79 protein-coding genes, 5 tRNA genes and 2 pseudogenes (1 of these 86 cut by a window edge) are annotated in these 115343 nt (G+C 24.2%); 38 read left to right on the top strand and 48 right to left on the bottom strand.

From position 1 onward, the window contains the following. From fusA to tusD, 6 genes are all read right to left on the bottom strand, one after another. A protein-coding gene (fusA, locus tag AUT07_RS01440) for an elongation factor G (protein ID WP_066283227.1) crosses the window boundary here: on the bottom strand, positions 1–1840 show its 5' portion. 272 nt of this gene lie to the left of the window's left edge; the window shows 1840 of its 2112 coding nt (coding positions 1–1840); it begins with the start codon at positions 1838–1840; the stop codon falls past the left edge of the window. Positions 1841–1936: 96 nt separating this feature from the next. Further along, positions 1937–2407: a 30S ribosomal protein S7 gene (gene rpsG / locus AUT07_RS01445; protein ID WP_066283228.1), complete on the bottom strand. Its 471-nt coding sequence runs from the start codon at positions 2405–2407 to the stop codon at positions 1937–1939. Positions 2408–2539: 132 nt separating this feature from the next. Then, a complete protein-coding gene (gene rpsL, locus AUT07_RS01450; protein ID WP_066283229.1) occupies positions 2540–2914 on the bottom strand; it encodes a 30S ribosomal protein S12 in 375 nt (124 codons plus the stop codon). A 181-nt stretch (positions 2915–3095) separates the two neighbouring features. Next, positions 3096–3401 carry a sulfurtransferase complex subunit TusB gene (gene tusB, locus AUT07_RS01455; protein ID WP_066283232.1) on the bottom strand — a complete coding sequence of 102 codons (306 nt, stop codon included), beginning with the start codon at positions 3399–3401 and terminating at the stop codon, positions 3096–3098. A 16-nt stretch (positions 3402–3417) separates the two neighbouring features. Next, complete coding sequence (gene tusC, locus AUT07_RS01460) at positions 3418–3777, bottom strand: sulfurtransferase complex subunit TusC (RefSeq protein WP_066283234.1); 360 nt, start codon at positions 3775–3777, stop codon at positions 3418–3420. Between the two features lie 8 nt (positions 3778–3785). Beyond that, entirely contained in the window at positions 3786–4232 is a 447-nt protein-coding gene (tusD, locus tag AUT07_RS01465; RefSeq protein WP_066283239.1) for a sulfurtransferase complex subunit TusD, read from the bottom strand. A 1927-nt stretch (positions 4233–6159) separates the two neighbouring features. Between tusD and aroK the strand changes: the two genes are divergently transcribed. The 5 genes from aroK to trpS all read left to right on the top strand — a co-directional run bounded on the left by aroK (position 6160) and on the right by trpS (position 11369). Further along, positions 6160–6690, top strand: coding sequence for a shikimate kinase AroK (aroK, locus tag AUT07_RS01470; RefSeq protein WP_066283241.1), 531 nt, complete (start codon positions 6160–6162; stop codon positions 6688–6690). A 37-nt stretch (positions 6691–6727) separates the two neighbouring features. Beyond that, a complete protein-coding gene (gene aroB / locus AUT07_RS01475; RefSeq protein WP_066283243.1) occupies positions 6728–7816 on the top strand; it encodes a 3-dehydroquinate synthase in 1089 nt (362 codons plus the stop codon). A 550-nt stretch (positions 7817–8366) separates the two neighbouring features. Next, entirely contained in the window at positions 8367–9188 is an 822-nt protein-coding gene (locus AUT07_RS01480) for a Dam family site-specific DNA-(adenine-N6)-methyltransferase (RefSeq protein WP_066283245.1), read from the top strand. Between the two features lie 45 nt (positions 9189–9233). Further along, positions 9234–9896 carry a ribulose-phosphate 3-epimerase gene (rpe, locus tag AUT07_RS01485; RefSeq protein ID WP_066283248.1) on the top strand — a complete coding sequence of 221 codons (663 nt, stop codon included), beginning with the start codon at positions 9234–9236 and terminating at the stop codon, positions 9894–9896. Positions 9897–10316: 420 nt separating this feature from the next. Continuing rightward, positions 10317–11369, top strand: coding sequence for a tryptophan--tRNA ligase (gene trpS, locus AUT07_RS01490; protein ID WP_066283251.1), 1053 nt, complete (start codon positions 10317–10319; stop codon positions 11367–11369). A gap of 129 nt (positions 11370–11498) precedes the next feature. Here trpS and AUT07_RS01495 read toward each other — a convergent pair whose 3' ends face one another. From AUT07_RS01495 to dcd, 3 genes are all read right to left on the bottom strand, one after another. Beyond that, positions 11499–12971, bottom strand: coding sequence for a DASS family sodium-coupled anion symporter (locus AUT07_RS01495; RefSeq protein WP_066283254.1), 1473 nt, complete (start codon positions 12969–12971; stop codon positions 11499–11501). A gap of 216 nt (positions 12972–13187) precedes the next feature. Next, entirely contained in the window at positions 13188–14594 is a 1407-nt protein-coding gene (gene gndA, locus AUT07_RS01500) for an NADP-dependent phosphogluconate dehydrogenase (RefSeq protein ID WP_066283257.1), read from the bottom strand. A 512-nt stretch (positions 14595–15106) separates the two neighbouring features. Next, on the bottom strand, positions 15107–15697 hold the full coding sequence (gene dcd / locus AUT07_RS01505) for a dCTP deaminase (protein WP_066283260.1): 591 nt from the start codon (positions 15695–15697) through the stop codon (positions 15107–15109). A 1108-nt stretch (positions 15698–16805) separates the two neighbouring features. On the opposite strand from dcd, the pseudogene metG reads away from it, so the two are divergent. Next, positions 16806–18458, top strand: a pseudogene (metG, locus tag AUT07_RS01510) (methionine--tRNA ligase); the annotation flags it as partial. 555 nt (positions 18459–19013) lie between these two features. Here the strand turns inward: metG and folE are convergent. After that, positions 19014–19682 (bottom strand): GTP cyclohydrolase I FolE, encoded by a 669-nt coding sequence (gene folE / locus AUT07_RS01515; RefSeq protein ID WP_066283265.1) that lies wholly within the window; start codon positions 19680–19682, stop codon positions 19014–19016. A gap of 1350 nt (positions 19683–21032) precedes the next feature. Between folE and AUT07_RS01520 the strand changes: the two genes are divergently transcribed. The 5 genes from AUT07_RS01520 to lon all read left to right on the top strand — a co-directional run bounded on the left by AUT07_RS01520 (position 21033) and on the right by lon (position 28174). Next, positions 21033–21338 (top strand): BolA family protein, encoded by a 306-nt coding sequence (locus AUT07_RS01520; protein ID WP_066283267.1) that lies wholly within the window; start codon positions 21033–21035, stop codon positions 21336–21338. 386 nt (positions 21339–21724) lie between these two features. Next, positions 21725–23041: a trigger factor gene (tig, locus tag AUT07_RS01525; protein WP_066283268.1), complete on the top strand. Its 1317-nt coding sequence runs from the start codon at positions 21725–21727 to the stop codon at positions 23039–23041. Positions 23042–23600: 559 nt separating this feature from the next. After that, on the top strand, positions 23601–24242 hold the full coding sequence (gene clpP / locus AUT07_RS01530) for an ATP-dependent Clp endopeptidase proteolytic subunit ClpP (protein ID WP_066283272.1): 642 nt from the start codon (positions 23601–23603) through the stop codon (positions 24240–24242). A 120-nt stretch (positions 24243–24362) separates the two neighbouring features. Further along, entirely contained in the window at positions 24363–25661 is a 1299-nt protein-coding gene (gene clpX, locus AUT07_RS01535; RefSeq protein ID WP_066283275.1) for an ATP-dependent protease ATP-binding subunit ClpX, read from the top strand. 170 nt (positions 25662–25831) lie between these two features. Then, positions 25832–28174, top strand: a complete 2343-nt coding sequence (lon, locus tag AUT07_RS01540; protein WP_066283277.1) for an endopeptidase La — start codon at positions 25832–25834, stop codon at positions 28172–28174. A gap of 167 nt (positions 28175–28341) precedes the next feature. Here the strand turns inward: lon and dapD are convergent, their stop codons facing one another. Then, positions 28342–29172 carry a 2,3,4,5-tetrahydropyridine-2,6-dicarboxylate N-succinyltransferase gene (gene dapD, locus AUT07_RS01545; protein ID WP_066283281.1) on the bottom strand — a complete coding sequence of 277 codons (831 nt, stop codon included), beginning with the start codon at positions 29170–29172 and terminating at the stop codon, positions 28342–28344. A 277-nt stretch (positions 29173–29449) separates the two neighbouring features. After that, positions 29450–30604 carry a methionine adenosyltransferase gene (metK, locus tag AUT07_RS01550; protein WP_066283284.1) on the bottom strand — a complete coding sequence of 385 codons (1155 nt, stop codon included), beginning with the start codon at positions 30602–30604 and terminating at the stop codon, positions 29450–29452. 216 nt (positions 30605–30820) lie between these two features. Between metK and mutH the strand changes: the two genes are divergently transcribed. The 8 genes from mutH (at position 30821) to prlC (ending at position 45623) form a co-directional block, all read left to right on the top strand. Continuing rightward, positions 30821–31552, top strand: coding sequence for a DNA mismatch repair endonuclease MutH (mutH, locus tag AUT07_RS01555; RefSeq protein ID WP_066283286.1), 732 nt, complete (start codon positions 30821–30823; stop codon positions 31550–31552). 417 nt (positions 31553–31969) lie between these two features. Further along, a complete protein-coding gene (gene recC / locus AUT07_RS01560; RefSeq protein ID WP_066283287.1) occupies positions 31970–35323 on the top strand; it encodes an exodeoxyribonuclease V subunit gamma in 3354 nt (1117 codons plus the stop codon). 343 nt (positions 35324–35666) lie between these two features. Beyond that, on the top strand, positions 35667–36410 hold the full coding sequence (locus AUT07_RS01565; RefSeq protein ID WP_066283289.1) for a Nif3-like dinuclear metal center hexameric protein: 744 nt from the start codon (positions 35667–35669) through the stop codon (positions 36408–36410). A gap of 562 nt (positions 36411–36972) precedes the next feature. Continuing rightward, positions 36973–39798, top strand: a complete 2826-nt coding sequence (locus AUT07_RS01570; protein WP_066283292.1) for a 2-oxoglutarate dehydrogenase E1 component — start codon at positions 36973–36975, stop codon at positions 39796–39798. Between the two features lie 60 nt (positions 39799–39858). Beyond that, a complete protein-coding gene (gene odhB, locus AUT07_RS01575) occupies positions 39859–41031 on the top strand; it encodes a 2-oxoglutarate dehydrogenase complex dihydrolipoyllysine-residue succinyltransferase (protein ID WP_395496606.1) in 1173 nt (390 codons plus the stop codon). A 144-nt stretch (positions 41032–41175) separates the two neighbouring features. Further along, on the top strand, positions 41176–42342 hold the full coding sequence (gene sucC, locus AUT07_RS01580; RefSeq protein WP_066283300.1) for an ADP-forming succinate--CoA ligase subunit beta: 1167 nt from the start codon (positions 41176–41178) through the stop codon (positions 42340–42342). Between the two features lie 2 nt (positions 42343–42344). Then, positions 42345–43220 carry a succinate--CoA ligase subunit alpha gene (sucD, locus tag AUT07_RS01585; protein ID WP_066283302.1) on the top strand — a complete coding sequence of 292 codons (876 nt, stop codon included), beginning with the start codon at positions 42345–42347 and terminating at the stop codon, positions 43218–43220. A gap of 363 nt (positions 43221–43583) precedes the next feature. Then, positions 43584–45623 carry an oligopeptidase A gene (prlC, locus tag AUT07_RS01590; RefSeq protein ID WP_066283305.1) on the top strand — a complete coding sequence of 680 codons (2040 nt, stop codon included), beginning with the start codon at positions 43584–43586 and terminating at the stop codon, positions 45621–45623. A gap of 402 nt (positions 45624–46025) precedes the next feature. Here prlC and elbB read toward each other — a convergent pair whose 3' ends face one another. The 6 genes from elbB to priA form a co-directional block, all read right to left on the bottom strand. After that, positions 46026–46694 (bottom strand): isoprenoid biosynthesis glyoxalase ElbB, encoded by a 669-nt coding sequence (gene elbB, locus AUT07_RS01595; RefSeq protein WP_204200685.1) that lies wholly within the window; start codon positions 46692–46694, stop codon positions 46026–46028. A gap of 442 nt (positions 46695–47136) precedes the next feature. Then, entirely contained in the window at positions 47137–48624 is a 1488-nt protein-coding gene (gene pitA / locus AUT07_RS01600; RefSeq protein WP_066283308.1) for an inorganic phosphate transporter PitA, read from the bottom strand. Between the two features lie 605 nt (positions 48625–49229). After that, complete coding sequence (gene hslU / locus AUT07_RS01605; RefSeq protein ID WP_066283311.1) at positions 49230–50561, bottom strand: HslU--HslV peptidase ATPase subunit; 1332 nt, start codon at positions 50559–50561, stop codon at positions 49230–49232. A gap of 10 nt (positions 50562–50571) precedes the next feature. Continuing rightward, positions 50572–51102: an ATP-dependent protease subunit HslV gene (gene hslV / locus AUT07_RS01610; protein ID WP_066283319.1), complete on the bottom strand. Its 531-nt coding sequence runs from the start codon at positions 51100–51102 to the stop codon at positions 50572–50574. A gap of 356 nt (positions 51103–51458) precedes the next feature. Continuing rightward, positions 51459–51875: a hypothetical protein gene (locus AUT07_RS01615; RefSeq protein WP_157871122.1), complete on the bottom strand. Its 417-nt coding sequence runs from the start codon at positions 51873–51875 to the stop codon at positions 51459–51461. Positions 51876–52305: 430 nt separating this feature from the next. Continuing rightward, positions 52306–54501 (bottom strand): primosomal protein N', encoded by a 2196-nt coding sequence (gene priA, locus AUT07_RS01620; RefSeq protein ID WP_066283332.1) that lies wholly within the window; start codon positions 54499–54501, stop codon positions 52306–52308. 214 nt (positions 54502–54715) lie between these two features. On the opposite strand from priA, the gene rpmE reads away from it, so the two are divergent. From rpmE to AUT07_RS01645, 5 genes are all read left to right on the top strand, one after another. Then, positions 54716–54937, top strand: coding sequence for a 50S ribosomal protein L31 (gene rpmE / locus AUT07_RS01625; protein ID WP_066283336.1), 222 nt, complete (start codon positions 54716–54718; stop codon positions 54935–54937). 437 nt (positions 54938–55374) lie between these two features. After that, positions 55375–56757, top strand: a complete 1383-nt coding sequence (locus AUT07_RS01630) for an aspartate kinase (protein ID WP_066283339.1) — start codon at positions 55375–55377, stop codon at positions 56755–56757. A gap of 698 nt (positions 56758–57455) precedes the next feature. Beyond that, entirely contained in the window at positions 57456–58280 is an 825-nt protein-coding gene (locus tag AUT07_RS01635) for a transporter substrate-binding domain-containing protein (protein WP_066283342.1), read from the top strand. A gap of 44 nt (positions 58281–58324) precedes the next feature. Beyond that, positions 58325–59068 (top strand): amino acid ABC transporter permease, encoded by a 744-nt coding sequence (locus tag AUT07_RS01640; RefSeq protein WP_066283345.1) that lies wholly within the window; start codon positions 58325–58327, stop codon positions 59066–59068. Next, the gene (locus AUT07_RS01645) at positions 59065–59775 is read left to right on the top strand and encodes an amino acid ABC transporter permease (RefSeq protein WP_066283348.1); all 711 of its coding nucleotides are present in this window, start codon (positions 59065–59067) and stop codon (positions 59773–59775) included. The genes AUT07_RS01640 and AUT07_RS01645 overlap by 4 nt, the downstream gene beginning before the upstream one ends. A 1967-nt stretch (positions 59776–61742) precedes the next feature. On the opposite strand, the gene AUT07_RS01650 is transcribed toward AUT07_RS01645, so the two are convergent. From AUT07_RS01650 to AUT07_RS03400, 12 genes and pseudogenes are all read right to left on the bottom strand, one after another. Next, complete coding sequence (locus AUT07_RS01650) at positions 61743–62315, bottom strand: UbiX family flavin prenyltransferase (protein WP_066284161.1); 573 nt, start codon at positions 62313–62315, stop codon at positions 61743–61745. Between the two features lie 817 nt (positions 62316–63132). Then, complete coding sequence (locus AUT07_RS01655; protein WP_066283357.1) at positions 63133–63615, bottom strand: CvpA family protein; 483 nt, start codon at positions 63613–63615, stop codon at positions 63133–63135. 226 nt (positions 63616–63841) lie between these two features. Further along, positions 63842–65137 carry a bifunctional tetrahydrofolate synthase/dihydrofolate synthase gene (folC, locus tag AUT07_RS01660; RefSeq protein WP_066284163.1) on the bottom strand — a complete coding sequence of 432 codons (1296 nt, stop codon included), beginning with the start codon at positions 65135–65137 and terminating at the stop codon, positions 63842–63844. Between the two features lie 80 nt (positions 65138–65217). Beyond that, entirely contained in the window at positions 65218–66087 is an 870-nt protein-coding gene (accD, locus tag AUT07_RS01665) for an acetyl-CoA carboxylase, carboxyltransferase subunit beta (RefSeq protein ID WP_066283360.1), read from the bottom strand. Positions 66088–66595: 508 nt separating this feature from the next. Beyond that, on the bottom strand, positions 66596–67402 hold the full coding sequence (gene truA / locus AUT07_RS01670) for a tRNA pseudouridine(38-40) synthase TruA (protein ID WP_066283361.1): 807 nt from the start codon (positions 67400–67402) through the stop codon (positions 66596–66598). A gap of 280 nt (positions 67403–67682) precedes the next feature. Next, positions 67683–68813, bottom strand: a complete 1131-nt coding sequence (locus AUT07_RS01675) for a 4-phosphoerythronate dehydrogenase (RefSeq protein ID WP_066283364.1) — start codon at positions 68811–68813, stop codon at positions 67683–67685. A gap of 528 nt (positions 68814–69341) precedes the next feature. Then, positions 69342–70565, bottom strand: a complete 1224-nt coding sequence (fabB, locus tag AUT07_RS01680; RefSeq protein WP_066283366.1) for a beta-ketoacyl-ACP synthase I — start codon at positions 70563–70565, stop codon at positions 69342–69344. An 836-nt stretch (positions 70566–71401) separates the two neighbouring features. Continuing rightward, complete coding sequence (gene aroC, locus AUT07_RS01685; RefSeq protein ID WP_066283367.1) at positions 71402–72469, bottom strand: chorismate synthase; 1068 nt, start codon at positions 72467–72469, stop codon at positions 71402–71404. A 102-nt stretch (positions 72470–72571) separates the two neighbouring features. Beyond that, entirely contained in the window at positions 72572–73504 is a 933-nt protein-coding gene (gene prmB, locus AUT07_RS01690) for a 50S ribosomal protein L3 N(5)-glutamine methyltransferase (protein WP_066283370.1), read from the bottom strand. A gap of 586 nt (positions 73505–74090) precedes the next feature. Next, complete coding sequence (locus tag AUT07_RS03395) at positions 74091–74240, bottom strand: phosphatase PAP2 family protein (protein WP_236860965.1); 150 nt, start codon at positions 74238–74240, stop codon at positions 74091–74093. Positions 74241–74261: 21 nt separating this feature from the next. After that, positions 74262–74324, bottom strand: a pseudogene (locus AUT07_RS03430) (hypothetical protein); the annotation flags it as partial. Then, positions 74321–74704, bottom strand: a complete 384-nt coding sequence (locus tag AUT07_RS03400) for a phosphatase PAP2 family protein (protein WP_236860966.1) — start codon at positions 74702–74704, stop codon at positions 74321–74323. The gene AUT07_RS03400 and the pseudogene AUT07_RS03430, both read right to left, overlap by 4 nt. A 298-nt stretch (positions 74705–75002) precedes the next feature. Between AUT07_RS03400 and pfkA the strand changes: the two genes are divergently transcribed. Next, entirely contained in the window at positions 75003–75980 is a 978-nt protein-coding gene (gene pfkA, locus AUT07_RS01700; protein ID WP_066283372.1) for a 6-phosphofructokinase, read from the top strand. A gap of 617 nt (positions 75981–76597) precedes the next feature. Here the strand turns inward: pfkA and nfuA are convergent. After that, the gene (gene nfuA / locus AUT07_RS01705; protein WP_066283374.1) at positions 76598–77176 is read right to left on the bottom strand and encodes a Fe-S biogenesis protein NfuA; all 579 of its coding nucleotides are present in this window, start codon (positions 77174–77176) and stop codon (positions 76598–76600) included. A gap of 341 nt (positions 77177–77517) precedes the next feature. On the opposite strand from nfuA, the gene bioH reads away from it, so the two are divergent. Then, the gene (bioH, locus tag AUT07_RS01710; RefSeq protein WP_066283375.1) at positions 77518–78336 is read left to right on the top strand and encodes a pimeloyl-ACP methyl ester esterase BioH; all 819 of its coding nucleotides are present in this window, start codon (positions 77518–77520) and stop codon (positions 78334–78336) included. A gap of 141 nt (positions 78337–78477) precedes the next feature. On the opposite strand, the gene AUT07_RS01715 is transcribed toward bioH, so the two are convergent. The 6 genes from AUT07_RS01715 to rpmH all read right to left on the bottom strand — a co-directional run bounded on the left by AUT07_RS01715 (position 78478) and on the right by rpmH (position 82544). Next, positions 78478–78560: transfer RNA gene (locus AUT07_RS01715), tRNA-Leu, on the bottom strand. Positions 78561–78807: 247 nt separating this feature from the next. After that, positions 78808–80175 (bottom strand): tRNA uridine-5-carboxymethylaminomethyl(34) synthesis GTPase MnmE, encoded by a 1368-nt coding sequence (gene mnmE, locus AUT07_RS01720; RefSeq protein ID WP_066283377.1) that lies wholly within the window; start codon positions 80173–80175, stop codon positions 78808–78810. Continuing rightward, positions 80159–81787 carry a membrane protein insertase YidC gene (gene yidC, locus AUT07_RS01725; RefSeq protein ID WP_066283379.1) on the bottom strand — a complete coding sequence of 543 codons (1629 nt, stop codon included), beginning with the start codon at positions 81785–81787 and terminating at the stop codon, positions 80159–80161. The genes mnmE and yidC overlap by 17 nt, the downstream gene beginning before the upstream one ends. A 54-nt stretch (positions 81788–81841) precedes the next feature. Next, positions 81842–82054, bottom strand: a complete 213-nt coding sequence (gene yidD, locus AUT07_RS01730; protein WP_066283382.1) for a membrane protein insertion efficiency factor YidD — start codon at positions 82052–82054, stop codon at positions 81842–81844. After that, positions 82018–82374 (bottom strand): ribonuclease P protein component, encoded by a 357-nt coding sequence (rnpA, locus tag AUT07_RS01735; protein WP_066283384.1) that lies wholly within the window; start codon positions 82372–82374, stop codon positions 82018–82020. Before rnpA ends, yidD begins: the two co-directional genes overlap by 37 nt. Before the next feature lie 26 nt (positions 82375–82400). After that, complete coding sequence (gene rpmH / locus AUT07_RS01740; protein WP_066283385.1) at positions 82401–82544, bottom strand: 50S ribosomal protein L34; 144 nt, start codon at positions 82542–82544, stop codon at positions 82401–82403. A 659-nt stretch (positions 82545–83203) separates the two neighbouring features. On the opposite strand from rpmH, the gene dnaA reads away from it, so the two are divergent. The 3 genes from dnaA to gyrB all read left to right on the top strand — a co-directional run bounded on the left by dnaA (position 83204) and on the right by gyrB (position 88381). Then, a complete protein-coding gene (dnaA, locus tag AUT07_RS01745) occupies positions 83204–84589 on the top strand; it encodes a chromosomal replication initiator protein DnaA (protein WP_066283392.1) in 1386 nt (461 codons plus the stop codon). Between the two features lie 13 nt (positions 84590–84602). Continuing rightward, positions 84603–85706, top strand: a complete 1104-nt coding sequence (dnaN, locus tag AUT07_RS01750; protein ID WP_066283394.1) for a DNA polymerase III subunit beta — start codon at positions 84603–84605, stop codon at positions 85704–85706. 260 nt (positions 85707–85966) lie between these two features. Beyond that, entirely contained in the window at positions 85967–88381 is a 2415-nt protein-coding gene (gene gyrB / locus AUT07_RS01755) for a DNA topoisomerase (ATP-hydrolyzing) subunit B (protein WP_066283397.1), read from the top strand. 25 nt (positions 88382–88406) lie between these two features. Here gyrB and asd read toward each other — a convergent pair whose 3' ends face one another. The 4 genes from asd to mnmG all read right to left on the bottom strand — a co-directional run bounded on the left by asd (position 88407) and on the right by mnmG (position 97175). Then, positions 88407–89507, bottom strand: a complete 1101-nt coding sequence (gene asd / locus AUT07_RS01760) for an aspartate-semialdehyde dehydrogenase (protein WP_066283399.1) — start codon at positions 89505–89507, stop codon at positions 88407–88409. Between the two features lie 523 nt (positions 89508–90030). Then, a complete protein-coding gene (gene glmS, locus AUT07_RS01765; RefSeq protein WP_066283401.1) occupies positions 90031–91869 on the bottom strand; it encodes a glutamine--fructose-6-phosphate transaminase (isomerizing) in 1839 nt (612 codons plus the stop codon). A gap of 73 nt (positions 91870–91942) precedes the next feature. Continuing rightward, complete coding sequence (gene glmU, locus AUT07_RS01770; RefSeq protein ID WP_162261059.1) at positions 91943–93319, bottom strand: bifunctional UDP-N-acetylglucosamine diphosphorylase/glucosamine-1-phosphate N-acetyltransferase GlmU; 1377 nt, start codon at positions 93317–93319, stop codon at positions 91943–91945. 1975 nt (positions 93320–95294) lie between these two features. Next, positions 95295–97175 (bottom strand): tRNA uridine-5-carboxymethylaminomethyl(34) synthesis enzyme MnmG, encoded by a 1881-nt coding sequence (gene mnmG / locus AUT07_RS01775; protein ID WP_066283407.1) that lies wholly within the window; start codon positions 97173–97175, stop codon positions 95295–95297. Between the two features lie 926 nt (positions 97176–98101). Here mnmG and murB point away from each other — a divergent pair. Together murB and birA are read left to right on the top strand one after the other, a co-directional pair. After that, positions 98102–99148: a UDP-N-acetylmuramate dehydrogenase gene (gene murB / locus AUT07_RS01780; RefSeq protein ID WP_066283410.1), complete on the top strand. Its 1047-nt coding sequence runs from the start codon at positions 98102–98104 to the stop codon at positions 99146–99148. Continuing rightward, positions 99145–100116 (top strand): bifunctional biotin--[acetyl-CoA-carboxylase] ligase/biotin operon repressor BirA, encoded by a 972-nt coding sequence (gene birA / locus AUT07_RS01785; protein WP_066283412.1) that lies wholly within the window; start codon positions 99145–99147, stop codon positions 100114–100116. The genes murB and birA overlap by 4 nt, the downstream gene beginning before the upstream one ends. 39 nt (positions 100117–100155) lie before the next feature. On the opposite strand, the gene coaA is transcribed toward birA, so the two are convergent. Next, positions 100156–101109 carry a type I pantothenate kinase gene (gene coaA, locus AUT07_RS01790; protein ID WP_066283414.1) on the bottom strand — a complete coding sequence of 318 codons (954 nt, stop codon included), beginning with the start codon at positions 101107–101109 and terminating at the stop codon, positions 100156–100158. Between the two features lie 271 nt (positions 101110–101380). On the opposite strand from coaA, the gene AUT07_RS01795 reads away from it, so the two are divergent. From AUT07_RS01795 to hha, 5 genes are all read left to right on the top strand, one after another. Further along, a tRNA-Thr gene (locus AUT07_RS01795) sits at positions 101381–101456 on the top strand. A gap of 16 nt (positions 101457–101472) precedes the next feature. Next, a tRNA-Tyr gene (locus tag AUT07_RS01800) sits at positions 101473–101554 on the top strand. Between the two features lie 29 nt (positions 101555–101583). Beyond that, a tRNA-Gly gene (locus AUT07_RS01805) sits at positions 101584–101658 on the top strand. Between the two features lie 12 nt (positions 101659–101670). Further along, positions 101671–101747 (top strand) — tRNA-Thr (locus AUT07_RS01810). Between the two features lie 719 nt (positions 101748–102466). Then, on the top strand, positions 102467–102670 hold the full coding sequence (gene hha, locus AUT07_RS01815; protein ID WP_066283416.1) for a hemolysin expression modulator Hha: 204 nt from the start codon (positions 102467–102469) through the stop codon (positions 102668–102670). Between the two features lie 687 nt (positions 102671–103357). On the opposite strand, the gene ppiD is transcribed toward hha, so the two are convergent. Beyond that, positions 103358–105238 carry a peptidylprolyl isomerase gene (ppiD, locus tag AUT07_RS01820; RefSeq protein WP_071889671.1) on the bottom strand — a complete coding sequence of 627 codons (1881 nt, stop codon included), beginning with the start codon at positions 105236–105238 and terminating at the stop codon, positions 103358–103360. A gap of 159 nt (positions 105239–105397) precedes the next feature. Next, positions 105398–106786: a cysteine--tRNA ligase gene (gene cysS / locus AUT07_RS01825; protein WP_066283423.1), complete on the bottom strand. Its 1389-nt coding sequence runs from the start codon at positions 106784–106786 to the stop codon at positions 105398–105400. Between the two features lie 371 nt (positions 106787–107157). Here cysS and lpxH point away from each other — a divergent pair, with 371 nt between their 5' ends. Beyond that, positions 107158–107877 carry a UDP-2,3-diacylglucosamine diphosphatase gene (gene lpxH / locus AUT07_RS01830; RefSeq protein WP_066283427.1) on the top strand — a complete coding sequence of 240 codons (720 nt, stop codon included), beginning with the start codon at positions 107158–107160 and terminating at the stop codon, positions 107875–107877. Positions 107878–108869: 992 nt separating this feature from the next. Then, positions 108870–110531: a YbaL family putative K(+) efflux transporter gene (gene ybaL / locus AUT07_RS01835; RefSeq protein ID WP_066283429.1), complete on the top strand. Its 1662-nt coding sequence runs from the start codon at positions 108870–108872 to the stop codon at positions 110529–110531. A 314-nt stretch (positions 110532–110845) separates the two neighbouring features. Here ybaL and hemH read toward each other — a convergent pair whose 3' ends face one another. The 4 genes from hemH to AUT07_RS01855 form a co-directional block, all read right to left on the bottom strand. Then, a complete protein-coding gene (hemH, locus tag AUT07_RS01840) occupies positions 110846–111802 on the bottom strand; it encodes a ferrochelatase (RefSeq protein ID WP_066283432.1) in 957 nt (318 codons plus the stop codon). A 127-nt stretch (positions 111803–111929) separates the two neighbouring features. Beyond that, a complete protein-coding gene (adk, locus tag AUT07_RS01845) occupies positions 111930–112574 on the bottom strand; it encodes an adenylate kinase (protein ID WP_066283434.1) in 645 nt (214 codons plus the stop codon). Between the two features lie 177 nt (positions 112575–112751). Then, a complete protein-coding gene (htpG, locus tag AUT07_RS01850) occupies positions 112752–114629 on the bottom strand; it encodes a molecular chaperone HtpG (RefSeq protein ID WP_204200689.1) in 1878 nt (625 codons plus the stop codon). A gap of 359 nt (positions 114630–114988) precedes the next feature. Next, positions 114989–115318 carry a YbaB/EbfC family nucleoid-associated protein gene (locus AUT07_RS01855; protein ID WP_066283437.1) on the bottom strand — a complete coding sequence of 110 codons (330 nt, stop codon included), beginning with the start codon at positions 115316–115318 and terminating at the stop codon, positions 114989–114991. Between the last annotated feature and the right edge of the window lie 25 nt (positions 115319–115343).

Below are 115343 nucleotides of genomic sequence, written 5' to 3' on the forward strand. Positions count from 1 at the left end.
TTGGCTCTAATAAAATTGGATTTGCTTTCATAAAAGCTTCTTTGAAAGCTATAGAACCAGCAATTTTAAATGCTAGTTCAGAAGAATCAACATCATGATACGAACCATCATACAATACGACTTTAACATCAACAATAGGATAACCAGCTAAAACACCATTTTTAATTTGTTCTTGAATTCCTTTATCTACTGCAGGTATATATTCTTTAGGTATAGAACCACCAACTATTTTATTATGAAACTCATAACCAATTTCATGACCAATTTCTAAAGGTTCAATACGTATCCATACATGACCAAATTGCCCACGCCCACCAGATTGACGAATAAATTTACCTTCTTGTTCAACAATTTTACGAATGGTTTCACGATATGCTACTTGTGGTTTACCAATATTTGCTTCAACTTTAAATTCACGCCTCATACGATCAACTAAAATTTCTAAATGTAACTCACCCATACCAGAAACAATTGTCTGACCAGATTCCTCATCATTTGATACATGAAAAGATGGATCTTCTTGAGCTAATCTAGCTAATGCTATTCCCATTTTTTCTTGATCAACTTTAGTTTTAGGTTCAATAGCAATTGAAATTACCGGTTGAGGAAATTCCATACGCTCTAATATAATTGGAAAATTTATAGCACATAAAGTATCACCGGTAGTAACTTCTTTCAAACCAATAGCAGCAGCTATATCACCAGCTCTAACTTCCTTAATTTCTTCACGTTTATTTGCATGCATTTGAACAATACGACCAAATCTCTCTTTTCTATTTTTGGTTGAATTAAGAATAACATCTCCTGAATTAACTAAACCAGAATAAACTCTAAAAAAAGTTAAATTACCAACAAACGGATCTGTTGCAATTTTAAATGCTAAAGCTGAAAAAGGCTGATCATCACTTGCATTGCGTTCTAATAGCTTATTTTTATCATTAATTAACATTCCTTTAATTGCCGGAATATCATTAGGTGCAGGTAAATATTCAATAACAGCATCTAACATTGCTTGAACACCTTTATTTTTAAAAGCTGAACCACATGTAACTAAAATAATTTCATTGTTTATTACACGCTTACGCAATGCTTTTTTAAGTTCATATTCAAGTAATTTTTCTCCAGAAAAATACTTCTCTAATAACTCATCTGATGCCTCTGCTGCAGCTTCGATTAATTTAGTTCTTGATTGTTCAGCTTCACTTTTCATATGTTTAGGAATATCACTATAAACAAAAGTGACTCCTTGATCACTATCATCCCATTGAATTGCTTTCATTTTAATTAAATCAATAACACCAGTAAATGAATCTTCACTACCGATAGGTAATTGGAGTAAAACAGGTATTGTTACTAAGCGTGTTTTGATTTGTTTAACAACATTTAAGAAATTTGCACCCATACGATCCATTTTATTAATGAATGCAATACATGGTACTTGATACTTTTTTGCCTGACGCCATACTGTTTCGGATTGAGGTTGAACACCACCAACTGCACAATAAATCATTACTGCACCATCAAGAATACGCATAGAACGTTCTACTTCAATAGTAAAATCAACATGTCCTGGTGTATCGATAATATTAATACGGTGTTCATCAAACTGGTTACCCATACCAGACCAAAAAGCGGTAGTAGCTGCTGAAGTTATTGTAATACCTCGTTCCTGCTCTTGTTCCATCCAATCCATAGTTGCTGCACCATCATGAACTTCACCAATTTTATGACTGACACCAGTATAAAATAAAATACGTTCTGTTGTAGTGGTCTTACCAGCATCAATATGGGCACTAATACCAATATTGCGATAATGTGTAATAGGAGTTTTACGAGCCATCTTGCCCTCTCTCATAATTCTTATTATACCTAATGTAAGAGAAAAAAACACACTATATTATTTTACTAATATATATTAATATAACTAATGCCAAATTTACCAACGATAATGTGCAAATGCTTTATTAGCTTCTGCAATACGATGTATATCCTCACGTTTTTTCACAGCAGTACCTTTGTTTTCAAATGCTTCATATAACTCAATAGCTAAACGCAAAGACATTGATTTATCACTACGCTTACGCGCAGATTCAACAATCCATCTCATTGCTAATGTATTACGACGAATAGATCTTACTTCAATAGGGACTTGATAAGTTGAACCACCAACACGACGTGATTTCACTTCAACTGCTGGACGAACATTATCTAGAGCTATTTCAAAAGCTTCTAAATGATCTTTACCAACCCGTTTAGCCAAAAATTCAAGTGCATTATATGCAATTTTTTCTGCAATAGATTTTTTACCATCTACCATTAAAATATTAATAAATTTGGCTAACAACTCTGATCCAAATTTAGGATCCGAGAGAATCTTACGTTGGCCAATTACGCGACGACGTGCCATGGATATACTCCATTTTTAATTTTATGAAATGAAACCAATATAACAATATAACAATATAATAAAAGTATTTAATACAATTATAAATTGTAACTATTATTTTTTGCTTGATAAAACCATAACAAATAAATACTTTTAAGACTTAGACATCTTTGTACCATATTTAGATCGACCTTGTTTTCGATCTTGTACACCAGAACAGTCTAATGCACCTCTAATTGTATGATATCTAACTCCAGGTAAATCTTTAACACGACCACCACGAATTAGAACTACTGAGTGCTCCTGTAAATTATGTCCCTCACCACCAATATAAGCAGATACTTCATAACCATTAGTTAAACGAACGCGGCATACTTTACGTAGTGCTGAATTAGGTTTTTTAGGGGTAGTAGTATATACACGAGTACATACCCCACGTTTTTGAGGACAAGATTCCAGTGCTGGGACCTTGCTTTTTATAATCTTTGAAATACGTGGTTTACGAACTAGTTGATTAATAGTGCCCATTTTTAATACACTCCTAGTTAGTTAACTAATAATATTTGTATATAAATACATAAATACAAATATAATTCTAACATTAATAATTTTTATTATGAATTAATAAAACATAAAGTAGAGACATGAAAATAGAGAATATATTCTGAAAGAATAGGGATAATTTATTATAAGAAAAAATAATATATTATTACCAAGAAAAATATTGTTGATGTTTTACTGTTAATTGTACAAAATCAATATAAGATATCTGACGGATATAAGACGACATGTATAACGTTAATCCTCTTGCATCTACATCATCTTCTAGAGCAAAAATATGAATTCCTTTATTTCTTAATTGTGTTACATACTTATTATCTTTATTTTTAGAATATATTTTATGTCCCATCAAAACACCATTTTGTAATAATAAAACCTCATCTTGTTTTGTTAATAAATTAATCAATGAACTAAAATCATTGTAATAAGGAGAAGCAGAAATAGCGCATAGCATATCATTTTCTATTTTTTTAGAAAGTTAAAATCACATCATATTCTGCTAAACTACGTCTAAGAACATTAGCAGAAATAACCGTTACTGGTAGGATAAAACAGCTATCAATAGAAAACCCTCTTATTTCTAAATCTTCCTGGCAAATATAACAAGTATTAATATCATATAATTCCAATAATTTATAAGTTACTATATAATCACGTGTCAATATTTTATTAGGATTTTGTTTTGTCAACAATTGACATACACCATCAGAAATAAAAAAAACACCAATATCTTTAGTTAAAGCAAAACTAGCAAGTAGTGCTTCTAGTCCTTCTTGGCTACTAGAAGTACCATGGGGTATTTTCATAAACACAAAAGCTATTTTTTTCATATATGATCTCAAAATTGGATAGTGCGATCACAAATAAGCATTTCATTAGTTAAACTAACTAAACCACTCAATACAAAATCTTTATCTAAATTAGCAAAAGTAAGGTTTTTATTTTTTACTTCTATGTCGTTAATAATACCTCGTCGAAGGGCACCAGTAACACAAATATTTAATTTGCATCCTATTTTTTGTGCTAATGTTTTCCATCCAATAAGTAAATTAAATTCATCACTAGCAGGTGAAATAAATTTATTACCATTGTATACACCCTCTTGATAAAAAAAAATAGTTTTTAATATATGTCCTTCCATAACTAAAGTATTAGCAAATTTCCATGCATTTATAGCTTGTTGGGTCCCATAAGCTGGTCCTGTTACTAAAAGACAGTAAGTTAATGATTTTTTAGAATCATTATAAGTATTTTTACTTTTATGTAAATTACTTAATTTATTCATAATATTAATTATTGTATTAAATTATAATGTTTTAGGATATTTATCCTGTTCATTATAAAAAACTTTATGAAAACCTTTTGCAATTTTAATCTAATTATAAATAAAAATAATTTTTATTATATACTCTATACTTTATATTTATTTTAATAAATTTTATTTAATTTAAAGTGTCCCTATAAAATTATACATTATTTAAAATAAATATTATGTTATTAATCATTTTTAATTATCTAAAAAAATATTTAAATTTATACTATAAATACCGGTTATACTATAAATAATCATACACAGTACATGTACTGATAGTACAAATGTATATATTACATATCTATTAAATTAGAATTTTATATTTATTAATAATGTAAAATAATGAACTTATTTAGTTAATATAAACAAAAATAATAAAATTAATAATTAAAAATAATAATACTAAAGTTTATAAAAAACTATTATTTAAATAATTACAATGTACTTTACATACTGTAACTATAAATTATATAACTTATCATAAAAATTATAAATAAACTTTTATAATATTTTTAACTATTTAAAATATATTACTCATTTTATCTGTTTTAAAAATTAATCCACTTTATTTTTTGTGTTTTTACATTTTTTACTACTAAAAAAAATTACTTACTACAGACAATTAACTATGAATCTATGTTTATTTTTAAAATATTTAATTATATTGAATTTTTAATTCACTGCAGATATATTATTCATCATTAACAAGATTTTTACATTTTATATCAATTAATAGTGTGTGTGCTATCTTTAAAATATATCATTAACTAACAATTATAATTTATATATACCGTTCAATTGTTATAGTATTACAATAAAAAAATTAATAATAATTTAAATATCAATATAATAATTGTACTTATTGATATACTTTCATAAGTATAAAATTTTTTAATTAAAAATATAAAGATTATCTATAAAATAGATAAAACAATAAAACAGATTATTTAATCTGAATATTTAATTAAAATAAGAGTCAATAAATCTTAATTTATTAAGTAATTTTAAAAAGATTAACAAATAAATATTAATTTATATTTTAAATTAACTATTTTTTCAATCAAATAGATATATTTTTAACAAAATCAATTTCATATTTAGATTAATCATTAAATTTTAAATATAAAATCAAATATATATTTATTCATTATTCATGTATAATGAATATTAAAATTTTTCTATAAAAATAGTATTTTTTATAAATATTTATATTTTTATATATAAATAAAAAAAATAATATTTAGTGTCTTAATGTTAAATTATTTTAATATATAAAATATATTAATAGTGTACTTATATTATACTTAAAATTTTAGTTATCTTTAAGATATAATTGATTATAATTATATTAACTACATAATACTATATAAAAAATAAACTTAATAAAAATTAATTAATGTTATAGATAGAAATAATTTATCAAACACTAAAATAGTATGATTTAAATATTTGATTTTAATTTTATGATAAAATTAAATTGCAAATTAATATTTTTAAAATATTAATAAATCATGAATAATCACTAAATAAAAAATATTAATTTATACAAAATCATAATTATATTATAAGCTAATATGATTTTATTAATTTATTCCTCATATAATATCAATAATAGTTAATTTGATAATATCTTTTCTTTCTGTTGGATGTAAAAAGTTGTTTAAAAATTTATTAATGTTAAAATTAGTTCATAAAAATAAAATTAAAATATTTATATTTTAATTTTATAAAAAATATCAAGTATAACAATACATTTTAAGTTTTAAAATTATCAAAATATTCTTAATATTATATTAAATTTTGTATAAAAAAAAGAAATGAATATTAAACTCACTAGTTTCCTATAGTTCCCATTTGCAATATGGGGTATTATTTAACAATTAATTTAAATTAGATAAAAATGGCAGCAAAATGTAATATCTTTCTAATTGGTCCTATGGGTGCTGGGAAAAGCACTATTGGGCGCCAACTAGCACAATTACTTAATATGGATTTTTTTGATTCTGATCAAGAAATTGAACGACGTACTGGTGCTGATATAAGTTGGGTATTTGATTTAGAAGGAGAAAAAGGATTTCGAGAACGTGAAAAAAAAATAATTAACGAGCTTACAAAAAAACAAGGTATTGTCTTGGCGACAGGAGGAGGAACAATAAAATTAAAAGAAACACGCAATCGATTATCTGCACGTGGAGTAGTTGTTTATCTTAAAACTACAATTAAAAAACAAATGATACGAACACAACATGATAAAAAAAGACCTTTATTACAAATAGAAAAATTTACTTTAAAAACTTTAGAAGATCTAGCTAATGAACGTAATCCACTATACGAAGAAATTGCAGATATTACTATTCACAATGAAGATCAAACCGCTAAGATAATCGCTAATCAAATATTGATTTTATTAAAAAAAGTGAATTTCAACTGATTATTATTTTATATTGATATATAAAAAATAAATTAATATGGAAAAATTAATAGTTAAACTAGGTTCTAAAAGTTATCCAATAAGTATTGCTTCTGGTTTACTTAATTCTAAAAATATATATTCACCTCTTAAAAGTGGTGAATATACCATGATTGTGACAAATAAAGATATACATCATCTTTATGCAAAAATTATAAAATCTACTCTTATTCAAATGGGTGTTAAAGTAGATGAAATTATTTTACCTAATGGAGAACAATATAAAACATTAGATGTTGTTAACATTATTTTTACTGCTTTATTAAGAAAAAATCATCCACGAAGCACCACTCTTATTGCCCTAGGTGGTGGTGTTATTGGTGATTTAACAGGATTTGCTGCCTCTTGTTATAAAAGAGGAGTTCGTTTTATCCAAATACCAACTTCTCTTTTATCACAAATAGATTCATCTATTGGTGGAAAAACAGCACTTAATCATCCATTAGGCAAAAATATGATAGGAACATTCTATCAACCAATATCAGTTATTATAGATTTAAATAGTTTAAAAACCTTACCAAGTCGTCAATTTTTTTCAGGTATAGCAGAAATCATTAAATATGGGATAATTTTAGATTATAATTTTTTTTGTTGGATAGAAAAAAATATTAATTATATTTTGCATTGTGATGAAAAAATAATTACTTATTGTATTCGTCATTGTTGTGAACTAAAAGCAAAAATAATTGCAAAAGATGAAAAAGAAACTAATGGGGAACGTATATTATTAAATTTAGGACATACCTTTGGTCATGCTATTGAAACTGAATTAGGATATGGTTTCTGGTTGCATGGTGAAGCAGTTTCAGCAGGTATAGTGATGGCCGCAAAAACTGCAGAATTAATTGGACTACTAAATTTCAATGATACTGAAAGGATTGTAAATTTATTTAAAAAAGCACATCTACCTACTAAAGGGCCGGCAAAAATGCATGCTAAAGATTATTTAGCTCATATGATAAGGGATAAAAAAACAGAAAAAAATAAATTTAATTTAGTATTACCAAGCTCTATTGGCAAAGCTGGTTTCTATACTGACATAAATAAAAAAATTGTTTTACAAGCAATAAACCAATGCCTTTTATAAAAAAAATCACAATAAATATAAGTTAATAAAATAATCTATTATTAAATTTATGTTTTAATATATCATAGATATAAAAACATATTTTTACTAATTAAAATATAATTACTCCTTAAAATTATAAGTTTAATATAACAATCAATTATATTACTAGTATTTAATAAAACTTGGAAATATTTCAATGAAATAAAATAATCAGATAATAACAGTAAAATTTTTATTTTTTAATGTAAAAAATAAAAAAATAATATTAGATACAAATCTATTATAATAGTGATAATTATATACTACAATGTATAATTAACTGAATGATAACTATTTAATATTATATAACCTTTTATATGAATATTGATTTTGAATATTTTTAAACTTTATAAAAAGTAAGACACATTAATTTAAATACAAATACAATAAACCATAATAATATACCATTATTTACTAAGTAATATATATTCTTATCTATCAAAAAATAAAATTATTATTTAATAATATAACATCCATAAATAAAAATATTTATAAAAATTTTCTAAAATATTTAAGTAAAATATGAAACATGAAGAAAAAACGTGCTTTTTTAAAATGGGCTGGTGGTAAATTTTTTATGATAGAAGAAATAAAAAAATATTTACCAGAAGCTAATTGTTTAGTAGAACCATTTGTAGGTGCTGGCTCTATATTTTTAAATACTAATTACAATAATTATATCTTAGCAGATATTAATAATGATTTAATAAATTTATACAATACTGTAAAATATTACAATGATTCATTTATCCTACATGCACGTAAACTGTTTAATAACAAATTTAATACAGCTGAACAATACTATCGTCTACGTACTGAATTTAATCTATCAAGTAATTCTAAACGCCGTAGTATACTATTTTTATATCTTAATCGTCACTGCTATAATGGTTTATGTCGCTATAATGCAAAAGGAGAATTTAATGTTCCATTTGGATGTCATAAAAACCCTTATTTCCCTGAAAATGAATTATATGCGTTTGCTGAAAAAGCACAAAAAGCTATTTTTATTTGTCAACATTACAAAAAAACACTTTTATCAGTGAACAATAATTCTGTTGTTTACTGCGATCCTCCATATACACCACTTTCAAATACTGCCAAATTTATGGAATATAGCAAAGATAGATTCGGAAAACAGGAACAATACATACTAGCTAAGATTGCTTATCTATTATCTTCAACAAGAGGAATACCAGTATTGATATCAAATCATGATACACCATATACTAGAAAATGGTATCATAATGCTAAACTCAATCCAGTTAAATCTCGTAGACTAATCAGTTGTAATAGTCTGACTCGAAAAAAAGTAAATGAAATTTTAGCATTTTATAATCCAACTGATTAAAAATATAATAGCAAAAATAAAAAAATAGATTAGAGGAAATAGATAATGAAAAAATTTTTAATTGCACCATCTATTTTATCTGCAAATTTTGCATGTCTAGGTGATGAGATAGAAAAAGTAATTCAAGCCGGTGCTGATATTATACATTTGGATATTATGGATAATCATTACGTACCAAATCTATCATTTGGCCCAATAATATGCAAATCATTAAGAAATTACGGTATTAATATACCAATTGATGTGCATTTAATGGCAAAACCAGTAGATAGACTTATTCCTAATTTTGCTAAAGCAGGAGCAACTTATATTACTTTTCACGTTGAAGCTAGTGAGCATATAGATTATACTGTACAATTAATTAAAGAATATGGATGCAAAGCTGGCTTAGCATTCAATCCAACAACATCATTACATTATTTAGATTATATAATAGATAAATTAGATATAATATTAATTATGTCAGTAAATCCTGGTTTTGGTGGACAAACTTTTATTCCACAAACTATAAAAAAATTACAGAAAGTTAGCAAAGTAATAAAAGATAACAATTATAATATTTTATTAGAAGTAGATGGTGGTATTAACATTAATAATATTATTAATGTTGTAAATGCTGGTGCTAATACTTTTGTCATTGGCTCCGCAATTTTCAATACAAAAGACTATAAATCAGTAATTAATGCGATACGTAAAAAATTATCTTAATCAAGTTTATTTATGAAAAAATAAACACATATTTAATATTAAAACATTTTTATGTATAATTTTAATATTCTAGAATTAATAAGCGATTTTATAAATAATTTTACTGATTTTATCTAAATAATTTATTAATTTGTTTATAACTTACGTAAAATTTTTCTTTTTTTTATAATATTAACAACTTAACATGTTAAATATTAAATTAATAAAACTATAAATTATCTTACAATAAAATATAAAAACATTATTTTAAATTAATAATAATAAAACTGATCGATAATTTATATAAATAAAATTCATGATTTAATTTATACATTAATTGTAAATTAAATATATATAATAATTGATTTTTTACTAAATAAAATAAATTATATCTAGATAATTTTATACTTAAGATTACTGCATTTATTATGGAATTCACATATGAATATATATACTGCAAAATTAAATAATAAAAATAAAAAATCTATAGTATTTAGTGGAACACAACCATCTGGAGAATTCACTATTGGTAATTATATTGGTGCATTACGTAATTGGGTTTATATGCAAAATTACTGTAATTGTATTTATTGTATTGTTGATCAACACGCCATTACAACTCGTCAAAAACCACAAGAATTAAGAAGGCGTATATTAGATACATTAGCCTTATATTTAGCCTGTGGAATTGATTTTAAAAAAAGTATTATTTTTATTCAATCTCATGTTCCACAACATAGTCAACTCAGTTGGATACTTAATTGTTATACCTATTTTGGTGAATTAAAACGTATGACACAATTTAAAAAGAAACTAAAAAACAATTTTACCAACATTAATACTGGATTATTTAATTATCCAGTATTAATGACTGCGGATATCTTACTATATCAAACAAATCAAGTACCAGTGGGTATAGATCAAAAACAACATTTAGAATTAAGCAGAAATATTGCTCAAAGATTTAATTCTTTATACGGTGATATATTTACTATACCTGATCCAGTAATTCCTACAATAGGATCACAAATTATGTCTTTACAAGAACCATACAAAAAAATGTCAAAATCAGATATTAATTATAATAATATAATAACGTTATTAGAAAATCCAAAATCTATATACAAAAAAATAAAAGGTGCTGTTACTGATTCTGATAAATCATCACTAGTGTATTATGATTTAGAAAACAAACCTGGTATTTCTAATCTTATAAATATTCTTTCAGGTGTGACAGATCTTTCTATTTCTGAAATAGAAAAACAATTTGCTGGCAAAAGATATATTGAACTTAAAAATACAGTTTCTGAAGCAATTTCAGATTTATTAATAAATATACAAAGTAGCTTTTATGAATTTCGTAATAATGAAAAATTATTACTTGATATTATTATAGATGGGGCTAATAGAGCAGAAAAGCAAGCTAAAATTACCTTGAATAAGGTTTATGATGCAATTGGATTTTTTTATAATCCTATAAAAAATAGCATTTAATTAATTATTAAATTTAGTAAAATATATTATTATTTTAGATAAAAATTATTAAGATAATTATCTAAAACAAAAACACACTATAACATATAAAATAAAAATATTTATTTTATATTATTTCAATTATATGTTTTACCAATATCCTAATACTTTCCACCATAAACTACCGATAAGAATCCAAATAGAAAGATTAGTTATACTTAAGATAAAACCTATTTTCCACCACTTAGATAAAGCAACATAACCAGATCCAAAAATAATAGGAGCAGTACCTGTTGAATAATGTGTTAATGACATCATTAACGATGAAGAAAAAGCTAAAATTAAACCAAATAAAATAGGTGGAGCTCCTAGTTCTAATCCAACATTAAAGAAAGCAGAAAACATTGCCATAATATGAGCTGTAGTACTAGCAAAAAAATAATGAGAATAAACATATACTAAAATAAGTAGTAGTGTGCCCCAAATCCAACTAATACCAGCATAATTAATTGCATTACCAACTGTTTTTGAAAACCAATTAGTCAAACCAAGCTTACTTAAAAAAGATGCCATCATAACTAAAGCAGCAAACCAAGTAATAGTATCCCAAGCCCCTCTAGTTTTTAAAACATCATTCCAATCCAATATATTAGCACAAAGTAATATAGATAACCCTATAAAAGCTGCAACTGTAAGATTAACACTAAAATAACTACCAAAAATCATTCCTGGAACATCAGCCCACATCAATAATAATACAAAAAATACCAATAAAGTTATTTTCTCCTCTGATGAAATTTTTCCCAAAGTATGCAATTTTTGTTTTGCAAAAATTGGTGCATCTGGCGTTCTTTTAATTTCAGGTGGATATATCCAATAAATAATTAATGGCATAACTAATAAAGAAATTATTCCAGGTACAAATGCAGCTATAGCCCATATTCCCCAACTAATTTCAAATGGAGGTTTTATATTTTCCATAATTAAATTAACAATCAATGGATTAGGTGCTGTGGCAGTAATAAACATAGCAGATGTAATAGGATTAATATTAAAATTAACTAATGATAAATAACAACCAATTCTTTGTGAACTGCCCAATGTGGGATCAGAACCAAAACTGGTCGCAATAGATCTCATCAGAGGATGAATAATACCACCACCTCGTGCAGTATTACTTGGTGTAACTGGTGCTAATATTGTTTCTGCAATTGCTAATGAATAAGCAATCCCTAATGTTTTCTTGCCAAATAAAGAAATAAAATAATAACCAATTCGAGTACCTAATCCTGTTTTACTTAAACTAACAGAAATCATTATTGAAATACCTATCAACCAAATAAGTTGATTTGAAAAACCACTCAATGCATCATTAACTGCTTCAACAGGATTATTAGGATTAGTCACTTTAGTAACAGCAACTAAAGTAATTGAAATAATAGATATCGCCCCTATTGGTAAAGCTTTACCAATAATTGCTACTATAGTACCACTAAAAATAGCCAACAACTGCCAAGCATTTACAGCTATTCCTTTAGGAGCAGGAATAGCAAACCAAATTATTAAAGTCACCATAATAGCAATAATAGCCGGCAAAAGTTTTAATGGATTTAATTTATTCATATTAAATAATCCAATTTTATAAAATTTATCATTAAACTAGTTTAGTTAGTCTATTAAATAATCTATTAAATACATATATAAAAATATTTTTTATGATTTATTTAAAACACATTATTATATTATAAATTCATGTTTTAAATAATAAAAATAAGACGTATTTGAAAAGTAATAAAATTACTTCATACAATAATTATTAAGTATTATTAAATATAATTTTTATATCCATTTAGTATGAAAATAACCACTCTTATCAATTCTTTTATAAGTATGAGCACCAAAATAGTCACGTTGTGCCTGAATTAAATTAGCTGGCAAATTAAATGATCGATAACTATCATAATAAGCAATTGCTGAATTAAATGCAGCTAATGGTATGCCATTTTGTATACCAACACAGCAAATATCCCTTAATGACAAATGATATTTATCAGCAATATCTTTAAAATATGGTGCTAATATCAAGTTATCCAAAAAAGGATTATTACTATAAGCTTCACTAATATTTCGTAAAAATTGAGCTCTAATTATACAACCACCACAAAAAATCTTGGCTATTTTACTGTAATTCAAATTCCATTGATAACTATCTGATGCAATTCTTAATTGCTGAAATCCTTGTGCATAAGAGATAATTTTACCTAAATAAAGTGCACGTCTTATCTTTTCAATAAATTCATACTTATTACCTTTAAATAAATTTATAACTGGACCACTTAAAATTTTTGATGCTATAATTCTTTGTTTTTTTAAACAAGAGATATAACGTGCAAATACTGATTCAGTAATAAGCGTAAGCGATATTTCTAGATCTAAAGCATTTTTACTAGTCCACTTACCAGTTTCTTTATGATCAGCTTCATCTAGTATTTTATCAATTAAATAATGACCAGTTTTTGTTTCTTTTTTAAGAAAAATATCAGCAGTTATCTTAATTAGATAACTATTTAATTCACCTTTATTCCATTCAGTAAAAATATTAGATAATTCTTCATTATTTAACTTTAATATGTTTTTTAATATTGCATATACCTCAGCTATAAGCTGCATATCACCATACTCTATACCATTATGTATCATTTTTAAATAATGTCCTGCTCCATCAGGACCAATATAATTGACACAAGGCTCACTATTTACCTTAGCTGAAATTTGATGTAATATAGGTGCGATTAAATCATAACCTTCTTTAGATCCACCAGGCATAATAGCAGGTCCATTTAACGCACCTTCTTCACCACCAGAAAAACCTGCTCCAATAAAAAAAATTCCCTTTGCCTCCAGTTGTTGACTATTTCGTATGGTATCTTGAAAATAACTATTACCGCCATCTATTAAAACATCACCTTTATCTAAATAAGGTATTAATAAACTTATAATATTATTAGTTGCTTTACCAGATTTTATCATTAATAGAATACGTTTAGGGGATTCTAATGAATTAATAAATTCTTTAACATCATAAAAAGGAATTAATTTTTTACCTAAATTATTTTTAATTACTTCATCTGTTTTTTCTTTAGATCGATTAAATATCGACACAGAATAACCTTTACTTTCAATATTAAGTGCTAAACTTCTCCCCATAATAGACATACCAACTACACCAATTTGTTGTTTTAACATAACAACTCCTGTTTGATACTTTATTATCTCATAGCAATTATAATTTACTGAATATTCCCTAATAGTTTATAACTAATAATATTCCATAACTATATTAAAAAATAATTCACCTAATACATTCAAAATAACTAAAGTAAAAAAAATAAAATAGAATTTATTTAATACAATTAATATTAATAATCTAATTATTACTGAATTATTTTGACACTACAAGCATTTTACATAACATTAAAACTAAAGATCAAATATAATTTTTATCAAAAATAATAAACTGATATTCTAATGTAATATTTTCATAAAAATTTTTACTTTTAAAAAATAATCAGTTTGTATAATAACTAAAATTTTTATTTTTAAAATAAAATATTTCTATTAAACATATTTGATATATATAAAATATGACACAATATAATTAATCTCTAATTTTTAAAAGATAATTAATTATTAAATTACTTTTTAAAAAATAACTAATTTACATTAAATTAATTAATAAATTATATATTTATAAATAATTATTCAAACATTTCTGAATGAATTCTACTCTCTATCACACCATATTGATTTTTATATTTTGCAGTTTGACGACGATTATAAGGACGTTCTGCAGAACCAGATAAAACTTCAAAACTTAATGCGCCAATACACATACCAGGACGTAATGCTAATGGTAATTTTCCTGAATTATAAAATTCTAATACAATTTTCCCGTACCAACCAGGATCAATACGATGAGCTGTCACATGTACCATTAAACCTAAACGAGCAAGTGAGGATCGACCATCTAGCCAACCAACAATATTATCAGGTAATATAAACGATTCTAAAGTAACAGTTAATACTAATTCACCTGGATGTAAAAAAAACATATCATTACAGTTTACAGTTATCTCAGAACTCATTACTCGATCTAATACAAAATCAACTTCATTTTTTTGACTACTCAGATCAATATAAGGAGCAGAATATCCTTGAAATATTCTAAATTTATTACCTAAGCAGATATCCACTGTAGCACCGTTAATACGTTCTATTGATGGACGGGGATCAATAATTATTTTTTTTTCATCAAGCCATTTAATTATATCACGATCACAAAGTCGCATTTTTTATTTCCTTATTTTATTTCCTTATAATAGGAATTCATAATACTAAAATTTATTCATATAAATTTTAGTATTTTATCATTAATAACATAAATTGATAAAATATAAATAAAATTAAAATCAATAAAAATTGTGGTTATATATAATATATATTAATTAATATTAAATTTTTTAATAAGAAAATTTAATAATTAACTGAAATTTTTTAATCAAACTATGTTGGATAACAATCAACTAATAATTATAACCATATAAAATATAATAATTTATTTATATATTTTTATAAAATTCTAAAATTAAAAAACAATTAAGTAAAATAATTAATTGAAAGAGATATCTAATAAAAAATATAATAAATATATTTATAAGCAAATTTAATATTATACAAATCAAATTTAATATTTTTAAATAATGTTCTTAATTAGCATATGAAATCATTAATATTAATAATGGCATGATTTATCAAATAATTTTAATTATAAGTATTTCGTTTTAAGTAAAAAAATAAATAACTTTATAATATAAAAAATGAAATATTAATAAGTAAATATTATATAATTTTTTATTAATAAAAACAATAAATTAAAAAATAAATATTTATTCACCATTGTAATATATTTATATAATATTTAAGAATATAATTAATATCAGAAAAAAATTTATTAAATATAAATTTTTTTGATATTTTAACTTATTACTTACTATTAAAATTGTTAAAAAATATCTTTTTCTTATATAGTAACTATACTATTTAGTAAATATTAAATATAATAAATTAAGATTTTTTATACAAAAAATAATTAATTAATAAAAAACAGATTAATTATATGAAACTTACAATATTTTAAATATAAATACTGATATTTAAGTATTAAATCAGAAAATCTATTTAACATCTTAATTATTTTTCAAATTTTATGTTTTTATATATAAATATAACCAATATTTAATTATTTAAATAATTTATAATCTAATTAACAAAAAATATTTATTTTAAAAAACATAAAATTAAAAATTTATTCATTTAAACATAAATTTATTAATAATAATGACTATACATCAAAATTTAATTTTGCTTAATTCTAGATATAAAAATATAATATAAAATATGAACATAACCGCGAAAAAAATTTTAGTAACTTGTGCATTACCTTATGCTAATGGTGCAATTCACTTAGGACATATGTTAGAACATATTCAGGCAGATATTTGGGTTCGTTATCAACGAATGAGAGGCAAGCAAGTTTTTTTTATCTGTGCTGATGATGCTCATGGTACACCAATAATGTTAAAAGCTAATCAATTAGGTATAAATCCTGAAAAATTAATTAGTAAAATCAATAAAGAACACCAAAAAGATCTTGCTGAGTTTTCAATTAGTTATGATAATTATTATTCAACTCATAGTATAGAAAATCAGATGTTATCTGAACAAATTTATTTAATTTTAAAAAAGAATGGTTTTATTAAAAGTAAAACTATTTTACAATTTTATGATCCTCAAAAAATGATGTTTTTGCCTGATCGCTTTGTTATAGGAATTTGTCGAAAATGTAAAGCAAGTAATCAATATGGAGATCATTGTGAAATTTGTGGAGCAACTTATAATCCTATGGAACTAGTAAATCCACGATCAGTAATTTCGGGTGCCACACCTGAGATGCGGGAAACAAAGCATTTTTTCTTTGATTTACCAGTATTTTACAATATGCTAAAAAAATGGACACTATCAGGTATATTACAATTGCCAGTAGTAAATAAGTTACAGGAATGGTTTAAAACAGGTTTAAAGCAATGGGATATTACTCGTGATGCACCTTATTTTGGTTTTGAAATACCAAATGAACCTAAAAAATATTTTTATGTGTGGCTAGATGCACCTATTGGTTACATAGGAACATTCAAAAACCTATGTAAAAAAAAACCTAATATAGATTTTGATAGTTATTGGAATAAAAATTCCACTGTAGCTCTTTACCATTTTATTGGCAAAGATATTACATATTTTCATATTCTATTTTGGCCAGCAATATTGGAAGGTATAGGTTATCGTAAACCTACTAATATTTTTGTTCATGGTTATATAACCATAAATGGGATGAAAATGTCCAAATCAAAGGGCACTTTTATTACAGCTAGAGATTATTTGGATCATCTTGATAGCGATTGTTTACGTTACTATTATGCTACTAAACTTTCTTCTAGTATTGATGATATTGATCTTAACTTAAAAGATTTTGTTCAAAAAGTAAATAGTGATATTGTTAATAAAATAGTTAATTTAGCAGCAAGAAATGCTGGATTTATCAATAAACAATTTAATAATAAATTATCATCTAATATAGCAGAACCAGAACTTTATCAAAAATTTATTACTGCATCAAAAAAAATTGGTCAATTATTTTGTAATCGTGAATATAATAAAGCGACCAATAAAATTATATTGCTTGCTAATATAGCTAATCATTATATTGATGATAAGAAACCATGGATAATAGCCAAACAAACGGGATGTGAAAATATTTTACATAACGTATGTTCCATGGGCATCAATTTATTTCGTATTATCATGACATATTTAAAACCTATATTACCTGGACTTATTGATAAAACAGAGATGTTTTTAAATATTTCACTAGAGTGGGATGATATCAAAAAACCTTTATTAAATCATGAAATTACACCATTTAAAACTCTATTCAAAAGAATAGATATAAATAAAATATCATTTATGTTAGAAAAATCTAATAAAAATATAACCGCCGATAAAAATAATTGATTTACAATAAAATTGTATAAATTATTTTAATATATGTGTGCTATATATATACTGAAGTTATTCACTAGTAGTCTATTTAAATTAGATACGTTCATAAAATAAAAATTAACCATATTTATTAATAATCATAAATATTAATTATAAAACAATTTTAATTTAAAATCTTTTATATCTTAAAATCTTATAATTTAATATAATAATATTTTATAAATCAATAGTTAATTAAAATAATTATAGATTTAACTTGATATAAATATCATTATTTTAATTTAAATACCTAAAATATTTTTAATGTCGCTTTAATAATTCTATTGCTATGTAACAAAAAAATATATATGTCAGTATATAAAATTATTAAAATTTATAATTACATTAATATTGCAATTAAACAAATAATCAATACTTAAAAATTTTTATATTTTTAAACTAAAATTATAGCATATTATAATTGTATCTATTTTATAAAAATAACAATTTATTATTATAAAATAATAAATTATGAAAAAATTTCATATTAAACATAGTATATATTTATACTTAAATATTACTTAAACGAGAAATATTACGCAAAAATTCTTGACGAGTATTTTTACTGGATTTAAATAAACCGCCAAGTGATGTTGTCATTGTGCTGCTATTTACATCACTAATACCTCTAGCTTTAACACAATAATGAACTGCATCAATTGAAACTGCAACATTTGCTGCACCTAACAAAGTTTGTAATGCGATTAAAATTTGTTGAGTTAAACGTTCTTGAACTTGAGGACGTTGAGAAAAAAAATGAACAATACGATTAATTTTAGATAAACCAATAACTTTATCTTTGGGAATATAAGATACTGTGGCTTTACCATCTATAGTAACAAAATGATGTTCACACACACTAGTTAACGTTATATTTCTTACTGTTACCATTTCATCAAAAGCCATGTTATTTTTAATTAAAGTAATTTTAGGAAAATTATTATAATCTAAACCGGAAAAAATTTCATTAACATACATCTTAGCTACTCGTTTAGGAGTTTTAGCCAAACTATCATTACTAAGATCTAGATTAAGCAATCGCATCATTGCACCAATATGTTCTTCAATTTGTTGTTTACATGTATTTGAATTAATACATTTACTTAAAAATGGCGTTTCAAGACCGTGATCTTCAAGTGCTTTGCGAACAAGAATAACTTCTTGATTTATTGATGACATGAATTTCTCCAAACAACAAAATTTAACTAAAAAACATATTTTTTTGAAATAAAAATATGTTTATGTAAAAAATATTTATGTAAAAAATATTTTTAAAAATTAGTATGTTATTTAAATAATTTATATTGATAATTAATTTTTTTATTTTATATAAAATATTAATTTAATTAATATTTTATATAATGAATTTAACTTTTTTAATTATAGAAACTTTCTATCTTATAAAAATAAGATACTATTCAGATCATTTATTTATGATAATTATAAACTTAATTAAAAATACAAAAATTAATATATCATAAATACTTACAGTTAAAAATAATTAAATTTAAAGTTAAAATACATAAAAAAGCATAATATGCACACTATATTAATTTATAAAATTATCATAATCAAAATTAAAATAAAATTTCTAGTAAGATACTATTATTAATAGTACTATATATAGTACTAATAAGTTTTCTGAAATTAGTTTTATTAATTAAAGTTTAATTACTTAATAAATTTAAATATAGTTTTATTAAAATTTTAAGTTAAATATACACATATTTTAGTCATCTAAAATAATTAAAATAAACAATATTAAATAAGTATATTTATTTAATATTTAAAGTTAGATAACTTATCTATCAATACAAAAAATAATTTAATTAAGCTAAACAATAACTTTCATGTTAATAAATATGAACTCACAAAATTGGAAAGAATCCATACATATTTAGAATAAAATATAATAACAAAATATACAAAGTGCTTATAATAAATATAATGGATTATAATTTAGAAGAAATTTTTACAAAAAAGGCGATAATAGATCAAATAATTAGATTTTTTAAAAATATTTTTAATAATACTTAAGATATATTTACTATACATCAAATGCAATTTATTTTAAAAATACTTCTAATATCTTATAAATAATCGATATTATATTTTGTCCTAATTAATTATTATTTTTATAAATTTTATATAAAAAATAACATAAATAAGATTATTTTCTAAAATAATATATAGTTTAGTAATAAAAATATTAATGATGATATATTAAATTTAGTTTATTAAAATAAAAACCTATTGCTAAATATATTATTTTTATATACTTTTGTATTGAATCATATATTTTTAAAATAAACAAATAATTAATGGATTAAGAATCAAATTCTTTGACAAAAGATATAGGTAATAATTAAATAATATTATAAAAATATTTTTATGAATCTATTAATATAGATTATAAATCATACTTTTCAAGTAATACTGTTATGATAAATCTAATTTGATTATAAAATATATAAGATATATTCTTTGAATATTAATTAATTCAACAATAAATTCAGGTATACATAATTTATGCAGACTATTTATCAAAAAATTGAAAAAAAACTTAAAAATCACTTATTACCAACATATTTGTCGATTTCTGATGAAAGTAACAAACATAATAGTTGCAACACAGAAAGTCATTTCAAAATAATTATAGTAACTAAAAAATTTTTTTCACAAAACATGATCGTTCGTCATCAAATAGTTTATCAACTATTAGCGAATGAATTATATAGTAAAATTCATGCGTTAATGTTAAATACTTATACTCCAACTGAATGGAAACAGCGTAAAAAAATAGTTTATTTTTCTCCTCCTTGCTATAAATTATAAAATAAATAGATATATCTAAATTTCAAATTATAATATTCAATGACCATAATTATTTTAAAATATTTAATTGATTTATAGTTGAAATTTTTAAAAAATTTATTTCTATCTTATTGTAAAAAATTATTGTTCATAACAAAATGTTATTAATTATTCAATTTGTTAATCTAATAATTTTAATATTTTATCTAAATGTGTTATAAATTTTCTACATGCTGTTAATTATGTCAAAAAATTTTAAAACTAAAAGATAATATTTTTTACTTAAGTAAAACAATTAAATTAATATAAATAAAATAATTAAATTGATATAAATTACTCATATTGAATATGTCTATTCTTAATATAATAAATAAAAAAACAAACTAAAAATTAGTTGAGGTAACAATATGCCATTTTTTGTCGAAAAAATCCAAGATCTAAAGTGTCGCATAACAATTACTGTTCCTAATAACGATATTGAAAAAGCAATAAATAGTGAATTAATTAATATATCAAAAAAAGTAAACATTAATGGTTTTCGTAAAGGGAAAGTGCCCATAAATATGGTAAAGAAAATATATGGTGATTCTATATTAAAAAATGTATTAAATGATCTAATGCAAAGTAATTTTACTACTGCAATAAAAGAAAAAAAAATCAATCTAGCTGGAGTACCTGAATATCAGTATAAACAATTTAAAATTGGTGAAGATTTTATCTATATAGTTTCATTTGAAATTTATCCAAAAATTGAATTAAAAAAATTAGAAAATATTAAAGTTGAAAAACCTATTGTCGTAATAACAGATAAAGATGTTGATTTAATGTTAGAAAAGTTACGTAAACAACAAGCTTTTTGGAAGGAAAGTAAAGAAAAAGCAATTTTAAATTCAAGAGTTACTATAGATTTTCAAGGTAAAATTAATGGAAAAATATTTAAAAATTCCAATGGCAAAAATATAAAGTTAGTGATAGGTAAAGGATATATGATACCAAGTTTTGAAAATAGCATATTAGGACATTCGCATGGTGAAAAATTCAATATTAATGTTCATTTCCCTTCAAATTATTATTCAAAAAAATTGAGAGGCAAATTAGTTAATTTTTATATAAATTTAAAAAAAGTTGAACGACTAATAATACCAGAAATCAACAAAGAATTCATACAAAAATTAGGCATTGATGATGGATCAATAAAAAGTTTAAGAAAAGAAATATATAAAAATATGCATCGTGCACTTAACAATGCTGTTAAAAATAAAATTAAGATGCAAATACTTGATGGTTTAATTAAAGAAAATAAAATAAATTTACCTAATACTATTATTGAAAATGAAATTAAACTACTACAGAAACAAGTTAAACAAAAAATAATAAATAATGGAAAACAATCATCAAATTTTTTTAACAGCACATTTGAAAAACAAGCAAAGCATCGTATTATAATAAAATTGTTATTAACAAAAGTTGTAAGTGAATACTCACTTATAGCGGATGATTTGATAATTCAATCAATAATCAAAGATATAGCTTCATCTTATGAAAATCCATTAACTATGATTGAACATTACAAAAAAAATAAAAATTTTATGAAAAATGTACATAATTTAGCACTAGAAGAACAAGTATTTAACATTCTTTTAGAAAAAGTTAAGATAATAAAAAAAGAAATACAATTTCATGAGTTTATGCTTAATATTAATGAATATTATCCATTATTATAAATATAGTTATTTAAATTTTTAATAACTATTCAAAAATTTTAATTTTTAAAATTAAATAATTACTAATACATATTTAATTAATTGAATTTTTATACTATTTTATAGTACATCAATTAATTTAATATGATAATTTAAATTAAATCAAGTACAAATAAATACTATTATTTTTCTTACAGTAAGCTTACTAAATCACCTAACATTAATTAATTTTACTAGAAGATCTAGTATCTAGTTATTTAAAACTAGAGTAATTTAAAATTAGATAAAATCATTTGACATTAATAAAAACATAACAACGAAGAAAATAATCTAATATTTTGCTATTAGTAATATTAATATATTGATATTATATATGTATTTATTTAAAAATTTTTATGAAAATATAACTCCTAATAATTTTCTGTATATATTGTTTTATAACTTATATTTATATTTATATAGAAAAATTATTTCTGTAAAATAACAATATTTATTATAATAGTTATTATATTAATACCAGACATTAGATATATTAATTAAAATATAATTAAAATATTAACATTTAATTAGGAGAATTTAAATGGTATATATTAATAATAAAAATCAAATTTTACCTAATCTAAGATTAGTGCCAATGGTCATTGAACAAACCTCAAGAGGTGAACGTTCTTATGATATTTATTCTAGATTACTTAAAGAAAGAATTATTTTCTTAACTGGCCATATTGAAGATTATATGGCAAATTTAGTAGTAGCCCAAATGCTATTTTTAGAAGCAGAAAATCCTGATCAAGATATATGCCTTTATATTAATTCACCTGGTGGAGTTATTACTGCTGGTATGTCGATTTATGATACTATACAATTTATCACACCTGACGTTAGTACTATTTGCATAGGCCAAGCATGTTCAATGGCTGCCTTTTTACTTTCTTCTGGCAAAAAACAAAAAAGGTATTGTTTACCTAACTCCCGTGTCATGATACACCAACCTATAGGTGGATGTCAAGGACAAGCGTCTGATATTGAAATTCATGCTAAAGAAATTTTAAAAATAAAACATCGAATCAATAAATTAATGGCTAAACATACTGGAAAAAAAATAACAGAAGTTGAGATAGATACTGAAAGAGATCGCTTTTTATCAGCAGAAGAAGCAGTTAATTATGGGTTAGTAGACAAAATATATACTAATCGTAATAATCGTAATGAATACATATAAATATATAACATCATATAATATATGATATAATTATATTGATTATAATTTATACATAATTAAAAATTATTATTATCTATATATCAAAAATAAATAATTATTTTTCAAAGTGAGGTTATCTGAATGACAGATCAACACAAAGATAGTTCAGAAAAATTACTGCACTGTTCATTTTGTGGAAAAAGCCAACATGATATTCGTAAATTAATTGCTGGTCCATCAGTTTATATCTGTGATGAATGTGTTGAATTATGTAACGATATCATACGAGAAGAAATAAAAGATATAGCACAACAACATAAGGAACAAAATATACTACTACCTAAACCACATGAAATTCGTAATTATCTTGATGATTACGTAATTGGGCAAGAAAATGCTAAAAAAATATTATCAGTAGGTGTATATAATCATTACAAACGTCTGCGCAATATTTCTGATGAAAATACTCATAATAAAATAGTAGAACTAGGAAAAAGTAATATTTTAATTATTGGTCAGACAGGTAATGGTAAAACATTATTAGCGGAAACTTTAGCAAGATACTTAAATGTCCCATTTACTATAACTGATGCAACAATATTAACTGAAGCTGGATATGTTGGAGAAGATGTTGAAAATATTATTCAAAAACTTTTACAAAAATGTAATTATGATATAAAAAAAGCTCAAAAAGGTATTATCTATATTGATGAAATCGATAAAATATCTCGTAAATCCGATAATCCATCAATTACAAGAGATGTTTCAGGAGAAGGAGTTCAACAAGCTTTACTAAAACTTATTGAAGGCACTATTGCTGCTGTACCACCTCAAGGTGGTAGAAAACATCCACAACAAGAATTTTTACAAGTAGATACTTCAAAAATTCTATTTATTTGTGGTGGGACATTCGAAGGGCTAGATAAAATTATCAGGCAAAGATTAAATACATGTTCAGGAATTGGGTTTTCAGCTGATATAAAATCAGGATCTAAAAAAATAACAATAGATACATTATTTTCTCAAGTTGAACCAGAAGATTTAATTAAATTTGGTTTAATTCCTGAATTTATTGGCCGGTTACCTGTAATAGCTACTTTAGAAGAATTAAATGAGGCAGCATTAATTCAAATTCTTAAAAAACCTAAAAATGCGTTAACTAAACAATATCAAGTACTTTTTGAAATGGAAGGTGTTAATCTAGAATTTCGTGAAGAAGCATTAAAAGCAATTGCAAAAAAAACTTTATTAAGAAAAACAGGAGCTCGTGGTTTACGTTCAATTGTCGAAAATACCTTACTAGATACTATGTATAATTTACCATCTATGAACAATGTTAAGAAAGTAGTAATTGATGAAATGGTTGTAAACGGGAAAACGAAACCTCTAGTAATTTATAGTAAATCTGATATGCAAGCATCATGCAAAAATAAATATTAATAACTATTGATTAAAAATAAAATATTTTTCCTATTTTATTTGTACAAAAATAAATCAGGATATTGAATGTCAATAATTTATTCCTATATAACCTTATATTAAAATTGAGGTTTCTCAAAACTTTTAAGGAAACCCTAAAATTGGTTTAAGATAAACGAAGAGAAAACCTTATGAATCTTGAGCGTTCCGAACGCATTGAAATTCCTGTACTGCCTCTCAGAGATGTAGTGGTTTATCCACATATGGTAATCCCATTATTTGTTGGTCGGGAAAAATCAGTTCACTGTCTTGAAGCAGCAATGGAACATAATAAACAAGTAATGCTAGTAGCTCAAAAAGAAGCATCAACTGATGAACCAAGTATAAATGATCTTTTTTCTGTAGGAACAGTATCTTCTGTTTTACAAATGTTAAAACTACCAGATGGTACTGTTAAAGTATTAGTTGAAGGTTTACGCCGTGCAAAAATTACTATGTTAACAGACAATGGAGAATATTTTTTTGCCCAAGCTGAGCATTTTAACTCTCCTAATATCGATGAAAAAGAACAAGAAGTACTAAATAGAACAACTATAAATCAATTTGAAGGTTATGTTAAATTAAATAAAAAAATTCCTCCAGAGGTATTAACATCATTACATAATATTGAGCAATCAGATAAATTAGCAGATACAATAGCTTCACACATGCCACTTAAATTAGCTGATAAACAACGTGTACTAGAAATGTCTAATGTAGTTGAACGTCTCGAATATTTAATGGCATTAATGGAATCTGAAATTGATTTACTTCAAGTTGAAAAACGTATTCGTAATCGTGTAAAAAAACAGATGGAAAAAAGTCAACGTGAATATTACTTAAATGAACAAATGAAAGCAATTCAAAAAGAACTAGGTGAAATGGAAGATATACCTGATGAATGTGAAATATTCAAACGAAAAATAGAAAAGATTAAAATGCCAAAAGATGCTAGACAAAAAATAGAATCAGAATTACAAAAATTAAAAATGATGTCACCTATGTCTGCTGAAGCAACTGTTTTACGAAGTTATATTGATTGGATGGTACAAGTACCTTGGAATACTAGAAGTAAAGTTAAAAAAGATTTGGTAAAAGCTCAAGAAATACTAGATAACGATCATTATGGACTAGAACGTGTAAAAGAACGTATTCTTGAATATTTAGCTGTACAAAGTCGTATCGTTAAAATTGATGGACCAATTTTATGTTTAGTAGGACCCCCTGGAGTTGGGAAAACATCACTTGGACAATCGATTGCAAAAGCAACAGGTCGTAAATATATTCGTATGGCACTAGGTGGTGTTCGTGATGAAGCAGAAATTAGAGGACATAGAAGAACTTATATTGGTTCTATGCCTGGAAAACTAATTCAAAAAATGGTGAAAGTTGGTGTTAAAAATCCACTATTCTTATTAGATGAAATTGATAAAATGTCATCAGATATGCGCGGAGATCCATCATCTGCTTTACTTGAAGTGCTTGATCCAAAACAGAATATTGTATTTAATGATCACTATTTAGAAGTTGATTATGACCTTTCTGATGTTATGTTTGTCGCAACTTCAAACTCAATGAACATACCAGCACCATTATTAGATCGTATGGAAGTTATTCGTCTCTCTGGTTATACTGAAGATGAAAAATGTAATATTGCAAAAAAACATTTATTACCTAAACAGATACAAAGAAATGCCTTAAAAAAAGATGAATTAACAATAGATATTAGTGCAATAATAGGTATAATTCGTTATTATACTCGTGAGGCTGGCGTTCGTGGATTAGAACGTGAAATTTCCAAATTATGCAGAAAAGCAGTAAAAAAACTAATAATAGATAAATCCTTAAAACATATTTTTATTGATGATAAAAATTTAAAAAATTATCTTGGTGTTCGTAAAGTCGATTATGGTCGTGCTGATACTAAAAACCGTATTGGACAAGTAACTGGATTAGCTTGGACTGAAGTGGGAGGAGATTTATTAACTATTGAAACAGCTTGTATTCCTGGTAAGGGTAAATTAACTTATACTGGATCCTTAGGTGAAGTTATGCAAGAATCAATTCAAACAGCATTAACTGTAGTACGTGCACGTGCAGAAAAGTTAGGTATAAACAGTAATTTTTACGAGAAAAGAGATATTCATGTACATGTTCCTGAAGGAGCAACACCAAAGGATGGCCCTAGTGCTGGTATTGCAATGTGTACAGCATTAGTTTCTTGTTTGATAGGAAATCCTGTTAGAGCAGATGTCGCTATGACTGGAGAAATAACACTACGTGGATTAGTATTACCTATTGGTGGTTTAAAGGAAAAACTATTAGCTGCTCATAGAGGTGGCATAAAAATAGTACTAATTCCTAATGATAATCTACGTGATTTAGAAGAAATACCTCAAAATGTGGTAGCAAACTTAAAAATCTATCCAGTCAAAACAATTGAGGAAGTTTTTTTTATTGCGTTACAAAACTGTCCTTTTAAAGAAAACAAATAGCTCTAAATACTATAAAATTAATCATTAACACATATCAATAAATATCTAAATTATAATACATAGATAGCATAACGTGATCTTGTAAATAATACAAATGATATATCTTATATAAGATATTTGTTAAATATATAATTAATAAAACTATTGCATATTATTTCGATAAAATATCAAATTTCATCTACTATTCTTAATAATTCATTAATAGAAATTTTTTTTCTAGTATTATCATCAACTTTTTTAATAATAACTGCACTATATAAACTATAATTACCATCTTTAGAAGGTAAATTACCTGACACAACAACAGATCCAGCTGGAATGCGACCATAAATAATTTCGCCAGTATTTTTATTATAAATTTTGGTGCTCTGGCCAATATATACACCCATAGATATAACTGAACCTTCTTCTACAATAACACCATCAACTATTTCAGAGCGAGCACCAATAAAACAATTATCTTCGATAATAGTTGGATTTGATCGTACTGGTTCTAACACGCCACCAATTCCAACCCCACCTGATAAATGTACATTTTTACCAATTTGTGCACAAGAACCAACTGTGGCCCAAGTATCAATCATAGATCCTTCGTCAATGTAAGCCCCAATATTAACATAAGATGGCATTAATACTGTATTTTTCGCTATAAATGCACCTTTTCTAACTATTGCTGATGGGACAACTCTACAACCTGCTTTTTGAAATCTAGTGTAATCATAATTAGCAAATTTTATATCTATTTTATCAAAATATTTACTTTCTGCACCATTTATTAATTTATTTTTATTGATACGAAAAGCAAGTATTACTGCTTTTTTTAACCATTGATGAGTAATCCATTTTCCATTGATCTTATCAGCAATTCTTAAAGTTCCATTATCAAGTTGATTAATTACCTGATTTATTGCTGTATTTAATTTAAAATCATCATTTACTGATGTCAGTCTTAAATGATGTGCAAAAGCATTTTCAATAATTATTTGAAGCTGCTCCATAATATTAATTCCTCTATTGTTATCATGTAAATCTTTATTATTTATATTAAAAATAACATGGATAAAACAATATATTAATAAATGCAAAAATATAAAAAATTAAATTTTAATATATTTTAATGATAACTATTATGATATCTATTTTTTAGATATTATTTATTACTTATTAATATTTGAAAAACTATTACAATAAATCTGTCTTAATATAAGATAGATTTAAATACGTTAAATAAAATATTAAAATTTAATATACATTCTATAATTTATGGATTCTTAATTAATTAAAACCAACAGCAGAACGAAGATCAGCTACTTTGTTTATTTTTTCCCATGGAAATTGAGAACGACCAAAATGTCCATATGTTGCAGTTGGCTGATAAATAGGTCGCAATAAATTTAACATTTTAATTAAACCATATGGACGTAAATCAAAGATTTCATTGACAACATGTATAAAAATATCATTAGATATTTTCTCAGTACCAAAGGTTTCAATCATAATTGATATTGGCTTAGCAATACCAATAACATAAGAAATTTGAATTTCACAACGATCAGCAAGTCCAGCAGCAACAATATTTTTCGCCACATAACGGGCAGCATAAGCAGCAGATCTATCAACTTTAGATGGGTCTTTGCCAGAAAAAGCACCACCGCCATGACGAGCCATACCACCATAAGTATCTGCGATAATTTTACGTCCAGTTAAACCACAATCACCCATTGGGCCTCCTATAACAAAACGACCTGTTGGATTTATAAAATATTTAGTATTTTTATGTAACCACTTAGTAGGTAATACCGGCTTAATAATCTCATCCATTACAGCTTCTGATAATATTTTTGATTTGATTTCTTCAGAATGCTGAGTAGATAATACAATAGTATCTATGCCAACTATTTTATTGTTTTCATATTGAAAAGTAACTTGGCTTTTAGCGTCTGGTCGTAACCAAGGTAAGGTGCCATTTTTTCTAACTTCAGATTGACGTTTAACTAAACGATGTGCATAAATAATTGGAGCTGGCATGAAAACATCAGTTTCATTATTAGCGTAACCAAACATAATTCCTTGATCTCCTGCTCCTTGTTCTAACACATTTTTATGATTTATACCTTGATAAATATCTAATGATTGTTTCCCTATTGCACAAATAACAGCACAAGAATTAGCATCAAAACCCATATCTGAGCTAGTATAACCAATTTCACGTATAGTAGATCTAGCAATTTCTTCAATATCAATCCAGGCATTAGTAGTAATTTCACCTCCAACTATTACCATGCCGGTTTTTACATAAGTTTCACATGCAACTTTAGCTGTTGTATCTTGTTCAAGAATTGCATCTAAAACTGCGTCAGAAATCTGATCAGCAATTTTATCAGGATGACCTTCTGATATTGACTCAGAAGTAAATAAATGTGAGGTCATAAGTATTTAATTACCTTATTTTTTAAAATATTATTTTAAAACATTAATATTTATACTTTAATTATAATATTAAGTTAATGGCATTTCTAGTAATTTTTTATTTGTTTTTTATCCTAAAATAATTTATTTGAATTAACACTAACTTATTGATATTTTATTTAGTAATTAAAATAAATTTTGAATTACTTAATATTTTTTATTTATTGGATATGATTGATGATTAAAAAATTTCCTATTTCTCCTGAAAATGAAGAAAAATTGCTTAATAACGCTAAAAATTTAGCAGGATATACAATAAAAGAACTAGCAAATAATATAAATATATCTATGCCTAATAACCTTAAATGTAACAAAGGTTGGATTGGGAAATTATTAGAATATTATTTAGGTGCTAGTGGTGGTAATACAGCAAAACAAGACTTTGCTCATATTGGTATCGAATTAAAAACTATTCCTATTAACTATTATGGTAAACCATTAGAAACAACTTTTATTTGTGTAGTACCTTTAATTAATAATATAGGAATAACATGGATATCTAGTTACTTACGTTATAAATTATCACGTATCTTATGGATACCAATTGAAGGTGAACAAAGAATTCCATTAGCAAAACGAAGAATAGCTTCTCCAATATTATGGAGTCCAAGTAAAATCCAAGAACAATGGTTAAAACAAGATTGGGAAGAATTAATGGATATGATCGTTTTAGGTAATATTGAAGATATTACATCAAGACATGGGCAATTTTTGCAAATACGGCCAAAAGCAGCTAATAGTAAGTCATTAACAAAAGGAATAGGAAGAAAGGGCCAACAAATAATGACTTTACCTCGTGGATTTTATCTAAAAAAAAATTTTACAGATATAATAATATCTCATCATTTTAATTTATGCTCTAATAATCAATATTTAAAAAAAATAAATAGTTATTTTGATATAATTTAATATATAATCTATATATAAAATATAAATTTTGACTGAAATTTTATATGACAAATTTATCATAAAAATTTTTAATATAATTAAATTAAACCATACTAAAACTGTAAAAGATTAAATCTTATTAATATATAGTAAAACTATATATATAAAAAATATATATCAATAATCAAATAATCACTAAATTTTAAAATTTATGTTGTTTATTTAATTACAAATAAAAATAATAGAAAATTATAAAACAAATATCTTAATATTTGCTGACATTTATATATATATTTATAATATATTTTCTTAAGTTTTAATACTGAATTGTTTTAATAAAATTAAAAACATTTGTAAAAAAATAATTTAAAATTATATCAAATACTGCAGTATAACAAAAACATTGAATTAATATAAATATTAATTTATCGAGATATTATGTTATATATTTATCATTCTAATCGATTAAATGTCCACAAAAACATAATTTCTAATTTAATTAAAAATTATCCATTAATTAATCCAATAGAAAAAGAAATTATTTTAGTGCCAAGTCAAATCATGTCGCAATGGTTACAAATAGAACTTGCATACAGTATAGGAGTTGTGGCTAATATTTCTTTTCTTTTACCATCTAATTTTATTTGGAATATTTTTATTCAAGTTTTTTCTTCTTTTCCAAAAAAAAATACTTTTAGTAAAGAAAATATGAGTTGGAAATTTATGAAAATTTTACCATCTTTATTAGATGAACCAGAATTTAAAGAAATTAAACAATATTTAAATAAAGATATAGATAACAGAAAATTACATCAATTATCATACCGTATTGCTTTTTTATTTAAAAAATATCTAATTTATCGTCCTCAATGGTTAGAATGTTGGTATAATAAACAAATAATTAATGGATTAAGTAATCATCAACATTGGCAAAAAATACTATGGCTAAAATTCATTGAATATTATAAAAAACTTAATCAACATCATTGGTATTATACAAATCCTTATAAAAAATTTATAAATACATTAGACTTACCCTTATCTTCTAATATTAATTTGCCAAAACGTATATTTATATGTGGTATTATCTCATTTCCTCCAATATATTTAGAATTATTTAATGCTCTTAGTAAACATATAGATATTCATTTAATGATGATGAATCAATGTTATAAATATAATTACGACATACAAGAAGGTAATAATTTAAAAACAAATATTGATACATGCGCAAAATATAATATAAATAAAAAAAAATTATTTCTAAATAATCAATTATTAGAATCTTGGGGAAAATTAGGAATTGATAATTTATATTTACTTTCTCAATTTAAGCAATCTAACGAAATTCATAAATTTATAGATATACCATCTGATTCTTTATTACATCACATTCAAAGAGATATTCTAAACTCAAAAAATCTAAACAATATTCGTTTAACAAAAAATAGCTATTTTAATAGCTTAAGTAAAAGAAAATTAAATAAAAAAGATAAATCATTGACATTTCATTCTTGCCATAGCCCCCAACGTGAACTAGAAGTTTTACATGATTATTTATTAAAATTATTTGATGAAAATCCAACATTAATACCAAAAGATATTATTGTAATGGTATCTGATATTAATAAGTATATGCCTTACATAAAAGCTGTATTTAACAATGTATCTGCTAATCATAGCATTCCCTTTTCTATATCAGCATATAAAATAGAACACGGTGACTACTCTATTCTACAAACTTTTATTTTATTACTTAATTTACCTAATATTCGTTTTACAGGAGAAGAAATATTTACATTTTTAGAAATTCCAGCATTAGCTAGAAAATTTTCTATATATGAAAATGAATTACCTTTATTAAAAAGATGGATTAATGAATCAGGGATCTGCTGGGGATTAAATAATGAACATATTTCAATGTTAGACTTGCCTATAACAGAGCAAAATACATGGAGTTTCGGTTTAAATAGAATGATGTTAGGCTATGTTATGCATAACAATATAGGTACTTGGAATAATATTTCCCCTTATAATGAATGTACAGGACTATCAGCTAAATTAGTTGGTCATCTTGCGGTTTTTATTGATTATTTATCTAACTGGAAAAATATACTAAATAAGAAAAAAAAATTATCAGAATGGTTACCTATAGGTCAGATCATATTAAATGATTTTTTTGAAATTAATGAAAATATTGAATCAATATTTATATTTATTTTAAAACAATGGAAAAAGATTATTAATACTGGCATATTAGCAAAGTATGAAGATATGGTTTCTATATCAATTATTCGTAATGAATTAGAGAAAAGCTTTAATGATGAAAAAATAAAACAACGCTTATTTAATGATAAAATTAGTATTTGTAATCTTACATCTATGCATTCTATTCCATTTAAAGTCGTATGTTTATTAGGATTAAATGATCAAATATATCCACGTTCAATACCTACATTAAATTTTGATTTAATAACTGATAATCCACAACTTGGTGATCAAAATTATAGAGATAATGATTATTTTTTATTTTTAGAAGCTTTAAATTCTGCTTCTCAAATATTTTATCTTAGTTATATTGGATATAATATTAATGATAATCAAGAAAATAATCCATCAGTATTAATAAATGAATTACTTGATTATATAAGTCAAAATTTTTGCTTAGAAGGTGATGAACATTTAAATATTGATTTCAGTTCTTTTAAAATAAAAAAACATTTAGTTACTAAACATACTAGAGTGCCATTTTCAATAAAAAATTATTTATCTAATAGTATTCATCAAAGTTACTCAACTGCATGGTTACAAACAGCTAAAAAAAAAGGAAAAAAACAAATACTTTTTTGTAAATCATCACTAATGCCAATAGAACAATATTCTAATGAAATATCATTAGAACAGTTAATTAGTTTTTATCGCCATCCGATAAAATATTTTTTTCAAAAAAGATTAAAAGTTTATTTTTTTAATAAAGAAGTACATTTACCTGAAAATGAACCATTTATTGTAGATAATTTAGAAAAATATAAAATTAATGAACAATTAATGAAAGCTATGATTAATGAGGAATCAATAGAAAATCTATTAACAATAGTACGCGCAACCGGAAAATTACCTGTAAAATATTTTGGGCAAATTTATTGGGAAAAACAGATTAAAGATATGCAGCCGTTAGTTAATAAAATTAAGATAAATTATCACAAAGTTATTAATAAACCATTTATTATTAAATTTTTAGAAAATACTTATTTACACGGACAATTAAGTAATTTGCAACAAAATGGTATTATTCGTTATCGACCTGCTATTCTTACAATTAATGATGGTTTATCTCTATGGATAGAGCATCTAATTTTTTGTTTAATTATTGGAGTTGGTGAAAGTTATTATTGGGGGAAAAATAATAGTGAATGGTGTTTCAATTCTATAGATAAATGTCAAGCTAAATTATATTTACAACAATTAATTAATGGCTATAAAGAAGGTATGAACTCACCATTAGCACTTTTTAATAAAAGTAGTTGGAAATGGTTAATATCATGCTACAATAAAAAAAATAATACATTTGATTTTAAATCAGATAAAATATTATCTAAAGCAAACATGTACCTTATACAATCTATACAAGGTACGCATAATCAACCAGGTGAAATTCAAGATAGTTATATTAATCGTGCTTTTAGTATAATAGATAATAATCTATTAAAAAAAATTAAAGAAAATGCAATTACTTATTTATTTCCTATGATAATTTTTAGAAAAAAAATCTCTTTTAGTAAAGAAGCATAATATACTTCATATAGAAGTATGAAATTATTTTTTATTAACCAAAATTAAAATATTATGTAATTTTTAATTTTAATATTTTATTCCAAATATTAAATATAATGTAAAAATTTTTACAAAAATTAATATGCTATTTAAATAAAAATATTTAATAATAAAATATAAAACTATTAATTATTAGATAGTAATATTACAGATTAAATTATACTTTAACAATATAAACAATATATTAATAAATATATCATTAAAGTTTAATTATAAGATAATACTAATACAATAGTAGTTTTTAACTAATTTTAAATTTATAAATTTAACTAAATTAATATTGCAAATTGGATAAATAAGTATGAATAATATTAAATTAGAAAAAATAATCAATCAATACTTAAAGATTGATAATTATCAAGATTATTCACCTAATGGTCTACAGGTAGAAGGTCGCTCAGAAATATGTAAAATAGTAACTGGAGTTACGGCATCTCAAGCACTGCTTAATGAAGGAATAAAATTATCAGCTGATGCTATCATTGTACATCATGGTTATTTTTGGAAAAATGAACCACAAGTAATTCTTAATATGAAGCGTAATAGATTAAAAACATTGCTATGTAATAACATGAATTTATATAGTTATCATTTACCACTAGATTGTCATCCAATAATTGGCAATAATATACAATTAGGAAATCTTATGGAAGTGGAGATAGAAAGTTATATTACTCCATTCTTACCAATAGGTAAATTTACAAAATCTATAACTGCTGATAATCTGATATCTCGTTTAAGCAATAGACTAAATCGTCAACCATTATACTGTGGAGATAATGGGCCAATAAAAATACATAAAATTGCTTGGTCTACTGGTAGTAGCCAAGATTTGATTCAAAAAGCAGCAGAAGCCGGAGCTGATGCCTTTGTAACAGGTGAAGTTTCTGAACAAACAATTCATATTGCTAGAGAAATGAAAATTCATTTTTATGCTGCAGGTCACCATGCAACTGAAAAATTTGGAGTAAAACTATTAGGTGAATGGTTAAATAAGAATTATGGATTTCAAGTTATTTTCATAGATATAAATAATCCGGTATAATGAACTAAATTCATATTCAATTAAATATATTTAATTCAATTAAATATATTTAAACTTATTTATACTAACTATATTATTTTACTAACTATATTATTTTATCTTTTAGATAAGCTTCATTAATCTATTAAAATTATTGTTCATTAATCTATTAAAATTATTAAAGATTCAATAACTATTAATTAAAGATTCAATAACTATTAACTTTTTAAAAATATACCAAGATCATTTAATAAAAAAATATATTACATTAAATTTTAAAATAAATGCATTTCAATAAATATTAATTAAAATATTTGAATAATAAAATAAATCAAGTTATAATAATCAAGTTATAAATAATAATATAACTTGATTATAACATAAATTTCAGATTAAAAATACATAAATGATTGTGTTTTTATCAAAAAATTTTAAAAATTTAATTGTAATATTTAACAAAATTTTAGCTTAAACGAACATAAAAATACTTAAAAACTTAATTGCAGCTAATAATGTTAAGAATAATATTAAAAATATTATAACATAATTAGTTAAAATAATATATAAACTTTAAAGGATCATGATGCAAAAAAGCATAATGGAAGAATGGTTAGATTCTAGTTTTCTAAGTAGTGCGAATCAATCTTATATTGAGCAACTTTATGAAGAGTATTTAATTGATCATAATTCTGTAGACCTAGATTGGAGAAATATTTTTGATAAACTATCAAATGCACAGATATTTAATTTTGAACACTCACATTCTGAGATACGTACCATTTTTCGTTCATTAGCAAAAAGATCTACACCTTTACAAACTTCTATCAAGAAGGCATTTTTTAATTATGAAAAACAAACTAAAGTTATTGAACTAATAAATGCCTTTAGGTTTAAAGGACATCAAAATGCAAATTTTGATCCTCTAGGTATATGGAAACAACCAATTGTTCCAGATTTAGATCCTATATTTTACGGTTTAACTAAAACTGATCTTGAAAATACATTTAATATTGGTTTGTTTGCTGGCAAACAAACCAATATTAAATTAAGTGAACTATATATTATCTTAAAACGAATTTATTGTTCTTCAATAGGCATTGAATATATGCATATGACAAATATTGAAGAACAACATTGGATGCAACAACATATAGAAATAAATACACCAATTAATGAAACATTTAGCGCAGAAGAAAAAATACAATTTTTATCAGAATTAATTGCGGCTGAGGGGCTAGAACATTTTCTTGGAAGAAAATTTCCTGGGGCAAAACGTTTTTCTTTAGAAGGAGGTGATTCATTAATTCCAATGTTGAAAAATCTAATTCAATATTCAAGTCAAAAAGAAACTCGAGAGATAGTAATAGGTATGGCTCATCGAGGAAGATTGAATGTGCTAGTTAATGTTTTAGGTAAATATCCTAAAGAATTATTTGATGAATTTTTAGGCAAACATAGAAATAATTCAGGTACTGGAGATGTTAAATATCATCAAGGATATTCTGCTAATTATAAAATTAAAAATATTTTAGTTCATTTAACATTAGCCTTTAATCCATCGCATTTAGAGATAGTTAATCCAGTTGTAATCGGTTCTGCTCGTGCACGAAGAGATCGATTACATGGAAAAACTAATACTAATAATAACGCAGTATTACCAATAACGATTCATGGAGATGCATCTTTGATAGCTCAAGGAGTTGTTCAAGAAACCCTTAATATGTCGCAAGTAAGAGGCTATGAAGTTGGTGGCACTATACACATTGTCATAAATAACCAAATTGGATTTACCACATCTAATCTTAAAGATGTACGTTCAACACAATATTGTACAGATATTATGAAAATGATATCAATACCTATTTTTCATGTTAACGCAGATGATCCAGAAGCAGTTATTTTTGTTACCAGACTGGCATTAGATTTTCGTAATAAATTTAAGCGTGATGTAGTTATTGATTTAGTTTGTTACCGTCGTCATGGTCATAATGAATCTGATGAACCAAGTGTTACTCAACCAGTAATGTATCAAAAAATTAAAGAACATGCTACAACTAGTAAAATTTACGCAGATAAATTAATATCTGAAAAAATTATTAATAAAAATCAAGTTATAGAAATGATTGATATTTACCGTAATAAATTAGATAACAATGATTACTTGATGAATAATTGGGATTCCGTAAAAATAAATAATTTAATTTGGAAGCCTTATTTAAATCATGAGCAGAATAATAATCAATATAATCCAGTTCCAGTTAATAAACAAAGATTAAGAGAATTAATAAAAATATTAACTACTATTCCGGTAGAAATTATTATGCATCCTAGAGTAAAAAAAATTTTTAGTGATAGACAAGATATGGCTAACGGAAAAAAAATGCTTGATTGGGGAGCAGCAGAAACTTTAGCATATGCAACATTAGTGGATATAGGAATAAACATTCGTTTATCTGGTGAGGATATAGGACGCGGTACTTTTTTTCATCGTCATGCAGTTATTCATGATCAAACTAATGGATTAGTATATATACCTTTAGCTAATATTAGTAAAAATCAAGGAATATTTGAAATATGGGATTCAGTACTATCTGAAGAAGCTGTACTTGCCTTTGAATATGGTTATGCATCAACAGAACCTCGTGTTCTAACTATTTGGGAAGCTCAATTTGGTGATTTTGCTAATGTAGCACAAGTAGTTATAGATCAATTTATTAGCTCAGGTGAACAAAAATGGGGACGTATGTGTGGATTAGTAATGTTATTACCTCATGGATATGAGGGGCAAGGTCCTGAACATTCTTCTGCTCGCTTAGAACGTTATTTACAATTGTGTGCAGAACAAAATATACAAGTGTGTATTCCATCTACTCCATCTCAGATATATCATATACTTCGCCGTCAAATACTTTGTAATACTAGACGTCCATTAATTATAATGACACCTAAGTCATTATTACGTCATCCTATGGCAGTTTCTAGCTTAGAAGAATTAGCAAATAGTAAATTTTTACCGGTTATTAATGAATTAGATCTAATAAAATCAGAAAACACCAAACGTGTAATTTTATGTTCAGGTAAAATTTATTATGATTTAATTGAACACCGTCGCAAAAATAAACAAAATGATATTGTTATTATACGTATTGAACAATTATATCCTTTTCCATCTAAAGAGTTAGAAAAAATATTAAAGCCTTATGTGCATGTTCAGGATTTTATATGGTGTCAAGAAGAACCTATGAATCAAGGTGCATGGCATTATAGTAAACAAAATATCAAGGATATACTATCTAAAAATTCATTATTAAGTTATGTTGGACGACCTGCATCTTCTTCACCTGCCGTAGGTTATATATCAATGCATCAAGAACAACAAAAAACATTAATCGAAGGTGCACTAAAATAATAAATGGATATAAAAATGAAGAGAATAGAAATTCTTGTCCCTGATCTCCCTGAATCAGTTATGGATGCTATAGTTGTAAATTGGCATAAAAAACCAGGTGATCAGGTAATAAGAGATGAAATATTAGTAGAAATTGAAACTGATAAAGTTGTACTTGAAATACCAGCAGTAGATTCAGGAGTATTGGAATCTATTGTAAAAAAAGAAGGTGCTATTGTTTTATCTAAAGAACTATTGGGTTACATTATTGCCAATGATAAAGTAGAAAAAACTACTAATATAAAAAATATTATTCCACCTAAATATAATGATGACATTAATCTTGAAAAAGAAAATGATAATACACTTACACCAGCTGTTCGTCGTTTAATTGCAAAACATGAGTTAAATCCATCTAATATTAAAGGCAGTGGTATAAAAGATCGCATAATACCTGATGATGTTAATAAACATATCAAAGATAAAAAAAATAAAAATATATTAACTGAGCAAAAAGATAATACAAATATAAAAGTATCATCATCTGTTTCTAATAGAAATGAAAAGAGCATACCAATGACTCCTTTACGTCGACGTATTGCAGAACGTTTACTTAAAGCAAAAAATAATGCTGCTATATTAACTACTTTTAATGAAGTAAATATGAAACCTATTTTAGATTTAAGAAAGCAATATGGTGAAAGTTTTGAAAATAGACACGGTATCCGTTTAGGATTGATGTCTTTCTATGTAAAGGCGACTGTTGAAGCTTTAAAACGTTATCCTGAAGTTAACGCATCTATTAATGATTTAAATATAATTTATCATAATTATTTTGATATTAGTATAGCTATTTCTACACCTAGAGGATTAGTAACCCCAGTATTACGCAATGTAGATCTAATGAGTATGGCAGAAATCGAAAAAAAGATAAAAGAATTTTCGATTAAAGGTCGCGATGGCAAGTTAACAATAGATGAATTAACTGGCGGTAATTTTACCATTACTAATGGAGGTGTTTTTGGTTCCTTAATGTCAACACCAATTATTAATCCACCTCAAAGTGGTATTTTAGGAATGCATATTATTAAAGATAGAGCAATGGTCGTTGATGGTGTGGTGAAAATTTTACCTATGATGTATTTAGCTCTTTCTTATGATCACCGTTTAATTGATGGACGTGAATCTGTTAGTTTTCTAATAACAATAAAAAATATGTTAGAAGATCCAGCTCGCTTATTATTAGATGTCTAAATAATAAATTTTAAATTATAAAATATTTAATCTAAATTAGATATTACGTAAAATATAAATTTTTATTAGCTAATCTTTAAATAAATTAAATACATAAAAATTTTATGTATTTAATTTATTTAAAGAAATTATGGATTAATTATTATGAATTTACATGAATATCAAGCAAAACAGTTACTCTCATATCATGGGTTACCAATACCAAAAGGTTATGTTTGTACAACACTAAATGAAGTATACAAAGCAACATCAAAATTAGGTAATAGTCCTTGGGTTGTAAAATGTCAGATACATGCTGGTGGTAGAGGACAAGCTGGTGGCGTACAAATTATTAATAATATGAATGAAATACGATTATTTACTGAATATTGGTTAGGAAAAAGACTGATAACATACCAAACAGATTCTAATGGACAACCTGTTAATTATATATTGGTAGAATCAATGACAAAAATAGAAAAGGAACTTTATTTAGGTGCTATTATAGATCGTAGTTCCAATAGAATTATTTTTCTAGCATCTATTGAAGGTGGTATTGAAATTGAAAAAGTAGCAAAAAAAACACCAGAACTGATTCACAAAATCATTATCGATCCTTTAACTGGCCCAATGCCTTATCAAGGTAGGGAACTTGCTTACAAGTTAGATTTAAATAATATACAAATTGAGCAATTCAGCAAAATATTTATTAAATTAGCGAATATTTTTTTGAAATATGATTTAATGTTAATCGAAATCAATCCGTTAGTTATTACTAATCAAAAAGATTTAATATGTTTAGATAGTAAAATTAATATTGATAATAATGCTTTATACCGACAAAAAAAATTATCTCAAATGAGGGACATCTCTCAAGAAGATCCAAATGAAGCACATGCATTAGAATGGGATTTAAATTATGTTGCTTTAAATGGTAATATTGGTTGTATGATAAACGGTGCTGGTTTAGCTATGGGCACGATGGATATTGTCAAGTTAAATGGTGGTACTCCAGCTAATTTTCTTGATGTTGGGGGGAGTGCAACCAAAGAACGTGTAAAAGAAGCATTTAAAATTATCTTATCGGACTCAAATGTTAAAGCTATTTTAGTTAATATTTTTGGTGGTATTGTTCTATGTGATTTAATTGCTGATGGTATAATTGAAGCACTACAAGAAATTGGAACAACAATTCCTATTGTTGTCCGTCTTGAAGGTAACAATGCTGAATTAGGTAATCAAAAATTATCTAATAGTGGATTAAAAATAATTACTGCAACTAGTTTGCAGGAAGCAGCAAAAAAAGTAGTTGCAGCAGTAGAGGTAAAATAAGGATGTCTATTTTAATTAATAAAAATACTAAAGTTATTTGCCAAGGATTTACAGGTCATCAAGGAACTTTTCATTCTAAACAAGCTATTGATTATGGTACAAAGATGGTCGGTGGAGTAACACCAGGTAAGGGTGGATTAATACATTTAGGATTACCTGTTTTTAATACAGTACATGAAGCTGTACAAAAAACTGGGGCAAGGGTATCGGTAATTTATGTTCCTGCTCCATTTTGCAAAGATTCAATTCTTGAAGCAATTAATAGCGGTATAAAATTAATTGTTACTATTACGGAAGGAATTCCTATTTTAGATATGCTAATCATAAAATATAAACTAGAAGAAACTAAAATAAAAATGATTGGACCAAATTGTCCTGGTATTATCACTCCAGGAGAATGTAAAATTGGTATTCAACCAGGCCATATACATAAACCTGGTAAAATAGGTATTGTATCAAGATCTGGTACTTTAACCTATGAAGCAGTTAAACAAATTACTGATATTGGATTAGGACAATCTACCTGTGTTGGTATAGGTGGTGATCCCATTACTGGATTAAATTTTATTGATATTTTAAAAATGTTTCAAAAAGACCCAGAAACTAAAGCTATTGTAATGATTGGTGAAATTGGAGGTACAGCTGAAGAAGAAGCGGCTGATTATATCATGCATAATATTACTAAACCAGTCGTTGCTTATATTGCCGGTATAACAGCACCAAAAGGCAAACGTATGGGACATGCTGGTGCAATAATTGATAGTAGTGGAGGCACTGCTGAAGAAAAGTTTATTGCTTTAGAAAAAGCAGGTGTAAAAACTGTTCGTAATTTAGTGAATATTGCTAAATATGTAAAAAATTTAGTCGATATCAAATAAATACATTAATACTAAGTAATTTTTAAACTTTTTATATTACTTTTAATATTATATAAAAATCATAAATACAATATACTATATCTTAATAAAAATATAGTATACAAAAAGATATTCTTGATCTCATCATATTTAATAATATTAACGTTATATTTTAATAGTTCAAACAGATTTTTATCTTTATAACTTTGATAAATATCATATAAAAATGATTAAAACTAAATATACTGATAAAATAAATTTAATAGATCAAAAAATATTTTTATAATAAATTAATTAAGTTATAATATAATATATATAATAATTTATTATATATATTTATAAAATAAATAGTTTTAAATAAAATTAAAATAATATAATAATTTTATGAAAAGAAACCCATTATTAACACAGTCTACATTACCTCATTTTTCAATAATTAAAACAGAACATATAATACCAGCAATAAAAACAATATTAGATAATTATCGAAAGGATATTGATTCTGTACTTAGAAAAAATAATACTTTTAATTGGAATAATTTATATCGTCCATTAGAAGAAGCTAATAATAACTTATCTAAAGCTTGGTCAACAATTAATCATCTTAATGCAGTAAAAAATAGTAATGAATTACGACAAGTTTATGATAAATGCTTACCTATGATATTAGAATTTAATAATTGGATTATGCATCATAATGGCCTTTACAAGGCTTATCAAGCATTAAAATGTAATGCTGAATTTAATAAATTAAATCAAGCACAACGTCAATCTATCGAAAATAAGTTACGTAATTTTAAATTATCAGGTATTCACTTACCAATAGAAAAAAAAAGACGTCATAAGAACATTATGATTAAACTATCAATATTAGAAAATCAATTTAGTAATAATGTACTAGATTCAACAATGGGCTGGACAAAACTAATTCAAAATAATAGCCATCTTGATGGCATACCAGGAAAATATATTTTAGCGGCAAAAGAATTAGCAAAAAAAACAGGGGGGAAAGGTTGGTTATTCACACTAGATACAACGAGCTATCTATCAATTATGAAGTATGCTAATAATCGTGAGTTACGCAAAGAAATGTATTATGCTTATAATACACGTGCTTCTAATACAGGACCTAATGCTGGAAAATGGGATAATGGTGATATTATGGAAGAAATTTTATCCTTACGTTATGAATTATCTAAATTACTAGGTTTTAATAATTTTGCTGAAAAATCATTAGCCACGAAAATGGCTAAATCACCTAAACAAGTTTTAAAATTTTTGAATAATCTTATAAAAATATATTATAAAAAAGCTAAAAAAGAATTGGAGGAATTAACACAATTTTCTCGTAATTACTATAAAATTAAACAAATTAAACCATGGGATTTAGATTATTACTGTGAAAAACAAAAACAGCATAAATTTTCCATTAAAAATGAAAAATTATGTACTTATTTTCCAGAAGAATTAGTTATAAAAGGATTATTTGAACTAATAAATAGAATTTACAATATAGATGTTAAAGAACGTTATGACATCGATATATGGCATCCAGATGTACGTTTTTTTGAATTATATAATCATAAAAATAATTATTTATATGGTGGATTATATTTAGATATATATAGTAGAGAATATAAACGTGAGGGTGCATGGATGAGTAATTGTGTTAGTAGATTAAAACACCTTGATAATAGTTATCAAAAACCAGTTGCTTACTTAATATGTAATTTCAATAAATCTTTCGATAAACAGATTCTTTTAAATCATGATGAAGTCATTACCTTGTTTCATGAATTTGGACATTGCTTACATCATATATTAACTAAAATTGATGTAGCTGATGTTTCAGGTACTAATGGGGTCCCATTAGATGCTATTGAATTACCTAGTCAATTTATGGAATATTGGTGCTGGGAACCTGAAGTATTAACTTTTTTATCAGGTCATTACAAAACTGGAAACCCATTGCCAAAAAAAACATTAAAAAATATGTTAAAATATAAAAAATATCATATTGGTATGTTTTTCATGCGTCAATTAGAATTTTGTTTATTTGATTTTAATTTACATATTAAATATAATGATCATGAAAATAATCATGTCTTATCTACTATGAATTTAATTAAAAAACAATTTTCTATAATGCCATATATTGAATGGAATCGGTTTCCTAATACATTTAGTCATATCTTTTCTGATGATTATGCCGCTGGCTACTATAGTTATTTATGGGCAGATGTTTTAGCAGCTAATGTGTTTGCAAAATTTAAAGATAAAGGTATCTTTAATCGTATAATTGGATTATCATTCCTTAATAATATCTTAAGCCAAGGTGGTGCTGAGAACCCTTCAATACTTTTTAATCGTTTTCTTGGCCGAAAACCTAATATAAAAGCAATGCTGGATAGCAAGGGTTTTTAATTAAAGTAAATCTCACAAATATAGTAATTTTTAAAAAACAAAACCATACAGCTTATTTTAAATTATGAACGTCAAGATTATTTAATATTGATTTTATTTTTAATACAACATTACATTGGATGCTATAAATTAGTTAATATTAAAAATAATTTTAGTAGATGTTAATTTAATCATTTATTGTTAGACACAAAATATACATAAAACTATATATAAATTAAGTATTTGCTATCTTAGTATTAAGATTACATAATTTTAAAAAATATTTAATTAATTAATTATAATTAAATAAATTAAATATTTATATATTAATAACTGTAATGAATTGTACTTATGATACAAATTATTATTAATGATTATTGATCAAATATTTTATTTATTATATATAAACATATTTTACATATGCTATTTATAATCTGATAACTCTAATATTTTTCCCACCAATTTATCTATCCCTCGATAAGCCTCACTAATATTATTAGCTAACATATATCCAGGAGTAGAAATAACTTTATTTTTAATATCAACAATAATATCATCAACAGTACAATTTATGGCAACTCCACCTAAACTATTTACAATATCATTTATTTTTTGATTATTACCTATTGTTAATTTTATATTTTTACCATAAATTAGTGGTAATAATATAGGAGCAATGCAAATATAACCAACAGCTTTTCCTATAAAACTTCGACAAATTTTTAAAATATCTATTTTTAATTTAAAATTAATACCTAATGATGCAAAATCTGATAAGTTTTTAGTTACACCAAAACCACCTGGTACAATTAATGCATTAAAATATAAAGCATTACATTCTGTAATAGATTTTACTTTTCCTCTTACTATTCTAGCTGATTCAAGCAAAACATTTCTTTTTTCACATATTTGCTTACCAGTTAAATGATCAATAACCTCACATTGTTCTATATTAGGAGCAAAACATTGATAATTTATTCCTTTCCTTTCTAAAGAAAAAAGCGTAAGAATAACTTCGCTAATTTCTGATCCATCTAAATAACCACATCCAGACAGTATAACTGCTACATTAAAATCAGATTTTTTAATCATTTTTTAAAAGATCCATTATAAAATATTAAACGTTTATATATAAATAAAAATCAGAAAAATTATAAATTTAATTTTAAGAATTTTTAAAAATTACCATATTTTAATAAATTAAAAAAATATTATTATGTATTTATATATAATAATATTTTTTAATTCAACAACCGTTTTATATACTATTTAAATTAGTAGTTTAAATACTATAAAATAAGTATCTAAATCTATAATTAAGTAAATATATTTATTTAAGTTATTAACATTATTTTTCTATTATTTTAATATGCAAAAACTATAAAAAAATATTTCTTATTTTCATATTATTGAATATTAATAATATTTATCTTGATAATTTAAAATATTATTATGATTTAAGTGTACTAAATATACATAATATAAAATAAATGCTTTTAATAATTATTTTCGAATATAAAAAGTTCACATAATATTATATTAACTTTAATGATAACCAATAAAATAAACTAGAAAATATGATAGATATGGGCAATGTAAAAAACCAAGCTAATAATATATTCTTAATTGTTTTAGTTTGTACACCATCACCATGAATAACCATTGTACCTGCTACAGCAGAAGATAAGACTTGTGTTGTTGATACTGGCATTCCAGTATAACTAGCAATACCAATAGAAATTGCTGCAGTTAATTGAGCAGCAACTCCTTGTGCATAAGTCATGCTACTCTTACCAATTTTTTCACCAATTGTTATAACAACACGCTGCCAACCAATAATAGTTCCAATGGAAAGAGATAATGCGACAGCAATAATAATCCATAATGGTGCATACTCAACTGTATTTAATAAATCATTACTTAAATTACGTAAAAACCGTGTATCAGAAGACGATATTTCTGGTAATTTAGCTACATATAATGCTGTATCAGATAAACATATTAACAATCTACGCATTTGATTGCGTTGTTCTTGTTTTAACATTGAATAATTTTGAATTTGTATCAATATTTTAGATGTCTGTTTTAAGACTTTCATAGGGCTAGAGTTATCACAATAAAATTTTTCATCTATAATTTTTAATCCAGATTCATGCTTTGATTTACGAATAATATGATTCACTACTGATTGATGCTCTTCGTAGTAATGTTGTAGATGTATTATTGCATCATGAGTACGAGTTATATCATAATCACTAGCATGCATATTAAGCACAAATCCAGATGGTACTACTCCTATTAATACTAACATAATAAGACCAATACCTTTTTGTCCATCATTAGCTCCATGGGAAAAACTAACACCAAATGCAGATAAAATTAATGCAGTTCTAGTCCAAAAAGGGGGTTTTTTTTTACCATCTTTCTTTTCTCTTACATCTGGAGTTAAATGAATACGCATGCGTTTTCTGGTACTATTCCAATAACGACGCAATAAAAAAATCAAAGATCCAGCTATAATAAAACCTATTACAGGAGAAAAGATAAGAGAAATAAAAATTTCAATTACTTTAGGAATATTTAACGCCTCTACTATAGAAGAATCTATTATTAAAGCATTAGTTAAACCAACACCAAGAATAGCTCCTATTAAAGTATGTGAACTAGAAGTAGGTAAACCTAAATACCAAGTGCCAAGATTCCAGATTATGGCTGCTAATAACATAGAAAAAACCATTATTAAGCTATGCGTAGAACTTACATTAAGTAAAAGATCTGTTGGCAATAAATGTACAATTGTATAAGCTACACTTAAACCACCTAAAATAACACCTAAAAAATTAAATATACCAGACATAACTACGGCTAATTGAGCTCTCATTGCTCTAGTATAAATAACAGTTGCTACCGCATTTGATGTATCATGAAATCCATTAATTATTTCGTAAAATAATACAAATAACAATGCTATTATTAGCAATACAGTAGTATAAAAATCTAAATTAGCAAATACATTTATCATAAAATTTAAACCAGTGGCTTTATTATGAAATGAATGTATTATCAGTTATAAAATATAACGTTAGAAGAAAAATACATATCTTTATTATTTACAAGTTACAAAAATTAAAACACAGCATCTAAAATTACTACATATATAAATATATTTATTTAACAATACTAGTATTGTATAGCATAAAAGATAAAAAAATACCATTTTAAAAATACAATATTTAAAAATATTTACGTATAATATATTAATATTGCTATGATATATATTCTCATAAAAATTTAATTAATTAATATGTAATATATTATTATATATTTATTGAAGTATAATAAATTTTAATTAAACATCTCAGTATAAATATAAATCAAAAATAAGTAATTTTCTTAATTTATATTTATATGTATTTCATTATAAAATACATATACAATTATATTATTTAAATTAAAATTCTTTTTATATTTTTACCTAAGGCATTTAAAATAGTTTTAAAAAATGACGAGATTAACATCTTTATATTCATGCTTGTATTGATTAATTTAATATTTAATAAAAATGTAAAATAAAATAATGATAAAATAGTTTTTATTTAATTAAATAACTATTTAAATATTAAAAAATTATAAAATAAATCTACTTAAATCTTCATCAGCAACTAATTCGTCTAAATGTTTAGCTACATAATCAGCATTAATAATAATATGTTGACCATTTCTTTCACTAGCATCAAAAGAGATATCTTCCATTAATCTCTCAAGTACAGTATGCAATCTACGAGCACCAATATTTTCAGTTTTTTCATTGACTTGCCAAGCTGCTTGAGCAATTTTATTAATACCATCTCTGGTAAATTCAATATTTAAACCCTCAGTAGCCATTAATGCTTTATATTGTATTGTTAGAGATGCATTAGGTTCAGTTAAAATACGATTAAAATCTTCTGCAGTTAAAGCTTGTAATTCAACTCTGATAGGCAATCTACCTTGCAATTCAGGAATTAAATCAGAAGGACTAGCAATTTGAAAGGCTCCGGAAGCAATAAACAAAATATGATCAGTTTTAACCATACCGTGTTTAGTAGAAATTGTACAACCTTCAACTAAAGGCAATAAATCACGTTGCACACCTTCTCGTGAAACATCTGGACCAGATGTTTCACCACGTTTACAAATCTTATCTATTTCATCTATAAATACGATACCATGCTGTTCAACAGCATCAATTGCTTGCTGTTTTAATTCTTCTGGATTAACTAATTTTGCAGCTTCTTCTTCTATTAATATTTTAAAAGCTTCATTAATCTTCATTTTGCGAGATTTATGTTTTTGTCTTGCTAAATTTTGAAACATAGATTGTAATTGACTAGTCATTTCCTCCATACCTGGAGGAGCCATAATTTCTACCCCCACTGGTGGAGTAGCAATTTCAATTTCAATCTCTTTATCATCTAACTCTCCTTTTCTTAATTTTTTTCTAAAAGTTTGACGAGCGTTAGATGGTTCTATATTTGTATCAGTTTGTCCCCAATTATTTTTAGCAGGTGGTAATAAAACATCCAAAATACGTTCTTCTGCTAATTCTTCTGCACGATAACGATTTTTTTCTATAGTTTGAAGTCGTACCATTTTTACAGCAGCATCAGTTAAATCACGAATAATAGAATCAACTTCCTTACCTACATATCCAACTTCAGTAAACTTTGTTGCTTCTACTTTAATAAAAGGGGCGTTAGCAAGTTTTGCTAAACGACGAGCTATTTCAGTTTTTCCTACACCAGTTGGACCAATCATTAAAATATTTTTTGGTGTTACTTCATGACGTAATGTCTCATCTAGCTGCATGCGTCTCCAACGATTACGCAATGCAATAGCAACAGAACGTTTTGCTTTATTTTGACCAATAATATGATTATCTAATTCATTGATAATTTCACGAGGTGTCATTTCAGACATGTTTAAATCCTTAAAATTTTGAAGATAGTTCTTCAAAGTTAAAATTATGATTGGTATAAATACAGATATCACTAGCTATATTTAACGCTTTTTCTACAATTTCACGGGTACTCATTTCTGTATTTTCTAATAAAGCACGGGCAGCAGCTTGTGCATAAGCACCACCAGAACCAATCGCAATTAAATCATTTTCTGGTTGAATAACATCTCCATTACCTGTAATGATTAATGAATTATTTACATCTGCAACAGCTAAAAGTGCTTCAAGTTTTCGTAACATACGATCTGTACGCCAATCTTTGGCTAATTCAACAGCTGATTTTGTTAAATGTCCTTGATGCAGTTCTAGTTTTTGTTCAAAAAGTTCAAATAATGTAAATGCATCAGCAGTACCACCTGCAAATCCAACTATAACTTTATCATGATAAAGGCGACGTACCTTGCGGACATTACCCTTCATAATAATATTACCAATAGTAGCTTGTCCGTCACCACCAATGACAACCTGACCATTACGACGAACACTTATAATTGTAGTCATGACTTATCCATTAATTATTCTTATTAAGAAATAAGATTTTTATCTTATATAAAAAGTCAACTACATGACGTTAGTAATTATGAAAATGGAGTAAAAAAATCATTTTTCAACCCTTATTTTATAACCTAGATAATTTATGCTAAAAAATAGATAAACCAATATGCAAATAACTCTATAAGCTATGATAAGATTTTCCATTATAATTTTTAGCTATTCTTTTTTATCTATAAAAACACTTAAAAATATTTTATGAACTAGTAATTACTTTATAATACAAAAAATTAAATTATCTTTAATAAATCTTATATTCCCAAATTATTAACATATTTTAATAATGTAAAATATTTATAATAACATTATTTTATTTTATTGCTATTAACGGGTTTTTTAACTATATAATTATCCACTTTTATATTGATATTTTTATTAAAATGATTAAAAGATCTAATATATTTATTTACAATAATGTCAGATGTTAATTTTTTGTATTCTATATCCTGTGAGTAAATATTACTCTTTTCTAGAGCTTTTATATAAAACCAACGTTCTTTTGGTTTAGGAGGTAGACTATTAACTATTCGGGTTTTATTATTAAATAATTCTAAATTTAAAATATATTTATTTGGAATAAAATAATGTAACCTATTCATTAATATAATACAAATGATAAATACAATCAAAGAGATTGTCATAAACACTTCGTTTGATTTTTTTTTCTCTAAATATTTTCTTGTAATTGACGTTTTTCGTCTTACATAATCTTTTTGTATCACTTTTAAAATAAGAACAACAAAAATTATTAAATTAATTATAATAATACGTAATTATTTCAAAAAAAAATTATATAACTATATAAATATAACAATAAATATTAAAAATTAAAATTTAATTATAATTAATTCTATTAAAAAGAACTGGAATGGTATTCCATGTTAGATAATATTTAATAAATTAAATACACAACATATTATTATACTAATAATTTCGTTAATAAATAATATTATTAAAATAATTAGCAACTATTTAATATAGTTAACAATTTTATTGTTTTCAATGCATTTATATAAAACATTTAATAAAAATATAAAATATTAATTTAAAATAGTTTTATTAGCTTTTAAAATAAAAAATAATTTTTATAAATTATAGAATATAAACGCTAATTTTATTTATAATTACTATAACAATGATATATTATCATATCTAATTTTCAATTGGATCAACATCAATATTCCATTTTATTTTTCTACCTTCAGGATATTTCATAATTTTAGGTAACACACATGAAAAAAACTGTTGTAAATAATAACGAGAAGGATGTTGAAGCAATAATTGCCAATGGAATCGTCCTGCACATTTAAATTTAATTGCTGGGATAGGTCCTATTAAACAAAGTTTAGAGTCACGCATACTGTGTTGTTCTATATACTGTCGACACTTCTCTAAAAAATTAGCTGCAGATTTGTCATTATAATCTTCTGAACGAATAATGATATGATTACTATATGGTGGCAAAGAAACATCACGACGTTCAGCAAGCATTTCTATTGCTAATGCATTATAGCCTTTTTTAATTAATGTCAATAATAAGGGGTTTTCTGGATAATATGTTTGTAAAATTAATTCACTATTCTTTGTTCGATCAATAATATTATTGGATATTTTAATATACAATTGAGCAAATTTTTCTATTGCACGATAATCACTAGCAAAAAGTACAGAATCTATATTAAGTAATGAAACCAGAGTAATGTCAGGACAAATATATCCTTTAGCCAATATTTGTGTTCCAATTAAAATTCTGGCACCATTTTTATATATAATTTCTAATTTCTTTTTTAATTCTTTCTTATCATAAATAGTATCGCTATCAATACGAGTAACTGGGACATCAGGAAAAATATTGTTAATAATTTTTTCTAATTGTTCAGTTCCTAAACCAAGAGTAATTAAACATTTTAAACCACATTTTAAACATTGTATTGGCATTGGTAATTGATTATTACATCGATGACAATGCATTTGACGATCATAATAGTGTAATGTGTAATAATAATTACAACTTAAACACTCTGCAATCCAACTACAATTATGACAAATTAATATTGGCGAATAACCACGACGATTTAAAAACAACAAAACCTTATTATTTGCTAATAAATGATCCTCAATACGTTGAATTAATATACGTGATATACCATGTTTTAATGGTTGGCATTTCAAGTCTAACAAATATTGACTTAACTTTTTATTACTTTTAGTTTGTTCAGTAAGATCTAGCCGTTGATATTTTCCTTCATCAATATTTTTAAGACTTTCTAAAGAAGGTGTCTCTGTACCTAAAATAATGGAAATATCTTCTTTTTTCGCACGCATAACTGCAAAATCTCGAGCATGATAACGCCATCCATATTGTTCTTTATATGCATTATCATTCTCTTCATCAAGAATAATTAATCCAAGATTCATAAATGAAATCAATACAGCAGATCTTGTACCTATAACGATAGCACTATATCCTTTTTTAGCTCGCAACCAAACTGCTAATCTTTCATTATTATTTAATTTAGAATGTAATATGTCAATCGGGGCATTAAATCGTTTTTTAAAAATATCCATAAAATTATAAATTAATTTTATTTCTGGAACTAATAATAATACTTGTTTGCCTGTTTTTAAAACATTACCAATAACATTTAGATAAACTTTTATTTTACTAAAACTGTTTTTACTAACTAATACAAAAGTAGTAAATTTTAATTTAGAATTTAGTATTCTTACTACTGTTTTTTGTTCTAGATTAAGTTCTTTTTTTTTAATAAAAAAATAAAAATTAGGATACCAATTTTCCATTTGAGGTTGCACATATAACAATTGAATTAAATTTTTCTTTTTTAATAATTTTAAAGTATTTTTACTTAATTCAAATTCATTAATTTGATGATGATAAAGGTTTCTTTCTTGTAATAATTTTAGTGCTTTTTGTTGTTTTGGTGATCTTCTTAATTGATTAATAGAAGTATTTTTACCATACGAAGTAACTTGCCATTGCTGCAAAGGAGAAAAAATAGTACCCTTACCTTGACGCAATAGACTTGGTAATGCATGAAATAATACTTCACCAATAGGATAGTGATAATACTTAGAAGACCAAATAAGTAATGACAATAAATTATCGGAGAATAATGATTCGTAATCTAAAATTTCTTTAATAATTTTATATTGTCTATAACTACATTTGACATGTATATTATCTGATAATACAATACCTAAAATCATACGTTTTCCTAAAGGAACTAATACTCGACGACCTTTGATAGGAGATAAAAAATTACTTGGTAATTGATAATTAAAAGCATGCATTACTGGAATAGGTAAGGCAACTTTAACAATATTCATTGTTAATTATTCCTAATAATTATTGTATTATTATTTTCTTTAATATGGTATTATTTACCTTATATATCATATATATAAAAATATAATTCATATTTAATAAATATATTTCGATATAATTTATTAGTCATTTATTAAAAGAACAATTTTTAATAATTAAAAATTATATTTCAATATTGAATAATAAATAGTATTTTACTATAATTAAAGGAGTTATATGAAAAAAAATATACATCCAGAATATAAGGAAATAATTGCTATTTGTTCTTGTGGCAATATGATGAAAATTAAATCAACAGTTAATCATAATCTACATTTAGATGTATGTGGTCAATGTCATCCATTTTATACTGGTAAACAACGTGATTTAGCTTATGGTGGCCGTGTTAATAAATTTAATCAAAGATTCAATATACCTAGAATAAAAGACAACAAATGAACAACTACTACATTAATCAATAATATATTCTATATAGAATATATTATTGATTAATGTAGTAGTTGAAAACTAAAAACTATCCTAATATAATTTATTAAATTTAAAATATATTTAGAATATATTATCAATTTATCATTTTAAAATTAACATATTATAGCACTCTTTTCTTTTAAAAAATCATCATTATTTTATTAAAATCTATAAAATTTAGATTTCATATATACTAATATAGTTATGATAATTTTATTTTAAATGATTATAATTTTCAATTAGTTAATAAATAATTTTATATAAGATAACATAAATCATTTTTATATAAATGTATTATTTTCTATAATTACAGAAAATAATAATTAAACTTATTAAAAAATTTAATAACAAAATAAAATATAAATAATATTTATTAACTAATAAAAATTTAAGAGGTATTTTTTAGCATGAATATAGTGATAACAGAAAAAACAAAATATAACCATCGTCAATTACATAAATTTGGTGGAAGTAGCTTAACTAATGTACAAGGTTATAGAATGGTCGCTAATATCATGGCAAATTATAGTAAATCAGGTGATTTAGTAGTTGTATCCGCTGCTGGGACAACTACTAACAAATTAATAAATTGGATTAATTATAGTCATACTAATCATATTGTAGCTAATAAATTATTAAAATCTATTTCAAATTATCAACAAGAACTAATAGATGGCTTATTACCAAATAATAAAAGTAAAATATTAAAAATGGCGTTTTTAAAAGATCTCAAAAAATTAAATAACTTAATAAATAAATCAATTAATAATGATATTTATTCAGAAATTGTTGGTCATGGAGAAATTTGGTCTGCACGTTTAATGTCCGCAGTGTTAGAAAATGCTGGTTTATCAAGCTATTGGTTAGATGCAAGACTTTTTTTACGTACAGAATTTATTGGTCAACCAAAAATTGATGAAAATTTATCGCGCCCATTATTACAACATTTTTTACAAAAATATCCTAATAAATGGCTAGTAATTACTGGCTTTATTGCACAAAATAAACAAGGTAGAATGGTATTATTAGGACGTAATGGAAGTGATTATTCAGCAACACAAATAGGAGCATTAGCAAAAGTTAATAAAGTCACTATTTGGAGTGATGTTACTGGTATATATAACGCTGATCCACGCAAAGTTAAAGATGCTTCTTTACTGCCGATCTTGGGATTTAATGAAGCTAATGAACTAGCACGTTTATCAACACCAGTACTTCATCCTAGAACATTGCAACCATTAGCTATTAATAATATTGATTTACAACTAAAATGTAGTTATAACCCAGAACAAGGATCAACAAAAATAGGGCATTTCTTCACTCAAGATACTGGAGTTAAAATAATCACTAGTCATGAAGATATTTGTCTTATAGAACTATACCTTATGAATCGACAAAATTTTTTCCAGACTTATAAGAATATAAATTTATTTCTTAATAAAAATCAAATACTGCCGTTAGCTACTGGATTAAATTCAGATAAAAAATTAATTCAATTATGTTATACATCAGAAATTGCTAATGCTAGCCTAAATTTATTACAACAAGTACAATTAGAAAAAATTGTATTACGTCATCATTTTGCCATTATTGCTATAATAGGATCTGATATTATAAAAAATTCAATAAATACTCATCTATTTTATCAACAATTAAAAGATCAACCTGTTGAATTTATTTGGCATTCTAATAAAGGAATAAGTTTAGTGGCAGTTTTACATACAACTAAAACATCTAATTTAGTTCGTTTACTACATCAAAGTTTATTTAGAAATAAACAATATTATTAATATAAAAAATATTCTTAATATAAAATTTAATATTAATTCATTATCAATTATATAATTAATAAAATCATCAATAAAATTTAGTTTTTTGATTTGTATAAATATATTTGATGCTATCAATCAAACTATTAAATTATTTTCAAAAAAAATCATATGTACTTTACTTTAACTTTATATATTACTAATGATTTTTTACTTATTAAACAATATTGAATTATAAATTTAAATTACTATATCAGTATATATAATAATAAAAGTTTGTATTTATCTAATTAAATATTTTATCTTATCAATTGTATTCTTAATAGTTATTTTAAATTCTAATAATATATATCAATACAATTCATTTTTTTGTAAATATTACTAAATATATCAATATATATATCCTATAGAATAATTAATAATATAAATGATTAATAATTATTCAGAGTTATTAAAATTTGTTTTTTATAATCATATTAGTATAATATTTATTATATTATGCAATATAAATATACTAAAAAAGGCAATTAACATATTTATATGTACATAATTTTAATTAATTATTTAATAAATAATATTCCATTATTAAATTTTATCAATTGGAACAATTAAAAATTCATATCTTATTTATTATGAAATAAGAATTTATGATTAAAATGTAATAATAAATATAATATATAAATATTATATGTAATATTAATACAAAGGATAATAATTAAATGATATTTAATTTTCTTATAATTATATTATATACAGCATTGAATTTGATTAGTGAAATATCATATGCAGATAAATTAAATGATATTAAAAAAACTAAAACAATACGTATTGCTGTATTTGATAGCAATCCACCATTTGGTTTTATTGATCCCAACACTAAAAAATTAGCAGGTTATGATATTGATATAGCTAAAAAAATTGCCAATAATTTAAATGTTAAATTAATATTACGTCCAACAAATCCAGCAAATCGGATACCTCTTTTAATATCAGGTAAAGTTGATTTAATTGGAGCTAATTTCACTATTACATCAGAACGTGCTAAACAAATTCATTTTTCTATTCCTATTTTTTCTACAGAGCAAAAATTTATAGCCCGTAAGGGATTATTAAAAACAATTAATGATATCACTATGTTACGTATAGGAGCAGATAAAGGCACTGTACAAGAAATCACATTACGAAAATATTACCCAAATATAAAAATTATTTCTTATGATGATACCCCATTTGCATTTGCTGCATTACAAAATGGGAATGTACAAGCTATTACACAAGATGATGCAAAGTTAATTGGTCTATTAAGTAATTTACCTGAAAATATAAAAAGAAATTATGAAATTTCACCGTTTAGTATTACACACGAATATCAAGCTTTAGCTGCAGTTAAAGGTGAAACTAACTTGATTAATGCAATAAATAATATTTTATTAAATCTAGAAAACAATGGTCAAGCAAAAATAATTTATGATCGTTGGTTTGGTCCAAAAACTAAAGCAGAACTACCCAGAGGTAGTTTTCAATTTACAATATCAAAAAAATAAAAATTTTTATAAAAATATATAAATTTAATAAACAGGTTAAATCAATGTTTAAATATTTTTTTTCTAACCAACAATTAACAAAGGAGTATCTTGATTGGATTTGGCAAGGATTAGTTATTACTATTTGGATATCATTTTTAACTATAATTTTTTCCACTATTTTGAGTTGTATTTTAGTTGCTACTAGAGAAAGTCGTATTCTGTTATTGCGTTGGTTAACAATTATTTATATCTCATTATTTCGTAATACCCCATTATTAATACAGCTTTTTTTTTGGTATTTTGCTATAGGTAATATTTTACCAGTATCTATTATACAATGGTTAAATACATCACATCAATTAATTATATTTAGCTTAAAAATAACATGGCCATCATTTGAATTTTTAGCTGGATTAATTAGCCTAATACTATATTCCACACCTTTTATTACTGAAGAATTAAGATCTGGAATTTATGCTGTAAAATATGAACAAAAATTTGCTGCATTAGCATTAGGATTGATTAGATGGCAAGTTATGCGTTACATTATTTTACCTCAAGCTTTAAAAATTTCATTTTCACCATTATTGGGACAATATATGAATATTGTAAAAAATTCTTCACTTACTATGGCTATTGGTGTTGCTGAACTTTCATATATTTCTCGTCAAATTGAAAGTCAAAGTTTACAAACATTTATGGCATTTGGCATTACGACAATACTTTATATTACTATTATTGCTATAATAGAAGCCTTAGAACAATGCCGGAAACAACACTTAATAAATAAAGGAAAATTTACATGAACTTTAAAGTTATTCTAGAAAATTGGCAATATCTATTATTTGGTGCGTTTCCAGATGGACCATTGGAAGGAGCAATACTTACACTTTTCATAAGTGTATTATCTGGAAGTATTTCTATTTTTCTTGGTATAGCTGGCGGAATAGCTTTAACAATATTAAGTGGTTGGTGGGCAAATATATTAGCAATGATATTAGGTTTTTTTAGAGCTATACCAGTTATTATGTTAATTTTTTGGATCTACTTCTTATTGCCTATGTTAATAGGAATAGATATTCCTGCATTAATGACAGTAATTTGTTCTCTATCTTTAATAACATCAGCTTATTTAGCTCATGGTGTAAAGGCAGGAATTTTAGCAATAAGTAAAGAACAATGGCAAGCTGGAATGTCATTAGGTTTTAATAAATTATCGGTATTATGGTACATAATACTACCACCAGCATTAAGAATGATGATTCCATCATTTATTAATCAATGGATTACTTTAATTAAAGATACTTCATTGGCTTATATTATAGGGGTAGCAGAGTTGTCATTTTTAGCGACTCAAGTTAATAGTAGAGAAATAATTTATCCTTTAGAAATTTTTTTATTTGTTGCTTTAATATATTTTATCATGTGTTTTTTACTTGAAATAATATCAAATCATATACTACATATTATAAAAAATAATACAACACATATAGATTGTGTTAGCAAATTATAATATCAAAATTAAATTTTGAAAAAATATTAATAAATAAATTAACTATAAATAATCTTCATAGGCAATATATAAAAATATTTAGTATTTTATATTTTTATTAAATTAAACTACATTTTTAAGATAAAAAATAACATTTAAACAAAAATATTACATATTTGATCTGTCACATAATAATATTAATTATTAAATTAATTAATTTATACTTTATAAGTATGACAATTAATATTGATGGTTTTATTTATAAACTGGCAAACTAGATGTAATAGATAATCTATCACTTATTATTTTTAATATAATCATAGCTTATCATAAGTGGCGATTATTTATAAATAATCGCCACTTATGATTTTATAAAATCATGACATTTAAAATTTCTTTTTTTTAAACGTAAACTATTATATAAGTTTAAAACTTAGAGTAATCTTTTATACATAACTACTAATTTTTAACTAATGGTTGCTATAACCAGTAGAATAGCATTCTACATGCATATTAATAATGACTCATGTCATAATTATGACAAAGTATGTTTCTATTAATTCTTAAAGATAAGGAACTTATTTGTATTTTTAATACTATATTAAGAAATAATTTTAGGCATTTATATTTATTTGGTTTCATATAACACTCTATTATAGTCATAATATGTTTATTTATTTTTGACTAACACATATAATGTGTAATTTTTTTATTCGATAAATGTTTTTATTATTAAAATAGTTCTTGAAAAATGACCTATTTTAACCATTAATATTGTTTTATCATTTAATTAATAAAAATATTTTAATAAAATATTCAATTAGTTAATTTATTTTTAATAAATCTTTTTAAAATAAAAAATTTAAAATTAAAAATTAATTTTTACGAAATTTTTTTTAAAACTGAGAAATAATGTAGATGATTTTATAATGTAATTGTATTTTATTTATATTTTATTCATTAATAATAAATGAATTCTATGAGCTAAGATTTTATTAAGTTTTTATTATATTAAAATAAAATTAATGATAAATTAACTAATAAATATAGAAAGCTTCATTCTACTTATTAATAGCGCAAAAAAAAATTCTTATTCTATCATAATAGAATAATCTAAAGCGAACAAAAGAATAGTTTTAAAACTGTAAATTCACTAATTATTAACATTATTATATTATCTTATAATATATTCCCTATATATATATGACATATAATATAAATTTATTAAATATTACTATTATTATGATTTTGCATTATATACCAATATACCTCCTAAATTGCTATTTCATTTATTTGATATCTCAATATAAACCTAATATAAACTAATAATTCTCTATTATTAAATAAACATATAATTATTAGTACAGATTTTTAAAAATAACAATGTTATCTATTTTTCACCTTTTGCTATTAACATATAATAAGTATATAGTTATTTTAATTTCTTAAATAACTGCAAAACTATCTTTATTTACTAAGATTAAGTTTAATATGATCAGATAAATGCATTAAATTTATTAAAATATATCTATCTATATTAACAATTCCAAACTTACTTTTAAAAAATCTTATTTTACTAAATAAAGCTATTATAAAATATATAAATATATATTATCATATAGATAAAAATTTTAATTAATATGAGAACACAATTTAAAATAACTTTTATAAATAATATTTATATTATAATATTATTTATAATAATTACATATTAATTATTTTTATATTAATTAATATATTTTAATAAAATTAATAGATGAAATATTTTATCACCTATTTAATAATATAGATACACACTATAATTATATATATTTGTATAAAAAATAATATTAATATAATTTTACTAAAATAAGAATAATTCTTAAAATAAGAATAATTCTTATGGAATTAATAAAATTGGTTACTATTATGTTTTAGCATAAATAAGAAACAGATAATTATCTATAAATATATATTTATAAAAAATATAGCAAGATCATAAAAATAAATTAATTCATATTACCCCAACGGGTAAATAAACTCTTAGATATATTTATGCCATATTGATCTAATAATCGGTTAATAGTTTGATTAATAATATCATGTATAGTTTTAGGTTTATGATAAAAAGCTGGCATAGGTGGAAAAATTATTGCTCCAATTTTTATAAGATTCATCATTAACCTTAAATGACCTAAATGTAGAGGTGTTTCTCTAACTCCCAATATTAATTTACGTCTCTCTTTCAAAATTACATCTGCCGAACGAACAATTAATGTATCATTGTAACTATTAGCAATACCAGATAATGTTTTTATTGAACATGGCATAATAATCATACCAGAGGTAATAAATGATCCAGAAGAAATGGCTGCAGTTATATTTCTATTATCATAAACAACATTTGCTAGTGTTTGCACATCGCGCAAACTATAATTTGTCTCTAAAGACAATGTCTGTTTAGCTGCTGAACTAATAATTAAATGAGTTTCAATATAATCAATATCATATAAAACTTCTAATAATCTAATACCATAAATAGCACCACTAGCACCTGTTAAACCAACAATAATTTTCTCTATCATTTAAATTAATAAAAATTAAATTTAATATTAAAATATCAATAATTTCTGATATATTGTAATTATATAAACAATTTAAAAATAATTAAGAATTAAAAATAAATTTATAATATTAATATTATCATACAATTTTTATAAAATTATATAAAAACCGTTTATAAATAATCTATATATTATTTTTCTAATATATCATAATCAATTAAAAATATATACACTACTCTTCTAGTTAAACTGATCTACTTAGTTAAATGGTTTAATTTTAACTAAATAATATGTAAATTATTTTTAATTAATTATATTGTATAGTTTTATAGCTCAGTTGCTAATATCTTAAATATATTATTAAATAATTTTTAACATACTAATAATAAATTTCTTATTTGCAATCATATAATTTTTTATTCTTTAATTTTATATAATACTAGATATAATCATAAATAAATTAAGTATATAAAATTTTAATAAAATTGATTAATATTATTTCTTTGAAATAAAGAAAATACTTTTACTTAAATATATTTTTTAAAATATTAATTAATATAAATATAGCTATGAATACATATCAACAAATAATCTAAATTAGCAAAAAATTACAAGTAATATTTTAATATTATAAATATAGTTTGAATTTTTTAAATTATTTTAAGTATACAATTTAAATTAATTTTAGTAATAATTAAAATAATATTTATTATTATAACTTTATTATATTATAATAATTTATTAATACTTCACAAAAGTAAATAATTAATTGATATAAAATACAGAAATTATAATAACAATACAGATACTTTATTAATTTAACATAGTGATAGTTTTAATTGAAAATTAAATATTCTTTTAAGATAATTAAAAACCAATTAACAATATTAATAAATTTATATATTAATTCTGATTTTTTCCAATCGTCACTTTGTGAAATTGGTGTAAAGATATCAATAAAAAATATAATAATTGATGTTATTATTACACCTCTTAATATACCAAAAAAGAAGCCTAAAACACGATCGATACCTGTTAATCCAGTTTTACTAATTAATAAACTAATGATATTACCTACTATTAATCCAATAATTAAAATAAATATAAACAAAAATAAAATAGTAATAATATTACTTATTAATATATTATCGAAAAAATTAGTAAAATAACTTGCTATATATGAATAAAATTCGCTAGTAATAAAAAAAGCACAACACCAAGTAATTAATGATACTAATTCTCGTATAAAACCACGAATTAAACCAATAAAAGTAGAAAAACTAATAATGGCAACTATACCATAGTCAATCCAAATCATAAATTTTTCTCAAATGATTAAATAGCGATCAATTATGAAATATTTTTATAAAACTTAAATTTAAATTTAAAACTATAAAATAAATCATAATAGCGAATATAAATATTTATAATAAATATATTTTATAATGAAAGCAGTTTTATAACTGATATGCTCATTTTATCTATAAATATTATTAATTAAAATTTTTAACGTTATATTAAAAATAATTATTAAAAATTAAAAATCAAATTAGGTTACTTTTAAACTTTTCAATTTCTATCACCTTAGCAACTGTGTGAAATGAACCAAAAACTAATAAAATATCTTGCTTATTTATTCTTTTTATTACTTTTAACCAAGCATCTTCTACTGTACTAAATTTATATGATGAATTAACATATTGAGCTAATTTATCAGAAGATGCACCAAGTATTTCATTCAATGAAGCTAAGTACCATATATCTACATGAGGAATCAGATAAGATAAAGTATTTTTTATATCTTTATTAGATAACATAGCTACAACTGCATATACTTTAGTATCTCTATGTTTTGGTAAACAAGATATTTTATCAGCTAAATATGCTGAAGCATGTGGATTATGAGCAACATCTAAAATTATATAAGGATTTTTATGAATAATTTGAAATCTGCCTGGTAATTTTGCATTTATTAATCCAAGCTTAATAGCTTGTAAGGTTATATTACGTCTAATAATACTATCTTCTTTGAGTAAACAACTAATAACTGCTAATGCTGTAACAGCATTACAAATTGGAATCTTGGGTATAGGTAATTTTTTAAAAAAGTAATCATGAGATTTCCAGTTCCAATAATCATTGTATAATTTAAATTGACAATCTATTCCACAAAAAAATAATTTTGATCCAATATCTTGGGCTACACTATAAATCGAATTTGGTATATCCATCTCACCAATAACAGCGTAACATCCTGGGCGAAAAATACCAGCTTTTTCATATCCAATTTTCTCGCGATTACTGCCTAAAAACTCTGTATGATCTAAAGCAATACTCGTAATAACGGCAATATTAGAATTCACAATATTAGTAGCATCTAAACGACCACCTAAACCAACTTCTAGAATAACAACATCTAGTTTAGTTTCTTTAAATAATTGCAAGGCTGCTAAAGTAGCATATTCAAAATAAGTTAACTTTGTTGTACCTTTTTTAGATTCAATATCAAAAAAAACCCGACAAAATAATTCTTTAGGTAATGTTTTACCTTGAATTCTAACACGCTCAGTATAATGTAAAAGATGTGGTGAATTATAAACACCTACTTTTAATCCTGCATTAATTAAAATTAATTCTAATAGATGACAAGTAGTTCCTTTACCATTTGTTCCTGCAACAGTAATAACTATAGGTGCTGGATTTAAAATATCTAATTTACTGGCAACTATATTTAATCGATCTAATCCTAAATCAATAATTTTATTATGCTGATTTGATAAATAAACTAACCATGTATCCAGAGAAGAATTAACTCCAGGTTTAATAAAATTATTATATATCTCTTTCATTTTTAATGAATATCTTATTTGAAAATATTATATTAATAATAAATATCAGAAAATTATTTAATAATATAAACTTAATTTACTTCGATAATAGTTTGATCAGTTAACATCGCTAATATTTCTGCTAATTTATCTCTTATTTCAGGACGCCTAATAATCATATCAATAGCACCTTTTTCAATTAAAAATTCACTACGTTGGAAATGAGGTGGTAACGTTTCCCTAACTGTTTGTTCAATAACTCGTGGTCCAGCAAAACCAATTAACGCTTTAGGTTCAGCAATATTGATATCACCTAACATAGCTAAACTTGCTGATACGCCACCCATAGTTGGATTTGTAAGTACCGAAATATATGGAATTCCATTTTCCTGCATTTTAGCAAGTGCTGCACTAGTCTTTGCCATCTGCATTAAAGATATTAATGCTTCTTGCATTCTAGCCCCACCACTAGCAGAAAAGCAAACTAAGGGGCAATGATCTTTTAATGCTTGCTCAACAGCACATACAAACCTTGCTCCAACAACTGAAGCCATTGAACCACCCATAAAACTAAATTCAAACGCTGCTACAATAACATTCATACCCTTAAGAGTACCTTTCATAGCAATTAAGGCATCCCTTTCATGTGTTAATTTCTGTGCTAATGCAATACGATCTTTATATTTTTTTAAATCGCGAAATTTCAAAATATCTTTTGGCTCTAGTTCACTACCTAATTCTGTTGTAATGTTTTGATCTAGAAAAGAAATTAACCTTTGACGCGCTGAAATATTCATATGATGATCACATTTTGGACATACAGCTAAATTACTTTCTAATTCAGCACGATAGAGTACTTTCCTACAATTATCACATTTTGTCCATATTCCTTCAGGAATATTTGCTTTACGGGTAGTTTTAGTGATATTACTCTTATTAAAAATTTTTTCAATCCAGCTCATTAAGAATCCCTTCTAGCTAAAATTAAATTATATTTATAATATTAATTATTAAAAATACTTTTATGTAAAAATTATTGATTTTTAATTAGTATCAAAAAATGTAATTTTTACAATACTATATTTATAACTAATAAATATAATAAAAATAATATATTCGATATAATAAGACATAAATATATATAGTTTAAAATAGAAATCTTATTAAACTAGGTATGAAGAAAAATTTTAGAATCGAAATTACTTAAAAATAAATTTTAGAATTATAAAATAATAACATTATTAGATAGAATGAAATAATAAATTAATAATTAAAATTAATATCAATTTAATTTTAATTAATTTAAACAATATAACACTCATCCAGTATAGAATCTATTATAAAATATATATAGTAAGTTATTTTATTTAATTTCTGACTAAAATAGAACTAAATAAAAAATTAGAATAATATTAATATGTTTTATAAAAATCTAATAATAATTAACTTAAATGATATAAATATATTTAATTATAAAATAATTTTATTAAATGGATATAAAAAAAAAGGCAATTCAATTGTTTTAGGTAAATCAAATTTTGATGGATAATCTATAGAAATTAAATAAAGACCTGTTGCTTTTGCTGTTGCAGCTGCCTTTGTTCTATCTTTTAATTCTAAAAGATTTTTTATCCAATTAATATCCTGATCACCTGATCCTATAGAAAACAAACTACCTACAATATTTCTAACCATATGATGAACAAAAGAATCAGCTTTAATATCAATCATAATATAATTACCATAACGATTTACTCTAATATGTTTTATATGACGCCAAGGTGATTTAGATTGACATTTAATAGATCGAAATGAAGTAAAATCATGCTCTCCGACTAACACCTGTGCTGCAATATTCATTTTTTCAGCATCTAATAGTTTAGGATAATGAGTGATACCTGAAGCTAAAATTGCTGATCTATATTTACGATTAAAAATAACATAAATATATCTCCTAGCAGTAGCGCTGAATCGTGCATGAAAATCAGAATTAACTAATTTATACCAATGTACTACAATATCAGATGGTAAATTACTGTTAACACCATGAATCCAAGCAGAATCTTGACGTATAACAGATGTTTCAAAATGTATTACTTGTCCTATAGCATGAACACCCGCATCAGTACGACCTGAACAGTAAACTTGAATAAATTCATTTGCAACTTTACTAAGTGCAAGTTCTACACAAAACTGGATACTTTTAACAGTTTGTTGACTTTGCCATCCATAATAATTACTACCATTATATTCAATACCTAATGCAATTTTAATCATTTACAAATAACTATACCATATTTAATGTAAATAAACATTATTTTTACAAAAATACTAATTAACTATATATTATATTTTTATATTTAATATAAATATATTAAATATACATCTAAGTTATATATTTTACGTGATAAATTATTTAATTATTAAAAACCTTTTAATTAAAATTTAATTTTTAAATAAAAAACGACCTACTTAGTTAACTAAAAAATTAATTAATTACTATACACAAAATTTGTATTTTTATTTCACTAAACAAAACAAAATACTCAATATTTTATTAAATTAAATTCGTATTAAATCCTAATACTTTTAATATATAAGATATATTTGGATCATAACAATTAACTTTAACAGAAGACCATTCTCTACGCTTTGGATACAATTGACGTAAATTATCAAATTCTTTGTCAACATGAATAATATTCCTTAAAAGGACATCATCATAACTAACATTATACATAAAATGTACTAAATTTTTTAAATTAGTTTGTGTTAATGTTCCTGAAAAATTGATTTCATTACATGTCTGAATAGGTAACATATCATTTAATTTAACCTGTTGTATTTGTCCTAAAAATTTACTGTATGACACAAAAACTTGTATGCTAGCACGTATTTGACCTTCTAAAGAATAACCAGCAATATGTGCCGTACCAATTTTTACTTTAGCTAATAAAGGTAAAGAAATATTTGGCTCATTTTCCCAAACATCCAATACGGTATATAATTTTTTACCTTTTTCCAATGCCTTTAATAAAGCATGATTATCAAATATCGAACCACGACTAGTATTTATTAATATGCATCTATCTCGAATTATAGAAATTAATTCGTCATTTAATAAATGATAAGATTTATAAAGTCCTTTATTGTTTAATGGAATATGAAATGTTAAAATATCTGCCTCATGGATTAATTTTTCTAGTGGCCAAAATAGTTCACTACTATCACCAGAATTTTCTCTAGGAGGATCGCATAATATTGTATTTACTCCTAAAGCTTTTAAACTTTTATTAAGACGGCTACCAATATGACCTACTCCAATGATACCTACTAATTTTTCTCTTAAATCAAAGCAATATCGTTCAGCTAATAATAGTAAAGATGACAAAACGTATTCTACTACAGCAATTGCATTACAACCTGGAGCAGCAGAAAAAACTATACCTGATTGAGTTAACCATTCTATGTCAATATGATCAAATCCAGATGTTGTAGTACCAACAAATTTTACATTACTATTTTTAAGTAATGCTTCATCCACTTGAGTAATAGAACGGATAATTAAAGCATCTGCTGCTACTAAATCTGAAGATGAAATTGATCTGCCAGAAACTAACTTGACATCACCAATATTTTTAAATAATTCAGTTGCGCAAGGTATATTTTTATCTAATAATATATTCACTGATTTACAGACCAAATTTGGTTATTAATTAACTAATTTATGTAATATTAAAAATAAATATACATTACATTAATAATTACAGAAAATAAAAAATTGGTAAAATTTTTATAAAAAGTATAGAATATATATCATAAAAGTATTGATTTTTTTATCAATTAAATATTAATTAATTTTAATCCTATAGAATATTGCTTGTTTTGAAAATTTATTTATAATCTTTAAATAAAAAATTGCACCGCTATAAATCAAATACTATTTGAAGTATGATATAAATATAAAAACTTAATTATTTTGTATTAAAGCATAATTAGTTTAATATTTAGCATTTTATTTTACTTATAAAAGTTCTTATATTAATTAATATAAGTAAAAATATTTTACAAAATAAAAATTTTACCTTATTATAAATTCAAAAATTAAACTTTACAAATGATATTTATTTTTATTTTAAATAAATTAAAACCTATTAATTAAATATTTTATTAAATAGAATTTTAATTCTATTCTAGAATCATTATGCATTCATTATTATTCATTATATTTACTCATCACTAATGAGGCATTAGTCCCTCCAAAACCAAAACTATTAGACATCACAGTTTTTAATTTTTTATTAGTTGGTTTAGTAACAATATTCATTGTTTCTGCTTTTTTATCTAAATTATCAATATTGATGCTTGGTGCTATAAATCCATGCTCTAGCATTAATAAACTATAAATTGCTTCATGAACTCCAGCAGCTCCTAAAGAATGCCCAGTCATTGCTTTGGTAGCTGAAATTACTGGTGTATTATTACTGCCAAATACTTCTGTAATAGCTTCTAATTCTTTTGTATCGCCCACTGGAGTTGAAGTACCATGGGTATTAATATAATCAATTTGTTTTACATCTACTAATGCCATTCTCATACATCTTACTGCTCCTTCACCTGAAGGGACTACCATATCATAACCATCTGAAGTTGCACCATATCCAACAATCTCAGCATAAATATGTGCATCACGAGCTAAAGCATGCTCTAATTCTTCTACAACAACAATACCACCACCAGCAGCAATAACAAAACCATCTCTTCCTTGATCATAAGTACGAGAAGCTTTTTCTGGGGTTGCATTATATTTTGTAGATAATGCCCCCATCGCATCAAATTCACAAGTTAATTCCCAACTTAATTCTTCACCACCACCAGCAAAAATAATATCCTGTTTACCTAACTGAATTAACTCTACGACATGCCCAATACAATGTGCAGATGTAGAACAAGCTGAACTAATAGAATAATTAACACCTCTAATTTTAAATGGGGTGGCTAAGCACGCGGAAATACCTGATGCCATAGCTCTAGTAACCATATAAGGACCTACACCTCTTAATCCTTTTGTACGCATACCATCTGAACCAGCAACTTGATTGCGTGGAGAACCACCCCCAGAACCAACTACTAAACCGGTGCGAATATTTGAAATCTGATCTTCAGTTAATTTAGCATCTGAAATTGCCTCTTCCATAGCTAAATAAGCATATATAGAACAATCACTCATAAAACGTAGAATTTTACGATCAATTCTTTGTCTAACGTAATCTTCTGAAATCTTAATATTTCCCCAAACATGACTACGTAAACCCATTTTTTTAAATTCTTCCGAAAACCTAATACCAGAAAGCCCTCTTTTCAAAGAACCAAGTACTTCTTTCTGGTTATTACCTATGCTGGAAATTATCCCCAGACCAGTGATAACTGCACGTTTCATTAATTATCTTACCTCATAATTAAAATTCATTTGCTGATATTTTATCCTGATATTTAGAGTACACTTGTACGCTGAAAAGTACAATGAGGCAAATAGGTAGAATTTGTTTTTGTTGTATATTTTATATATAAAATATTAAAAATAAGTTTATTAGAACTAATTAATGTTATAAAAATAAAAAATAATTTAGATAAATATATGAAAATAAGGAATGAAAAAACTGAAAAATATAATTTTATTTATCTTTTTAATACTAATCACAATATATCAATTATTGATATATTAACTATATTTTATAAATATTTTTATAAAATAAAAATATTATTATAATCATATTAATAAATAATTTTTTTTAATTAATTATAAATTAAATAAAAAATATAATTATTTTATTTAATTTATTTTATAAAAAATTTTATTTATAACCAATTCAATACTTTTTATTTTAATTTTAAAATTAAAAATTAAATATTAACCTTTAATAAAAAGTTAATTATTAATAACTAAAATAAATATAAAAATAGTAAATTATCTTTTAATTATTATTTAGTATTAATAGATATTATCTAGATTTATTTAATTTTAAAATAACAAGTATTTTTACTCCTCCAAAATTATTAAATTATATAATTAATTTTAATCACATTATTTAATTATATTAAGAATTAATATAAAATTTAAGTTGTACTAATTAAACTAATAAAATTTTATTATTATATTAAGATTAATTGATGAATAATATTTCATCATATTTGCAATAATAATCATTCATTAAATTATAATATTATTAAAAATAAAATATATCTTATATTTATATACACTACAAAAATGCAAATTTAAAATTTAATGTTACATTGTGCTCTATAACGTAAAAAATGGTCCATAAGAACTATTGCCATCATTGCTTCTACTATTGGTATAGCTCTAATACCGACACACGGATCATGACGTCCCTCAGTGATAACTTCAATTTCATCGCCATCATTATTGACACTTTTACCAGGTATTTTAATACTTGAAGTTGGTTTAAATGCTAAATGAGTAATAATTTGTTGGCCACTACTTATCCCACCTAATATACCGCCTGCATTATTTTTAATAAAACCGTTATTAGTAATTTCATCTCTATTTTCATTTCCTTTTAATGTAACTACTTTAAAACCTGCACCTATTTCAATACCTTTAACTGCATTTATGCTCATCATAGCATGAGCAATATCTGCATCTAATCGATTAAAAACAGGCTCTCCTAATCCAACTGGGACATACTCAGCAATAACAGTTATTTTAGCACCAATAGAATTACCTTCTTTTTTTAAAGAAGACAATAATGAATCTAAAGCATCCAATTTTGTTATATCAGGACAAAAAAAAGGATTTTGTTCTACTAAATCCCAATCTTTTAATTCACAAAAAATATTTCCTAATTGACTTAAATAAGCACGAATAATTACACCTAATTGTTGTCGTAAATATTTTTTTGCAATAGTTCCAGCAGCTACACGCATAACTGTTTCTCTAGCTGAAGCTCGGCCACCACCACGATAGTCACGTATACCATATTTTTTTTGATAAGTATAATCTGCATGGCCAGGTCGGAATACATCTTTGATGTCACTATAATCTAGTGAACGTTGATTTTCGTTTTGAACTAATAAACCAATTGATGTTCCTGTCGTAATCCCATTAAAAACACCAGATAAAATCTTAACTTGATCTTGTTCATATCTAGAACTGGTATAAGAAGAAGTACCAGGCCTCCGGCGATCTAAATCTATTTGTAAATCTTTTTCTGACAATGCCATGCCAGGAGGAAACCCATCAATAATACAACCTAAAGCTAAGCCATGAGATTCACCAAATGTCGTCACACGAAAAAGTTGTCCAATAGAGTTTCCAGGCATACTAGTATTTATCCTTCGTTATTATGAATAAGGCATTATTATTTATCATAATATCTACATTATAAAAATAAATTATTGTATAATATAAAATATTTTATTCATTTAATCGATAAATAATTTAAAAAATTCTTGATGTTCAAGGAGTTGTTTCTTTGTTAACATAAATACACCATGACCGCCATAATCTAATTTTAACCAAGTGAATGGGATATTTCTATATTGTTTAATAAGTTGTAACATAGTATTTCCAACTTCACAAATAAGTATACCATTTTCTGTTAAAAAACGGGCGGCATTAGCTAAAATTCGTCTAACAAATTTTAAACCATCAGGACCACCCTCCAAAGCTAATTTAGGTTCTGCCCAATATTCTAGTGGTAAATTAGACATATCTTTAGAATCAACATATGGGGGATTGGTGATAATTAAATCAAACTGAATAGATGGGATATTTAAAAATAAATCTGATTGAATAAGTTTTATTCTATCAGAAAATCCATGAGTGATGATATTTTGTTCACTTACATCTAATGCATTAATAGAAATATCAACAGCATAAATTTGTACTGTAGGAAATATATAAGCACAAGATATAGCTATGCATCCACTTCCGGTACATAGATCTAAAAGATACATGGGTTCATAATCAATGATATCAATAAAATGTTTATCAATTAATTCACCTATAGGTGTTCTGGGTATTAAAACACGCTCATCAACATAAAACTCATGCCCACAAAACCAAGATTTATTAATTAAATAAGCTACAGGGATATGTTCATTTATACGACGAATTACTCGTTTAATAATACGATGACGTTCACTTATAGTTGTACGAGAATGCCATAATTGATCAGGAATATATAATGGTAAAAATAGTGATGGTAAAACTAATTGTAATGCTTCATCCCAACAATTATCTGTTCCATGACCGTAAAAAATATTGGATACATTAAATTGACTAATTACCCAACGATACATATCTTGAATAGTATGTAATTCAATAGTTGCTTCATTAACAAAATATTTATTCAAAAAACCTCCTAACTAATTAGGAATTGCATGTATTTTATATATACAGTTGTACTATTTAATTATTCAAAATTTATAAATATATTTTATATATAAAAATATAATGGTTTTATTATTTACTACTTATCTATATATATTACATTTCACTATTAAATAATATTTATATTTTTATAATTATTTGATTATATAATATATAAATTAATATTATTATCAATAATTTATATTTTATATGGTTAAACAATATTTAAATAATGGACAATTTAATTATTATCAATAGTATTACATGAAATTATATTTTCATATAAAAATTTTATAACAATACTGTTGTGTCATATTTAATATTAAAATTAATGCAATTTAATTACTACAAACTAATAATTTAAATATTTTTTAAAATTATCATATCAAACATGACTTAATTTTATATTAATAAATATAAATATGATTTATTAAAAAAATAAAATATACATCACATATATACATATATTATTAATAGTTAATGATAAAAATCAAAAATATAATATAATTATGTCATTAAGATAATTTATTTAGATATCTAAATATACAATAAAAAATAAATATAGATCTTTTAACCTTTAATCCAACCTTTCTTTATCAAAGATAAAAATAATAATTTATATATTTTTATCATATATGGGAGTAACTTATAACCACCAATAATCCAAATTATTTGGCTAATACCACAAGCTATAAGAGAAATAAAAAAGGACCCAACCATATCTAATGGCCAATGTACACCTAAAAAAATTCTAGCCCAAATAATAGCAATTGCTGGTATAAATAATAGTAATCCAATTCTTATTTTAAACCAAAAAAAAAACTAAGTGTAAATGTAAAAGCAATAGTAGCATGGTTACTAGGAAATGATGGTGTTGGATCATGATATAAAAACTGCTGACCTATACCTAAAATAAAAGGTCTTTCTTGAGGGAAAAGTATACTAATAAAACCTGAAATGACTGAACATATAACAATAATTAATGAAAAAGTAGTTTTACATACAAAAATTCTTTGATAAGATAAATTTTTTGATGGCCCCCAAATCCAAGATATGATAGTGATTGAAGGAAATATAAAAATCAATTTTTTTGCAAAAAAAGTAGCTATGCCTAATATATTACTAGATGTCATAGGATTAGCATTAATAAATTTAAATAAACTTAAATTAATATCATTAAACAAATTAAAACTCTCATAGAATTATATATTCTAGTCATATAATATAAATAAAAAAGATTAAAGATAAATTATAATAAATTCCTATATAATTTACATATATATTTTGGAAATTAATTCTTTTTTAAAATAGAATTAACAATAAACACATACAAAAATATTCATATATTTTAAAATTTATAATTAAATTAAGTGATAAGGTTTTAAAAATTTTAATTATAATAGAATAAATCTATTAAATCAAATTTAATTAAAAATAATTAAATACATGTATTTATAATACATATTGTAATAGGAGGTAAATATGAATAAAGGTAGGATAAAAAAAATTGGTGTGTTAACTAGTGGAGGTGACTCGCCAGGAATGAATGCTGCTATTCGTAGTGTTGTTCGTATGGGACTCCATGAAAACTTAGAAATTTATGGTATTTATGATGGCTACATAGGACTTTATGAAAATAAAATACAAAAACTTAATCGTTTTAGTGTTTCTGACATTATTAATAGAGGAGGTACTTTTTTAGGTTCTGCTCGGTTCCCTGAATTTAGAGACAATGAAATAGTAAGAATACAAGCAATTAATAACATGAAAAAACATGATATAGATGCATTAGTTGTAATAGGAGGAGATGGTTCTTATCATGGGGCAAAAAAAATCACTGAATCTGGTTTTCCTTGTATAGGGATACCAGGAACTATTGATAATGATGTAGCTGGTACTGATTATACAATCGGTTATTTTACAGCATTAAATACAATTGTTGAAGCAATTGATCGATTACGTGATACATCCACTTCTCATAAACGTATTTCGATAGTTGAAATTATGGGGCACTATTGTGGTGATTTAACTTTATCAGCAGCAATTGCAGCTGGATGTGAATTTATAGTATTGCCAGAAATAAGTTTTAATAAAGATGAATTATTAATAGAAATTAAATCAGGTTTAAACAGAGGCAAAAGACATGCTATTGTTGCTATTACCGAGCATATTTATGATATTAATATATTAGCAAAATATATTGAAAAAATAACTGGACACGAAACAAGAGCTACTGTATTAGGTCATATTCAAAGAGGGGGTAATCCAGTAGCAAGTGATCGTATTTTAGCATCTCGTATGGGGGCCTATTCTATTCAATTACTTTTACAAGGATATGGTGGACGTTGTGTAGGAATTCAAAATGATCAACTAGTTCATCATGATATAATTGATGTAGTAAGTAATATGCAACGTAAATTTAAAAAAGATTGGTTAGATATGGCAAAAAAATTATATTAATTAAATGTATAACTTCTATTTATGGTATGAATTAATACATATTTTATTTAAAATTTTACCTAAATATATAATATTATATAAAGATATATAATATAAAATTAAAGTAAAAAAACAAATAATATATGGTTTTATGCTTTAAATAAGCATATATGTGTATATTTTATTAATTAAAAATAATTAAATTATTTATTCTACTTATTATGATAAGTAGAATAAACTTAAATATTAAAGAAGTATATGATTATATATTTAATTTAAAAATATTTTTGATACATTTTTACTAAAAAATAAAATATTAAAATTAAATATACTATACTTATAACAATTAGTGATTTTAATATATTAAAATATATGATATTTAATCATATATTGCTAAATAAATTATCCATATATCAATAGTATATTGATCTAGTCATATTAATAGCATATTAATTAAATTAAAAAGCAATTTTAACTATAATTTAATATATTCAAGTAAACAGATAACCAATTAAAACAAACATTTTATGTATGCTAACTAAATATATAATAATTATTATACTTTATTAAAAGATATTTATTTACTAAATATTTCATATTAATTTTTATAATTTTAGTAAAGTAATGTTTTTATAATATTAATAAAAAGAATGCTCTCCATGTTGGTGTTCAGTAAAATCTTTAACACCATTAAGTTCATTTGGAAACATATTTAATAATTGCTTTTCAATACCATTTTTTAATGTCAAGGAAACCATTGAACAGCCATTGCATCCTCCACTAAATTGTAAAATTACATATCCATCATTAGTAATTTTTATTAATGAAACAGAACCTCCATGAATAGCTAATTGTGGATTAATTTGTGATTTAATTACGTAATTTATACGTTCAATTAATGGAGCATCGCTATTAACGTATTTTATTTTAGCATTTGGTGCTTTTATTGTTAATTGAGATCCTAGTTTATCTATACTGAAATTAATTTCAGCATTCTCTAAAAAAGGCGCACTGACTGAATCAATATATGCCGATAACTTATCAAATTTCAGTTCAATATCACTTTCCTCAATAGAATCAGGGGCACAATAAGAAACACCACATTCAGCAAACGGGGTGCCAGGATTAATGACAAATACACGAATTTGTGTACCTGGTATTTGATTTTTTAATAATTTTATAAAATGATCTTGCGCTGATTTAGTAATAGTAATCATGATTAAATACTCAAATAAATTTATCTTAATAAAAGTATACTATACTTTTATATGCTATTTAATTTATAAATCATATTAAATTAATTTAATTTTATAGTGAATAACTAATTACTAAATCGAAGTATTATTGATATACCTATACAATATATTAAAACAAAATATAAAAATTAAATTTTAATGTAATTAAAAGATACGAATCTATTATAATATAAATATTATTGATATAATATATTATAATTATTATAATATTTACTCTTCTATGTTATATAAATATGCTTAAATAACTAATTATTAATACATTGATATATAAAATATAACTCTTGTTTTTAAAAAAAATAACAATGAATGATTTATTTTGGCAAAGATTAGGAAAAGGAAAACAAGATGTTGTTCTATTACATGGATGGTGTTCAAATGCAGAAGTTTGGCGTAATATTGCATTATTATACAATCCATATTTTTGTTTTCATATTATTGATTTACCTGGTTATGGGAGAAATAATATATTTCCACCAATGACATTACAACAAATGTCAGAAATTATTTGGCATAAAGCACCAAAATATGCTATTTGGGTTGGTTGGTCTTTAGGTGGATTACTTGCTAGTACTATAGCTCTTCAACATACATCTGAAATATCTGGATTAATAACGATAGCATCATCTCCTTTTTTCATACAAAAAGATAATTGGCCAGGTATTAATCCTGTGTTGCTAATAAATTTTAAACAACAATTAAAAATTGATTTTCATCGTACAATAAAATCTTTTTTAGTACTGCAAACATTAGGAATAAAAAAACCACATAATGATATAAATTTTTTAAAATCAACATTTATGAGTCAACCGTTACCTTCAATTTCTGTATTAAATAAAGGTTTAGAAATTTTATTAACAAATGATTTAAGAAAACCTTTGTCACAGTTGAAGATATCTTTTTTACGTATCTATGGTGAACTAGATAATTTAGTCCCAAAAAAAATAGTATCTATAATAGATAAATGGTTACCAAATTCATCTTCTGTAATAATAAAATATGCTGCACATGTGCCATTTATCTCTCATCCTCATAAGTTTTTACATCTACTAATTGATTTTTACAATCATACTCAGAAAAATATTAATTTTATTAATTACAAAAATAATCTTAGATTAAATTAAGATTATATAAATTTAGTTATATTTCTTATATATATTATATATATGTTATATCTTCTTATAATATCACAATAAATTTTAGTTATATGATTGATATATTTTATATTAAAAATAATTTTACATTAATATATACAAAATATATTTTGCCGAAGGCCGGATTTGAACCGGCATACTAAAATAGTGGATGATTTTGAATCATCTGCGTATACCAATTTCGCCACTTCGGCAAAGATAAAAAATAAAAGTACTTTTTATAACACAAATAAAAAATTTTTATATTTAAATAACACATTAAACATTTAATATATAATAAAATACTAAATCAACTTTCTTGATTTAGTATATAAAACTATCTATTTTTGTAATTTTTAATTTTATTTATAATTATAATGATGATTTATTATTTATTAAAAGTATAATAAAATCAAGATAAAAATCTTCATCAAAAGACTCTTTTTTATCTTGGTTTAAATTTTATTTTCCAATACAAAAATTTGAAAAAATATCACTTAACAAATCATTAGAATTATATTCTCCAGTAATTTCACTTAAAGACTGTTGAGCTAGACGAAGTTCTTCTGCTAAGAGATCAATAGAATGATCTAATAAAAATAATTGATATCCTTTTTTTAAATGTTCAATAGAAATATTGAGAGCTTGTATATGACGTCGTCTAGCTAAAAATACTCCTTCAATAGGTTGATTAAATAAAATTGATTTTCTTAAATATTGTCGTAATAAATTAATACCTTTATTTTTATAAGTAGACATAAAAATAAGTGAGTAATGGCCTACTTTTTTTATTATTATTGGCTCACCAGTAATATCTACTTTATTTTTAATTAATGTAATAGGTATATATTTTGATAATTTAGCTACAAATCCAGAGTAAAAATTTTCAATTTTAAATTCTTTTATTATAGTGCCATCAAACATAAATAATATATGATCTGCTTTTTCTATTTCATCCCAAGCACGTTTTATACCTATTTTTTCAACTTCATTTGTTGCTTCACGCAACCCAGCTGTATCTACAATATGTATTGGTATACCATCAATATATATATGTTCACATAACACATCTCTTGTTGTGCCTGGAATATTAGTAACAATAGCTGATTCACGACCAGATAAAGCATTTAATAAACTAGATTTACCAACATTAGGACAACCTGTAATAACAATTTTTATACCTTCTCGTAAAATACTACCATGATGTGCTTTTAAACATATATTATTCAAACGTGATATTATATCATTTAACTTTGATTTAATATCTATATTGGATAATACATCAATATTAGAATCAGAAAAATCAATTGATGATTCCACGTAAACACGTAAGTTAGTAAGCAATTTTATGATATCATCAATTTGTTTCGAAAAAACACCTTGTAATGATTTTACTGCTGAACGGGCTGCCTGTTCAGTGCTAGCATCAATTAAATCAGCAATAGCTTCTGCCTGTGTTAAATCAATTTTAGCATTAAGAAAAGCACGTTCAGAAAATTCACCAGGATTAGCAATCCTGATATCATCAATATTTAAAATTTGCTTAAGTAATAAATCAATAATAATTGGCCCGCCATGTCCTTGTAATTCTAAAACGTCTTCTCCAGTAAATGAATTAGGTCCAGGAAAATAAAGTGCAATTCCTTCATCTAATACTTTGCCATCCATATCATAAAAAGGAAGATAATTTGCATATCTAGGTTGAAGTAATTTACCTAAAATAATTTTAATAACTTCAATAACTTTTGGACCTGATATTCGTAAAATACCAACTCCTCCTCGACCAGGTGGGGTTGCTTGTGCAATGATTGTATCATTTATGTAAACCACGACGTTCTAATCCATGATAAATAATATATTGTTGAATTATTGTTACTAGATTACTGATTATATAATATAAAACTAAACCAGATGGCAACCATAAAAAAAATACTGCAAAAATAACTGGCATATATACCATAACTTTGTGTTGTATAGGATCTGTTACTGTAGTTGGCGACATCTTTTGTATAATATACATAGTAAAACCCATAAATAAAGGAAGAATATAATACGGATCTTGGGATGATAAATCTTCGATCCAGCCAACAAAAGGTGCATGTCGTAATTCAACAGAACACATTAACATATAATATAATGCAAGAAAAATAGGCATTTGAATTAATAAAGGTAAGCAACCACCTAATGGATTAACTTTTTCTGATTTATATAAATCTATCATTTCTTGACTCATACGTTGTTTATCATTACCAATTCTTTCTTTAATTGCTGTTATTTTTGGCTGTAATAAGCGCATTTTTGCCATTGAAGTGTATTGAGCTTTAGTTAAAGGATACATAATACCTCTAACAATAAAAGTAATAACTATAATAGAAACTCCCCAATTTCCTATAATATTATTAATAAATTTTAGTAACTTAAATAAAGTTTGAGAAATAAACCAAAACCAACCATAATCAACAGTAAGATCTAAATATGGTGCAATTGCTGCTAATTCAGATTGTAATTCAGGACCAATCCATAAAGTAGAAATATATTTTTTATTACTATTAGCATCTATTTTTATTGAAGAACTTTTATATCCAATAACAGCAATATTTTTATCTAAATTAATTGTATAAAAAGTATTTTTACTTTGATGATCTGGAATCCAGGCAGTAGCAAAATATTGCTGTAACATTGCAATCCAGCCACCTTTAGTATTAATATTTAAATCACTATTTATAATATCATTAAAACTATATTTTTTATAATTAATTTCATCAGAAGAATATACTGCTCCTCGATAACTATGAAAATATAAATCATTATTTACTATGTCACGTGTTTTAGGTAACTCTATAGTTTGTTTTAACTGACCAAAAAATTCCATTACCAATGATTTGGAGCTGTTATTATAAATATGGTATTCAACTAATATGTCGTATTGACCACGTTTTAATGTATAAATTTTCTTGTAAAGAACACCATTTTTATCAATAAAATCGAGATAAATACATAGTTTATTTTGACCATTTTGCAAAATATAATTATTTGAATTAGATTTATATAAAGGTCGTAATCCATTGTTATAAACATAGTCATCTGGACCATCTTTACCTATCAATCCACTTTGTGCTTGATAAATAAAATCTTTACTTGTATACAATAACCTATATGGATCAGATGAATGTAATATCTTTGGGTAAGATAACAGATCTGCTGTATTGATATCACCTCCTCTTTTATTAATAAGTAATTCTAGTACATCAGTTTTCACTTTTATAAACTGATCTGGATTATTATTTATATTAATTCCTTCATTATTATCATAAGTAAGCATATCTAATTTTATTTTTTGATTATTTTTCATAAATAATATCTTATCACTTTCCCAAGTATGCCAAATTAGAAATGAAACAAATATCAAAGAAATAAATAAAAGATTTCGTTGGGCATCCATAGTTAATATTCTCTATTATGGTTATTTAATTTCTGTAGAACGGAAAAATTTTAATCATCCATCATATAATGGGTGACATTTTAATATACGTTTCAATATTAACCAACTACCTTTTACCAATCCATACTGATATAATACTTTTATTCCATATTGGGAACAGGTTGGATCAAAACGACAACTAGGTTGCAATATAGGACTTATTATTAATTGATAAAATTTTATTATTAAAATCAATAACCACGTTCCAAACGATAATACTGTAGCCATAATTTTCCTAATATTTTTATAATTTCTTGATTATCTAAATCAACAATACCCTTTTTAACTAATATAACAAAATCCATTGAAAGAAATTTATTTTGATGCAAACGAAAATATTCCTTTATTAATCTTTTAATACGATTACGCTCATGAGCTAATTTTACATTTTTTTTCGCAATAGCAAAACCTATACGAGGATGCCCTTTTTCATTTAAACGACCAACGATTATTATCGTTGAAGAACTAACTAACTTTGGTTCTTGAAAAACATAATCAAAATGACTACTCTTTAATAACCTTAAATTTCTAGAAAAAACAAACATCATAACTAAATTAGAATACAAACATTGATTTATTTTGAAGAAATAGCTAATCTAGCACGTTTTTTAGCACGCCTACGAGCTAAAATATGACGACCACCTCTAGTTGCCATACGTGCTCGAAAACCATGAGAACGATTACGCTTTAATATAGAAGGTTGAAAAGTGCGTTTCATATTAATTTTACCTATATTTAACAAAATCTAAGTATTTATATTTAATAATTTTACTTTTAGTGTATTTATCAATAAATAAACTAAGTAATAAATACATGATAAAAGATGATTTACGAAATTTAAAATAAAATTTTTTCAATAATTTAAATATAAAATTTAGATTTTAAAATAAAATATGAAATAATAATAGCACATAAAAATTATAAAATGAAATAGATTCTATAATGTAAAAATAACAATAAACGACAAATAATTAAATATAAACATTATTTTTTAAGATAAAAATATATCAACAATCTTAATCTCAATTTACAGATTACACAATAATTAGATTTTATACTTAAAAATACTTTAGTATTTAATATAATATATTTAATATATATAAATATATGTTAGAATATTAATTAATTCTTATTTTTTATATCTATCTTAAATTTTATCAAATTAATTAAAATTTAGAAAAACTTTACAAAATAAAAAAGAAATATCATTCAAGTTTTACAATATGATCTCTTTTAAGTATACTAAAAATTATATTTTTTATAATATATTATAGTTTATTTTATAAATTTTAGTTATACCTTACAAATGTACTAACAGTTTTTATTATCTACTAAATAAAATCATTTTTAATTAGTCTTGTTTTAATGGAGTACGTCGTGTCATTTTCACTTTGGCAGCAATGTCTTGCCAGATTGCAGGATGAATTACCTGCAATAGAATTTAGTATGTGGATACGCCCTCTCCAAGCAGAATTAAGTAATAATACATTAGCACTATATGCCCCAAATCGCTTTGTATTAGATTGGGTAAAAGATAAATACATCAATAATATTAATGAATTATTAAGTAATTTTTGTGGTTCAGAGATACCTAATTTAAAATTAGAAGTGGGGAATAAACCTCAAATAATATCAAGTGATAATTTAACTAATACCACAGAAAATCAAACAATGGCAAAAAAAATAAACTCAACTATATGTCACAGTTGGGGAAATACACAAATTAAAACTAAAATTGCATATCAATCGAATGTAAATTATAAACATACTTTTAATAATTTTATTAAAGGAAAATCAAATCAACTAGCCAGCGCAGCTGCTATACAAGTAGCAGACAATCCTGGTAAGACTTATAATCCACTATTTCTTTATGGAGGGACAGGATTAGGAAAAACTCATCTACTTCATGCCGTAGGTAATAGTATTATTAATAACAAAAAAAATGCAAAGGTAGTTTATATGCATTCTGAACGTTTTGTACAAGATATGGTAAAGGCATTACAAAATAATACTATTGAAGATTTTAAAAAATATTATCGCTCAGTAGATGCATTATTAATTGATGATATTCAATTTTTTGCCAATAAAGAACGTTCTCAAGAAGAATTTTTCCATACATTTAATTCATTACTAGAAGGTAATCAACAAATTATCCTTACATCAGATCGTTATCCTAAAGAAATTAATGGTGTCGAAGAAAGATTAAAATCTCGCTTTGGATGTGGATTAACGGTTGCTATTGATCCTCCTGAATTAGAAACTAGGGTTGCTATTTTAATAAAAAAAGCAGATGAAAATAAAGTACAATTATCTAATGAAGTTGCTTTTTTTATTGCAAAACATTTAAGATCAAATGTCAGAGAATTAGAAGGAGCTCTAAATAGAGTTATAGCTAATGCTAAATTTACTGGCTGTTCTATGACCGTTGATTTTGTAAGAGAGGCATTACGTGATCTATTAGCATTACAGGAAAAATTTGTAACTATCGATAATATTCAAAAAATTGTTGCAGAATATTATAAAATTAAAGTTTCTGATTTGTTATCTAAAAGACGTTCTCGTTCTGTAACTAGGCCTAGGCAAATAGCTATGGCATTAGCAAAAGAGTTAACAAACCATAGCTTACCAGAAATAGGAAATTTTTTTGGCGGAAGAGATCATACCACGGTGCTTCATGCTTATAGAAAGATAGAACAATTACAGGCAGAAAATAATGATATTAAGGAAGATTTACATAACTTAATAAAAATATTATCATCGTAATATTAGTAATATTATGAATTTTACTATTGAACGTGAAAAATTAATTAAACCATTACAACAAGTGAGTGGCCCATTATCTAGTAGACCTAAATTACCTATTTTAGGTAATTTATTATTGCAAGTAAATAAAAAAATACTTTTATTAACAAGTACAGATTTAGAAGTAGAAATGGTTGCTAAAGTGATATTAACTGAACAATCTCAAAATGGTTCAATTACTGTTCCTGCTCGTAAATTTTGTGATATTTGGCGTGGATTACCAAATGATTCAAAAATCAGTGTAACTTTAGAAGGAGATCGACTACTTGTACGTTCTTGTCGTAGCCGTTTTTCACTTTCTACTTTGCCTGCAACTAGTTTTCCAAATCTTGATAATTGGCAAAGTGAAGTTGAATTTGAATTACCAAGGTCAACTTTAAAATATTTAATTGATGTTACTCAATTTTCTATGGCAAATCATGATGTGAGATATTATCTCAATGGCATGTTATTTGAAATTAAAGGAAAAGAATTACGTACTGTAGCAACTGATGGACATCGTTTAGCTGTTTGTTCACGCAATATTATACATAAAAACTTACAAAACTATTCAGTGATAGTTCCTAGAAAAGCGATAATAGAATTAATGAGATTAATTGATAATAGTGATGATGTTATTAAATTACAAATTAGTAGTCATAATATTAGAGTACATATTGATAGTTTAATTTTTACCTCTAAATTAGTTGATGGTAGATTTCCTGATTATCGACGTGTTTTGCCTAAAAACGCAAATAAAATTATGATAGCAAATTGTGATAAATTAAAACAAGCATTTTCGAGAGCTTCAATTTTATCAAATGAAAAATTTCACGGAGTTAGACTTTATATAAGTAAAAATCAACTTAAAATTACAGCAAAAAATCCGGAACAAGAAGAATCAGAAGAAATTATTGATGTACATTATGAAAATCAAAAAATAGAAATAGGATTTAATGTTAGTTATATTCTTGATGTATTAAATACTTTAAAATGTGATCAAGTTCATTTATTATTAACTGACTCTAATTCTAGTATTCAAATTGAAGATATAGCTAATAATTCTGCAATATATATTATTATGCCAATGCGTCTCTAAAGTATTTAATATATATAATATTTTTTAATATCATATATTATGCTTATTTATTTTGATTAAAAACTAAATAATTTTTCAATACAATATATTTGTAGTATAATTACTTAGATTTTTTAATAAAAATAAGCTATAATTTATATTTAAAATAATTAATTATATTAATCAATATTATATTTTACAAATAATCGAATATTTGATATTTACGTAAAATAAAAAAATTAATATTTAACTATAGCACTAGAAACTAGTGAGACATTTTGATGTCATATATATATAATTCTTCAAGTATTAAGATATTAAAAGGTCTTGATGCCGTACGTAAACGTCCAGGGATGTATATCGGAGACACTGAAGATGGCACAGGACTACATCATATGGTTTTCGAAGTAGTTGATAATTCTATTGATGAAGCTTTAGCAGGTTATTGTACAAAAATTGTTGTAACAATACATACTGATAATTCAATATCTGTAATCGACAATGGGCGTGGTATTCCTACAGATCTACATGAAGAAGAAGGAATTTCTGCTGCAGAAGTAATAATGACAGTTCTGCATGCTGGAGCTAAATTCGACGATAATTCCTATAAAGTTTCTGGTGGCTTACATGGCGTCGGTATTTCTGTTGTTAATGCTTTATCAGAAAAATTATATTTAATTATAAAACGTGATGGAAAGATACACGAACAAACTTATCTATTAGGTATTCCACAATCATCGCTAAAAACTATAGGACATACAAATGAATTTGGGACATATATTCGTTTTTGGCCAAGTCTAAAAATATTTAAAACTATCACTGAATTTGAATATAGTATTTTAAAAAAAAGATTACAGGAACTATCTTTCCTTAATTCAGGTATATCAATCAGTTTAATTGATAAAAGAGATAATAAAACAAATCATTTTCATTATCATGGTGGTATTAAAGCTTTTGTAGAGTATTTAAATAGAAATAAAAATCCTATTCATTCTAATATTTTTTATTTTTCTTCAGAAAGAAACGGAGTAAATGTAGAAATATCTATGCAATGGAATGATAGCTTTCAAGAAAACGTATATTGTTTTACAAATAATATACCGCAAAAAGATGGAGGGACACATCTTATAGGTTTTCGAACAGCAATGACACGTACGTTAAATCATTATATGGACAAAGAAGGATATCAAAAAAAAACAAAAATTATTGCTACTGGTGAAGATACACGTGAAGGATTAATTGCTGTAATTTCAATTAAAGTTCCAGATCCAAAATTTTCTTCACAAACAAAAGATAAACTAATTTCTTCAGAAGTAAAAAATATTGTAGAAACATTAATGAATGAAAAATTGATAGATTATTTATTAGAAAATCCTAATGATGCCAAAATAGTTGTGAATAAAGTTATAGATGCTGCACGTGCACGTGAAACTGCTCGTAAAATACGTGAAATGACTCGTCGCAAAGGAATACTAGACTTAGCTGGATTACCAGGAAAACTAGCTGATTGTCAAGATCGTGATCCTAGTACATCAGAACTATATTTAGTAGAAGGTGATTCTGCTGGTGGATCTGCAAAACAGGCTCGTAATCGAAAAAATCAAGCTATTTTACCATTAAAAGGTAAAATACTTAATGTAGAAAAAGCTCGTTTTGATAAGATGTTATCTTCTCAAGAAATTGCTGCTTTAATAACAGCTTTAGGATGTGGTATTGGGATAGATGAATATAATCCAAATAAATTACGTTACCATAACATTATTATCATGACTGATGCAGATGTTGATGGTTCTCATATTAGAACATTATTGTTAACTTTCTTTTATCGTCAGATGCCGGAAATTATTAAAGGAGGACATCTGTACATTGCCCAGCCACCTTTATACAAAATAAGAAATGGTAAAAAGGAAATATATATAAAAGATGATGAATGTATGCGTGAATATTTAATATCAATAGCATTAGAAAATACTACACTTTACACTAGTCATCAAGATTTAGGATTAAAAGGCAAACCATTAGAACAGCTAATAGCTGAATATAATTCAGCACAAAAAATTATAAAACATTTAGAACGTATCTATCCACTTTCTTTATTAAATCATCTTATTTATCAACCTACTTTAATAATAGATGATTTAAAAGATCAAAAGAAAGTAGAAAATTGGATTAACATCTTAGTTAAACGTCTAACAGATCATGAAAAATATGGTGGTAGTTATAACTACTATATTAATAAAAATAATGAACATCAAGTGTTTGAACCTGTTTTATGTATTAAAACTCATGAAATTAAAACTTATTATAATTTAGATTTTGATTTTTTTCATGGTGTAGAATATACTCAAATCACAAAAATAAGTAGATTAATAAAAAACCTTATTAAAGAAGGTGCTTATGTTGAAAGAGGTGAAATTAGAAAATCTGTCACTTCGTTTGAAGATGTATTAAACTGGTTATCAAAAGAGTCTCGTCGAGGACTAATAATTCAACGTTATAAAGGATTAGGAGAAATGAATTCGGAACAATTATGGGAAACAACGATGGACCCAAATAAAAGAAATATGATGCAAGTCACTATTAAAGACGCTATTCAAACTGACCAACTATTTACTACTTTAATGGGTGATGCTGTTGAACCACGTAGAATTTTTATTGAAAAAAATGCATTAAAAGCAGAAAATATAGATATTTAAAAATTAAATCCATATATAAATATAATTATAATAATTTTAACATACGACGTAACGGCTCAGCTGCCCCCCATAATAATTGATCACCAACAGTAAAAGCAGATAAATATCTTTTCCCCATATTTAATTTACGTAACCGTCCAATAGGAATATTCAAAGTTCCTGTAACTGCAGTTGGGGTTAATTTTTTAATAGTTAATTCAGGTTCATTAGGAATGACACATACCCAATCATTATGTGATTCTAAAATTTGTTCAATATTTCTAATAGAAATATTCTTTTTTAATTTTAATATAATAGCTTGACTATGACATCTTAAGGCATCAATACGAACACATAAACCATCTATAGGAATGATAGTATGAGTGTTTAAAATTTTATTAGTTTCAGCCTGTCCTTTCCATTCTTCATAAGTTTGACCATTAATTAATTTTTTATCTATCCAAGGAATTAAATTACTAACTAATGGTATACTAAATTCTTTTGCAATCATTTTGCCACTACGAATAAAAGTAGTAATTTTCTTCTCAATCGATAAAATAGATATCGCTACATTCTGTAAATCATCAGAAACCTTTGAATATAATTCACCCATTTGTAATAGTAATTCTCTCATATTACGCGCACCTATACCAGAAACAGCTTGATAAGTTGAAACTGAAATCCATTCAATTAAATTTTCAACAAATAAACCAGCTAAAGCCATTAACATCAAACTAACAGTGCAATTACCACTAACAAAAGTTTTTATGCCGCTATTTAAACCTCTATCAATATGTTGACGATTAACTGGATCTAAAACAATGATACTATCATCTCTCATTCTTAATGAAGATGATGCGTCTATCCAGTACCCTGACCAACCGATATCAAGAAGTTTATGATAAATTTGATTAGTGTAATTACCTCCCTGACAAGTAACTATTACTTCTAATTCCTTAAGAATATCTAAAGAAAAGGCATCTAAAAGCTTTTTTTGATATTGACCATAATTTGGTGCAATTTCTTCATATTGAGAAGTAGTAAAAAATACGGGATTAATATTATTAAAATCACCTTCTTCATTCATTCGTTGTAATAGTACTGAACCTACCATACCTCTCCAACCAATAAATCCTACAGTTTTCATTTTATACCATCTAAAAATTATTAATAAGTATTAATATGTATGTTAAAATGCATAAATAATCTTTAAAGTTATTTTTTTTAAATTTTGACAAAAGTATTATGATTAATAAATCAAGATTAAATAAAGAATTTTAAAATATTTACTTATTAAGTATATTAATAAAAATATTTCATATTATAAAATTTATTTTTCAAAAAACTTAAGCAACATTTATATTTATTAAATACATTTATATATACAAAATAATATAATAACATTATTAAATTTTAATAAATTATTAAGATAATGCCATCATATTTTTAATTGATAAGTTATTATTTATTTGCCAATTAATATTTATATAAAATATGTATTACTATTTTATATAGTATTATTTAAAATAATATAACTAAAATTAGTTTACAGCAAATCTATATTTTTACATATTTTAACAAATTATTCTTAATAAAAGAACAATAAAGAACTGTGGATAAAACTTTAAATTAATATTAAAATAAATATCAAAAAAATATTAAGTTAAATATTATTCAACTGTAACAGATTTAGCTAAATTTCTTGGTTGATCAACATCAGTACCTTTAATTAAGGCTACATAATATGATAACAATTGTAGAGGTATTATATAAAAAATAGGAGCAATTAATTCTTCTACATATGGTAATGAAATTACTTTTATATTTTTACTATTAACAAAACCTGCGTCTTTATCAGCAAAAACGTATAATATACCACCTCTAGAACTAATCTCTGCTATATTTACTTTTAACTTTTCTAGTAATTTATTATTAGGAGCAGTAATTATTACTGGAACATGATTATCAATCAGAGCTAATGGGCCATGTTTCAACTCACCAGCAGCATATGCTTCTGCATGAATATAAGAAATTTCTTTTAATTTTAAAGCTCCTTCGATAGCAATAGGAAATTGATCTCCTCTACCTAAAAAAATAACATAATTTTTGTCAAAAAAATCTTTTGCTAAAACTTCAATAATATCTTTATATGATAGTACACTAGAAATACGAAATGGCAAAACATGTAATGCTTTAACAATATCATGCTCTAAAGCAATATTTTTATTCTTTAATCGCAAAAGATAAGCAACTAATAATAATAATACTGTTAATTGTGCAGTAAAAGCTTTTGTAGAAGCTACACTAATCTCTATTCCAGCTCTTATCATTAATGAAAAATCTGATTCGCGTACTAACGATGAACCTATAACATTACATATTGCTAAAGATAATAAATAATTAAGTTTTTTTGATAAACGTAATGCAGCTAAAGTGTCTGCTGTTTCACCAGATTGAGAAATAGTAATGAATAAACTATTTTTACGTTGTGCTAATTTACGATAACGAAATTCAGAGGCAATTTCTACATCACAAGGTATGCCAGATAAGGATTCAAACCAATAACGAGCAACCATACCAGCATTATATGAAGTACCACAAGCAACAATTTGAATATGTTCAATTTTAGATAGTAGATTTTGAGCTTTTTTATTTAATTCATTTAAAATAACACGATTATGATTATCTAAACGATCTGCTAAAGCATTTTTAATTGCATCAGGTTGTTCATGGATCTCTTTTTGTATATAATGACAATAAATCCCTTTATCATAAATATTATCTTGATATTGAATATTTGATTTTATTAATTTTCTTTTAATTTCAATACCATTTTGATTAAAAATACGAACTTTTCTATTAGTAACTTCAACAATATCGCCTTCTTCTAAATACATAAAACAACGTGTAATAGATATTAAAGCTAACTGATCAGATGCAAGAAAATTTTCATCTTTACCTAAACCTATAATCAAAGGACTGCCAGAACGAGCACCAACGAGTATACCAGGAGTACGACTATCCATAATAACTGCACCATAAGTTCCATGTAATTGAGGGATAACACGCTGTATACCTTCAAGTAACGTTCCGCCTTTTTGTAATTCCCAGTGTGTTAAATGGGCAATAACTTCAGTATCGGTTTCTGAAGTAAATACATATTTTAGTTTTTTAAGTTGTGTCCGCAATTTTTGATGATTTTCAATAATTCCGTTATGAACTACAGCAATATATTCAGATATATGTGGATGAGCATTTTTTTTACTTGGTTGACCATGAGTAGCCCAGCGTGTATGAGCAATACCAGTACTACCAATAATAGTATGTTTTTTAAATTCATTAACTAAAAACTGAACTTTACCAAGTTTACGTAAACAAATTAAATTTGCTTTATCATCTAACATAGCTAAACCAGAAGAATCATAACCACGATACTCTAGTCTACGTAGGCCGTCAATAAGTATCCCAGCTATATCACGTTGTGATACTGCACCGATAATTCCACACATATATTTAGTCCTATACCAATATATAGAGGAGTATTATACTACTAATGTTATATATAAATTAAATATCGTTCTTTTACGTTTTCTGATCTTTTATAGGTTTTTTCCAATTTAAAATATGTTTTTGTTTCACACGACTAATAACAAGTTCATTTTCATTAACATTATTAGTTAATGTTGTTCCTGCCCCAATTGTTGCCCCATTAGCAATCGTAATAGGAGCAATAAACTGAGTATTAGAACCAACAAAAACATTATCACCAATAGTAGTTTTAAATTTACTAACTCCATTATAATTACAAGTTATTGTTCCTGCGCCAATATTAACATTACAACCAATATCAGCATCACCTAAATAACTAAGATGACAAGCTTTAGAACTTCTACCTATAATAGATTCCTTAACTTCAACAAAATTACCAATATTGACTTTATGAGATAATTTATTCCCAGGACGTAACCTAGCAAATGGGCCTACAGTACAATAAGTAGATAATTCTGATCCATCTATTAATGAATAAGGATTAACACAAGAATTATCATTAATAATACAATTTTTTAATATGCATCCAGTATGTATATATACATTATCACCTAAAATAACATTTCCTTCAATAATAACGTTTGTATCAATAATTACATTATAACCATATTTCAATGTGCCCCGTAAATCAAAACGGCTAGGATCTAATATCCTAACACCAGATGATAATAATTTCTCCGCTTGTTCTTTTTGATAAATACGTTCAAGTATTGAAAGTTGTAAATAGTTATTAACTCCTTGTATTTCGGTCAATTTTATTGGATGCATAGTATTAATTTTACAACCTTCTTGATAGGCTAAAGCAATTATCTCTGTGATATAATACTCATTTTGTATGTTATTATTATGTAGTTTTTTTAACCATCTTTTTAAATCACCACCATTAGCAACTAATATTCCTGTATTAACTTCATTAATATTTATTTGTTCTTTTTTTGCATCTTTATATTCAACAATGCCAATTACTGCACCATTCTTACGAAGAATACGTCCATAATCTATTGGTTCATTAATAATAGCTGTTAATAATGCTATTCCTCCATCTGGTTTTACTGATATTAAACGTTCAAGTGTTTCTTTTGTGATGAGCGGGCAATCACCATTAAGCACTATAATATCTTCATTATCAGAAAAATAAGGTGCTGCTTGTTGCATTGCATGTCCTGTTCCTAACTGTTCTTTCTGCAAAATCCAATTAACTGGTTGCTTAGATAAAGCAATTTTAATTAAGTCAGCATTATACCCGTATACTAAATGAATATTTTTTGCTCCAATTAATAAAGAAGTATCAATAACATGTTGCACTAAAGGTTTGCCTGCCAATAAATGCAAAACTTTTGGTAATTTAGAAAACATACGACTACCTTTACCAGCAGCAAGAATTACAACACTTTTTATACTCATATATATAAAACCTGATTAATATTATTTAAAAAAGTATTTAAAAAATATCTATTTATTATTATGTAACTTATTATTTTTAATAAAATATTTTTATAATAATTATTTAATTTTTTGTTGTTTTTTAAAAAACATATAATACATAATAACATATGAATTAATAATTCAACTTATTTTAATGTTTGTATTGTACTATCTTAAGTTTATTAAAATAAATTACAAAATAATTGTTCTATAAGAAATATTATATAGATCATATTAATAACAAACTCAAAACATAAAAAATATTTAGACTGTATATTTTATAAATCGATAAAAATTAATAATAAGATATATTTGATATCAATTTTATAATAATCAAACACTTTATTGTATCTAATTTATAGATACTTTGACAAAAGTATAACCGTTTTATACTCAAGATATATATCAAATAATCTAATTGAGAAATATCATATGTTTTCAAAATTTTTAATTAATTATATTTTCAGATAACCAATTTATCTAAATAAATTGACTAAATAAAAAAATCATCGAAATACTTCAATGAAATAATTCTTTATATTTATATAAATATTAATAGTTTATATTATAATAATTATCAATACATATTAAGATATATTGACATCTAAATATAAAAAATCTGATTACTGATGCAGTGTTAATAACAATATAAAAATCTATAATATTTACCTATAAAGATACTTTTAAAAATTAGTATATATAATGTGATTTAAAATAATAAATTTTTTAATTTAATATGTAAAATTGTAAATAAAATTATAATAATATATTATTATAAATAAATAATATTATATATAGCAACATGTAAATGGTTACTTTTGTAAAAATAATAGAGTTATTTAATTAATTAATTTTAAATTATTCATATAAGTTAAGAATGAATTTTTAGCTTTAGTATTTATTTACCATATATATAGTATAATGACATATTATAACATAATTTAAAATTCTTTATAATGAAATACATTATATAATGTCACATATGTTATTTTGATTAATAAAATACTTATAAACCTTAATAATTAGTACAATACTTATAAACCTTAATAATATAATTTGAATTATTATTGATATGTCATCTAAATATTATTAGATTGCTATTTTATAATCTAAATATTATTAATATCTAAAGATTATTGATCTTTATTTAAAAACATTAAACATAAAATGTTAATTATTTTATAACAAAAAATATGTAAAATTTAAAAAATAAAATAATTTATAAATCAATACTTGTGTTTAAATGTTATTTGCAGAATAAAAAAATTTAATGAAATCAATAAATAAAAATTTGCATCTAATAACAGATTGCTTTTATATATTTAGAGTACGACTTTAATACTTTTTTTAAAAGAAATATTAATTTTTATCAAAAAAAAACTAAATATCTTGTTTCTTAAGGTATATTTAACGAAATAATTTTTTAATCTAAAGTTATTATTAAATATCGTTAATAACTTATTACTAATATTCTTACTGTTTAATGAATAGAATTTTCCCATAATTTACTTTATAACATGTTGATATAATATAAATATATCATGTAATATAGCAAATACCCTAGTTATTGAGTATCAAATTTTTCTATGGGTTGATATTGATCTATTATTTTTGTATAATATCTATGGTTTTTAATATTTTAATTTGATACAAAAATCTAACTCTTCTTCCTAACTATCTAATAATATGAAATAGACATTAGTATAAATAATAGCAAATATTATAATACTAAGTAATTCTGTCCCATACCAACATCGGTAAACAATTTACTGACAAGATATTTATCCGCAATAATACTGCCTACTAAAATATAACAATGACTATTTGTTTAGGTGCTTTAATAAAAGTTAAATTATTTTACTCTATTTACTTAATAACATAACATATGTAATTAATTGCTTAACTTACTAAACTTAGATCTGTTTAATCTAAATTTTAAAATATTTTCTTAAACTCATTTTTAATTAGTATTAAATATTTTTTTTAACCAAATTAATAATATTGATATAGCTGCCGGGGTAATACCAGATATACGCGATGCTTGACCTATAGATTTTGGTTTATGATTATTAAGTACAGCTCTAACTTCATTAGAAAGACCAATAATTTTATTATAATCTAAATTAGTTGGTAAAATCATAAACTCATTACGAATTTTTTTTTTAATTTCTTTTTGTTGTCTAATAATATATCCCTCATACTTAATTTGTATTTCAACTTCATTACTAACTCGATGATCACTTACTCCAGGAGAAAAGTAATTTAATGAAGTTAGTAATTTATAATTTATTTCAGGCCTTTTAAGTAAATCTTCACCATTCACTTCTTTAGAAATTGAAATATTTAATATTTTATTAATATTATTAATTTCATTTGAATTAGGATTCAACCATAAACTACGTAAACGTTGATGTTCTTTTTCTATTGATTCTACTTTATGGCAAAATTTTTGCCAACGATTTTCATCAATCAAACCAAGGTTATATCCTTTTTCTGTTAGACGAAGATCAGCATTATCTTCACGTAACATAAGTCGATATTCTGCTCTTGAAGTAAACATTCGATAAGGTTCTTTTGTACCTAAAGTACAAAGATCATCAACTAAAACACCAATATATGCTTGATGGCGATGAGGATACCATCCTGCTTGTTCATGAGCATAAAGGGCAGCATTAATTCCAGCTAATAGACCTTGAGCAGCTGCTTCTTCATAACCAGTTGTTCCATTAATTTGACCAGCAAAAAATAATCCTTTGATAAATTTGCTTTCTAAAGTTAGATTTAAATCTCGTGGATCGAAAAAATCATATTCAATAGCATATCCAGGTCTAATAATATGAGCATTTTCTAACCCTTTGATTGAATTTATCATTTCCATTTGTACATTAAAAGGCAAACTAGTAGAAATACCATTTGGATAAATTTCATTACTTGTTATGCCTTCTGGTTCTAGAAATATCTGATGAGATACACGATCTTTAAATCTAGTAACTTTATCCTCAATAGAAGGACAGTATCGAGGACCAGTTCCTTGAATAATGCCTCCGTAAATAGGACTTTGATCTAAATTATCATGAATAATTTGATGAGTTCTTTCATTTGTTTGAGTAATATAGCAAGCTAGTTGATCTAAATGGTTCTCTGTAGATCCAATAAAGGAAAAAGTTGGTATTGGATTGTCTCCAATTTGAGCAGTTAACTGAGTAAAATTAATAGTTTTTTTATCTATTCTTGGAGGAGTACCTGTTTTAAATCTATTTACTCTTAAAGGTAATTCTCTTAATCTATTTGATAAACTAATAGCAGGAGGATCACCAGCTCTACCACTACTATAATTTTCTAATCCTATATGAATTTTACCGTTTAAGAATGTACCTGTAGTTAGTACTACAGATTTTGCTTGAAAGTTTAATCCTATTTTTGTTTTTACACCAATAATATAATTTTTTTCTACTATTAGATCTTCAACTTCTTGCTGAAAGATAACAAGATTATTTTGATTTTCTAATGATGTTTTAATAAATTGCTTATACACAAAACGATCAATTTGAGCTCTTGTAGCCTGTACTGCTGCCCCCTTACTGGTATTGAGTTTTCTAAAGTGTATTCCTGCTTTGTCTGTTGCAATAGCCATAATACCACCTAAGGCATCAATTTCTTTAACTAAATGACCCTTACCTATTCCACCTATCGCAGGATTACAAGACATTTGACCTAATGTATCAATATTATAAGTTAACAGTAAAGTTTGGCGTCCCATACGAGAAGATGCCATAGCTGCTTCAGTACCTGCATGTCCACCACCTATAATAATAACATCAAATTTCTTTGGGTAAAACATAATATTTTCCAATATTTTACAAGATTGCTTTATTAACAAATACAAATTTGTATTTTTTTTAAAAAAAGTATACACTTACTAAGTTATATATGGTTTTCATAAACATTAATATAACATATAATAATAAAAATAAAACATAATAATTAATATTATTAGCGTGGCTAATATCTGTGGATAAATGCAAATATCATAACAAGATCATTATGTTGTTTGTTGTGTTTAGCTGTGAATGACAGTATGTATTAACTAGTATAAGCTGGGATTAAATATAAATATTATTAATATTATAAACTTATTTTGCTTGTTATTTACTAGTTAATATATAAACTTTAAAAAGTTATGCACATGTATTTAAATTTTTATTTATATTTTATTTATGCACTAAATTTATGCACTAAATTTTAATATTTTTTATAATATGTAATAAAATAATGTAATAAAATATAACCAAAATAGAATATTTTTTACTAATTATTCATAAACGAAGAAAATAATTCTTGATATGTGTATTACATTTTTTTGCAAAAATTATATTTTTATCTGTTATAATTTATTCTAAATAATTTCCAATATAACTATGTAATCAGTAAAACTATTTATAATGTTAAATATGTAACATTAAATGTTAGTAAAAATATTTTTATTCTTTTACTTTTAATATATAGGGAAGACTATTATTATATAGTAAGATTATTATAAAATTTAATTAATTGCCTTTAAATCTTAAAAATTTTTCTTAGTCTAAGATATTCTATTATAAAAATACTTAATATAATTAATCAAAAATACCTAAATTTTATTTATATTATTACATAATTAAAATAAATTATCTTAATTATATATTGCTAATATTTTTTATTTTAGTAAAAGAATGTTTATCACTTTTAGTAAAAGAATGTTTATCACTATAAATAAATAATAAATTTATGAACTATAATCATCATAATAAATTAAAAAAATATCATACGTTTAGTCTTAATGTTATAGCAAGAGCAGTATATTCAATTTATTCAGTTAATGAATTGATTATGTTATGTAAAAATGCTAGACTGAATAAGTGTTCTGTTTTATTATTAGGTGAAGGTAGTAATGTTATATTCGTTAATAATTTTGATGGTCTAGTTATTTTAAATCGTATTACGTCATTAAATATAACTGAATCATCAATAGAATGGTATATTCATGTAGGTTCAGGAAATAATTGGCATAAATTAGTTAAAAAACTTATAAAAAATGGCATCTATGGATTAGAAAATATGGCTTTCATTCCAGGATCTGTGGGAGCAGCCCCTATACAAAATATTGGTGCTTATGGAATGGAATTTAAAGATGTATGTAATTACGTTGATATAATTAATTTAATTAATGGTAAACAATATCGTCTAAATTCTCATGAGTGTGAATTTGGTTATCGAGATAGTGTATTTAAACATAAATATCGTGAAAATTTTGCTATTGTCTCAGTTGGCTTAAAACTAAAAAAATTATGGAAACCAATATTAACATACTCTAATTTAACATCTTTAATTTTTACACATACAAAAATAACTGCAAAAACTATCTTTAATTTTATTTGTAAAATTAGAAAAAGTAAATTACCTGATCCTTATTTGGTAGGTAATGCTGGTAGTTTTTTCAAAAATCCTGTTATTTCAAGCAAATATGCAAGTAAAATAAATTTACTGTATCCTTTATGTCCTAAATATCCTCAAATTAATGGTGACGTGAAACTATCTGCAGGATGGTTAATTGAACAATGTAATTTAAAAGGTTACCAATATGGTGGTGCGGCTATACACAACAACCATGCATTGGTGTTAATTAATAAAAATAATGCTACTGGAAAAGATGTTATAAATTTAGCTCGTTATATTAAAAAAAAAGTTATAGAGAAATTTGATATCAAATTAGAACCAGAAGTACGTTTTATTGGTAAATATGGTGAAATAAATGCTAAGGATGCAATTTCATGAGCGATATAACTATCTTATTAAAATTTATTAAAATACTATCAGATGGTAATATACACTCAAGTAATGAGTTGTGTGAAGTACTTGGCATAAAGCATTATCATATTAATAAAGGCATTAATGTATTATTTAATTGGGGTATTGATATTAATAATATCATGGGAAGCGGTTATCAGCTTACGAAAAAAATCAATTTATTAGATTATAAAATAATTCATGATTTAGTTAAACAGGGTAACCAGGGAAATATTTTTTTAAAACCTATTATTAATTCTACTAATCAATATTTACTTGAAAGAATTAAAAAATTACGTTCTGGTGATGTTTGTATTGCAGAATATCAAACTGCTGGTAGAGGTAGATTTGGTAAATATTGGATTTCTCCATTTGGTTGTAATCTTTACCTATCATTATACTGGTATTTAAATCATGGGTTTAATGCAACTAAGGGATTAAGTTTAGTTGCTAGCATTGTAATTGCTGAAACCCTTAATAAATTATGTCAAAATAGCATAAAAGTTAAATGGCCTAATGATATTTATCTTAATGGGAGAAAACTTGCTGGCATTTTAATTGAAATAAAAGGTCAAGTTAGTAATAAGATTCATATTGTTATTGGTATTGGTATTAATATTTCTATGAATTATCATTATAAAGAAAATATTGATCAAGATTGGATTAATTTTGAACAAACTGGTATTCAATTAGAAAGGAATTTAATTGCTGGGCAAATTATTTTAGCATTACGTCGTGAATTAGTGCAATTTGAGAAATATGGTCTTTCACCTTTTATTAATAGATGGATGATTTTAGATATATTTTTGCACAAAAAAGTAAAATTAAATATTGGTAATCATTTTGAAATAGGTATAGAAAAAGGTATTAATCAAGATGGTGCTATTTTATTAGAGCAACATGGAAAAATTATTTCTTACTTTGGTGATAATATTTCATTACGAAAATATATTTAAAATATTTAAATTAATAATTATATATTAATTAATACAGAATTATTTTCTTAATTGAATTTGTGTAATTGAATGATTATAACCCTTAGTTATTATTAAATTAGCTCTTTTTTTTGTTGGTATTATATTTTCTTCTAAATTTATTTTATTAATTTTATTCCATATTTTTTGAGCTATTTTAATGATTTTTTTTTGATTTAATTGAGAATAATGATAAAAATAAGCATGTGGATTAGATAATGCACTACGACAAAATTTTAAAAATCTATTAATATACCACTTTTTTAATAAATTTTTAGGAGCATCAACATAAATAGAAAAATCAATAAAATCAGATATAAAAAAATGATTATTAGAATTTTGATAATCAATACCATTTTGTAATATATTTAAACCTTCTAATATAAGAATGTCAGGTTGGATAATTATCCTTTTTTTATTTGGAATAATATCATAAGTAATATGTGAATACACTGGAGCAGTTACTTTTTTAACTCCTGATTTTATGTCAGAAATGAATTTCTCTAAACTATACATGTCATAAGATTGAGGAAATCCTTTTTTTTGCATTAATTTGCGTTCATTTAAAATTTGGTTTGAATATAAAAAACCATCTGTTGTAATAATTTCCACTTTGCGATGTTTTGACAAATTACTTAGTAAAATTTTTAATAAACTAGCTGTTGTACTTTTGCCTACCGCAACACCACCAGTAATACCTATAACATAAGGTATTTTGATGTTATTAGTGCCTAAAAATTGTTCTAGAACTATTTGTCTACTTAAATTTGCATTAACATAAAAATTTATCAATTTTGAAATAGGAATATAAATTTTATTTATTTCATTTATTGATATTTCATCATCAATTTTTTTGAATTTTGATATATCTTTATTTCTTATTAGCTCTAATGGAATAGACTTACTTAAGTATTTCCAACGTTTACGAGTGAATTTTAAATAAGGGGTTATTGTAATTTTTTTTAATTTTTTCATTAGTCAAATATTTAAAGTGTATTTTACTTTTGTAAGCATTTTTATTAAAATAAATTTAGATATATAAATTAATATTGAAAAATAAATTTGAATTTTAAAAAAATTTATTTTTAAATTTAAATATTTAGTCATACTAATATTTAAAGTTGAGATTTTTTTTAATATATATTATACTAAAATAAAAAATGTGGAGATTAGTATTTTATAAATAAAAATAAATAATTTTATTATAAAAATATTTTATAATAAGTAAAATACTTGAATATTTGATGCCGGTATAGCTCAGATGGTAGAGCAACTGACTTGTAATCAGTAGGTCCCTAGTTCAAATCTTGGTGCCGGCACCACATAAAACAAATAAAAGGTGGGATTCCCGAGTGGTTAAAGGGAGCAGACTGTAAATCTGACGTCATTGACTTCGAAGGTTCGAATCCTTCTCCCACCATTAAAATTATAAACTTAAATTTAATATTCGCGGGTGTAGTATAATGGTCATTACCTCAGCCTTCCAAGTTGATGATACGGGTTCGATTCCCGTCTCCCGCTCCAAAAAAAATTCTTGCTGATATAGCTCAGACGGTAGAGCACACCCTTGGTATGGGTGGGGTCGGTAAGTTCGAATCTTCCTATCAGCACCAGTTAGTATACTAAATAATACTATTAATTTTTATTCTCTTAGTTTTCAAAAAATAAATAGATATATTTTTTAAATAGATATTATACTATAAAATATCAGATATTAAAGATATAATATCGATGTGATTATTTCGACATTTTAGTTTTAAATTATAAGATTTTATTAATAATTAAAAAAATATTGTTTTGTTTATTTAAATAAATTATTAATGTTTTTATTAAATTACTTATTTCAATGTTTTCAGAAAATAATTTAGATTATTAGTTTTAATTAAAAATAGATAATTAATATACAACAATATTTTATATTATTTAAAAATAACAGAATATTAAAAAATATATAAAATATAGTGACTTTCTATTTTATATAAGTATACTAATTACTTGAAGTATTTAATTCAACTATATAATAGTTAAGCATATAATAGTTTTATTTTTGTAAATAATAAAGTCTGTACATTTAAATAATAATTAAATCAAGTGGTATTTTTATGTTGTATATTATACTTAATATATAGTAAATTACTGTTATTTTAAATCTAGTAAAATTATGATAAATTTTGCTTAAAAAAAACAATAATTTAAATATGAAGTCACTAATAATATTGTGTTATTATATAATAATGTTATAAATAAAGATAAAGATGTTATAAAGATGTTAATTTTAATATCATTTAAGTATAAATAGAAATCATATAAATTTAATTTAAAGAAGGAAATTATGACTAAAATTGATTATTTAATGCGCTTAAGAAAATGTACTACTATAGAAACATTAGAGCGTGTGATTGAAAAAAATAAATATGAATTATCTGAAGAAGAGCTTGAATTGTTTTATTCTGCTGCTGACCATAGACTAGCAGAACTTACAATGAATAAGTTATACGATAAAATTCCTTCATCAGTTTGGAAGTATGTTCGCTAATATGTTCGCTAATCAAATATTTATACTAGCTATATCCAGCTTAGTAACTCCCGGCAAACTTAAGATCAAAGATCTTGCAAAAAATAACTGAAATAAAAAAGATAGTAGTTTAATAATTCATTTTATTTTTCAGATAAAATATAATCCATCCATATAAAGAAAGTAAAGAAAGAAAAGGAGTTCTGCCAACAATATCATTTTATATATTAATTTCTTGTTATGGCTGCTTCTTTCCAAACCTGACCTGTTAACAAAAAATGATATAATATAAAAAAGCTTACAGAACTCCGTTATAAAATTTTCTGTCAAGTGATATTATATTACAATTATATGATTAATATCAACAATTATTTATATTTCATTTCATACTATAAATATAATAAAATATTTATAGTATTATTATATTGCTTATATATGTTTTGTTTACCTATTATATTAAATAGTTATTTAAATTAATTAAATACAAATTTTACTTATTATAAGTAACTTTGAAAAGAATGAATATTCTATACATAAAATACAATTAAATAATAATAATTATTATAGCATTATTCATCATATGTATGATGTACAATTATTAATTATTTTAAATATATTGATAGCAATAAAATTATTTTATAATTAAAAAATATTAACGACTAATAATTTATTAAATATTTTTGATAAAATTTTTACTTTATTTTCACTTTATGTTATATATTCATTAAATGTGCCTAATTTTATTTTTGCTCTATTACGTAATTGTAATATTAATGATTCCATCATAACATTACCTAAAATAGCTTTATAACGTTGAGAAAAATTTTTTAATTCTTCTTCTGTTAATTGTTCTTCGATAATTTTTACCAATTGTACAATAACTAGATTATTTTTGTTATCTTTAACACTAATATAAGTAGGTATATTATTTTTAGGTATTTCCATTTTAAAAATTAATTTAACTAGTGAGTTATTTTCAAAACGATTAATGATTTTACTATCACTAAAATAAACGCTTAATTTTTTTAAATCATCTTCCCCTTTTCCTTTTTTTAATAAATTAATTAATTTATTGCCATCATTTTCCATTTCACTTTTAGCTTTATTAAGTGTAATTAAATTAATTATTGATTTTCTGACATCATCAAATTTTTGTATTACTTGTGGTTTATAATTTTGTACCTGAATAGCAATCATACAATTATTATTTATATTAATAATATGTGGAGGAATATTTTTTGTATTATTTATTTCTAATAAATTGTCTTCAAAAATAATATTAGAAATTTTCTTAAATTTTATTTCTTCAGGCATAGTATATTTACTAAACCAATTAGTTTTTATTGATTTAATGCCAGTAATATTTTCAATCTCTGTAAGAGATGTGTTTGTATTCATTACAATATTATTTATAGTTTTTTGTAGCGAATAAAACTTATTAATAGCTTTTTCATTTTTTATAATATTAAAAATTTCATTTTTAATATTTTTAAGTGGTCTTATTACTTCATCCCTAATTTCATCTAAGCGAAATATAATATAGTGTGTATTATATTTTATTACTTCTGAAAATTGTCCTTTTTTTGTTAATTTAGCATTAATAATTTCATTTGGTGTTGTTGCTTCATCCATCCATCCTATAGCCCCATTATTTAATGCACTAAATTTATCAGTAGATTTTTCATTAGCTAATTTTTTAAAATCTGCTCCAGAAATTAATAATTGCAAAATAGAATTTGCTTCTTTTTTTGTTGCTAATTGAATCATACTATAATGTTTTTGGGACGGTTGAATAAAATTCGTTATATGTTCTTCATAATATTTTTTTATTTCTTCATCTAAAATAACTATATTATTACGCTGAGAATCAATATCAAGTTTAATATAACTAACCTTTACCTGTTTTGGTGATAAAAAATCATTTTGATGCTTATTATAATAATCTTGTAGTTCTTTATTTTTAATAATTTGTTTAGATTTATAATTATCAATTAATAAAGTTGCGGTTTTTATTTGACGTTTTTGTACTACTAATTTAGTATAGAATTTAACTTCTTCTGGTAAAACAAATTCATCGTTTATATATATATTATAAATTTGTTGATTCATTAAATTTTGTTTTATTTCTTTAGCAAAATTATTTGCTTTAATATTATATTTATATAAAATAGCACGATATTTTTCATTGTCAAATTTTCCATTAGTATGGAAAATTTCCATATTATAAATATCTTTTTTTATTTGATTATCACTAGCAGTTAAACCTAATTTGCTGGAATATTGATTTAGTAATGTTTTTATAATTAAACGCTCTAAAGTTTTATTTTTTAATATCTTTATATTATCATTATAATTATTACTGTCATCTGAATAAGTATCCATTAGTTCTTTTAATGCTATTTTTTCTTTTTGAAAAGCTTGTTGTAATTGAAGTTGACTAATTACAGTTCCATTTACTATTGCAGCTTGATTATTTGAATTATTAATTAAATAGCCACTAATATTTTGAAATATAAAAGTAAAAATAATAATTATTATTAATGTTTTAAATAAATAACTATTTGTTATTCTTCGTAATTGTTCTATCATAAACACATTAGATGCTCCTATTATTTAGTCAGAATGACTGACTCATATAAAAATAAAAATATATGAATAATATTTATTAATTATTTATTCTAAAGCTAATTTAATTTTATTTCTAAATTTTATTTCTAATTTTATAAAATTTATTTTTAAAAAATATTTTTATTTGTAACGCCATATAGTACCATATGGCGTATCTTCTAGTGAAATTCCCATTTCATTTAATTTATTACGTACTGAATCAGCTTGTGACCATGATTTAATTTTCCTTAAATCATTACGTTGTTTAATTAATTCTTTTATTTTATCTTCAATATTGCTAGTAACATCTGATTTTCTTCTAAAGAATTCTTCTGGATCTTGAGTTAATAATCCTAATATATTAGCTAATTGGCGTAATTCTGTGGCAAATTTATTTGCCATTAATTTATCATTAGCTTTTAATTTATTAATTTCTTTTGCTAAATCAAATAATACTGAATAAGCTTCTGGTATATTAAAATCATCATTCATAGCTATTATAAAACGCCACTTAAATATATTATCACTATATTTAATATTATTATTAATATCAGTATTTCTTAAAGTTATATAGAGTCTTTCAAGTGCTTTGCGTGATTGTCTTAAATTTTCTTTAGTGACATTTATCGGGCTACGGTAATGTCCTGATAATAAAAAATAACGTATTGTTTCAGCATCATAATGTACTAAAAGATCACGGATTGTAATAAAATTATTTAATGATTTTGACATTTTTTCTTTACCAACCATGACCATTCCTGTATGTATCCAATAATTTACATATTTTTCATTATGAGCACATGTTGATTGTGCTATTTCATTTTCATGATGAGGAAAAATTAAATCTATTCCACCACCATGAATATCAAAATGGTTACCTAGTTGTTTATTATTCATAGCTGAGCATTCAATATGCCATCCTGGACGTCCATCTCCCCATGGAGAGGCCCAACTTGGTTCATTTGGTTTAGACATTTTCCACAATACAAAATCTAATGGATTATTTTTTTTTTTAGAAAATTTAATATTTGTTTGAGATTGTAAATATTCGATTTTTTGACCAGATAGTGATCCATAGTTAGAGTAACTTTTAATAGAAAACATTACATCACCATTATGTGCAATATAAGCATGTCCTCTTATAAGTAGCTGATTAATCAATGTAATCATTTCTTTAATATGGTGTGTAGCTCTTGGTTCAAAATCTGGTCGAAGAATATTGAGTGTATCAAAATCTTGATACATTTTTATTAACATTCTTGATACTAAAGAATTATATGGTTCTTTGTTTTTTAAGGCTCGATTAATAATTTTATCATCTATATCAGTAATATTGCGTACATATGTTAAATCATAACCTAGGTATCGTAAGTAACGGTTGATTACATCAAAAAAAACAAAAGTTCTTCCATGACCTATATGACATAAATCATAAACAGTAACACCACATACATACATATCAATTTTTCCTGGTTTAATTGATTGAAATATTTCTTTTTTATTATTTATTGTATTAAAAATTTGTAACATTGTGATTTTCCATTATTAGTAATATATATTTAATTATTTTTTTATTTTAAATTAATATAAAATAGAAATTCTCTATTTATAAATAAATTAGTAAATTAAAAATTTACAAAAAATTATTTATTATAATTATAAATTAATAAATATATATTGTATTATTAATTTTAATGTATTTTATTATTTTAAATTTAAATAATATAAATATATTATATCTATTTTTAATAAATTAAATTATCTATATAATAGACAAGTTTTTATAAATTTAATTAAATTATTTAATTGAAAATTTAAATATCTAATTTAAATTAGATATAAAAAATTATATCTTTACAATTATTTAATTTTTTTGGTAAAAAGGTGTATTAATATTAAGAATGATTTTATTTATTGCTGATGTACATTTAAATAAAAAGAAACCAGATGTTATTCATGGTTTTTTGCGTTTTTTGCGAGAACAAGCGATTAAAGCTGATTCTTTATATATTTTAGGTGATTTTTTTGATTATTGGATTGGTGATGATGATTCAAATTTATTATATCTATTAATAGCAAAAGAACTAAAAAAATTAAAATTTAAAGGTATTTTTTGTTATTTTATACCAGGTAATCATGATTTTTTATTAAATAAAAAATTTGCTAATAATAGTGGTATGTTGTTATTACCAACAGAACAAGTTTTAACATTATATTCTTATAATATTCTTATTTTACATGGCGATGTACTTTGTACTGATGATGTTTCATATCAACGCTATCGAAAAAGAGTATATAACCATTGGTTACAACAATTATTTTTAGCTCTTCCATTATCAATTCGTTATTTTATTTTAAAAAAAATACGTGAAAAGAGTCAATATAATAACAGTATTAAATCATTAAATATCACTGATGTTAATAAACAAACAGTAATTGAAACATTTACAAAATATCAAGTTGATTGGATAATCCACGGTCACACACATAGACCGGCAATTCATAAAATAAATATTAATGGTAAAATATTACATAGAGCAGTATTAGGTGCATGGCATAAAAATGGTTCAGTTATAAAAATTACATCTAAATCTATAGAGCTATTTGATTTTTATTTTTAGTTATGTTTTATATATTTCTATTAAAACAGAAGATATAAAATTATTTGATAAATAGGATAAAATAATGATTGATTGTATTAATAATTGAAAATTATTTATAATATAATAGATATTATTTTAAACTTAATTAGATTGACTATTAATTAGATTAACTATATTAATAGTTATATTTAATTATTTTTGTAATATTATTCATAATTAACATTAAACTATCCATAATAGTTTAATGTTAATTAATATATATTATATATTGTATTATAATACATCTCAATCTTAGTACAAAAATACTTTTGTTTTTTGCTAAAAAATTATTTTTATAAATAGATAGATTAAAGAATTTAAAATAAATAAAAAATACATTTTAAAAAAAATTAATAACAAAATAGTCAATATATATATTGATTACTTTAATTAATATTTTATATACAATATTTAATCTTAACTATTTTAAATTTACTATAGTAAATATTTATAAATAATACAATATTTCATATTGTTATATAACAATATATACATATATGAATTAATAATAAATTAATATTTAAATTTTTAATAAAAATTTAAATATTAAAAATTGATATTTATTAATTTTATAATGGCTAGTAAAATTTTAAATAAATTAAAAACTAAAAATAAAAATATTAATTTTATTTACTTTTTTATATAAAGCAGAGATTAAATCTAATATTTAATTAAATATTAATAGATAAAAATTATATTTAATTAAAATATTATTATTTATCCATTCATAATATTTTAATAATATTATGAATGGATAAAATTGTTTGATTTATTATTAATTTTAAAAAATTATTATTTTAAAAAATTATTTTTGACATTCATAATTTTTCTAAATTTTTTCTAAGAAATAGATCCACTAATAAATATTAGTAATCAGAATTTATATAATGGTATAATATAAAAATATCAATTGTAAAATAAATTTATATTTTAGAAGTAAATTATCATGTAATCCAAAAAGAGGAAATTTAATGGATTATTCAGCATCATCGCTTATTACTACCATTGTTGGTGGTTTAACTCTTGCTTATTTATTTGGTATGATAGCACAAAGATTAAGAGTATCACCTTTAATAGGCTATTTATTAGCTGGTGTAATTATTGGCCCATTTACACCTGGTTTTGTTGCAAATACTAATTTAGCAAGTGAATTAGCTGAAATCGGTGTAATATTATTAATGTTTGGTGTTGGATTGCATTTTTCTTTGAAAGATCTTTTATCAGTAAAATCAGTTGCTATTCCTGGAGCAATAGCTCAAATAATTACTGCAACATTATTAGGGTTAGCTTTAGCAATGATATTTGGTTGGGGATTATTTGCTGGAACTGTTTTCGGTCTTTGTCTATCAACAGCAAGTACTGTAGTTCTTTTAAGAGCGTTAGAAGAACGTCAATTAATTTATAGTAAACGCGGTAAAATTGCTATTGGTTGGTTAATTGTAGAAGATTTAGTGATGGTTTTGACTTTAGTATTACTACCGTGTATTTCTGATATTGTAGATAGTAATAATTCTAGTTTTAATGATCTAATAATAAAATTAATTTTTACAGTAAGTAAAGTCATTATTTTTATTATCATTACACTTCTTATTGGGAGAAAACTTATTCCATGGATGTTAGCCCGTACTGCAGCAACTGGCTCTCGTGAATTATTTACATTAGCTGTGTTAGTACTAGCTCTTGGTATTGCTTATACTGCTGTTACGTTATTTAACGCTTCTTTTGCCCTTGGAGCATTTTTTGCTGGCATGATATTAAATGAATCTGAATTAAGTCATCGAGCTGCGCAAGATACTTTACCTTTACGGGATGCATTTGCTGTTTTATTCTTTGTATCAGTTGGTATGATTTTTAATCCAATTATATTGATAGAGTTTCCTATTGCTATATTAGCTGTATTAGCTATTATTACTATTGGTAAATCATTAGCAGCATTAATTTTAATGAGATTATTTGGGCATAGTCATTGTAATGCTTTGACTATTGCTATAAGTTTAGCACAAATAGGCGAATTTTCTTTTATTTTATCTGGTATTGGATTTACTCTTCATGTATTTGATAATAAAGCTTTAAATTTAGTAATTGCTGGTGCAATAATATCTATTATGATTAATCCATTACTATTTAGTTTACTAGATCGTTACTTAAAGAAAACTGAAACAGTAGATGAAGAATTATTAGAAGAAAGTCAAGAGGAAATTAAAGTTATACAAATTCCTGTCGATATTTGTGGTCATGCTATCATAGTAGGTTATGGCCGTGTTGGTACTATTTTAGCTAAAAAGTTACGTCAAAAAAATATTCCATTAGTTATTATTGAAAATACACGTGCACGATTTGAGGAATTATCTAGAAATGGGTTTCGTTCATTAATTGGTAATGCTGTAAGTAAAACTTTAATGAGGTTGGCTCGTATAGATTGTGCTCAGACACTTTTGTTAACTATCCCAAATGGTTATGAAGCAGGACAAATTGTTGAAAAAGCTCGATTATTAAATCCTGATCTTACCATTATTGTGCGAGCCCATTATGATGATGAAATTAGATATATTAGCGAACGTGGTGCAAATCATATCGTAGTTTGCGAACATGAAATTGCTAAGACTATGGCGCATTTTTTGACTGACAATTAAAATTTTATAAAAATATTTTATTTTTATAAAATTTTATCATAAATAGTTTCTGTTATTAATTAAATAATGGATATTTTTATTAATAGTTATTGAAATATAATATTTTAAGATATTTAAAATTATTAAATATTGAAATTCTAATAAATTAAAAATAATAAAATAAATATAATAGATATCATATAATAAAAATATTAATTATTTTATCTAAAAAAATAATAGTATAATTTAGTGAAATTTTATAATTTTATAATTAATTATTTTTATTAAGTTTATAGCAATTAACAAATATTAATAATATTAAATTAATAAATTATTTATATTTTATTTATAATCAATTTAGTCATTAATATAATATGATTTTTTGTTGCATTTAATGCAGGTATATAATGAAATTGTTCACCACCATATTTGAGGAATAGATCTTTATTTCTTATAGATATTTCCCATAATGTCTCTAGAGAATCTACTGAAAAACCAGGACACAAAATTTGTACATGTTTGATATTATTTTTAGCTAAAAATTTTAGTATAGTATTTGTATATGGTTTTGTCCATTTTCTATAACCAAATTTTGATTGATAAGCCATTATTATTTGATGAGTAGGAAATTTAATTAATTTACTAAATAAATAAGTCGTTAATTCACATTGTTTTGGATAAATATCACCTTTTTTTTCATAATATTTAGGTATACCATGATAAGAAAGTATTAATCTTTCAGGTATACCATATTTTTTAAAGCTTAATTCAACTGATTTCTTTAATATTTCAATATAATAAGGATGATCAGCATAGCTACGAATAAAATTAATTCTTGGTATAATCTGATATTTCTTTAATATTTTAATGATCATATCAAACACTACTGCAGTAGTAGAATTAGAATATTGTGGGTAAAGTGGTAAGATTATGATATTTTCAACTTTTTTAGTTAAAAGTTTATTAATTGCTTCTGAAATTGGTAGCATCCCATAACTCATCCCTAATTCTACAGGTATATTTGATAGTTTTTTTTTCAGTTCAATTTTTTGTTGTAAGCTATAAATTAATAGTGGAGATCCTTCTTTAGTCCAAATTGATTCATATAGTTTAGCTAATTTAGGTGATCTTAATGGCAAAATTATTAAATGCAATAATAATTTCCAAATTATTGGTGAAAAATTTATAATTCTAATATCACTGAGAAATTCTGCTAAGAACTTTTTTACAGCTTCTGTATTAGCAGCCTTTGGAGTACCTAGATTAACTAATAATACACCGTACCTTTTAATATCAACTCCTATTTATATTTATAAAAGTTATAATTTGTTAATTATAATAATAAAAAAATAAAATAGTAATCTATTTTAGATAACTTTAATTAATAAATTTAACATTTAAATATTAATTTTTTTATAATTAACCTAAAATTTTAAATAATTTTTTACTTATTTTTTTTATAGAAAAACTAGCATTTAATTTAAAATATTTTACATTAGTTATATAGGATTCATGACGATAATACTCAATTAATGGCTTAGTGAACTTATGATACTCTATTAATCGTTTACGAACTACAGCTTCTTTATCATCTGGGCGAATAATTAATTTTTCACCAGTAATATCATCTTTATTTTCTATTTTTGGTGGATTAAATTTTATATGATAAACTCGCCCAGATGGTATATGAATGCGGCGACCTATAATACGTTCAATGATTATTTCATCAGAAATATCGAATTCAAATACATAGTCAATTGATATATTTATATTTTTTATAGCTTTTGCTTGTGGTATTGTTCGTGGAAATCCATCTAATATAAAGCCTTTTTGATAATTATGATTTGCTAAATAATTTTTAATTAAATTAATAACTAATTCATCTTTAATATAATCACCTTTATCCATTAATTTTTTTGTTTTTATATCTAAATGTATATTTTTATTTGCAGCATTGCGTAATATATCACCAATAGAAATTTTTTGAATATCGTATTTTTGTCTAATTAATTGAGCTTGAGTTCCTTTACCAGAACCTGGAGCTCCTAGGAAAATAATACGCATTATGTATAGCCTCTAGTTGTCTTATTTTTAAGATTTGACAACAAATATACAATAGTAACATATATTATTAAAAAAGTATATAAATAAAACTACACAAAAAAATTTTGAATATTATTAACATAACTAATTATAACTATCTATAGTTAGTTATAGTAATTTACTAATAAATTATTATATTCAACTTAAAAATAATTTATTCATACGATCAATAAATTCATTTGGATTATCTAAACTTCCTTTCTCAATAAATAAAGCTTGATCTAATAATATTTTTATCCATTCGAAAAATAATTTGTCATCTGTTATTTTAATGGTTTTTTGTACTAATGGATGTTCTGGATTTAACTCAAAATTATATTTTAATTCTGGTGTTGCTTGTCCTGCTACAGAAAATAATTTTGCCATTTGTGTACTCATATCATTAGCATCAGTTGTAACTATTGCAGGAGTTTCTGTTAAACGATAAGTTAATTTGACTTCTTTTACTTGATCACCTAATGTATTTTTTACACGCTGAATGAAAGGTCTTAATTGTTTATCTATTTCTATTTGTTTTTCCTTATCTTCATTTGTTAATTTTTCTAATGATTCATCTATTTTACTAATAGACTGAAAAGATTTACCTTCAAATTCTGGTAAATAATTCATCATCCATTCATCTATTCGATCAGAAAGTAGTAAAACTTCGATTCCTTTTTTACGAAATAATTCTAAATGAGGGCTATTTTTTGCTGAAATATAATTATCAGCAGTTATGTAATAAATTTTTTTTTGATTACCATTAACTATTCTATTTATATAATCTTCTAAAGAGACATTTTGTATATTATTGTTATTATATGTTGATGAAAATCTTAATAATCTTGAAATAGTTTTTTTATTAATTGTATCTTCAGCAATGCCTTCTTTTAATACTAATCCAAACTCATTCCAAAATTTTTGGTATTTTTCTATATCTTTTTTGGATAATTTTTCTAATATTTGTAATATACGTTTTGTTAAGGAAATACGCAAATTCTTAACAAGATCGCTATCCTGTAAAACTTCTCTTGAAATATTTAATGGCAAGTCATTACAATCTACTACCCCACGAATGAAACGCAAATAATGTGGCATAAACTGATCAGCTTGATCCATAATAAAAACGCGATGAACGTAAAGTTTTAAACCATTTTTATTATCTCTATTCCATAAATCTACAGGAGCTTTGGTAGGTATATATAGTAGATTTATATATTCTTGTTTACCCTCTACTTTATTATGAATCCATATCAAAGGATCACTATAATCATGGGAAATATTTTTATAAAATTCTTTATATTCTTTATCGCTAATTTCTTTTTTATTACGAGTCCATATAGCTTCAGACTTATTAATTTTTTCCCAAGTAATAATGCCATTTTTTTCATTTTTATTAGCTATTTCTATAGGAAGAGTAATATGATCTGAATATTTACTGATTATTGAACGCAAACGCCATGTATCTAAAAATTCAGATTGATCTTCACGTAAATGTAATATGATTTCAGTACCACGATCTATTTTTTCAATATCAGCAATTGTATATTCACCTTCCCCATATGATTGCCAAAAAACTCCTTTGTCAGTAGTATTGCCCGCCGATCTTGTTCGCACTGTTACTTGATCAGCGACTATAAAAACCGAATAAAAACCAACACCAAATTGACCAATTAATTGACTATCTTTTGCTTTATCTTTGCCTAATGATTTTAAAAATGTTTTTGTGCCTGATTGAGCTATAGTACCTAAATTATCGATAACTTCTGTTCTAGTCATCCCAATACCATTATCAGTAATGGATAATAATTTTTTATCTTTATCAATAGAAATTCTAACTTTTAAATCGCCATCATTTTCATAAAGATCAGATTTAGAAAGAGCTTTAAAACGTAATTTATCTGCTGCATCAGATGCATTAGAAATTAGTTCACGTAAAAAAATTTCTTTATTAGAATAAAGAGAATGAATCATTAATTGTAGTAATTGTTTTACTTCTGATTGAAAGCCACGAATTTCTTGTTCTTTCATATTTATTAAATTTCCTCAAATGTTAAAAATTTCTACGATTATGGAATCAGATGGGGTATAAATTGAAAAATTCAAGGTTTTTATAAAAAAGAGTTAATAAAAATATTTTTAATTAGTTATAAAAAAATAATATCTAATTATTGATTTATATCTGATTTATAAATTTTTTTAATATAATAAGTACAGTTTTTTGACTAATTTTAGTTATAAGATTTAATTTTAATTTTTTAAAAATAAAATAACATCGATGAAAATAACTTCATATGATGCATATGAATAATGCATATCTAAATTAAACGTTTTACAAAAAAAATCATTAAGTATTAGAAATTTGCTATGTTTTTATAATACGTATTTAAAATTTATCAAGATGGTATTTTAAAGTTTAAAGGTAATGTTATTCCATTAGATATATTAGCCATTTTCTCTTTTTGTATCTTTTCTATATTATTTACTGCATTATTAAAAGCAGCAGCAATAAGATCTTCTAAGATATCTTTATCATCTAATAGCAAAGTAGGATCAATTTCAATTTTACGGCAATTATGTATACCATTAATAGTAACTTTAATGAGACCTGCACCAGATTCTCCTATAACCTCTATATTAGCAATTTCTTCTTGTACTTTTTGCATTTTTTCTTGCATTTGTTGAGCTTGTTGCATTAAATTACTTAATCCAGTATTATTAAACATAATATTCTCATTTTATGATGTATTG

The organism is Candidatus Arsenophonus lipoptenae, from assembly GCF_001534665.1.
In the GTDB taxonomy this organism is placed as follows: domain Bacteria; phylum Pseudomonadota; class Gammaproteobacteria; order Enterobacterales; family Enterobacteriaceae; genus Arsenophonus; species Arsenophonus lipoptenae.

What these genes read in the sequence shown, in the direction of transcription:
- rpsG (WP_066283228.1), bottom strand. Translation starts at nt 2,407, where the DNA reads ATGGCACGTCGTCGCGTAATTGGCCAACGTAAGATTCTCTCGGATCCT.
- rpsL (WP_066283229.1), bottom strand. Translation starts at nt 2,914, where the DNA reads ATGGGCACTATTAATCAACTAGTTCGTAAACCACGTATTTCAAAGATT.
- tusB (WP_066283232.1), bottom strand. Translation starts at nt 3,401, where the DNA reads ATGCTATGCGCTATTTCTGCTTCTCCTTATTACAATGATTTTAGTTCA.
- tusC (WP_066283234.1), bottom strand. Translation starts at nt 3,777, where the DNA reads ATGAAAAAAATAGCTTTTGTGTTTATGAAAATACCCCATGGTACTTCT.
- tusD (WP_066283239.1), bottom strand. Translation starts at nt 4,232, where the DNA reads ATGAATAAATTAAGTAATTTACATAAAAGTAAAAATACTTATAATGAT.
- aroK (WP_066283241.1), top strand. Translation starts at nt 6,160, where the DNA reads ATGGCAGCAAAATGTAATATCTTTCTAATTGGTCCTATGGGTGCTGGG.
- aroB (WP_066283243.1), top strand. Translation starts at nt 6,728, where the DNA reads ATGGAAAAATTAATAGTTAAACTAGGTTCTAAAAGTTATCCAATAAGT.
- AUT07_RS01480 (WP_066283245.1), top strand. Translation starts at nt 8,367, where the DNA reads ATGAAGAAAAAACGTGCTTTTTTAAAATGGGCTGGTGGTAAATTTTTT.
- rpe (WP_066283248.1), top strand. Translation starts at nt 9,234, where the DNA reads ATGAAAAAATTTTTAATTGCACCATCTATTTTATCTGCAAATTTTGCA.
- trpS (WP_066283251.1), top strand. Translation starts at nt 10,317, where the DNA reads ATGAATATATATACTGCAAAATTAAATAATAAAAATAAAAAATCTATA.
- AUT07_RS01495 (WP_066283254.1), bottom strand. Translation starts at nt 12,971, where the DNA reads ATGAATAAATTAAATCCATTAAAACTTTTGCCGGCTATTATTGCTATT.
- gndA (WP_066283257.1), bottom strand. Translation starts at nt 14,594, where the DNA reads ATGTTAAAACAACAAATTGGTGTAGTTGGTATGTCTATTATGGGGAGA.
- dcd (WP_066283260.1), bottom strand. Translation starts at nt 15,697, where the DNA reads ATGCGACTTTGTGATCGTGATATAATTAAATGGCTTGATGAAAAAAAA.
- folE (WP_066283265.1), bottom strand. Translation starts at nt 19,682, where the DNA reads ATGTCATCAATAAATCAAGAAGTTATTCTTGTTCGCAAAGCACTTGAA.
- AUT07_RS01520 (WP_066283267.1), top strand. Translation starts at nt 21,033, where the DNA reads ATGCAGACTATTTATCAAAAAATTGAAAAAAAACTTAAAAATCACTTA.
- tig (WP_066283268.1), top strand. Translation starts at nt 21,725, where the DNA reads ATGCCATTTTTTGTCGAAAAAATCCAAGATCTAAAGTGTCGCATAACA.
- clpP (WP_066283272.1), top strand. Translation starts at nt 23,601, where the DNA reads ATGGTATATATTAATAATAAAAATCAAATTTTACCTAATCTAAGATTA.
- clpX (WP_066283275.1), top strand. Translation starts at nt 24,363, where the DNA reads ATGACAGATCAACACAAAGATAGTTCAGAAAAATTACTGCACTGTTCA.
- lon (WP_066283277.1), top strand. Translation starts at nt 25,832, where the DNA reads ATGAATCTTGAGCGTTCCGAACGCATTGAAATTCCTGTACTGCCTCTC.
- dapD (WP_066283281.1), bottom strand. Translation starts at nt 29,172, where the DNA reads ATGGAGCAGCTTCAAATAATTATTGAAAATGCTTTTGCACATCATTTA.
- metK (WP_066283284.1), bottom strand. Translation starts at nt 30,604, where the DNA reads ATGACCTCACATTTATTTACTTCTGAGTCAATATCAGAAGGTCATCCT.
- mutH (WP_066283286.1), top strand. Translation starts at nt 30,821, where the DNA reads ATGATTAAAAAATTTCCTATTTCTCCTGAAAATGAAGAAAAATTGCTT.
- recC (WP_066283287.1), top strand. Translation starts at nt 31,970, where the DNA reads ATGTTATATATTTATCATTCTAATCGATTAAATGTCCACAAAAACATA.
- AUT07_RS01565 (WP_066283289.1), top strand. Translation starts at nt 35,667, where the DNA reads ATGAATAATATTAAATTAGAAAAAATAATCAATCAATACTTAAAGATT.
- AUT07_RS01570 (WP_066283292.1), top strand. Translation starts at nt 36,973, where the DNA reads ATGCAAAAAAGCATAATGGAAGAATGGTTAGATTCTAGTTTTCTAAGT.
- odhB (WP_395496606.1), top strand. Translation starts at nt 39,859, where the DNA reads ATGGATGCTATAGTTGTAAATTGGCATAAAAAACCAGGTGATCAGGTA.
- sucC (WP_066283300.1), top strand. Translation starts at nt 41,176, where the DNA reads ATGAATTTACATGAATATCAAGCAAAACAGTTACTCTCATATCATGGG.
- sucD (WP_066283302.1), top strand. Translation starts at nt 42,345, where the DNA reads ATGTCTATTTTAATTAATAAAAATACTAAAGTTATTTGCCAAGGATTT.
- prlC (WP_066283305.1), top strand. Translation starts at nt 43,584, where the DNA reads ATGAAAAGAAACCCATTATTAACACAGTCTACATTACCTCATTTTTCA.
- elbB (WP_204200685.1), bottom strand. Translation starts at nt 46,694, where the DNA reads ATGATTAAAAAATCTGATTTTAATGTAGCAGTTATACTGTCTGGATGT.
- pitA (WP_066283308.1), bottom strand. Translation starts at nt 48,624, where the DNA reads ATGATAAATGTATTTGCTAATTTAGATTTTTATACTACTGTATTGCTA.
- hslU (WP_066283311.1), bottom strand. Translation starts at nt 50,561, where the DNA reads ATGTCTGAAATGACACCTCGTGAAATTATCAATGAATTAGATAATCAT.
- hslV (WP_066283319.1), bottom strand. Translation starts at nt 51,102, where the DNA reads ATGACTACAATTATAAGTGTTCGTCGTAATGGTCAGGTTGTCATTGGT.
- priA (WP_066283332.1), bottom strand. Translation starts at nt 54,501, where the DNA reads ATGAATATTGTTAAAGTTGCCTTACCTATTCCAGTAATGCATGCTTTT.
- rpmE (WP_066283336.1), top strand. Translation starts at nt 54,716, where the DNA reads ATGAAAAAAAATATACATCCAGAATATAAGGAAATAATTGCTATTTGT.
- AUT07_RS01630 (WP_066283339.1), top strand. Translation starts at nt 55,375, where the DNA reads ATGAATATAGTGATAACAGAAAAAACAAAATATAACCATCGTCAATTA.
- AUT07_RS01635 (WP_066283342.1), top strand. Translation starts at nt 57,456, where the DNA reads ATGATATTTAATTTTCTTATAATTATATTATATACAGCATTGAATTTG.
- AUT07_RS01640 (WP_066283345.1), top strand. Translation starts at nt 58,325, where the DNA reads ATGTTTAAATATTTTTTTTCTAACCAACAATTAACAAAGGAGTATCTT.
- AUT07_RS01645 (WP_066283348.1), top strand. Translation starts at nt 59,065, where the DNA reads ATGAACTTTAAAGTTATTCTAGAAAATTGGCAATATCTATTATTTGGT.
- AUT07_RS01655 (WP_066283357.1), bottom strand. Translation starts at nt 63,615, where the DNA reads ATGATTTGGATTGACTATGGTATAGTTGCCATTATTAGTTTTTCTACT.
- accD (WP_066283360.1), bottom strand. Translation starts at nt 66,087, where the DNA reads ATGAGCTGGATTGAAAAAATTTTTAATAAGAGTAATATCACTAAAACT.
- truA (WP_066283361.1), bottom strand. Translation starts at nt 67,402, where the DNA reads ATGATTAAAATTGCATTAGGTATTGAATATAATGGTAGTAATTATTAT.
- fabB (WP_066283366.1), bottom strand. Translation starts at nt 70,565, where the DNA reads ATGAAACGTGCAGTTATCACTGGTCTGGGGATAATTTCCAGCATAGGT.
- aroC (WP_066283367.1), bottom strand. Translation starts at nt 72,469, where the DNA reads ATGCCTGGAAACTCTATTGGACAACTTTTTCGTGTGACGACATTTGGT.
- AUT07_RS03395 (WP_236860965.1), bottom strand. Translation starts at nt 74,240, where the DNA reads ATGGTTGGGTCCTTTTTTATTTCTCTTATAGCTTGTGGTATTAGCCAA.
- pfkA (WP_066283372.1), top strand. Translation starts at nt 75,003, where the DNA reads ATGAATAAAGGTAGGATAAAAAAAATTGGTGTGTTAACTAGTGGAGGT.
- nfuA (WP_066283374.1), bottom strand. Translation starts at nt 77,176, where the DNA reads ATGATTACTATTACTAAATCAGCGCAAGATCATTTTATAAAATTATTA.
- bioH (WP_066283375.1), top strand. Translation starts at nt 77,518, where the DNA reads ATGAATGATTTATTTTGGCAAAGATTAGGAAAAGGAAAACAAGATGTT.
- yidC (WP_066283379.1), bottom strand. Translation starts at nt 81,787, where the DNA reads ATGGATGCCCAACGAAATCTTTTATTTATTTCTTTGATATTTGTTTCA.
- yidD (WP_066283382.1), bottom strand. Translation starts at nt 82,054, where the DNA reads ATGGCTACAGTATTATCGTTTGGAACGTGGTTATTGATTTTAATAATA.
- rnpA (WP_066283384.1), bottom strand. Translation starts at nt 82,374, where the DNA reads ATGATGTTTGTTTTTTCTAGAAATTTAAGGTTATTAAAGAGTAGTCAT.
- rpmH (WP_066283385.1), bottom strand. Translation starts at nt 82,544, where the DNA reads ATGAAACGCACTTTTCAACCTTCTATATTAAAGCGTAATCGTTCTCAT.
- dnaN (WP_066283394.1), top strand. Translation starts at nt 84,603, where the DNA reads ATGAATTTTACTATTGAACGTGAAAAATTAATTAAACCATTACAACAA.
- gyrB (WP_066283397.1), top strand. Translation starts at nt 85,967, where the DNA reads ATGTCATATATATATAATTCTTCAAGTATTAAGATATTAAAAGGTCTT.
- asd (WP_066283399.1), bottom strand. Translation starts at nt 89,507, where the DNA reads ATGAAAACTGTAGGATTTATTGGTTGGAGAGGTATGGTAGGTTCAGTA.
- glmS (WP_066283401.1), bottom strand. Translation starts at nt 91,869, where the DNA reads ATGTGTGGAATTATCGGTGCAGTATCACAACGTGATATAGCTGGGATA.
- mnmG (WP_066283407.1), bottom strand. Translation starts at nt 97,175, where the DNA reads ATGTTTTACCCAAAGAAATTTGATGTTATTATTATAGGTGGTGGACAT.
- murB (WP_066283410.1), top strand. Translation starts at nt 98,102, where the DNA reads ATGAACTATAATCATCATAATAAATTAAAAAAATATCATACGTTTAGT.
- birA (WP_066283412.1), top strand. Translation starts at nt 99,145, where the DNA reads ATGAGCGATATAACTATCTTATTAAAATTTATTAAAATACTATCAGAT.
- coaA (WP_066283414.1), bottom strand. Translation starts at nt 101,109, where the DNA reads ATGAAAAAATTAAAAAAAATTACAATAACCCCTTATTTAAAATTCACT.
- hha (WP_066283416.1), top strand. Translation starts at nt 102,467, where the DNA reads ATGACTAAAATTGATTATTTAATGCGCTTAAGAAAATGTACTACTATA.
- ppiD (WP_071889671.1), bottom strand. Translation starts at nt 105,238, where the DNA reads ATGATAGAACAATTACGAAGAATAACAAATAGTTATTTATTTAAAACA.
- cysS (WP_066283423.1), bottom strand. Translation starts at nt 106,786, where the DNA reads ATGTTACAAATTTTTAATACAATAAATAATAAAAAAGAAATATTTCAA.
- lpxH (WP_066283427.1), top strand. Translation starts at nt 107,158, where the DNA reads ATGATTTTATTTATTGCTGATGTACATTTAAATAAAAAGAAACCAGAT.
- ybaL (WP_066283429.1), top strand. Translation starts at nt 108,870, where the DNA reads ATGGATTATTCAGCATCATCGCTTATTACTACCATTGTTGGTGGTTTA.
- adk (WP_066283434.1), bottom strand. Translation starts at nt 112,574, where the DNA reads ATGCGTATTATTTTCCTAGGAGCTCCAGGTTCTGGTAAAGGAACTCAA.
- AUT07_RS01855 (WP_066283437.1), bottom strand. Translation starts at nt 115,318, where the DNA reads ATGTTTAATAATACTGGATTAAGTAATTTAATGCAACAAGCTCAACAA.